96 protein-coding genes and 1 pseudogene (1 of these 97 running past the window's edge) are annotated in these 115343 nt (G+C 72.1%); 45 read left to right on the plus strand and 52 right to left on the minus strand.

Features of this window, described 5'->3' with window-relative positions:
• Nucleotides 1-127: 127 nt before the first annotated feature.
• Nucleotides 128-1135 carry an FAD-dependent oxidoreductase gene (locus tag ACGFIO_RS27295; RefSeq protein ID WP_392829845.1) on the minus strand — a complete coding sequence of 336 codons (1008 nt, stop codon included), beginning with the start codon at nt 1133-1135 and terminating at the stop codon, nt 128-130.
• A gap of 100 nt (nt 1136-1235) precedes the next feature.
• Between ACGFIO_RS27295 and ACGFIO_RS27300 the strand changes: the two genes are divergently transcribed.
• The gene (locus tag ACGFIO_RS27300) at nt 1236-2084 is read left to right on the plus strand and encodes a helix-turn-helix transcriptional regulator (protein WP_392829847.1); all 849 of its coding nucleotides are present in this window, start codon (nt 1236-1238) and stop codon (nt 2082-2084) included.
• A gap of 4 nt (nt 2085-2088) precedes the next feature.
• On the opposite strand, the gene ACGFIO_RS27305 is transcribed toward ACGFIO_RS27300, so the two are convergent.
• The gene (locus ACGFIO_RS27305; RefSeq protein WP_392829848.1) at nt 2089-2658 is read right to left on the minus strand and encodes a TetR/AcrR family transcriptional regulator; all 570 of its coding nucleotides are present in this window, start codon (nt 2656-2658) and stop codon (nt 2089-2091) included.
• Nucleotides 2659-2744: 86 nt separating this feature from the next.
• Between ACGFIO_RS27305 and ACGFIO_RS27310 the strand changes: the two genes are divergently transcribed.
• Nucleotides 2745-3488, plus strand: a complete 744-nt coding sequence (locus tag ACGFIO_RS27310) for an SDR family NAD(P)-dependent oxidoreductase (protein WP_392829850.1) — start codon at nt 2745-2747, stop codon at nt 3486-3488.
• Nucleotides 3489-3515: 27 nt separating this feature from the next.
• On the opposite strand, the gene ACGFIO_RS27315 is transcribed toward ACGFIO_RS27310, so the two are convergent.
• Nucleotides 3516-6317 carry a BTAD domain-containing putative transcriptional regulator gene (locus ACGFIO_RS27315; RefSeq protein WP_392829852.1) on the minus strand — a complete coding sequence of 934 codons (2802 nt, stop codon included), beginning with the start codon at nt 6315-6317 and terminating at the stop codon, nt 3516-3518.
• 366 nt (nt 6318-6683) lie between these two features.
• Here ACGFIO_RS27315 and ACGFIO_RS27320 point away from each other — a divergent pair, with 366 nt between their 5' ends.
• From ACGFIO_RS27320 to ACGFIO_RS27335, 4 genes are all read left to right on the plus strand, one after another.
• On the plus strand, nt 6684-7217 hold the full coding sequence (locus ACGFIO_RS27320; RefSeq protein WP_392829853.1) for an FHA domain-containing protein: 534 nt from the start codon (nt 6684-6686) through the stop codon (nt 7215-7217).
• Between the two features lie 167 nt (nt 7218-7384).
• Entirely contained in the window at nt 7385-8191 is an 807-nt protein-coding gene (locus ACGFIO_RS27325) for a hypothetical protein (RefSeq protein WP_392829855.1), read from the plus strand.
• A 7-nt stretch (nt 8192-8198) separates the two neighbouring features.
• A complete protein-coding gene (locus tag ACGFIO_RS27330; protein ID WP_392829856.1) occupies nt 8199-9203 on the plus strand; it encodes a hypothetical protein in 1005 nt (334 codons plus the stop codon).
• Nucleotides 9200-11869: a CHAT domain-containing protein gene (locus ACGFIO_RS27335; RefSeq protein WP_392829858.1), complete on the plus strand. Its 2670-nt coding sequence runs from the start codon at nt 9200-9202 to the stop codon at nt 11867-11869. Before ACGFIO_RS27330 ends, ACGFIO_RS27335 begins: the two co-directional genes overlap by 4 nt.
• Before the next feature lie 158 nt (nt 11870-12027).
• On the opposite strand, the gene ACGFIO_RS27340 is transcribed toward ACGFIO_RS27335, so the two are convergent.
• Genes ACGFIO_RS27340 through ACGFIO_RS27350 form a run of 3 tightly spaced genes read right to left on the minus strand, consistent with a single transcriptional unit; the run spans nt 12028 to nt 18628 of the window.
• Nucleotides 12028-15492: a CHAT domain-containing protein gene (locus ACGFIO_RS27340; protein WP_392829860.1), complete on the minus strand. Its 3465-nt coding sequence runs from the start codon at nt 15490-15492 to the stop codon at nt 12028-12030.
• Entirely contained in the window at nt 15489-17378 is a 1890-nt protein-coding gene (locus tag ACGFIO_RS27345) for a caspase domain-containing protein (RefSeq protein WP_392829862.1), read from the minus strand. The genes ACGFIO_RS27340 and ACGFIO_RS27345 overlap by 4 nt, the downstream gene beginning before the upstream one ends.
• Nucleotides 17375-18628 carry a hypothetical protein gene (locus ACGFIO_RS27350; RefSeq protein ID WP_392829864.1) on the minus strand — a complete coding sequence of 418 codons (1254 nt, stop codon included), beginning with the start codon at nt 18626-18628 and terminating at the stop codon, nt 17375-17377. The genes ACGFIO_RS27345 and ACGFIO_RS27350 overlap by 4 nt, the downstream gene beginning before the upstream one ends.
• Before the next feature lie 403 nt (nt 18629-19031).
• On the opposite strand from ACGFIO_RS27350, the gene ACGFIO_RS27355 reads away from it, so the two are divergent.
• The 9 genes from ACGFIO_RS27355 (at nt 19032) to ACGFIO_RS27395 (ending at nt 27136) form a co-directional block, all read left to right on the plus strand.
• Nucleotides 19032-19433 (plus strand): hypothetical protein, encoded by a 402-nt coding sequence (locus ACGFIO_RS27355; protein ID WP_392829865.1) that lies wholly within the window; start codon nt 19032-19034, stop codon nt 19431-19433.
• Nucleotides 19433-21208, plus strand: coding sequence for a hypothetical protein (locus tag ACGFIO_RS27360; protein WP_392829867.1), 1776 nt, complete (start codon nt 19433-19435; stop codon nt 21206-21208). Before ACGFIO_RS27355 ends, ACGFIO_RS27360 begins: the two co-directional genes overlap by 1 nt.
• Nucleotides 21205-21426, plus strand: a complete 222-nt coding sequence (locus ACGFIO_RS27365) for a hypothetical protein (RefSeq protein ID WP_392829868.1) — start codon at nt 21205-21207, stop codon at nt 21424-21426. Before ACGFIO_RS27360 ends, ACGFIO_RS27365 begins: the two co-directional genes overlap by 4 nt.
• Nucleotides 21423-21974, plus strand: a complete 552-nt coding sequence (locus ACGFIO_RS27370; protein ID WP_392829870.1) for a hypothetical protein — start codon at nt 21423-21425, stop codon at nt 21972-21974. The genes ACGFIO_RS27365 and ACGFIO_RS27370 overlap by 4 nt, the downstream gene beginning before the upstream one ends.
• Nucleotides 21975-21988: 14 nt before the next feature.
• The gene (locus ACGFIO_RS27375) at nt 21989-23554 is read left to right on the plus strand and encodes an ATP-binding protein (protein ID WP_392829872.1); all 1566 of its coding nucleotides are present in this window, start codon (nt 21989-21991) and stop codon (nt 23552-23554) included.
• 3 nt (nt 23555-23557) lie between these two features.
• Nucleotides 23558-24415 (plus strand): hypothetical protein, encoded by an 858-nt coding sequence (locus ACGFIO_RS27380; RefSeq protein ID WP_392829874.1) that lies wholly within the window; start codon nt 23558-23560, stop codon nt 24413-24415.
• On the plus strand, nt 24412-25173 hold the full coding sequence (locus ACGFIO_RS27385; RefSeq protein ID WP_392829876.1) for a hypothetical protein: 762 nt from the start codon (nt 24412-24414) through the stop codon (nt 25171-25173). The genes ACGFIO_RS27380 and ACGFIO_RS27385 overlap by 4 nt, the downstream gene beginning before the upstream one ends.
• 33 nt (nt 25174-25206) lie before the next feature.
• Nucleotides 25207-25893, plus strand: coding sequence for a hypothetical protein (locus tag ACGFIO_RS27390; protein WP_392829877.1), 687 nt, complete (start codon nt 25207-25209; stop codon nt 25891-25893).
• A 121-nt stretch (nt 25894-26014) separates the two neighbouring features.
• Entirely contained in the window at nt 26015-27136 is a 1122-nt protein-coding gene (locus tag ACGFIO_RS27395) for a LuxR C-terminal-related transcriptional regulator (RefSeq protein WP_392829879.1), read from the plus strand.
• On the opposite strand, the gene ACGFIO_RS27400 is transcribed toward ACGFIO_RS27395, so the two are convergent.
• The 5 genes from ACGFIO_RS27400 to ACGFIO_RS27420 are packed head-to-tail and all read right to left on the minus strand — an operon-like array spanning nt 27109 to nt 31588.
• On the minus strand, nt 27109-28197 hold the full coding sequence (locus tag ACGFIO_RS27400; RefSeq protein WP_392829881.1) for an FAD-dependent monooxygenase: 1089 nt from the start codon (nt 28195-28197) through the stop codon (nt 27109-27111). The genes ACGFIO_RS27395 and ACGFIO_RS27400 overlap by 28 nt on opposite strands.
• An 11-nt stretch (nt 28198-28208) precedes the next feature.
• Nucleotides 28209-29507: an AMP-binding protein gene (locus ACGFIO_RS27405; protein WP_392829882.1), complete on the minus strand. Its 1299-nt coding sequence runs from the start codon at nt 29505-29507 to the stop codon at nt 28209-28211.
• Complete coding sequence (locus tag ACGFIO_RS27410; protein WP_392829884.1) at nt 29497-30618, minus strand: 3-dehydroquinate synthase II family protein; 1122 nt, start codon at nt 30616-30618, stop codon at nt 29497-29499. The genes ACGFIO_RS27405 and ACGFIO_RS27410 overlap by 11 nt, the downstream gene beginning before the upstream one ends.
• Complete coding sequence (locus ACGFIO_RS27415) at nt 30615-31406, minus strand: 2-amino-3,7-dideoxy-D-threo-hept-6-ulosonate synthase (protein ID WP_392829885.1); 792 nt, start codon at nt 31404-31406, stop codon at nt 30615-30617. Before ACGFIO_RS27415 ends, ACGFIO_RS27410 begins: the two co-directional genes overlap by 4 nt.
• On the minus strand, nt 31406-31588 hold the full coding sequence (locus tag ACGFIO_RS27420; RefSeq protein WP_392829887.1) for a hypothetical protein: 183 nt from the start codon (nt 31586-31588) through the stop codon (nt 31406-31408). The genes ACGFIO_RS27415 and ACGFIO_RS27420 overlap by 1 nt, the downstream gene beginning before the upstream one ends.
• Before the next feature lie 222 nt (nt 31589-31810).
• Here ACGFIO_RS27420 and ACGFIO_RS27425 point away from each other — a divergent pair, with 222 nt between their 5' ends.
• The 3 genes from ACGFIO_RS27425 (at nt 31811) to ACGFIO_RS27435 (ending at nt 36933) form a co-directional block, all read left to right on the plus strand.
• On the plus strand, nt 31811-34681 hold the full coding sequence (locus ACGFIO_RS27425; RefSeq protein WP_392829889.1) for an AAA family ATPase: 2871 nt from the start codon (nt 31811-31813) through the stop codon (nt 34679-34681).
• Between the two features lie 44 nt (nt 34682-34725).
• Complete coding sequence (locus ACGFIO_RS27430) at nt 34726-36285, plus strand: FAD-dependent monooxygenase (protein WP_392829890.1); 1560 nt, start codon at nt 34726-34728, stop codon at nt 36283-36285.
• Nucleotides 36286-36351: 66 nt separating this feature from the next.
• Nucleotides 36352-36933 carry a hypothetical protein gene (locus ACGFIO_RS27435; protein ID WP_392829892.1) on the plus strand — a complete coding sequence of 194 codons (582 nt, stop codon included), beginning with the start codon at nt 36352-36354 and terminating at the stop codon, nt 36931-36933.
• A gap of 1 nt (nt 36934) precedes the next feature.
• Here the strand turns inward: ACGFIO_RS27435 and ACGFIO_RS27440 are convergent, their stop codons facing one another.
• From ACGFIO_RS27440 to ACGFIO_RS27490, 11 genes are all read right to left on the minus strand, one after another.
• On the minus strand, nt 36935-38680 hold the full coding sequence (locus tag ACGFIO_RS27440; RefSeq protein ID WP_392829893.1) for a hypothetical protein: 1746 nt from the start codon (nt 38678-38680) through the stop codon (nt 36935-36937).
• Nucleotides 38677-39774 carry an ATP-binding protein gene (locus tag ACGFIO_RS27445; protein ID WP_392829895.1) on the minus strand — a complete coding sequence of 366 codons (1098 nt, stop codon included), beginning with the start codon at nt 39772-39774 and terminating at the stop codon, nt 38677-38679. The genes ACGFIO_RS27440 and ACGFIO_RS27445 overlap by 4 nt, the downstream gene beginning before the upstream one ends.
• Nucleotides 39771-40715, minus strand: coding sequence for a hypothetical protein (locus tag ACGFIO_RS27450; protein ID WP_392829897.1), 945 nt, complete (start codon nt 40713-40715; stop codon nt 39771-39773). The genes ACGFIO_RS27445 and ACGFIO_RS27450 overlap by 4 nt, the downstream gene beginning before the upstream one ends.
• The gene (locus tag ACGFIO_RS27455; RefSeq protein ID WP_392829899.1) at nt 40712-42904 is read right to left on the minus strand and encodes a hypothetical protein; all 2193 of its coding nucleotides are present in this window, start codon (nt 42902-42904) and stop codon (nt 40712-40714) included. Before ACGFIO_RS27455 ends, ACGFIO_RS27450 begins: the two co-directional genes overlap by 4 nt.
• A 1-nt stretch (nt 42905) precedes the next feature.
• A complete protein-coding gene (locus tag ACGFIO_RS27460; protein ID WP_392829901.1) occupies nt 42906-46058 on the minus strand; it encodes a tubulin-like doman-containing protein in 3153 nt (1050 codons plus the stop codon).
• Nucleotides 46059-46081: 23 nt separating this feature from the next.
• Nucleotides 46082-48499 carry a vWA domain-containing protein gene (locus tag ACGFIO_RS27465; RefSeq protein ID WP_392829903.1) on the minus strand — a complete coding sequence of 806 codons (2418 nt, stop codon included), beginning with the start codon at nt 48497-48499 and terminating at the stop codon, nt 46082-46084.
• A 171-nt stretch (nt 48500-48670) separates the two neighbouring features.
• Nucleotides 48671-49180 carry a hypothetical protein gene (locus ACGFIO_RS27470; RefSeq protein WP_392829905.1) on the minus strand — a complete coding sequence of 170 codons (510 nt, stop codon included), beginning with the start codon at nt 49178-49180 and terminating at the stop codon, nt 48671-48673.
• Nucleotides 49177-50097: a hypothetical protein gene (locus tag ACGFIO_RS27475; RefSeq protein WP_392829907.1), complete on the minus strand. Its 921-nt coding sequence runs from the start codon at nt 50095-50097 to the stop codon at nt 49177-49179. The genes ACGFIO_RS27470 and ACGFIO_RS27475 overlap by 4 nt, the downstream gene beginning before the upstream one ends.
• A gap of 2 nt (nt 50098-50099) precedes the next feature.
• Nucleotides 50100-52238, minus strand: a complete 2139-nt coding sequence (locus ACGFIO_RS27480) for a hypothetical protein (RefSeq protein WP_392829909.1) — start codon at nt 52236-52238, stop codon at nt 50100-50102.
• Nucleotides 52231-52905, minus strand: coding sequence for a hypothetical protein (locus tag ACGFIO_RS27485; RefSeq protein ID WP_392829911.1), 675 nt, complete (start codon nt 52903-52905; stop codon nt 52231-52233). The genes ACGFIO_RS27480 and ACGFIO_RS27485 overlap by 8 nt, the downstream gene beginning before the upstream one ends.
• A gap of 205 nt (nt 52906-53110) precedes the next feature.
• A complete protein-coding gene (locus ACGFIO_RS27490; protein WP_392829913.1) occupies nt 53111-53632 on the minus strand; it encodes a Pycsar system effector family protein in 522 nt (173 codons plus the stop codon).
• Nucleotides 53633-53749: 117 nt separating this feature from the next.
• On the opposite strand from ACGFIO_RS27490, the gene ACGFIO_RS27495 reads away from it, so the two are divergent.
• Together ACGFIO_RS27495 and ACGFIO_RS27500 are read left to right on the plus strand one after the other, a co-directional pair.
• Complete coding sequence (locus tag ACGFIO_RS27495) at nt 53750-54454, plus strand: Crp/Fnr family transcriptional regulator (protein WP_392829915.1); 705 nt, start codon at nt 53750-53752, stop codon at nt 54452-54454.
• A 257-nt stretch (nt 54455-54711) separates the two neighbouring features.
• On the plus strand, nt 54712-56064 hold the full coding sequence (locus ACGFIO_RS27500; RefSeq protein ID WP_392829917.1) for a TolB family protein: 1353 nt from the start codon (nt 54712-54714) through the stop codon (nt 56062-56064).
• Nucleotides 56065-56254: 190 nt separating this feature from the next.
• On the opposite strand, the gene ACGFIO_RS27505 is transcribed toward ACGFIO_RS27500, so the two are convergent.
• The 4 genes from ACGFIO_RS27505 to ACGFIO_RS27520 are packed head-to-tail and all read right to left on the minus strand — an operon-like array spanning nt 56255 to nt 58877.
• Entirely contained in the window at nt 56255-56413 is a 159-nt protein-coding gene (locus ACGFIO_RS27505; RefSeq protein WP_392829919.1) for a hypothetical protein, read from the minus strand.
• Between the two features lie 15 nt (nt 56414-56428).
• A complete protein-coding gene (locus tag ACGFIO_RS27510; protein ID WP_392829920.1) occupies nt 56429-57025 on the minus strand; it encodes a malonic semialdehyde reductase in 597 nt (198 codons plus the stop codon).
• Complete coding sequence (locus ACGFIO_RS27515) at nt 57022-58017, minus strand: alpha/beta fold hydrolase (protein ID WP_392829921.1); 996 nt, start codon at nt 58015-58017, stop codon at nt 57022-57024. The genes ACGFIO_RS27510 and ACGFIO_RS27515 overlap by 4 nt, the downstream gene beginning before the upstream one ends.
• Nucleotides 58014-58877, minus strand: a complete 864-nt coding sequence (locus ACGFIO_RS27520) for an SDR family NAD(P)-dependent oxidoreductase (protein WP_392829923.1) — start codon at nt 58875-58877, stop codon at nt 58014-58016. The genes ACGFIO_RS27515 and ACGFIO_RS27520 overlap by 4 nt, the downstream gene beginning before the upstream one ends.
• 143 nt (nt 58878-59020) lie before the next feature.
• Here ACGFIO_RS27520 and ACGFIO_RS27525 point away from each other — a divergent pair, with 143 nt between their 5' ends.
• Nucleotides 59021-59881, plus strand: coding sequence for a helix-turn-helix transcriptional regulator (locus tag ACGFIO_RS27525; protein ID WP_392829925.1), 861 nt, complete (start codon nt 59021-59023; stop codon nt 59879-59881).
• A gap of 8 nt (nt 59882-59889) precedes the next feature.
• Here ACGFIO_RS27525 and ACGFIO_RS27530 read toward each other — a convergent pair whose 3' ends face one another.
• A complete protein-coding gene (locus ACGFIO_RS27530) occupies nt 59890-61119 on the minus strand; it encodes a cytochrome P450 (RefSeq protein ID WP_392829927.1) in 1230 nt (409 codons plus the stop codon).
• Between the two features lie 101 nt (nt 61120-61220).
• Between ACGFIO_RS27530 and ACGFIO_RS27535 the strand changes: the two genes are divergently transcribed.
• Nucleotides 61221-61901 carry a helix-turn-helix domain-containing protein gene (locus ACGFIO_RS27535; RefSeq protein WP_392829929.1) on the plus strand — a complete coding sequence of 227 codons (681 nt, stop codon included), beginning with the start codon at nt 61221-61223 and terminating at the stop codon, nt 61899-61901.
• A 73-nt stretch (nt 61902-61974) separates the two neighbouring features.
• Nucleotides 61975-63021, plus strand: coding sequence for an XdhC family protein (locus ACGFIO_RS27540; RefSeq protein WP_392829930.1), 1047 nt, complete (start codon nt 61975-61977; stop codon nt 63019-63021).
• Between the two features lie 144 nt (nt 63022-63165).
• Here ACGFIO_RS27540 and ACGFIO_RS27545 read toward each other — a convergent pair whose 3' ends face one another.
• Nucleotides 63166-63978, minus strand: coding sequence for an ergot alkaloid biosynthesis protein (locus tag ACGFIO_RS27545; protein WP_392829932.1), 813 nt, complete (start codon nt 63976-63978; stop codon nt 63166-63168).
• Nucleotides 63975-64376 carry a nuclear transport factor 2 family protein gene (locus ACGFIO_RS27550; protein WP_392829934.1) on the minus strand — a complete coding sequence of 134 codons (402 nt, stop codon included), beginning with the start codon at nt 64374-64376 and terminating at the stop codon, nt 63975-63977. The genes ACGFIO_RS27545 and ACGFIO_RS27550 overlap by 4 nt, the downstream gene beginning before the upstream one ends.
• Nucleotides 64377-64457: 81 nt before the next feature.
• On the opposite strand from ACGFIO_RS27550, the gene ACGFIO_RS27555 reads away from it, so the two are divergent.
• Nucleotides 64458-65003, plus strand: a complete 546-nt coding sequence (locus tag ACGFIO_RS27555) for a TetR/AcrR family transcriptional regulator (RefSeq protein WP_392829936.1) — start codon at nt 64458-64460, stop codon at nt 65001-65003.
• 72 nt (nt 65004-65075) lie between these two features.
• Here ACGFIO_RS27555 and ACGFIO_RS27560 read toward each other — a convergent pair whose 3' ends face one another.
• From ACGFIO_RS27560 to ACGFIO_RS27570, 3 genes are all read right to left on the minus strand, one after another.
• Complete coding sequence (locus ACGFIO_RS27560) at nt 65076-65771, minus strand: TMEM175 family protein (protein ID WP_392829938.1); 696 nt, start codon at nt 65769-65771, stop codon at nt 65076-65078.
• Between the two features lie 34 nt (nt 65772-65805).
• Nucleotides 65806-66801, minus strand: a complete 996-nt coding sequence (locus ACGFIO_RS27565) for an NAD-dependent epimerase/dehydratase family protein (RefSeq protein WP_392829939.1) — start codon at nt 66799-66801, stop codon at nt 65806-65808.
• Between the two features lie 92 nt (nt 66802-66893).
• Nucleotides 66894-67769, minus strand: a complete 876-nt coding sequence (locus tag ACGFIO_RS27570) for a helix-turn-helix transcriptional regulator (RefSeq protein WP_392829943.1) — start codon at nt 67767-67769, stop codon at nt 66894-66896.
• Between the two features lie 248 nt (nt 67770-68017).
• Here ACGFIO_RS27570 and ACGFIO_RS27575 point away from each other — a divergent pair, with 248 nt between their 5' ends.
• From ACGFIO_RS27575 to ACGFIO_RS27600, 6 genes are all read left to right on the plus strand, one after another.
• Nucleotides 68018-68710, plus strand: coding sequence for a type 1 glutamine amidotransferase domain-containing protein (locus tag ACGFIO_RS27575; protein WP_392829945.1), 693 nt, complete (start codon nt 68018-68020; stop codon nt 68708-68710).
• Nucleotides 68711-68761: 51 nt separating this feature from the next.
• Nucleotides 68762-70258, plus strand: coding sequence for an NAD-dependent succinate-semialdehyde dehydrogenase (locus ACGFIO_RS27580; RefSeq protein WP_392829947.1), 1497 nt, complete (start codon nt 68762-68764; stop codon nt 70256-70258).
• Nucleotides 70255-71790: a lyase family protein gene (locus tag ACGFIO_RS27585; RefSeq protein WP_392829948.1), complete on the plus strand. Its 1536-nt coding sequence runs from the start codon at nt 70255-70257 to the stop codon at nt 71788-71790. Before ACGFIO_RS27580 ends, ACGFIO_RS27585 begins: the two co-directional genes overlap by 4 nt.
• Before the next feature lie 9 nt (nt 71791-71799).
• Nucleotides 71800-72990, plus strand: coding sequence for a sensor histidine kinase (locus ACGFIO_RS27590; RefSeq protein ID WP_392829950.1), 1191 nt, complete (start codon nt 71800-71802; stop codon nt 72988-72990).
• Nucleotides 72987-73673 carry a response regulator gene (locus ACGFIO_RS27595; RefSeq protein ID WP_392829951.1) on the plus strand — a complete coding sequence of 229 codons (687 nt, stop codon included), beginning with the start codon at nt 72987-72989 and terminating at the stop codon, nt 73671-73673. The genes ACGFIO_RS27590 and ACGFIO_RS27595 overlap by 4 nt, the downstream gene beginning before the upstream one ends.
• 141 nt (nt 73674-73814) lie before the next feature.
• Nucleotides 73815-76166 carry a serine hydrolase domain-containing protein gene (locus ACGFIO_RS27600; RefSeq protein ID WP_392829952.1) on the plus strand — a complete coding sequence of 784 codons (2352 nt, stop codon included), beginning with the start codon at nt 73815-73817 and terminating at the stop codon, nt 76164-76166.
• 27 nt (nt 76167-76193) lie between these two features.
• Here ACGFIO_RS27600 and ACGFIO_RS27605 read toward each other — a convergent pair.
• Both ACGFIO_RS27605 and ACGFIO_RS27610 read right to left on the minus strand, forming a co-directional pair.
• Nucleotides 76194-76310: pseudogene (locus tag ACGFIO_RS27605) on the minus strand (methyl-accepting chemotaxis protein); the annotation flags it as partial.
• A gap of 71 nt (nt 76311-76381) precedes the next feature.
• Nucleotides 76382-79618, minus strand: a complete 3237-nt coding sequence (locus ACGFIO_RS27610) for a S8 family serine peptidase (RefSeq protein ID WP_392829953.1) — start codon at nt 79616-79618, stop codon at nt 76382-76384.
• Nucleotides 79619-80088: 470 nt separating this feature from the next.
• Here ACGFIO_RS27610 and ACGFIO_RS27615 point away from each other — a divergent pair, with 470 nt between their 5' ends.
• The 6 genes from ACGFIO_RS27615 to ACGFIO_RS27640 are packed head-to-tail and all read left to right on the plus strand — an operon-like array spanning nt 80089 to nt 87406.
• Complete coding sequence (locus ACGFIO_RS27615; RefSeq protein ID WP_392829954.1) at nt 80089-80529, plus strand: hypothetical protein; 441 nt, start codon at nt 80089-80091, stop codon at nt 80527-80529.
• Nucleotides 80526-81983, plus strand: coding sequence for an SUMF1/EgtB/PvdO family nonheme iron enzyme (locus tag ACGFIO_RS27620; RefSeq protein ID WP_392829955.1), 1458 nt, complete (start codon nt 80526-80528; stop codon nt 81981-81983). The genes ACGFIO_RS27615 and ACGFIO_RS27620 overlap by 4 nt, the downstream gene beginning before the upstream one ends.
• Nucleotides 81976-84522, plus strand: a complete 2547-nt coding sequence (locus ACGFIO_RS27625) for a hypothetical protein (protein WP_392829957.1) — start codon at nt 81976-81978, stop codon at nt 84520-84522. The genes ACGFIO_RS27620 and ACGFIO_RS27625 overlap by 8 nt, the downstream gene beginning before the upstream one ends.
• Nucleotides 84522-85883 carry a hypothetical protein gene (locus ACGFIO_RS27630; RefSeq protein WP_392829958.1) on the plus strand — a complete coding sequence of 454 codons (1362 nt, stop codon included), beginning with the start codon at nt 84522-84524 and terminating at the stop codon, nt 85881-85883. The genes ACGFIO_RS27625 and ACGFIO_RS27630 overlap by 1 nt, the downstream gene beginning before the upstream one ends.
• A 21-nt stretch (nt 85884-85904) precedes the next feature.
• Entirely contained in the window at nt 85905-86663 is a 759-nt protein-coding gene (locus tag ACGFIO_RS27635; protein ID WP_392829960.1) for a Bax inhibitor-1/YccA family protein, read from the plus strand.
• A 41-nt stretch (nt 86664-86704) separates the two neighbouring features.
• The gene (locus ACGFIO_RS27640) at nt 86705-87406 is read left to right on the plus strand and encodes a TetR/AcrR family transcriptional regulator (protein WP_392829961.1); all 702 of its coding nucleotides are present in this window, start codon (nt 86705-86707) and stop codon (nt 87404-87406) included.
• A 4-nt stretch (nt 87407-87410) separates the two neighbouring features.
• Here ACGFIO_RS27640 and ACGFIO_RS27645 read toward each other — a convergent pair whose 3' ends face one another.
• The 4 genes from ACGFIO_RS27645 to ACGFIO_RS27660 form a co-directional block, all read right to left on the minus strand.
• Nucleotides 87411-88715, minus strand: coding sequence for an STM4012 family radical SAM protein (locus ACGFIO_RS27645; protein ID WP_392829962.1), 1305 nt, complete (start codon nt 88713-88715; stop codon nt 87411-87413).
• The gene (locus tag ACGFIO_RS27650) at nt 88712-89797 is read right to left on the minus strand and encodes an STM4014 family protein (RefSeq protein ID WP_392829964.1); all 1086 of its coding nucleotides are present in this window, start codon (nt 89795-89797) and stop codon (nt 88712-88714) included. The genes ACGFIO_RS27645 and ACGFIO_RS27650 overlap by 4 nt, the downstream gene beginning before the upstream one ends.
• Nucleotides 89794-90750 carry an STM4015 family protein gene (locus ACGFIO_RS27655; RefSeq protein WP_392829965.1) on the minus strand — a complete coding sequence of 319 codons (957 nt, stop codon included), beginning with the start codon at nt 90748-90750 and terminating at the stop codon, nt 89794-89796. The genes ACGFIO_RS27650 and ACGFIO_RS27655 overlap by 4 nt, the downstream gene beginning before the upstream one ends.
• Nucleotides 90751-90945: 195 nt before the next feature.
• Complete coding sequence (locus ACGFIO_RS27660) at nt 90946-91989, minus strand: medium chain dehydrogenase/reductase family protein (protein WP_392829967.1); 1044 nt, start codon at nt 91987-91989, stop codon at nt 90946-90948.
• Nucleotides 91990-92097: 108 nt separating this feature from the next.
• On the opposite strand from ACGFIO_RS27660, the gene ACGFIO_RS27665 reads away from it, so the two are divergent.
• From ACGFIO_RS27665 to ACGFIO_RS27680, 4 genes are all read left to right on the plus strand, one after another.
• Entirely contained in the window at nt 92098-92829 is a 732-nt protein-coding gene (locus ACGFIO_RS27665) for a TetR/AcrR family transcriptional regulator (protein WP_392829968.1), read from the plus strand.
• A 137-nt stretch (nt 92830-92966) separates the two neighbouring features.
• Nucleotides 92967-94385: an amidohydrolase family protein gene (locus ACGFIO_RS27670; protein ID WP_392829969.1), complete on the plus strand. Its 1419-nt coding sequence runs from the start codon at nt 92967-92969 to the stop codon at nt 94383-94385.
• 106 nt (nt 94386-94491) lie between these two features.
• Nucleotides 94492-95619: a DMT family transporter gene (locus tag ACGFIO_RS27675; protein ID WP_392829971.1), complete on the plus strand. Its 1128-nt coding sequence runs from the start codon at nt 94492-94494 to the stop codon at nt 95617-95619.
• Between the two features lie 110 nt (nt 95620-95729).
• A complete protein-coding gene (locus tag ACGFIO_RS27680; RefSeq protein WP_392829972.1) occupies nt 95730-97031 on the plus strand; it encodes a serine hydrolase domain-containing protein in 1302 nt (433 codons plus the stop codon).
• Nucleotides 97032-97127: 96 nt separating this feature from the next.
• Here ACGFIO_RS27680 and ACGFIO_RS27685 read toward each other — a convergent pair whose 3' ends face one another.
• The 4 genes from ACGFIO_RS27685 to ACGFIO_RS27700 form a co-directional block, all read right to left on the minus strand.
• The gene (locus ACGFIO_RS27685) at nt 97128-98303 is read right to left on the minus strand and encodes an acyl-CoA dehydrogenase family protein (protein ID WP_392829973.1); all 1176 of its coding nucleotides are present in this window, start codon (nt 98301-98303) and stop codon (nt 97128-97130) included.
• A 147-nt stretch (nt 98304-98450) separates the two neighbouring features.
• Nucleotides 98451-99758 carry a dihydrolipoamide acetyltransferase family protein gene (locus ACGFIO_RS27690; RefSeq protein ID WP_392829975.1) on the minus strand — a complete coding sequence of 436 codons (1308 nt, stop codon included), beginning with the start codon at nt 99756-99758 and terminating at the stop codon, nt 98451-98453.
• A 25-nt stretch (nt 99759-99783) separates the two neighbouring features.
• Nucleotides 99784-100755 (minus strand): alpha-ketoacid dehydrogenase subunit beta, encoded by a 972-nt coding sequence (locus ACGFIO_RS27695; RefSeq protein ID WP_392829976.1) that lies wholly within the window; start codon nt 100753-100755, stop codon nt 99784-99786.
• A complete protein-coding gene (locus ACGFIO_RS27700; protein WP_392829977.1) occupies nt 100752-101870 on the minus strand; it encodes a thiamine pyrophosphate-dependent enzyme in 1119 nt (372 codons plus the stop codon). Before ACGFIO_RS27700 ends, ACGFIO_RS27695 begins: the two co-directional genes overlap by 4 nt.
• Nucleotides 101871-102012: 142 nt before the next feature.
• On the opposite strand from ACGFIO_RS27700, the gene ACGFIO_RS27705 reads away from it, so the two are divergent.
• A complete protein-coding gene (locus ACGFIO_RS27705; RefSeq protein WP_392829979.1) occupies nt 102013-102453 on the plus strand; it encodes an Lrp/AsnC family transcriptional regulator in 441 nt (146 codons plus the stop codon).
• Here ACGFIO_RS27705 and ACGFIO_RS27710 read toward each other — a convergent pair.
• On the minus strand, nt 102413-103174 hold the full coding sequence (locus tag ACGFIO_RS27710; protein WP_392829981.1) for a GNAT family N-acetyltransferase: 762 nt from the start codon (nt 103172-103174) through the stop codon (nt 102413-102415). The genes ACGFIO_RS27705 and ACGFIO_RS27710 overlap by 41 nt on opposite strands.
• A gap of 281 nt (nt 103175-103455) precedes the next feature.
• Between ACGFIO_RS27710 and ACGFIO_RS27715 the strand changes: the two genes are divergently transcribed.
• Nucleotides 103456-103938, plus strand: coding sequence for a nuclear transport factor 2 family protein (locus tag ACGFIO_RS27715; protein WP_392829983.1), 483 nt, complete (start codon nt 103456-103458; stop codon nt 103936-103938).
• A gap of 32 nt (nt 103939-103970) precedes the next feature.
• On the plus strand, nt 103971-104516 hold the full coding sequence (locus ACGFIO_RS27720) for a TetR/AcrR family transcriptional regulator (protein WP_392829984.1): 546 nt from the start codon (nt 103971-103973) through the stop codon (nt 104514-104516).
• 33 nt (nt 104517-104549) lie between these two features.
• On the opposite strand, the gene ACGFIO_RS27725 is transcribed toward ACGFIO_RS27720, so the two are convergent.
• From ACGFIO_RS27725 to ACGFIO_RS27765, 9 genes are all read right to left on the minus strand, one after another.
• A complete protein-coding gene (locus tag ACGFIO_RS27725) occupies nt 104550-105209 on the minus strand; it encodes a response regulator (protein ID WP_392829985.1) in 660 nt (219 codons plus the stop codon).
• A complete protein-coding gene (locus ACGFIO_RS27730) occupies nt 105206-106483 on the minus strand; it encodes a sensor histidine kinase (RefSeq protein WP_392829986.1) in 1278 nt (425 codons plus the stop codon). The genes ACGFIO_RS27725 and ACGFIO_RS27730 overlap by 4 nt, the downstream gene beginning before the upstream one ends.
• Complete coding sequence (locus ACGFIO_RS27735) at nt 106480-107073, minus strand: hypothetical protein (protein WP_392829987.1); 594 nt, start codon at nt 107071-107073, stop codon at nt 106480-106482. Before ACGFIO_RS27735 ends, ACGFIO_RS27730 begins: the two co-directional genes overlap by 4 nt.
• Before the next feature lie 121 nt (nt 107074-107194).
• Nucleotides 107195-108709 carry a M1 family metallopeptidase gene (locus ACGFIO_RS27740; protein ID WP_392829989.1) on the minus strand — a complete coding sequence of 505 codons (1515 nt, stop codon included), beginning with the start codon at nt 108707-108709 and terminating at the stop codon, nt 107195-107197.
• Nucleotides 108710-108880: 171 nt separating this feature from the next.
• Nucleotides 108881-110353 (minus strand): alpha/beta hydrolase, encoded by a 1473-nt coding sequence (locus tag ACGFIO_RS27745; protein ID WP_392829991.1) that lies wholly within the window; start codon nt 110351-110353, stop codon nt 108881-108883.
• Nucleotides 110354-110436: 83 nt separating this feature from the next.
• Nucleotides 110437-111660 carry an ABC transporter permease gene (locus ACGFIO_RS27750; protein ID WP_392829992.1) on the minus strand — a complete coding sequence of 408 codons (1224 nt, stop codon included), beginning with the start codon at nt 111658-111660 and terminating at the stop codon, nt 110437-110439.
• The gene (locus ACGFIO_RS27755; RefSeq protein WP_392829994.1) at nt 111657-112358 is read right to left on the minus strand and encodes an ABC transporter ATP-binding protein; all 702 of its coding nucleotides are present in this window, start codon (nt 112356-112358) and stop codon (nt 111657-111659) included. The genes ACGFIO_RS27750 and ACGFIO_RS27755 overlap by 4 nt, the downstream gene beginning before the upstream one ends.
• On the minus strand, nt 112355-113425 hold the full coding sequence (locus ACGFIO_RS27760) for a peptidoglycan-binding protein (RefSeq protein WP_392829995.1): 1071 nt from the start codon (nt 113423-113425) through the stop codon (nt 112355-112357). The genes ACGFIO_RS27755 and ACGFIO_RS27760 overlap by 4 nt, the downstream gene beginning before the upstream one ends.
• Nucleotides 113426-113480: 55 nt before the next feature.
• On the minus strand, nt 113481-113936 hold the full coding sequence (locus ACGFIO_RS27765) for a hypothetical protein (protein WP_392829997.1): 456 nt from the start codon (nt 113934-113936) through the stop codon (nt 113481-113483).
• Nucleotides 113937-114170: 234 nt separating this feature from the next.
• Between ACGFIO_RS27765 and ACGFIO_RS27770 the strand changes: the two genes are divergently transcribed.
• Both ACGFIO_RS27770 and ACGFIO_RS27775 read left to right on the plus strand, forming a co-directional pair.
• The gene (locus tag ACGFIO_RS27770; RefSeq protein ID WP_392829999.1) at nt 114171-114839 is read left to right on the plus strand and encodes a response regulator transcription factor; all 669 of its coding nucleotides are present in this window, start codon (nt 114171-114173) and stop codon (nt 114837-114839) included.
• Nucleotides 114833-115343: the 5' portion of a sensor histidine kinase gene (locus ACGFIO_RS27775; RefSeq protein ID WP_392830000.1), read on the plus strand. The gene runs 671 nt beyond the window's last position; only the first 511 of its 1182 coding nucleotides appear in the window; it begins with the start codon at nt 114833-114835; its stop codon lies off the right edge, out of view. The genes ACGFIO_RS27770 and ACGFIO_RS27775 overlap by 7 nt, the downstream gene beginning before the upstream one ends.

The following is a 115343-nucleotide window of genomic DNA, read 5'->3' on the forward strand; positions in this document are numbered from 1 at the left end:
GGGGGGGGGGCGCCGGCCCGCGCCGGGGGGGGGGCCCCCCGGCGGGGGGGGGCGCCCCCCCCCCCCCCCCCGCGGGGGGGGGGGGGGGGGGGGGGCCCCCCCCACGGCGGGACAGTTCGGCGCCCGGTCAGGCCCCGAGCAGCAGGCGGTATTCGGCCAGCCGGTAATCGGCCCGGATCTCGGCGGTCGGACCGGGGCCGAGCACACCGGTGCCCGGGATGTAGCTCACCCCGGCGTGCGGGCCGAGGGTCAGGACTATCGCGTCCGGGGCCGCGGTGTAGGTCTTGAGCCCGCCGTCGCCGTCGATGAGAGACCGGATGTTGGCCGCCACGATGTCGGCGTGCAGGCCGGCGATCCGGGCCGTCTTCATCTCGGGCACCGCGGTGACGTCGCCCACGGCGAAGACGGTGGGTACGCCCGGCAGCCGCAGCTCCGGCGTGACAGTGAGACGACCGCCGGCATCGCGGGCCCCGGCCAGCGCCGGATCCAGGTAACCGGTGTCCGGCGGCGTACCGAAGGAGTCGAACGTGAAGTCGTGCGGGCCGGCCTGGTCGGCGGTGATCCCCAGCCGCAGCTCGACGCCGAGCGCGCTCAGCTGGTCGGTGAGCTCGCGGCGGAACTCGTCCGGGAACCCGGGCATCAGGACCGGCGACCGGCCGGCCACTGTCACGCGCTTCTCCGGCCAGGCCGACTTGATCTCGCCGGCCAGATCGAGCCCGATCGGGCCCGCGCCGACCAGCAGGATGCTGCCGGCGGCGAGCAGGCTGCGCCGGGTGGCGGCGAACCAGTCCGGGTCGGCCGGGCCGGGCTTGCCCGGGAACGGGTACACGGCGCCGGTCGCCAGCACCACGAAGTCAGCCGGCAGCACCGCGCCGCCGGCCAGTTCGACGCGGTCCGCGCTCACCCGCACCGCCCAGTCGTGGTGCACCCGCCCTCGGTTCAGCAGCCCGTCGTACGGGATGAAGAGCCGCTCGGGCCACTCCGGATCGACCATCGCCCGCAGCGCCGCCACGTTGTGCACGAACGTCTCCCGCGGCTCCACCAGCACCACGTCGGCCACGTCGTCGAGCGTCTTGGCCACGGCGACACCGCCGTAGCCGCCGCCGACCACCACTACCTTCTTCGCATCGGTCATGCCATGACCCTGGTTCCCGGCGCCGGGAACAGGGAGACCGCGGTCAGGCTGGTAGCAGCAGGGACACGATCCGGCCCGGCCGCCTTGTTACGCTCGATCGGTGACCGCCACCAACGAGCTGGGGCTCTTCCTGCGGGTACGCCGTGAGTCGATCAGCCCGGCCGAGGTGGGCCTGCCCGCCGGCTCCCGGCGTCGCACGCCCGGCCTGCGCCGTTCCGAGGTCGCCACGCTGGCCGGTGTCAGCGTTGAGTACGTGACCCGGCTCGAACAGGGCCGCGACCGGCATCCGTCCCCGCCCGTGCTCGACTCCCTGGCCGAGGTGCTGCGGCTGTCACCGGCCGAGCGGGTGCGCCTGCACCGGCTGGCCAACGCGGCCGACCCGAGCTTCAGCTGCCGGGGCGAGGCGGGGCCCTCGCGGCTGGTCCGGCCGGGCGTGCGCGCCCTGCTCGACCGGCTCGAGCCGACGTCCGCGATGCTCGTCAACCACGTCGGCGAGACCCTGGCCTGGACGTCCGGCTGGGAGCGGCTGGCCGGCCCGATCGGCCTGCTCGACGGTGATCCGCCGAGCCTGGTCCGGTACGTGTTCACCGACCCGCGCGCCCGCACCGCGCTGCCGGACTGGAACCGGGTGGCCGACGAGCAGGTGGCGTCGCTCAAGCTGGGACCGCTGCAGGCCGACGCGGCCGTGGCGGCGCTGGCCGCCGAGCTGGCGGCCACGGCGGGCGAGGCGTTCACCCGCCGGGTCCGCGAGGTGCCGGGCTTTCCCACCCCGACGGGTACGCTGCGCCTCGTCCACCCCGCGCTCGGCGAGCTGCGACTCACGTTCGAGACCCTGGACCTCTCCGCCGACGACGCCCAGCGCCTGATCGTTCACCTGCCCGCCGACGCGGCCACGACCGCCGCGCTGGAAGGACCACGGGTGCCCGCCCTCCGTCTGGTCGCCGGCTGACCGATCAGTCCGAGACCAGACGCGACAGGGTCCCGCTGACGAAGTCGCGGCACGTTTCGGCGCTCGGTGTGGCGCCGTCGAAGACCATTCGGCTCATCGTCCAGGCGAAGGCGACCCGCAGGGCCTCGTAGACGAGGGCTTCGTCGAGGTGTTCGCCCCGGGCCAGTGCGTACCGCGTCAGTGCGGTCGCGTTCTCGCGGCAGGACGCCTCGAACAGGCGGCGCATCTGTTCGCGCAGGGCGGCGTCCTGCCGGGCGGCGTCCAGCAGCCCGATCAACGCGGGTCCACTGCGGCCGGTCAATGTGTCGGCCATCGAGGTCAGGCAGGCCCGCAGGTCGCCCTCGACGCTGCCGGTGTTCTTGGCCTCGGCCGGCGCGCAGTCGGCCGCCCGCTGGAGCACGGCGGCGACCAGCTCGGCCTTGCCGCCCGGCCACCGGCGGTAGAGCGTCGTCTTGGACGCCTGCGCGCGGTTGACCACCGCGTCGGTCGTCAGCCGGTCGTAGCCGACCTCGGAGAGCAGCTCGGCCACCGCGTCCAGAATCGCATCGGCTCTGGCCTCGCCACGCGTTCCCATAGGTGTACAGTACCGTATCGTCATGTGTACGGGTTCGTACACATCTTCCCGCACATCGCATTTTCTACTGACCCGAGGGGATCGACGTGACCGATCTGACTGGAAAGACCGCCCTGGTGACCGGGGCCACGGCGGGCATCGGCCGGGCGGTCGCGGCCCGGCTGGCCGAGAGCGGCGCCGACGTCGTGGTGCACGGCCGGAACGCCGATCGCGGGGCCGAACTGGTGTCCGCGATCGCCGGGAAAGGAGGCCGGGCCCGGTTCGTCGCCGCCGACCTGTCCTCGGTCGAGGACGTCGAACGGCTCGCCGCCGAAGCCGGGCCCGTGGACATCCTGGTGAACAACGCGGGCGTGTACGAGATCATGCCGACCCCGGTCACGAGCCCGGCCATCGTCGACCGGCACCTGGCCGTCAACATCCGGGCGCCGTTCCAGTTGGTCGCGACGCTGGCCCCGGGCATGGCCGAGCGAGGCGACGGCGCGATCATCAACATCTGCTCGACCGTGGCCCACATGGTCGCGCCGGTCGGTGCCGTCTACGGCGGGACCAAGGCGGCGCTGGAAACGCTGACCCGCTACTGGGCCACCGAGTTCGGCGGCTCCGGCGTCCGGGTCAACGGGGTCGCACCGGGCGTGACCCGCACCCCCGGCATGGAACAGACGCTGGGCGGCCCGGTCGACGTCATGAACCGGCTGACCGCCCGCGGCCGGGTCGGCGACCCGGAGGAGATCGCCGACGTCGTCCTGTTCCTGGTCGGCGACCACAGCAGCTACGTCAACGGGACAGTGATCAGCGTGCACGGCGGCGAGAGCAGCCCGCTGGCGGCCTGAGCAACCGCGCGAGGCCGACCGGGCCGGCTACTCGAACGAATGCGGTCCGTGGTCGGCGCCGACCCGGTCGTCGAGACGGCGCAACGACTCCCGGACCCCGGAAACGCTCGGGTGCTCGAGGGCCGTGAGCAGTTGCTCGGCCTCCGTCCAGGCGACACGCGCCGCGGCGGGCTGGCCGGCCGCGCGGTGCGTGTCACCCAGATGTACGAGCAGTTCGGCGACGAAGTAGTCGTGCTGCAGGGTGCGGGCCAGCGTGATGCCGTGCTGGTAGCAGTCGACGGCCTCGGCGTGGTGACCGAGGTGGTGGTGGGCGAAGCCCAGACTGTCCCAGGTGCTGGTCGCGCCGTGCAGGTCGCCGTCCGCCTCGAACAGCTCCAGCGCCCGCCGGCAGTGGGACAGCGTCTGCTCGTACTCGCCGAGCATCGCGTGGTACCACCCGATCGCGTTCAGCGCCTCGGCCTGGCCGGGCCGGTCGTCGGTGCCGGCGAAGAGCGCCAGAGCCTGCTTGGCGTGCCCGAGGGCGGGCGCGGGCTGCTTGCGCTGACCCCACATGTACGCCAGGTGGTGCTGCGTACGGGCCTGACCGATGCGGTCGCCCATCGTCGTGAACAGCTCCAGCGCGCGCCGCAGATTGTCGTTCGCCTCGTCCCACCGGCCGAGCTTGATGTCGGCCTGGGACAGGTTTCGGTGGGCGTAGGCGCGCGCCGGCAGTTCGCCCAGGCGGCCGGCGCACTCGATCGCCGTCTGCCAGGCCTCGAGCTGATCGTGCAGATGACCCTTCCGGGAGGAATAGGTGTCCAGCGACCAGGCGAGCTGCCAGGCCAGCCGGTCGAACCCGGTCGCGGCGGCCTGCCTCAGCGCGGCCGCCAGGACGGCATGGTGCCCTCCGAACCAGGCCATCGCGGCGTTGAGGTCCGCCGGCTGCCCCGGACGCGCGCCCTCGGCCGCCTCGCCGAGGGGCAGCAGAATGGGTTCCCGGGCGGGATTGAGCAGGCGATCGGCCGCGTACGCGGTGTGCAGACAGTGATCGAGCAGGCGGACGGTGGCCGCCCGGCGGTCGTCGTCGGCGTCGTCGGCGCGGGCGAGTTCGGCCGCGTACTCGCGCAGCAGGTCATGCTGGCTGTAGCGGCCGGGTGCGTACTCGGTGACCAGGCTGGCCCGGGTCAGCTCGCGCAGCGGTGCGCGAAGGTCCCGCTCGGACCGCCCGGCCAGGCCGGTCAGCGCCGGGACGTCGATGTCGGGGCCGACGGCCAGGCCGAACAGCCGGAACAGCTGGGCCGCGGGCTCGCTCAGGGCGGCGTACGACCACGACAGCACCGCCCGGACGTCACCGGCCGGGTCGCCCACCTCCAACGCGGTCAGCCGGTCACCGGCCTCGCCGAGCTCGGCGGCCAGCGCGCTCAGCGGAAAGTCCGTCTGCCTGGTCCGGGCCACGGCGATGCTCAACGCCAGCGGCAGCCGGGCGCAGGCGGTGATGACCTGGTCGAGGGCGTCGCGCTGGGCCACCACCCCCGGCCCGAGCCGGTTGGTCAGCAGTTCCTCGGCCTCCACCCGGGACAGCAGACCCAGCGGTACGTGGGACGCGCCGTCGGCCAGCAGACCGGTGAGATGGGCGCGGCTGGTCACCACGACCACAACCGTGGCGGTGCCCGGCAGCAGCGGCCGGACCTGCTCGACGTCGCGGGCGTTGTCCAGCACCATGAGCAGCCGCCGGCCGGCCACCACACTGCGGTAGAGGCCCGCCTGCGCGTCGAGCGTGGCCGGCACCCGCTCGGGCGCGACGCCGAGCGCGTCGAGCAGCCCGCGCAGCGCCTCCTGCGGGGAGACGACCTGGCCGGTGGGGTCGAAGCCGCGCAGGTTCACGTAGATCTGACCGTCCGGGAACCGGGACCGCACCGCATGCGACCAGTGCACGGCCAGGGCGGTCTTGCCGACCCCGGGCGTGCCCGACACCACCGCGACGGCCATCGCCGTCTCCGCGAGCAGATTGTCCAACGTATGCAGGGCCAGGTTGCGGCCGGCGAAACCGGGAACATCGGCCGGCAGCTGGGCCGGCACGACGGCCGACGGCACCTCGGCGCCGTCCGGTGGTGCCACCGGTTCCCCGCGCAGCATGGCCTGGTGCAGCTCCCGCAGCGTGGCGCTGGGGTCGGCGCCCAGCTCGTCGGCCAGCCGGCGGCGGAACTCGGCGTAGTAGGCGAGCGCGTCGGCCGGCCGGTCGGCGGCGGCGTACGCCCGGATCACCACATCGGCCAGCGGCTCGGTCAGCGGGTGATCGACCGCGAGCTCGGTCAGCGGTCCGAGCACCGCGAGCGGGCGGCCGGCGCGCAACTCGGCCCGTCCCCACGCCACCGTGGCGGCGAGATACCGCTCCCCGTACGCGTCCCGGGTGCGCTCCACCCACCGCCCGGTCAGCCCGTCCAGCGGCTCCCCGCGCCACCAGCCACGGGCCGTACGCAGCAACTCCAGCGCGGTGACGGGGTCGGCGTCCCGGGCCCGCCGGACGTGGTCGGCGAACCGGTGGGCGTCGACCCGCTCGGGCGCGATGTCGAGAACGTACCCGCTGGAGCGGCGCAGCAGGCGAACCGGCGGCGCGCCGGCGGCGGAGGCCAGCACCCGCCGCAGGTGAGTGATGTGCACCTGCAACACCCGGGTGGCCGTCGGCGGCGGGTCGTCCCACACCCTCGTGATCAGCGTCTCGATGGCGACCGGCCGCCCCGCGTCGACCGCCAGCGCCGCCAGCGTGTGCCGTCGCTGCGGTGGACCCAGCTCGACCGACCGGCCGTCCGCCCAGATCTCCACCGGACCCAGCAGGCGGACCTCCACCACAGCCTCTCCCCCGTCCTCGACCGACCCGATGCCGCCGCTCTCCGGCCGGTCACACCCCCGCCGGCCTGGGCGACAACATTTCGTTAACCGTACGGGACCACACTGAGTGCCACGATCATCGAGCCGGGCCACCGGAACCCGATGCCCGGGGACGTGAACGGACCGGACCATGTAATACGGGGGTGGCCCGGTCCTGTTCACGGCCACCGGGGTGAATCTGTACGTCCGGCCGAGTCCCCGGCCGCCCGGGGGCACGTACAGTTCTGACTCTCCATTATCGCCTCGGTCGCGCCATTCCGCGGTTCCGGCGAATTTCGCGGAATGGCCCGGCGCCTTCCGAACTCCCATTGGCCGCCGAGGAGAAAAATGACAGCCCGCACGTGTGTCGAGTGTGGTCTGCGGGCCGATCGGGACGAGCCGGCCTGCCGGATCTGCGGCGGCCTGGTGCCGGTCTCACCCAAGTGGAGCGGGACCGGCGGCGAGACCGTGGCGTTGCCGTCCGGCGGGTCGATGCCGGCGCCCACAGCCAAGCCCGGCGCTACCGTCGGTGACCGGCTTCGGGTGACCTTCCACCCGGGCGCGCACGTGGTCGAGGTCGGCCGGGGCGACCGGGTCGCGCTGGGGCGGGGGGCCGGAATCTCGCCGTACGCCGAGTATCTGGGCCGCTTCGAGGACGTTTCGCGACGGCACGTCACCCTGCGGGTGGACGCCGCCGGGCGCGCTTTCGTCCGCGACGAGTACTCCACCAACGGTACCGTCCGTGGTGGATCGCGGCTGGCGCCGGGCACCGAGGAGCGGCTCCGCGACGGCGACCGGATCGTGCTCGGCGGGACCCTGTGGGGTGCGGTCGAGTTGCTGGCGGACGAGCCGACGAGCGCCGCCGAACGGCCGGCGCGCTGACCCGGAATACCTCGGCCGATCGGTCGGTGTTCATGTCCGCCGGACCACCGAAGTCCCCCGATTCACATATTTTGATGAGATCGATGATGCTCTAGCCTGACATGGTGTCGGCAAGGTTTGCGGGTCCCGCGTCGTCCTGATCTTTCTGCTGATTCCCGAGGTGATCCTTGACGTTCGTTCTTCACGAGCTGCGCGACACCGTGGCCGTGCGATGGCGTCGCGAGCTGGCCGGTCCGGAACCGTCGGTCCGCAAGCACTGGAACACGAAGGTCAGCTATTACCGCGCCGTCGACACGCTGATCGCCGAGCCCGGTTCCCGCGGTCTCTCCTGGGTGGACATCGTCTCCGCGGTACGCCCGCACGGCTCCCGGACGACGTTCTTCGGCGTCGCCGGGCCGCATGCGAAACGGCCGCTGATCCGGGCCTACCGGTCCGCCCCGGAAGGACCCGTCCGGGCGATCGCCCGCCTCCTCGACCGGGCCACCGTGCCCGAGATGCTGATCGACGAGACGAAGGTGTGGAGCTACTGGCCGCACCGGGTCGGCTGGATGCACGAGCTCTTCCGCGCGGCCGAGGTGCCGCGCCCGGCGGTCGCGGAGTGCCTGATCCGAGTCCTGCTCGATTGGGCCGTCCGGGAGGAAGCGCTCGCGTCGGCCCTCGATCACGCCCCGCCCGCCTGCGCGGTCGAGGACCTGCTGGTGATCCGGGAGCAGCGGATGACCACGGCCGAGGCCGAGCGGATGCTGCGGGAGGCGATCCGGCTGCGGCTGACCGGCGGCTGCAGCACGGACGGCGTCGTCCACCTGATCTGCCGCGAGATCCGGCCGGCGTCGGCCCCGGCGACCGGCAACCGCCGGCTGGCCCAGGCCATCGACCAGCTCACCCGCAACTCCCGGGCACCCTACGAGCAGCGCCGGCAGGCGGTCGAGATGATGCGCGACGCCATCCGGGTGCTCGAGTCGGCGCCGGAGTGAACGCTCGATGCGGCCGGAGGACGATCAGGAGCGCGGGGTCGCGGCCCGGCTCAGCGCCCGCCTGCAGACGCTGATCGGCGCCGGCCGTGACGTGTCCGACTTCGAGGTCCTCGCCGCCGACACCACCCGGCTGCTCGGGCCGGCCCACGAGGTGACGCTGGGCGTCGAGTACGCGCTGGAGTCACGGCGCGACGCCGGGCGTACCCCGGCCGAGTCCCTGCCGGTCTGGTCCGAGCTGCTGGGCCGGGCCACGGCGTCGTTGCCGCCGTCGGACGCGGCAGCGGTCGCCATCCGCTCGCGCCACCGGCATCAGCTGCGCGGCCGCGGGCGCCCGGGTGACCTCGACACGCTGGTCGAGCTGTGCCGGCGCGAGATCGAGCGGACCGGCGCCGGCCCGGGTGACCGGCGGCTGGGTGACGCACGGGCCGACCTGGCCTGGGTGCTGCGCGACCGAGCCTGGTTCGCCGCGTTCCAGCCGGCGCGGCCGCGGCCCGCCCCACGCGACGACCTCGCGGAGGCGCTCGATCTGATCGGCGACGAGGTGCGCCGGCGCAGCGGCGGGGCGGCACCGGACCGGCCGTCGGCCGACGTGGCCCGCCGGATCCAGGCCGAGGTTCTGCTGGCGGCCGGCCGGGACGACCCCGGCGCGGCGGCGCGGGCCCTGGAACTCGCCGAGGAGCTGGCCAAGCTCGAGGACACCGACGACGACCACCGGCGCCCGGCGACCGGCTTCGACCAGCTGCCGCGGGCGCGGGTGCTGCTGGCCGAGGGCCTGCTGCTGACCGGGCAGACCGACCAGGCCACCCGGGTGGCCCGGCTGGCGTACGCGCTGCACGGCACCCCGCCGGTGTTCGACCCGGCCCGGCCTCTGCTGGTGCTGGCCCGCACGGCCGACCGGCCGCAGGCCGTGGCCACCGCCCAGACCGCGCTGGCCCAGCGCCGATCGACGTTCCCGCCGGACAGCCACTTCGTCGCCGAGGCCCACCGGCTCGTCCAGGAACTGGCCTCGTGACCCCGATCGGCGACCCGCTGGCCCTGCTCCCCGGCCTGGCCGGAATGCCCACCGGGGAACTCGACGCGCTGATCGTCGCGCTGGCCGAGCCCGAGCTGCGGCCCACGCCGGCGCATGACCTCGCGCGCGCCCACGCTCTCGGCGCCCGCTTCGACCGCGACCAGGACCCGGCCATCCTGGCCACGGCGGTGCGGGTCTATCAGTCGTGCCCCTATCGCGGCCGGGCCCGGGGCCTGGTCGGGCGCGGGCTGGCCCTACGGCGGCTCCACGCCGGGCTGCGCGGTCAGCCGGTCGACCTGGCCGAGGTGCGGGCGATGGTCGACGACGCCGGTGACGATCCGGTCATGCCCGGGTCGGCGGCCCTGCTGCGGACCATGGCCGACGTTCTCGCGGCATACGCGGACGACCCGGCGTACGACCGTACCGAAGCCTTGCGGCGTCTCGACGACCTGGCCGGCGCCATCCCGCCCGAAAGTCCCACCGCCTGGCTGGTCCGGGTCATGCGCACCGCGCTGGCGGTCAAACGCGCCGGCGTGATCGGCAGTTACGGCGACGCCACCGCCGCCGCCGGGCAGGCGCGTGACCTGCTGTCCCGCGACGATCTAACCCCCACCGACCGGGCGATGACCGAGGCCATGCTGGCCGGCGCGGTGGGCCTGGGCGCGGCCCAGCGCGGTGAGATGGACGGCTTTCCGGCCACGGTCGAGGCGATGAGCGCGATCGTCGGCAAGCTGCCCGCGGGCTACCCGGCCGGCCCCGCGCTACGCCAGACATTGTCCGAACTGGACGGTAGCGTCCGGCCCGAGGACGCCGATGGTCCCGGGCCGGCCCCGGCCGAACGCGCCTGGCGGCTCCTGGTGGCCGCGACCCATCGGGCCCGCTCGGCCATGGACCGGCAGGACCCGGCCGGGGTCGTCGGCGCGATCGAGCTGCTGCGCCGGGCCGATCGGATCGCACCCGGGGGCTACCAGCACCGGCCGTTGATCCTGACCCAGCTCGGCCAGCTGCTCACCGTCCACTACCAGCTCGGCGGCGGCCGGCCGGTGCTGGGCGAGGCGATCCGGCGCCTGAGCACGGCCCGCGAGGAGATGGGTCACCCGGGGCATCCGGTCTGGACGTTCTGCGCCATGGTGCTCGGGCTGGCGTACCGGCTGGACGGCCGGCCCGCCCGGAGCCGGACGACCGGACTGCAGGCGTTGCGCGGCCATGCGTGGTCGGTGCTGCTGCAGGCGGGTACGGCGGACGCGGTGGCCGCCGCCCGGCACGCCGCCGACGACGCCCGGCAGGTGGCCCGCTGGTGCCTGGCCGACGGCGAGCCGGCGACGGCGGCCCTCGCGCTCGACGCCGGGCGCTGCCTGATGCTCTACGCGGCCACGGTCGAGATGGACGTGCCGGCGCGGCTGGCCGGGCTGGGCCGCGAGGACCTGCTGGCCCGCTGGCGCGGCGATGCCACCGACCCCGACCTGCGGGCCGAGGTGCTCACCGTGCTCACCGGCGCGACGCCGTCCGACGCGGCGGTGCCCGAGACGCTGGATCCGCCGGACGTCGCCGAGATCGGCTCGGCGCTGAGCGCGTCACGCGCGGACGTCCTGGTCTATCTGATTCCCCCGGACGATCCGGGTACGGGCGGCGCCCTTCTGGTCCCGTCATCGCAGCTGCACGCGGTCCGGCCGGCCTTCCTCCCGCTGCCCCGGCTGACCGCCGGTGGCCGGGTCGCGGCCCATGTCGACGCCCTCGGCCTCCGGGACGCCGGTGCGGCCGACGCCGATACGGCCGGCGGGGACTGGCGGGCCGGCCTCGACCGGCTGTGCGACTGGGCCTGGCCGGCGGTGATCGGCCCGCTGCTGGACACGCTGGACCGGTGGCCGATCGGCCGGGCGCCCCGCATGGTGCTGGTGCCGCTGGGTGATCTGGCCGCCGTGCCGTGGCATGCGGCCCGCGACCGGGACGGCACCCGGGCGGTCGAGGTCGCCACCTTCTCGTACGCCGGCTCGGCCCGCCTGCTGTGCCAGAACGCCGGCCGTCCGCCGGTCGCCGCGGAGGCGCCGGCCCTGATCGTCGCCGACCCGGACGGGGACCTGCCCGACGCGCGAGCCGAGGCCGGCGCGATCAGGGCCGCGTTCCTTCCCTCGGCCACGCTGCTCGAGGGCGGCGAAGCGACCTCCGGCGCCGTCCGGGGCTGGCTCGCCGCCGGTGGTGGTGCCGTGCTGCACCTGGCCTGCCACGGCACGGTGCGCGCGGGCGTGGACGGCTCGTTCCTGAGCCTGGGCGGCGGACGGCTCACCGCCCACGACATCCTCCGCGGCCGCCGGACGACCGAGATCGGCCTGGTGGCGCTGGCCGCCTGCACCACCGGCGTGCCCAGCGGCGCGTACGACGAGGCCTTCAGCCTGACCACCGCCTTCCTCGTGGCCGGGACCCGCAGCGTGTTCGGCTCGTTGTGGGCGGTGCCCAGCGACTCCACCTCACTGCTGATGTTCATGGCCCATCACTACCTGTGGGCCGAGGGCAAGCGCCCGGTGGACGCCCTCAACCACGCCCAGCGCTGGATGCTGAACCCGGACCGGAAGGTGCCGCCGACGATGCCCGTGCCGCTGCGCGCCCTGCTGACCGGCCCGATCGACGACGTCACGGCGTGGGCCGGCCTGACCCATCAGGGCTGTTAGGTCGCGTCTCGTGGATCAGTCGAGTGCGAGGCGCGGTTCAGAGTGTGGCGCGTCGCCCGCGGCGCGCCCTCATCCTGGTTTCGGATGTGGGTGTGTCGTGGGCGCTGTCAGGTGCGCTCTGGGCACGCCGTAGCCCCGGCTGATCCACGAGACGCGACCTACCGACCGTGATGAGTGAAGGCGGCCCAAGCGATCGGGTCGGCCATGTGCGGGCCGGAACAGCTGCGGGCCAGTTCCGGCGGCATGCCGGAGGGCGGCTTGCGGTGCGGGTCGAGCATCCACAGCTGGGCCTGGTGCAGGGCCTCGGCCGGGGTGCAGCCGCCCGTGTTGAGGTGGTGGTGCACGAGGAACATCAGCACCGAGGTCTGCTCGTCCGGCACCGCCCACAGCGAGCCGAACCCGGTGCGGGCGCCGGCGGCCAGGAAGGCGGTGGTCAGGCTGAAGGCCTCGTCGTGGTCGGCGCCCGGCCGCCCCGTCGTGCAGGCGGCCAGGTAGACCTGCTCGATCCGCAGGTCGGCCGTGCGTGAGGCGTCCAGCAGCCGCCGCGCGGTGAGCTCGCCCCCGGCCAGCCGCAGGGCCGCGTCGGCCGGATGCGCCGGATCGGCCCGGCCGTGGCAGGCCAGATGCAGCAGCGACGGGCCGGGGGCGGCGGCGGTGATCCAGTCCAGGACCCGCCGCGGTGTGCCCAGTTCGCCGCCCGCGCCGAGGAAGGTCGCCCGGGGATAGAAGGCCTCGCCCACCGCCTTGGCCTCCAGCCCGGCGGACGGCAGATCACCGGTGGGGTCGCCGACGATCAAGACCGATTTCACGGTACGCGCGGCCGCCCGCGCGCTCTCGGCGAAGGCGCGACCGGAGACCGCGTACGAGAAGATCGCCTCCTGGACGGCGTAGTGCCGCTGGTCGCCGTCGGCCCGGAAGGCCGCGTGCCACGGCACCGGTGACAGCGCGCCCATCGGCACCAGGACCAGGCGCAGCGGGCCGTCCGCGCGGGTGATGCCGGCCCGGTGCAGCAGCGGCTCCATCGCGGCCGACCAGGCCCACCGGCAGAGATCGTCCAGAGTGGACGCGACCGGGTCGTCCACGCCGTCGACCGGTCCGGCGTCGCGGGCGCCGCGCACCTGGAAGGCCGGCCCGGCATCCCCGGCGCCCACCCTGGAGGCCGGCTCGGCGGCCCGGGCGCCGCGCACCTGGAAGGCCGACCCGGCATCCCCGGCACCCGCCCTGGAGGCCGGCTCGGCGGCCCGGGCGCCGCGCACCTGGAAGGCCGGCCCGGCGTCCCTGGCGCCCACCCTGGAGGCCGGCTCGGCGGCACGGGCGCCGCGCACCCGGGCCGTGTGCCCGGCCAGGGCGGACCCGGGACCGGCGAACAGCCCGGGCAGGACCAGCATCGTCGTCTCGCCGGTGGCGGGCACGATCACCGCCGCGCCGGGGCTCTCCTCGCCCGACGGCACGAGGTAGACCAGCGCGTCGGCGTCGACGGCGGCCAGCCCGGCGCGTAGCTCCGCCGGGGAGACCGGCTCCGGCGCGCTCAGGTCGAGCACGCTCAGCACCCGGGCCCGCAGGTCGTCCGGCACCCGGAACCAGGGACCGTCCGGCTCGGCGCCCGAGGTGAGGTGGGCCGTCTCGCTGACCGGATCGCCGGTGAGCCGGTCGCGCCCCTGTCCGGCCGAGGCGAGCCACTCGGCGGCCAGGTCGGGGTGGCCGGCCTCGGTCAGCCGGTCGGCGACGGTCCGGGAGACGGTCGCCGCGTGCAGCACCGTGCCCCGGCCGGCGTCCAGGGCGGCGACGAGGTCGTCGACGGCGCCGTCGGACTGGCACCAGCCGGCCACCCGGCGGGCCACGGCCGTGACGTCGGAGGCCACCACCACCGCGTCGTCGGTGCCGGCCTGGAGCATCACCTGCCAGGCGAAGCCGCGGAGGCCGGCCAGGCCCCACCGGCGGGCGTCGGCCCGGTCGCCGCCGGTCACGTGCCGCAGTGCCTCGGCCCGGGCCAGGGCGAACGACGTCCACCGGGGATGGTGCGGGCCGCCGGTCAGGTCGAGTCCGTCGGCGGTCCAGTCCAGCACTCGGCGCGCCGCGTCCTGGTCGCCCGGCTCGTCGCGCAGCACCGCGGTCCCGATCGTGCCGCCGAGCCCGAGCGCCATCAGCCGCAGGACGTGGCCGGGTGGGTACACCGCCAGCAGCATGTCGACACGATCGGCACACTCGCGCAGGGTGGCCACGTCGTGTCGGCAGATGGCCGCGAGCGTGGGACCCAGCAGCGCGCGGAGCGCATGGTCGGCCGCGGTCACGTCGCCGGGCGGCACCGGTGTGTGGTCGACCGGCCGGTAGCGTCCGTCGATGCCGGTGAACATCGACTCGATCATGGCCAGGAACGCGACGTAGGACTGCCGGGCCAGGAACGACGGCGGATTCCCGCGGATCTCGGCCAGCAGCGCGGCCAGGTCGTCGCGGACGGCCGGATCGCCCTGCTGAGCGCGGTCGGCGAGGTCGAAGGTCCGGCCGAGCCGGTGTACCTCGGGGTCGGCCGAGGCGCTGAGCCGGTCGATGGCCTCGCGCAGCAGCCGCCGGTCGCCACGCCGGATCGCCTGCGTGGCCATGAACAGTGTCGCCATGTTCCGCAGGTCGGACTGCTCCCCGGGGTCGGCCGCATCGTCGCGCAGCGGCTCGAGCAGCAGGTCGATGCCTTCCTCGGGCAGGTGGACGCCGGACCGGGCCTGGTCGACGAACCGGCCCAGCGACTCGAAGACGGCCAGCGCACGGCTCCACTCCGGCGGCGGATCCGGCAGGGTCCGGCCGAAGGCGGCCAGTTCGCGGATCCATCCGGTGTCGACCACGTCGAGGTGGAACGGCCACGCCGCGATGGCCGAGACCATCATGGCGGCGGCCAGGCGTATCCGATCCTCGTGGTCGCCCGCGCCGCCCGACCACGCCGCCCGGGCCTCGTCCATCTGCCGCAGCAGGACCGTGGACGAGGGCGGCACGTGGACCGGGTCGTCCGCCGACTCCGCCTCGACCAGTTGCCGGGTCAGGTCGAGGCGTTCGATGTGGGCGAGGACCAGCCACTCCGGCGGCAGCGTAGGTTCGAGGCCGCGGTCCAGGTCGCGGACAGCGTGCGCCAGATCGGACGGGTCGCCGTCCAGCTGCCAGCGCAACCGGTAGGCCAGCCCGAGCGGCCAGCACACCGGCTCACCACCGGCAACGGCCTGCTCGAGCATGGCTATCGACGCGCTGACGTCGGCCCGGTCGCCGGCGGCCTCACCCCGCTCCCCCAGCAACTGGCCGCACTCGGCGAACCCGGCGGGATGAGGGACCTCGGCCAGCACCCGCCGCCAGCAGTCGATCGCCCGGTCCCGGTCGGCCGGGTCGTCCCGGTCGGCCCAGCGGTACTGGTAGGCGTTGGCCAGCGTGAACCGCACCGGCATGTCGTCGTCGTGGCCGCTCAGTCGCTCGCCGAGCTCGATCGCGAGATCCAGATCGCCCGGAGCGTCGTCCTCCACGGCTCGTTCCAGGTGCGCCTCGGCCAGCATGGCGCAGGTCTCGTGGTGATCCGTCGAACCCGGCGCAAGCTGGTGCAACCGTACGGTCAGCTGATCGATCTCGGCGTCCAGCTCGGCGCTCATATCGGCACCTCGGTCACCACGCTCAGCACGGCGGTGGCCCAGTCGTAGGGGTCGTCCGGGCCGGCGCCGGCGTCCCTGGTCATCGCCACCGGGCCGGGCACACCGCGACTACCCGCACCGTCCAGCGCGTCCTGCTCGAAGGGCCGCCCGCTGAACTCCTCCTCGGCGACGATCAGCTTGAGCCGGTCCTGGGTCGAGGCGCCGGGCCCGGGCGCCTGCCCGGCCGGCAGGCTGAACTGGACCGGGCGGCCGGCGAGCGCGGCGCCGCGCCGGTGGGCGCCGAGGAACGCGCCGGGGAACAGGGTGGCGTGGATCCGGTAGCGCCCGGTCAGGTTGAGCAGGACACAGTAGAGCGGCCGGGCGGTGGTGTTGTGCAGCCGGACGAACACGGTCGGCGGCACCAGGACGCCCCGCTCGACGCGGTAGCGGAGCCGGTACACCCCGTCGGCCCCGGCGCGCAGGGCCGGACGGTCCTCGGGCGCGCCGCGGTCGCCGGGCTGGGCGGCGACCAGCTCGACGCGTACGCTCCCGGCGATCGCCGACGCGGGGTTGGTCAGCGCCTCGACGTGGCGCCAGCGGGCGATCCGCTCGCCGACGCGGATCGTGCGCCGGGCCAGGCGTACCGAATCGTCGTCGGCGATGTCGGGCGCGAGCGCCGACCGGTCCGAGCCGAGCACGCGCATCAGCCCCGGGCCGGGTGCCACCACCCGCAGGTCGGGAACCACCCGCTCGTCCGGGCCGGTGCGGCGCAGCCAGGGCGAACCGGCCGCCGCCCGGCCCAGCTGCTCGGCGGCCTCGCCCCTGACCTCGACCGCCAGCGCCTGGGCGGGCCGGGGCAGCCGGGTGAAGACGACCTGGAACTGACGGCCGGGGTCGGGCGTCCAGCCGTCCGGTTCCACGACCGACCGATCGACCAGCACCGACACCACCCGGGCGGCCCGCACCGGGCCGTCCCCGGCGACCGCGACGCGGGCCGGGCCGGCCGTCTCCGGCGGGACACCGTGGCAGCTGCCGGCGTCGATCTCCCAGCGCCGCTCGACGCTGCGCATGGTGATGCCGGACGCCGGAGCACGCAGCCGCCCACCCAGGAACGGCTGGTCGGCCGGTTCGTCGCCGGCCAGCTGCGGCACCTGGAAGCGCACCCGGTTCTCGACCGAGCACCGGGCCGCGGCCAGCAACTCGCGGTAGGTCGCGCCGGGGCCGAGCTGGTTGAGGGCGTCCAGCAGGGCCCAGCTGAACAGCCCGCGGGCCTCTCCCCCGTTCACCGGCAGCTCGTTGGCGGGCTGGTCGGAGCGGCACGCGGTGAGCGCGACGAGCCGGCCGCGGTCGGGCAGCGCCGACCAGCCGGCCCTCAGCTCGGGGATCAGCCGGTCGGCCGCGAGCACCCGGGCGGCGGGAGCGACGCGCCGGACCCGGGCGGCCGGCTCCGGCACGGCCCGGACCACTCCGGCCGCGTGGCAGTTGTCCAGCACGGCGGCGACGTGGGCCCCGGCCGACGCCACCCGGTCGAGCAGGACCGACAGCTCCTTGTCGTACAGGTCGGGGACCTCGCCCTCCCGGGAGTCGGCGCAGACCAGGGTCTGCAGCCGGCCGTCCGGTTCGAGATGCCAGACCTCGGGGGGCGCCGCGGCGACCGAGCCGTGCCCCGAGAACCACAGCAGCGCGCTGTCACCGGCCCCGGCCCGGCCCAGGTGGCCGCGGATGCCGTCGATCACGGCGTCCCTGGTCGCCTGCCGGTCGTGCAGCTCCACCGCCCGCAGGTGGTCCCGGTCGACGCGGGACCGCAGGTAGGCCCGGGCGGCCCGGACGTCGTTCACGCAGCCGCTGAGCGGAGGCACGGCCCGATAGTCGTCGATGCCGATCAGCAGCGCGTAGACGGTGCTCACGGGGCGGCCGGGCAGTAGATCCAGGCCTGTTCGAGAAAGCCCTTGTCCGGGAGGTCGACGGTGACCGGGCGGAACGCGTCCGGCGGCGGATGGTCGCCGGTCGCGAGCACGTCGGCGTACAGCACGTCGGGCACGCCGAGCACGTAGTCGGCCCCCGGGTGCTCGGTCAGCGCCGCCCGCAGCGGCGTCGCGTCGAGGAGGCGGTGCGCCGCGATCGCCGCGCGGCCCACCCACCCGTTGTCACCCTGCTTGACCAGGCCGCGGTGCAGGGCGACGCGCAGCCGCATCCGGTCGTCGGCCACCGCCGCGTTGCGGGCGGCGAGCGCACCGGCCAGCCCCCGGATCAGCCGCGGGATCGCCTCGCCCTCGTCCAGGCCGACGGGCAGGACGGTGAACTGCCCGTCGCCCTGGGGCTGCGGATCGACGTCCGCGGGCCCGATGCCGGCCGCCGACCGGCCGGCGGCGAGGACGCGGACCAGGTCGCGCTGGATCCGTTCGGCGGCGGTCGGTCCCCGCCGGCTGTACGCCACCACGTCGGCGGCCATGCACAATCGCACCGCCGCCGCCCGCCCGGAAGTGGCACCGGGGATCCGCAGCCGGACCGGCGTCCGGTCGGCGGCGCCGGCCCGCCGCCGGAACAGCCCGGCCAGATCCACCTCGACCCCCAGCGTTCCGCTCACCTCGGTGACCCCGGCCGGCACCTCGAGCACGGCGTGCGTCGCGTACGTACACGGCAGCGCCGCCGCCGTCCGGGGCACCGCGTAGTGCCAGCCGAACCGGGCGCTGTGCACACCGACGGTCCGAGCGGCCGGGCGATCGGCTCGCAGGCCCAGCCGAACCGCCAGGCCCGGGCGGGCGGCCTCGGTCACCCGGACGCCCATCGGGGTCACCGCCCCGTCCGGCACCAGGCCGAACTGGTCGCCACCGGAGTGCACCGCGACCGCCGTGACGCCGGAGCCGGTGAGGTCGGCCGAGAACCGGACCGTCGCGTGGTGGTAGCCGTGCGGCGGCTCGTCCAGGTCGAACGCGAACAGCGCGCCGACGTACCGGTGGCCGGTCGCGGCGGCCCGGCTCCGCAACGGCCGGCCGAGGTCGTCGGCCGGCAGCGGGTAGAGCAGCGGGCGCCCGTGGCGCAGACCGAGCCGCAGGCCCCCGTCACCACGGACGTCCGGTGCGGTCAGGGTGACCGCGGCGAGCACCTCATCGGCCGATAATGGCGTTTCCGCATCTGTTTCAATGCCGGATCTCATGTCATTCCTCGCCCTCGCCGCCCGTTCGCCCCGCAGCATCTTCACATGCGGAAGCGAGGACGACAAGAAACCGATCTTGACGGCATGATCAATTGATTCCGTGAATTTCCGCGCTTCCGCGGAATGGCCGATCCGGGCGGAACGATGACCTGTTTGTCCTGGTGGAAAGCGGACGTTCGGAACGGACGGCACGTTCGGCCAGTGCCGCCGGGCTGAATGGGTGACGCACGTCGTTGACCGCATTCCACCGAGTTGACAAAGGTACGGAAACGAACTCCGACGTGGCTCGCGCAGCAATTCTGCTGTTAATGTCGGCCGCACCTGATCGACGTGACGGGGAGTTGAATTGGAATTCGCGCGACGACGGCGCACAGAGGCGCGCCTCGATCCACGGCCGGCTTCCGTGGATCAGCACCGGCACGGGAACCGGCCGGACCAGCGGCAACGCCGCAAGCCCCGGCACGCCGGCATCTTCGAGGCCGTCCATCGCCTCGACGCCGGCCTCGACGAGGCGGCCCGGGCCAACCTCGTGGGGTGGATCCGGGCCGAGTACCAGAGCGAGTTCGGCGACGTACCCCTGGGCATGTTCGCGCTCTGCCACCTCGGCCCGCCGTACGTCGACCACCGGCTCGATCTGTGGCGCTCGATCGTCGAGCACTACGCCCCGGCCGACCCGGTCCCCGACCCGTTCGCCGGCGCCCGCATGCTCGTCCGCTCCGGCGCGTACGAGTTCGTCGAGGTCTACGCGAGCGGCGAGCTCCGGCCGATCCTGCCCGACGGCACCGCCGTGGAAGGGGCTCACTGATGGGCGACACCGATCACGTCCTCCGCGGCCAGGTCGAGCGGGTGGAGAACCTGGCCCTGCGGATCGACCAGAACGTGGGCCAGGTCGAGATGCGGGTCGCCAACGTCGGCCGGCGCACCGACGAGGCCGTCGACCGGCTGCAGCGACTGGAGCAGACGCTGCTGGCGTACATGCTGGAGTCGCAGCGCACCGCGAACGTCCAGCTGGCACAGACCCGGGTCGGCATCACCGAGGCGCGGCTGGCCAACGAGTTCGGCCACTACAAGGTCGTACGGCGGGTCGCCCGCGGCATGCTCGAGGGCTTCGACCTCGGCCTGGTCTCCGACGACGTCATGCGCGAGGCCGGCGAGCAGCTGGTGATGGAGACGCCGGGGTACTGGCTGGCGCCGATGCTGGTCGGCCTGCGCGCCTGGCTGTGGGACGACCCGGACCGGTGCCGGGCCGCCATGGAGGAGGCGTTCCGGCGCTCACCGGCCAAGACCTCGCTCTTCATGGCGCTGACCCTGCGGCGGCAGGGCCGCGGCGAGGGCTCGGTGCGCTGGCTCCGGCACTATCTGGCCGCCCTCGATCCGAGCAGCCTCGGTCGCGAGTTCGCGGTCGTTCTGGAAAGCGTGTCGCACGGCGCGTTCGGGCCGTCCGGTGTCGCGCTGGTGCAGGAACGGCTCGACGTCTGGCGCGCTCAGCTGTTGCAGGACGAGTCGCGGCAGGTGGCCCAGGTGGCGCGCTGGCGGGCCGAGCTCGAACGCTACCTGGCGCCGTCCTCGGCCGAGCGCTACCCCCGGCTGGTGGCCGTGTCGCCGCAGTGGCCGCAGATGGACGAGGCCCTGCGGCGGGCGGGCGCGCACGAGGCGCTGATCCGCCGCTACGCCGCGCTCGGCGCGGCCGGGCTGACCTCGCCCGAAGCCCTCGAGGACCAGGTCGACGACATCCTGGACCGCCTGGTCACCGGCTATGACGAGGAGGAACTGCCGCTGCGCCGGGAGCACGCCCAGCACGAGGCCGTCATCCGTAACGGCGGAGACCTGGCCGCGGCGCAACGGGACCTGGACACCGACCTGCTGGCCCTGGACCGCACCCTGGACTACCTGACCATCCAGACCGAGTCGGCGCTGGCCCCGGAGAAGCTGGGCGTCTCGGACGCGACCCAGCGGATGGCGGTCTCGTCCTGCCACGAGTGGTTCTCCCAGGCCCACCAGCAATACAGCCTGGAGTACCGGCAGGGCCTGCCGGCCAATGTGGACGCGGTGTTCGAGGGCTCGCACAACGCCGCCGGCACGGTGTTCCAACTGCCCCGCTGGGTCGGCTCGTTCACGCAGCCGGTCGAGGCGCTGGAACGCTCGCTGGCGACGCACTGGGACCAGGCCGCGCGTCCGTTCATCGACGGGCTCGCGTACCGCTGGGGAACCAACCTGATCGCCCCGATCGCCGTCACCCTCACGCTGATCCTCTGCACCGCGGCCACGCGACAACCGGTCGGCATCCTGATCGCGTTGCTGGTCGGCGGCGGCTGGGGGCTCTTCCTGTGGAGCCGGGCCCAGTCCGCGGCGAGCCGGCAGGCCGAGGTCCGGCAACTGCTCGACCGGGCCAAGCAGGACTCGCTGCAGCAACTGCGCGCGGCCGGAGCCGAGGTCGTCGACTGGACGACCGACTTCCAGCGCGCGGACGGCCGCGCCGCCGACGTACGGACGATGATCGCCGACCTCGCCACGGCCGGCGGCCCGGCCACACCGTACGAGCGCCGCGTCGCCGGCGCCGCGGAGAGGAGCCTGACATGACCGAGCCCGCCGCCATCCCGGCCCCGCGCGTCCCCGACGACAGGGCGGCGACCCCGCTGTTCGCACCGGCCGTCCCGGAGGAGAGCGTCCCGTGGGCGCAGCAGCGCCAGGGCCACGAGCCGGTCACCGGGCGCAGCCGGCGTCGTCTGCACGACCTGCCCGGCTGGGATCCGGAGCCGCCCGGCGAGATCCACGTCCGCCGCCGATCGGAACCGTGACCATGTGGATCAGGGAGGGCACGTACCACGCCTGGGCCACGTTCCTGCGGAAGTGGAGCGAGGGCGCGGCCGGCGATCCGGCGGGGCTGCCGGCGCTGTCCCCGGCCGATCTCGCCGGTGACACCTGGGCCCGGTTGACCAATCACCTCACCGAGGCGCTGAGCCAACGGCTCACCACGTGGTCCGGCACGCTCGCGCGGGAGCTGGTGGCGGCGCCCGACGAGTTCGCCGCCGCCCGGGCGCTCAACCACGCGCGGTGGGGTCTGCCGCCGATCCGCGCGCTCGCCTCGGCCCCGGGTCTGCCGCCCGAGGTCCGCACCCGGCTACTCGACCTGGTCGACGCGCAGATCCGCTCGGTCCAGGAGCAGATCGACCAGCAGGTACGCCAGCAGCGCGGGCCCGGCGTACCGGCCTCGGTCGTCGAGGCCCGGCTCCGCACCGTACGCGACAACCCCCTGACCGCCGTCCTCGGCGACGCGCACCCGACGGGCGGCGGCTGGTCCGCCGGGCCGGCGACGTCGCCGCGGCGCCGGGTGTTCCCCGCCTGATCCCGGGAGCCGACATGTCCAACTACGCCGAGTCCGCCAAGGACCTCGACAGTTACATCTCCGCGCGGGTGCCGATCATCGGCGTACGCAGCATCGAGCAGACCCGGGCGCTGCGCCTGGTCAAGGAGATGGCCGCCACCCCCCGCCGGGCCAGCCTGCCGTTCTGGGTCTACACCCGGGCCACCGGCCTGCGGGACCTGCGCACCAACGCTCCGGCCCAGGACGACCGATCGCTGACCGGGGCGATGGACTTCGCGGCGCAGCAGTTCACCGGCCGGGCCCAGGCCACCGTGGTCTTCGTCGACCCCGAGGACCTCAGCGACGACAACACGGCCAGCCGCCACGTCGCCGAGCTGGCCCGGCTGGCCGACGACAACTCGGGCAGCATCATCGTGATCACCGACTCCCCGCTGTGGAGCGGGCTGGAACGGCTCGGCATGAGCGTCCAGCTCGACCTGCCCGACTCCGGGGAGATGTACGAGGTGATCGTCGACTTCCTGCGCGACCACCACAACGTCGTCCCGATCGCCTGGACCGAGCAGGACGCGCGCCGGGCGGCCGAGTTCCTGGTCGGTGTGCCCGAGGGCACCGCCATCAACGTGATGGCCACCCTGGTCGCGAAGGGCTCGGTCGAGACCGGTGACGTCGAGCGCCTGGCCGAGTTCAAGGACAAGCACTTCGGGGCGCTGGCCGGTCTCGAGCGGGTGAAGCTCAAGCCGTCCGACAGCCAGGTCGGCGGGCTCTCCAGCCTGCGCGACTGGCTCGGCCGTAAGCGCCGCATCATGGCGTCCGACCTGCGCGGCACCGAGTTGCGGCCGCCTCGCGGCGTGCTGCTGGTCGGCGTGCCAGGGTGCGGGAAGTCGCTGTCGGCCAAGGCGATCTCGGCCGAGTGGCGCCTGCCGCTCTACCGCCTCGACCTCGGCGCGATCCTCGGCCAGTACGTGGGTCAGTCCGAGGGCCGGCTCCGCGAGGCGCTCGACACGGCCGACCGGGCGGCGCCCTGCGTCCTCTGGATCGACGAGATCGAGAAGGGACTGGCTGGGCAGAACGACAGCACCGGGGTCAGCCGGCGGCTGGTCGGGCAGTTCCTGTTCTGGCTGCAGGAGTCTCGTCATCGGGTGTTCGTGGTCGCCACCAGCAACGACGTCCGGTCGCTGCCGCCCGAGCTGCTCCGCAAGGGCCGCTTCGACGAGCTGTTCTTCGTCGATCTGCCCGACCCGGCCGACCGCCACGAGATCATCGAGATGTACCACCGGCGCTACCTGCGGCACGAGCCGGCCCCGGAGCTGGTGGACAAGCTGATCGGGCTGTCCGAGGGTTTCGCCGGGTCGGACATCGAGTCGGCGCTGCACGAGGTCGGCGAGCACCTGTTCCTCAACGGCCCGGACAGCCTGCGGCCCGAGCTGGTGATCGACACGTTCACCAACACGTTCCCGCTGAGCCGCACCAACCCGGAGCAGATCGAGGAGATCCGGGCCTGGGGCCGGGACCGGGCCGTCCCGGCCGGCAAGGCGCCGGCCTCGGCCGACTCGGGCCCGGGGTCGCCGCGCAGCCGCCGCGTCGTCGTCTACGGGGACTGACCGATGAGCGACCCGCAGCCGGGCGGCCTCTGGAACCCGTCCGCGTTCTTGACCGGCAACCAGCAACCGGCCCCCTCGACGCCGCCGTCCGACCCACCGCCGCCCGATCCCCAGCCCACCTACGATCCGGCGCCGCCGCCCGATCCGGCTTCCCCCTCGTACCCGCCGCCACCGCCGCTCTACTACCCCGCGCCCTCGGCCGAGACCCCGGTTCCACCGGTCGCGCCGCCACCGGGCCGGCACCGGCGCATCGGCCGCCCGCCGCTGGTGGCCGCCGTGGTGGTCGTGACCGGGCTGATCGTCGCCGGGCTGGTGTTCGCCCTCGGCGACGGCGACCACCCGCAGGCCGAGGCCGGGTCGGCCGGTGACGCACCGATCACCTACCAGCCCGAACCGGCGACGACCCCGCCACCGGTGCCCGATCCGCCGGTGGAGCAGACGACCGATCCGGCGGCCCAGGCTGTGGCCGAGCTCGAACGGATGAACGCCGAGGACCTGCCTTCGGTCGAGTTCGACGGTCAGTACGCCGCCCAGCTCGCCTCGAAGTACCCGGGCATCGAGGACCCGCTGCAGACGACGGAGAGCGGCTCACACACCTTCGAGGCCGCCGACATCCTCGACGAACATCTCCGGCTACGCCGTACCCACGGCTCCGACGACCATCCGGTGATCCTGCTCAAGAGCACCGACTACGGGAAGCGTCAGCGGGTCGGTACGCACTTCCTCTGGGTCACGTTCGCGGTCGGCGACTTCCCGGACCGGCGGTCGGTGGCCGACTGGTGTGCCGGCCAGTTCACCAGCCTCGGCCGCGACGAGCTGGCCAACCAGTGTGCCGTACGCACGCTGCGGCCCACGTCGTGACCGGCGACGTGCCGCCCTGGGCCCGACCGCGCGAGAGCCCCGCGGAACCGGTCGTGATCCGCCGGGTCCGGCCGGAGAAGCGGACCGAGGAAGATGTCGTCCGGGGCCCCGCCGCCGGGCCGCCGCCGGGCCGGAGACCCCCGGTGGCGACGCCGCCCGAGCCCGGAGCGGAGCCCGGGGACGTGCGCCGCGACCCGTACGTCGGCCTGATCACCAGCCCGGTGACGGTCACCCCGGCGAGCGGCGGCGACCGCACCTCGCCGGGCGTCGTCGCGGTGGCCATGAGCGCGGTCATCGCCCTGTTCGCGGTGGCGGCCACCGCGCTGGCCGGCCGGGCCGGCGCCGTCGTGCTCGGTCTCGGTGCCGGCGCGCCGATCCTCTGTGTCGCCACGGTCGCGGTCGCCCGGCGGCTGGCGGCCCGGGGTGGGTTGACGTCGGAGTGCCGGTTCACCGTGCGATCGGAGGCCGGCCGCTCGGACACCTACGTGCTGCGCGGCGCCGCCCGTACCGCCCTGCTGCGGACCGGCGACCTCGTGCGGATCCGGCCCGGCCGGCCCGGTCTGGCCTGGTTGGTCGAGGTGCCGGACCGTCGGGTCGAGGTGCTGGCCCGGAGGGTCGAGGTGCTGGCCGGCCCGGACGGCCCGGTCGTCCGCCGGTTCACCGCCCGGTCGGCGGCTACGGCCGGTCAGTGGCTCGGCCTCGTCCTGTCGGCGGCCCTGCTCGTTCTCACCCTCTCCATCCTGATCGGCGCCTTCTGACGCCGGCCGGATCGATCGCGAAAGGCGCGGCACGTGCGAAAGTTCCTGCTCTGGTCGGCCACCATGTGCGTCGGCGGGGCCACGCTGATGGCGGCGATGGCGATGTCCACGGGCGACTCCGGCGCCTTCCTCGCCGGGGTCCTGGTCTGGCTGGTCGCGCTGGGCATCGGCCTGGTGCTGAGCGCGCCCGCGTTCCTCGACCCGCCGGACAGCCCCGGCGGCCTGTGGTCGTTCCGGGTCCCGGTCGCGGTGTGGCTCTTCCTGATGCTGGTCAAGCTGACCTCGTGGATCGGCTTCTACATCCTGCTCGGCGCCTGGTCGCTGATCTTCCGGATCCGCAACCAGCACGGCGCCGCCCGGCCCACCTTCGCCGGCCCGCCGCCGGCACCGGCTCACCCGCCGGCCCAAGCGGCGCACTCACCGGCCTATCCGGCGCACCCCTCCGCCTATCCGGCTCAGCCCTCGGCCGATCCGGCGCGGTCGCCGGGCTATCCGATTCAGCCGTCGGGGTATCCGGCGCGGTCGCCGGGCCATCCGATTCAGCCGTCGGGGTATCCGGCGTATGCGGGGCCGAGTCCGGCCCGTGCCGGGGGCCCGGTCCTGCCGCAGGCGTCGTGGCAGAACGACCCGACCGGCCGCTACCAGCGCCGGTGGTGGGACGGCCACCGCTGGACCGACCGGGTCACGACCGGCGGTTACCAGGCCGTCGACCCGCTCTGAGGCGGGCCGGCACCGGCCGGTGTTGGATGGCCGACCCGGCGATTCGGCCAATGCCCTACTTGTAGCCGGTTCGGGCCGGCGGCAGACCCCACCATCGGGTCCTCAGACCTTGGAGGAACCGATGAAGCATCTGCCCCCGTTGGTCGGCCGGGATCGTGAGCTGCGGCAATTCGTCACTCTGGCCGGTCGGGCCCGGCCCGGCCGACCAGTCCTGCTCGTCGTCGACGGGCCGCCGGAGGCCGGCCGGGACCGGTTGCTGGCCGAGATGGCCGCGGCCGGGCTACGGCTCGGCGCCTCGGTGGTGACCGGCCGCGGATGTGTCGTCGTCACCGACCGGCCGGTGGAACAGCCCGGCCTGGCCGAGCCCGACCGGCTCGCGGCGGCGGCCGGGCTGCTGGTGGTGACGACCGGGGCGCCGGTGTTCGATCGGATCACCGCCGACGTGCACCGGATCCGGCTCGGGCCGCTGCCGCCGGGCGACGTCCGGCGGCTGGTCGCCGGCCTGGCCGGGGCGAGGCCGGGCGACCGCCTGCTCGACCTGGTCCGGGTGGCGGCGGGGCGGCCGGGCGCGATCGTGCGCCTGCTCGACGAGCTCCGGGCCGAGGGCCTGCTCCTGGTCAGCGGCGGGATCGCCGGAACCGTCGCGGTCCGGCTGCCCGATGCCACCCGGCGGCGGCTGGCCGACCGGTTCGCGGCACTGTCCCCCTCGGCCCGCCACGTGGTGCAGGCGGCGACCACGCTGCCGTCGCCGATCCCACCGGACCGGCTCAGCGGGCTGGTCGGCCGGGACCTGATCGCGCTGGTGCCCGACCTCGAGGAGATCCTCGACGCCGGCATCTTCGTCAGCTCCGGTGCCTCCCTGTCGTTCAGCCACGATCTGGTCCGCCCGATCGTCGAGGAGTCGATGCCCCGGGCGGTGGTCGCCGCCCTCCGCGACGCCGGCCGGCCGAAACCGGGCGCCCGCCGCCACCGGCGGACCACGGCCGCGGTGGACGAGCGGCACCGCCCGGCCACGGACGGCTGGAGCCTGCTGTCCGACCGCGAGCTCGAGATCTCCGAGCTGGTCGGGCAGGCGCTGACCAACCGGCAGATCGCCAACCGCCTGGGCCGCTCACCGCACACCGTCAACTACCACCTGCGCCAGATCTTCCGGAAGCTCGGGCTGGCGTCGCGGGTCGAGCTGGCGTCACGACTGCGGAGCCGGCCCGAGAGCGGTCAGCAGGACACGGCGACGGCACGATGACGGTAGAGCCAGTCGAGGGCCGCCGGCGGAGTCCGGGCGATCGCCCGGTCCCGCCGCCGCTGCTCGGCGCCGTCCGGGAGGTGATGTCCGGCCAGGCCGGCCCGGGACGCCTCGACGACCCGGGTGACGCGCTCACGGCGTACCCGGTCGAAGGTGGTGAAGGGGTCGGCGTGACCGGCGCAACCGGCCAGCGTCACCGCGTCCTCGATCGCCTGGGCCGCGCCCTGCGCGGCGAAGGGCAGCATCGCGTGCGCGGCGTCGCCGATGAGCACGACCCGCCCGCGGTGCCAGCGGCCGCCGCCCGTGCCCTCGACCAGCTCACGGCGGTCGAACCGGGCGGCCGCGTCGATCAGCCCGCGCACCGCCGGATGCCAGCCGGTGAGACCCGCCGGCCGGCCGTCGGCGGGTTCGGCCGGCGCCGGGGCCACGACCACCAGGTTGACGGAACGGCCACCGTCGATCGGGTACGCGACGCAGTGCCGGGCCGGCCCCAGCCAGACCACGACCCGGTCGGTGACGACGAACGGCCGGGCCACGGCGGCCGGCAGCACCGCGCGGAAGGCGACCCAGCCGCTGGGCTCCGGCCGGTCCGGCGTCACCGCGGCGCGGACCACCGAACGCAGGCCGTCCGCGCCGACCACGGCGTCGGCCCGGATGGTGCTGCCGTCGGCGAAGGTCAGCACCCCGTCCGCGCCGGCCGCGGTACACCTCCGGCCGGACCGCACGACGCCCGGCCCGGTCGCGTCGTGCAGGGCCCGGATCAGCGAGCCGCGCCGCACCGTCAGGTAGGGCGCGCCGTAGCCGCCCAGGTCGGTGCGGCCGATCACCGTGTCGTCACGCCAGCGGCGCAGCTCCCGGCCGACCGGCCGCACCGCGTCCGGCAGGACCACGCCCAGATCGTGCAGCACGGCTGTCGCGTTCGGGGACAGCTGGAGGCCGGCGCCGTCGCCGGGCCGGCGCTGGTGCCGCTCGTACACGGCGCATTCGATGTTCCGGCGGGCCAGAGCGATGGCGGTGACGAGACCACCGACGCCCGCGCCGACTATCGCGACCTTCCGCACGGCCGATCCCTTCAGTAGTAGCGGAGTGCCCGGTCCCAGTCCTCGCCCGCGGCGAAGAGGCCACGCGGCTTCATCACCTCGGGCCCGGCCGTCAGCACCCGGGCCGGTACCAGGGCGCCGGGCGGCATCGCCTCGACCCGTACGTCGATGTCGAAGGCGCCGCCGACGGCCGCGGTGAGCTCCTTGACCGCGGCGGCACCGTGCTCCGGGGCGACCTCGATCTGCACGTCCAGCCCGGATCCCTGCTCGCGGGCCCGCCAGAACAGCACGCCGTACTCCGGTGGAAGCCGGAACACCACGTCCTCCAGCCCGACCGTGGTCAGGCCGCCCGGGCCGGCGAACCGGCCCAGCACCCGGACGACCGGCAGCCGCCAACCGCACGGGCAGTCCCGCCAGGTGACCTCGACCCGGTCGCCGATGTGATAGCGCAGCAGCGGCATCGCCTCCCGGAACAGCGGTGTCACCACCAGTTCGCCGGTGCCCTCGGTGCTGATCCGGCCGGTCGCCGGGTCGTACACCTCGAAGATCGCGCGGTCGGCCCACAGGTGCAGGTGGCCGTGCGGGCAGGCGCCGGCCAGCCCACCGGTCTCGCTCGCGCCGTACTCCTCGACCACCGGGGCGCCCCAGAGCCGGGCGATCCGGTCGCGGCGGGCCGGGCTCAGCGGTTCGCCGGAGACGAGCAGCGCGCGCAGGGCCGGGAAGTCGCGCTCGGGGCGCAGACCGGCGTGTCCGGCCGCGGCCGCCCAGAGCAGCGTGTCGGTCGGGAGCGACCAGGTCAGCGTCACGTCCAGGTCGTGGATCAGACGGACCACTTTCGCGTACGGGGTGGCCAGCGACCGGTTGTCGGCCGGCACCACCGTCGCGCCCCGGGCCAGGGCGGCCTGGTGTGCGACGTGACCGGTGAGCATCAGGGCGTACGGGGTACGGACCAGGAAGGTGTCCGCCGGCCGGATGTCCACCCGGGTCCGGGCGTACCGGTCGATCAGCTCGGCCCAGTCCCCGGCGGTGTAGTAGGACGACGTCGGCGTCCCGGTGCTGCCGCTGGACTCGTGGTAGGTGGCCAGCCGGGACCGGTCCACCGCGAGCATCCCGAACGGGTACGCGTCGCGCAGGTCGTCCTTGCCGGTGAGCGGATATCGGGCCAGCTCGGCCCGGTCGGCCGGCACACCGTCACGGCGCCGCCGATAGAACGGCGAGCGGCCGGCCGCCGCCAGCGCGGCCGGCAGCAGCGCGTCCTGCCGGGCGATCAGCCCGGCGAAGCTGTCCCACTCCCCGATCCGGCGGGTGGCCGGCGGCGCGTCAGAGCTCATGGCAGAGCTCGTCGATCGGGTAGCCGACGTGGCGTTCCCGGCCCGGCAGGTAGCCGAGGATCTCGTCGCCCGGCCCGAGTTCGGTCGAGTTGAGCACCACCCCGCCCGGCCCGAGCACCCGGACGTGCCAGTCGTCCTGCACGATCAGGTTGAGGCGCTCGCCGCCGGGCGCGACCGCGTCGATCGCGAGCAGCGGCCGCGTCTCGATCTTGACCCGGCCGACCGTCACCGGCCGGGTCCGCCCGTCCGCGCGGACCGCCAGCACTGTCGCGCCGGCCCGCAGCTCGCACAGGTACCGGGTGCGCTCGTGGTCGGCCATCGTGTAGGACATGACGGCTCCGGCGTTGACCCGGAACGGCCGCATCGGCATGTACGGCAGGGGGTGCGTCTCGCTGACGCAGAGCACCAGCCCCCGGGACCGCGATCCGACCAGGATCCCCTCGTCCGGGTTCAGGTACGAGCAGGTGTCCACACAGGCCCGTTCGCCCGCGCCGACGTGTCGCACCTCGGTGACGGTCAGCGTGACCAGGTTCAGGTCGGGCGACTGGGTCCGGACCACCTCGGTGAGCTTGGTGGCGTCGCCGGGGCCGCCGGGTCGCAGCATGACACCGTCCGGCCCGCGCTCCAGCACGGTCAGGTGCACGGCCGCCTCGTCGATCGAGCCGACCTCGGTGATGATCCGGCCGTCCGCGCCGTCGGCCGCCGCCAGCACGATCTCCAGGGGTATGTGCGTGGGGTCGTGAAACTTGAGCACGGTGAGCTCGTCGCGACGGACCCGCTCGCACGCCCGCCGCAGGCTCTCCGCGTCGACCACGTCCACCCGGCTGCCGAACCGGACACCGGGGCGGGCGGCGGCGAGCCGGGCCGGGTCACCGTGCCGTTCCGGGTCGACCAGCACCAGGTCGGCCTGGCCCACCTCGGCCGGCAGGTCGGCCGAGGTCACGGCCAGGACCCGGGACACGGTCGGGGGCAGCCCGGCCAGATCGGCCGGATCGTCGGCGACGATCGCGTCGAACCGGAGGTGCACGGCCTCCTCGGCCGCCTCCCGCCGCCACGCGCCGGCCTCACGCAGGTCCAGCCAGCACTGGCGGCCTGACGTCCCGGCGCTCATCGGACGGCCACCGGGGCGCGGTCGTGCACGATCGTGGCCAGCCGGCGGACCATGGCCGCCGGGTCGGCGGCGGTGAACACCGCGCGTCCGACCGCGACCCCGGCCGCACCGGCCCGCATCGCCGCCGCCATCCGGCCCAGGACCGCGTCCGGATCGGGCCGCGGCACCCCGCCGGCCGCCAGCACCGGCACGCCGGCCTGGGCCAGGATCCGTGCGGTGGCCTCCTCGTCGTCCGGCAGCGCGGTCTTGACCAGGTCGGCGCCCAGCTCCGCGGCGACCTGGACGGCGTGCGCGACCAGGGCCGGCGCCCGGCCGTCGCGGACGGCCGGGCCGCGCACGTACATCATCGCCAGCAGCGGCACCGACCAGCGGTCGCAGGCCTCGGCCACGCCGGCCAGGTGGGCGATCTGCGCCGCCTCGGTCAGCGAGGCGGCGTTCACCTGCAGGCTGACGCCGTGGGCGCCGAGCCGCAGCGCCTCCTCGACGGTGGCCACCGGGAACTTGGCGTCCGGGTCGGCCGCCATCGTGGTGCTCGCGTTGAGCTGCACGATCAGCCCGAGCTCACGGAACCGGCCGGGGCGGATCCGCCGGGCCGCGCCCTTGTGCACCACGACGGAGTCGGCACCGTGCTCGGCCAGCCGTTCCACCAGCGAGTCGAGATCGCCGCCGATGCCCAGCGGGCCGGTGGTCACGGCGTGGTCGAGCGGCACCAGGAGCAGGCCCGAGCCGCCGCGCCGGGCCAGACCGCTCAGCCGTAGCCGCCGCCCGAACGATTCGTTTCCGTACATCACAACACCTCATTTCTCAAGTCGTATTGCACAGTTGCCGGGCCGACGTTATCGGCGTCGACTCCGGGTGCTCCACTGCTTGAATGAGCAGCGGTCGTGACAATTTCGATAAAGCCCAGGTCAACGCCGATCCATCGGGCCGGCGGCCAATTGCGCTGCTCGAACGAGTAGTTGCGCGTCATCGCCCGGACGGATGACTATTCGTTGTCCCGCAAGGGCTCCGGCCGACCCGAACGCACTGCGTACCCTCGGGCGGCCCGTTGGACAATCCGCGCTCGGTGCGCCGACTTACGTTCTGTGATAGACATGGATTCGGCTTGATATCGCGCCGCCACGGGGGATCCGGCGACAACCGACGACGAGCAGAATCGGTAAATGGAGATCACCTCGGGAAATGCACGGTCATGAGCTGGCGTCTGTACGGCCGTGAGCCGGAGATCGCGATGCTGACCCGGATCCTGGACGACACCGCGGCCGGCGCCGGCGGCCGGCACGTGCTGACCGGCCCGGCCGGCATCGGCAAGTCGCGGCTCCTGCACCACGCCATCGATCTCGCCACCGAGCGCGGCATCACGGTCGCCGCCCGGGAGGCGTTCACTTATGACCGCGCGGTGCCGCTGATCACCCTGGCCGGCGCCCTGCGCGACAGCGCGCCACCGGCCACCGAGTTCGCCTGGCTGGCCCAGCTCGCGCCGCACGAGAAGCCGCCGCCGGCACCGTTCCCGCCCGGCGAGCGGCAGCGGACCGACCCGGCGCCGGTCGACCCGCTCGGCACCCTGCACCGGCTGCGGGAGTCGCTGGAGCGGGCCGCCTCCGACCGCCCCCTGCTGATCGTCATCGACGACGCACAGTGGATCGACGAGCTCAGCGCGCTCGCCATCCGGGAACTGCTGCCGGCGCTCGCCTCCACCCCGGTGCGCTGGCTCTTCGGCTATCGCCCGGCCGGCGCCGAGGACGACCGGGACACCGCCGGGCGGCAGCTGATGCGCTGGCTGCAGCGCAACGACACCGCGCCGATCCGCCTCGAACCGCTCCGCGAGGAGGCCATCGCCCGGCTCAGCGCGGACGTGGTCGGCGCCGCCGTGGACAACACCGTTGTCGCGCTCGCGGTCTCCTGCCTCGGCAACCCGCTGCGGACCGAGCAACTACTCAAGGCCCTGACCACGACCGGGCAGCTGGTCGTGGCCGGCGGTCACGGCTCGGTGGTCGGCGACGACCTGCCGTCCAGCTTCGTCGAGTCGGTCCGCGAGGTCCTCGGCTCGGTGTCCGAGCCGGCCCAGTGGGTGCTGCGCACGGCGTCGGTGTTCGGCCGGCCGTTCGGCTTCGACGAGCTGTCCCGGCTCTCCGGCAAACCGGCCGCCGAGCTCTATCCGCTGATCGGCGAGGCGATGGCCGAGTTCCTGGTCGAGGACACCCTGGGCGGTCTCGTCTTCGCGCACGACCTGGTCCGGCAGGCGGTGTACAGCACGCTGCACCGGCCGGTCCGCGAACAACTGCACCGCGAGGTCGCGGTGATCACCTCGGACACCGGCCGGCCCGCCCTCGAGGTGGCCGAACACCAGCTCGAGAGCGGCCGGGCGGGCGCGTCGGACACGGTCCGGATGGTCCGCTCGATGGCGCGCGAGATGGCCCGGGCCGCACCCGGCGCCGCCGCCGACGTCATGCTGCGGGCACTGGACCTGGTGCCCAAGGACGACCCCGAACGGCCCCCGCTGATCGCCGACACCGTCGGCCTGCTGGCGTCGGCGGCCCGCCTGACCGAGGCCCGGGAACTGGGCACCGAGGCGCTCGCGGCCGGGCTCAGCCCCGAGGCCGAGGCGACGTTGCTGGTCGGCCTGGCCGAGGCGTGCAAGCACGGCGGGCTGAACCGGATGTCGGTCTCGTACGCCGACGACGCCCTGCGGCACGACGGCCTCTCCCCCGGCGTCCAGGCCCGGCTGCACGCCGTCCGCGCCCACGCCCTGTGCTATCTCGGCGACCTGGCCGGCGCCGACGACTCCGGCGCCCGCTCGGACGCCCTGGGCCGCAGCAGCGGCGAGTACGGCGCCGCGGTGTTCGGCCGGTCCGGACGCAGCCTGGTCGCGTTCGCCGAGGGCCGGCTGGCCGACTCGCTGGCCCACGCCCGCGCGGCCACCGACCTGGCCGACGAGCGCGGCGGCGAGGCGGTGCACCGGCACCCGCGGATCTGGCTGAGCGCCGCGCTGATCGCCCTCGACCGCTTCGACGAGGCCGAACAGGTGATCCGGGCCGGGCGGCGGGAGTCCGACCGCTCCGGCTCGGCCTGGGCCGACCCGCTCTGGCATCACTTCCAGACCGCCCTGCTGCACGCCCGGGGCCGGCTCGAGGAGGCGATGGCCGAGGCCGAGTCCGGTCTGGCCGTGGCCGAGCAGCACGACGCCAACGCGTTGGCCATGCCGCTGCTGGGCATGTCGCTGCGGCTGGCCGTGCTGCGCGGTGACCTGGACGCCGCCGGTGGTTATCTCGATCGGGTCCGCCGGCTGGCCGCCGACGGGGTGACAGCGGTGCCCGAGGACGTGCTGTGGGCCGAGGCCGTCCTGCTCGACGCGACCGACGGCCGAGCGGCGGCGTACGCCCTGCTCCGTGACTTCTACGCGTTGCTGCCGGCGCGTCCGTCGCTGCTCGCCTCCGACCCGGCCGCGGCGGCCGAACTGGTCCGTATCGCCGCCGGCCGGGGCGACCGCGGCACGGCGGCCCGGGTCGTCCGGGTCGCCGGCGACCTCGCCGCGCGGAACCCCGGCTCGCACGCGGCTGCCGGGGCCGCGGCCCACGCATCCGGCCTGCTCGACGGCGACCTCGACGCGTTGCGCCGGGCGGCCGACGAGTTCCGGCGGGCCGGCCGTCCGCTGGCCCGGGCGGCCGCGCTCGAGGACGCGGCGGTGCTGGGCCGGGCCACGGCGAACGACCGGCTCGACCGGGAGGTCCGTTCCTGGGGCCAGGAGGCGTTGTCCATTGTGGTCGAGCTCGGGGCCGAGCAGCCCCGGCGGCGGCTCGAAGAGATGCTCGCGGCCTGGGGCACCCCCGCGCCGGAGCCGGTCCCCGCCCCCACGCCGTGCCTTCCGGCGCTCTCGCCGGCCGAGCGCCGGGTCGCCCGCGAGGTCGGCGCCGGCCGGACCAACATCGAGGTGGCCGAGCGGCTGATCATCTCCAAGCACACTGTGGACGCCCATCTGCGAAACATCTTCGCCAAGCTCGGGATCCGGCGCCGCGCCGAGCTGGCCGCGATCGTCGCCCGCGAGTGCCCGCCAACCACGTGAACACGTGATGTACGGGCGACTCTCCGGCGGACGAACATGGCAGGGTGCCCACCGCATCCCGTCTCACGTCCCGTACCCCGGTGCTTCTCGCCGGGGCCGGCGTCTCCGGTTCGCTGACGGCTCTGGAGCTCGCCCGGCATGGCGTACCGAGCATGGTGGTGGAGCGTTCCGGCGGCCCGGGCCGGTTCCCCGACCTGCTGCTGCTCAGCGGGCGCAGCATGGAGCTGCTGCGGCGGCTCGGCCTGAACGCGGAACTGCGCGCGGCCGGGACCGACCCGGCCCGCCCGGTCGACATCGTCTGGAGCACCGGGCTCGACCGGCCGCCGATCGTGGCCTGGCGGATGCCACCGGTCGCCGAGCTGTGGGCGGCCGCCGGCACCGGCGACGGCACCACCTCGATCGAGCCGTACCTGGTCATCTCCGGCCCGGAGCTGAGCGCCCGATTACGCCGGGCCGTGCTCGACCACCCGCTGATCGACCTGCGTACCCGCTGGACCCTCACCGACCTGCGCGTCGAGACCGACACCGTGTTGGCCACCGTGATCGCCGCCGAGTCGGGCGCCCGGCAGATCGTCGAGGCGGCCTACCTGGCCGGCTGCGACGGCGCCGACAGCACCGTCCGGCGGTGCGCGGGCCTCGCCCTCGATCCGGTCGGCCCGGCCTACCCGCACCTGAGCGTCTACTTCCGTAACGCGTCACTGGCCGGCCGGTGGGAGCGGCCCGCCGCCGTGATCACCGGCGACCTGACCGTGGTCGCGGGGTACGACGGTGACCTGTGCGTGGCGCACCTGCCGCTGACGGCCGGCGCGCAGGCCGTGCTCGGTGATCCGGCCGGCCTGCTGGCCCGGCGGCTGAGCCCGGCCGGGGAACCGTCCGAGGTCGTGGCCGTGGTCGAGCGGGGCGGCGAGCCGGCGGTCGCCCGCTCGTACCGCCGGGGCCGGGTCTTCCTGGCCGGATCGGCCGCGCACCAGGCGGTACTGCCCGGCGACGACGTCGACTCCTGTGTCGGCGACGCGATCGACCTGGGCTGGCGGTTGGCCGGCGCGGTGCGGGGCTGGGCCGGCGAGGCGGTGCTGGCGGAATACGCGGTCGAGCGCCGCGGGCACGCGCTGCGCGAGCGGGAACAGGCCGGCCGGGCGCGGCGTACGCGGGTCGAGCTGCTGAGCCTGGCCGCGTCCGAGCCCGACCCGGAGGAACTGGCCGAGGCGGTACGAGCGTGGGCGCCACGACTGGACCTGAACCGCACCGGGCCCGCGGATCAGGCCGGCCGGCCCGGATTCCGCCCGCCGGCGTTCCGGCTGCCCGGCGGCGAGGAGCTCTTCGACCGGCTGGGACCGCAGTTCACCCTGGTCGACAGCACGTCCGACCAGCGCGGCTGGCCCCTGGTGACGGCCGCCCGGGAACGCCGGCTCCCGGTCCGTCACCTGCCGGTGGCCGGTGTGCCGACGCCACCGGCCTGGTCCGGCCGGCTCGTGCTGATCCAGCCCGGCCAGCGGGTGGCCTGGTGCGGCGACGACCTGCCGGCCGACTGTGACGACGTGCTCGACCTCGTCACCGGCACCCGGTCCCGTCCGTTGGAGACCCAGGTGTACGAGAACACGTGATGTGCCCGGCCGGTGCCGGCGGGCACGCTCGACGTCTCCCATCGATCTGGATTGGACAGAGGGACGATGTCAACGACGATCAACGCGGATCTCGGATGTGCCACGATCGCCGCCTGGTACACGCGGCTCGCCGAGAACCCCAGCCCGCGCAATACGCACTGGCAGACCAAGGTCATCTACTACCGGGCCGTGGCCGAGCTGCTCGACGCCACCCCCGGCTCGCCGTTGTCCTGGCGGGCGATCGTCGACGCGGCCCGCCCGCGGGGCAGCCGGAGCACGTTCTACGAGGTGGCGGGGCAGCGCGCCCGGCACGGCATGGTCAGCGCGCTGATCGACGAGGGGACGCTGCGCTCGTACGAGATCGCGTTGCGCTACCGCCGGCCGGATCCGATCGAGCAGCTCATCGACGAGACCAAGGTGTGGTCGTTCTGGCCCGACCGGCAGGGGTACGCCGAGCGTCCGACCGAGGCGCGGCTGGTCGGCGCCCTGGCCGGTTGGGCCGGCACGCACCCGCGGCTGGCGGCCGCGAACGCGTACCGGCCGCCCGCGTGCGCCGTCGAGGACCTGACCCTGCTGAACCGGGGGCGGCTGGCCGCGACCCGGGCCGAGAGCATCCTCACCGAGCTGCTGCGGGGCGCGGCGCGCTGAGTCACCACACGCGGTGCTGCTCACCCCACTGCGGCGTGGGTGTCTGCGCGTCCGGTGTCTTGAGCACGTCCTCGGCCACCTTCCGATCGATCGCGTAGGCCACCAGCTCGGCGTTCGGCTGCGGCGGCAGGTCACCACGGCTCGGGCAGAACCACAGGTCGCCGGCCCCGCCGACGCAGGGTCCCAGTGGCCGCATCCGGGCGTCCGGGCCGGGCCGGAACGCGACCACGGTGACCCGCTCCGGATCCACCCCGGGAATAGTGGTGAAACCGCCCGCGGTCCCGCCCCCGGGCACCGCGGCCGTCCGCCCGACCGGAGGCGGCGGGAGCGGCGGTCGGGCCGTCGCGTCGTCGCCCCGGCCCAGCGCCAGACCGCCGAGGAAGGCCGCGCCGAGCAGGCCCGCCAAAGCGGCCGCCAGCACCAGGGGCAGGTAGCGGCCGCGTCCGTCGGCCCGCGGCCGGCGCCACAGCCCGGTGCCGGGCTCACCCGGCCGGCCGGTCCAGCGTTTGACCGCCGCCGCCGGGATCGGGGTTCGCGCGGCCGCCACCGAGCCGCCGATGATGACGGCGAGCTCGTCCGAGGCGCCGGTCCGCACCACCTCCAGGGCGTGTCGTTGCGCCTGCTGGTCGTCGAGGTCCTGCAGGTCGCGCCCGTACGCGGCCTCGGCCAGCCGCAGCAGCGCCTGCCGGAACGTCGTCTCGATCCGCAGCGCCGCGGCTTCCAGGGTCCCCGGGTCGAGCGCCGCCCGCACCAGGTGCCGCCGCCCGGACGGGAGCCGTTCCAGGTCGGCCAGCGCCCGATCGACGTCGGCCGGCGTCCGGGCCGCGCACAGGCCGGCCGCCAGCCGCTGCTCCGCCGTCGGGGAGGCCGCCGGTGGGGGGTCGCGCCGCGCTGCCACCGGCGAGGTGATCGGCGGTGGTGACGGCGGTGACGCCTGCGGCGGCCGGCCCAAGGTGCGGCCGGCGAGCTGCTGGGCCAGTCGCTGGGCGCTCTCCAGGTACGGTCCCGCGGGCGCCGGTTCCTCCACGTCGACGACGGTCCGGCTGACCTCGGCCCGCTCGTACGGCCGCGCCGGCAGGAACAGCAGGTGCGGCGCGAGCTCGACCCCGTCGTCGTGCCGGTCCTCGTAGGTGGAGAAGGTCGGCTCCGGCGGTCCCAGGCCGGTCCGCGCCGCGATCTCGGTCAGCGCCCAGATCATCGCCTTCTTCTGGTCCTCGGGACAGCCGACGACGCTGATCGGCCGGGCCGGGTCGGCCAGCCGGGCGGCCAGGATTCGCACCAGCGTCGCCGTGGCACCCGCCGCTTTCGGGTAGAGGATCCGGTCGGCCTCCGCGGCCGGTTCGGTGATCCGCCCCTCGCCGACCAGCAGCGGCTCCAGCGGCCCGGTGCCGGCCAGGTCGTCGCGCCACCCCTTCCAGAACGACAGCCCGAGCGCGGTCCGGGCGGTGAGCAGCTCGGCCGGCCCGATCAGCGCGTGCGAGTTGTTGCGGCCGGAGGTGACCCCGGTGTTGACCCGGCGCAGCAGCACGGCGTTCCCGTCCGGGAACCGGAAGTAGGAGACCGCGGCGTCCGGGACGGCGGCGCCCGCGACCCGCTGCAGCCGGATGCGCGACTGGAGGCGGTGCAGCCAGCGGCGGTGCTCGTCCGGCCGGCCGAAGGTCTCGGCCAGCACGGTGAGCCGGCCGTCGCGCGGGGACCAGCCGAAGAACACCTGGTCGAGTCGTCGCTGATCGATCTGGCCGGTCATGGCCGACCCACCTTTCCGGCCTCCGGGCCCGCGATCACGCCGGCCATCGCGAGGATCGCGATCAGCGGCGCCAGGACATGGGCGGGCCGGACGCCGCGCGGGAACCGGAAGTCGCCGGTCCGGCCCGTGGGCTCGGCGGGGCTGGCCTCGCCGCCGCTCGCCGAGACGAAATGCAGGGTGCAACGCCGGAACGCGTCGAACGGCCGCAGGGAGCTCGCGGCGCCGGCCCGCTGCAGATACGCGTACGCGTCCCGGCTCTCGGCCCGGATCAGGTCCGCGTCCAGGGCGGGTTCCGGGCCCCGCCGCAGCCACCTGTCGACCGGCGGCGTGTAACGCATCCGGTCCGACTTGGTCACGGCGATGGCGACCGGGATCCGCTCGGCGTTCCCGGCCACACCGAGGAGCCGTTCGACGGCGAGCTCGAACGACCACGCCGGATTGACCGCGCCGTTGGTGCCGTCCTCGGCCGGGTCCTCCATGGCGTGCACGAAGATGACCGCGTTGGCACTGAGCAGGAACCGGGTGGACCGGTTGAGGGCCTCGGTGCTCTCCAGGTCCTCGCCGGCCACGTCGAAGAACAGCACCGGGCGCTCACCGGCCGGCCCGCGGACGAGCAGGATGTCAGCGGCCTCGATCCGGCCGTTCGCCGTGCCGCCGAGCGCGGTGCCCTGCTCGAACGGCGTGACGAAGTCGGCCAGGAAGCTGTTGTGGGCGCGGAAGTCCAGGGCCGACGTACGGATGCCGTACTGGTCCAGCCCGCCCCGGTACGCCTCCCGGATCATCGCCGTGAGCAGGTGGGTCTTCCCGGCCATGGGCGCGCCGACCAGCCCCACGACCAGCGGGTCCCGGTAGTCGGCGTAGGTGGCCGGCAGGTAGTGCGCCGCCATGTCACCGGCCGGGTGCGGGCACTGGATGTAGCCGCCGCGCAGCGCGCCCGCCCGCCGGGCCGGGCCGAGCCGGTTCGGGTCGAGCGGCCGGTACTTGGCCGCGTCCTGGTCGAACACGAGCACCGGGCCCGCCTCCGGCCAGTAGAAGTCGTCCGCGCAGATCGGGCAGCGCACGATCCGGGCACCGTTCGGGACACCGTTGATCATCGTGCGTCCACCCGTCCGGTCAGTAGTTGCCGCCAGCCGCGCCGCCGGGCCGGCGCTCCCTCCGGAGGATGGCCGGGTGGTACGCCACCCTTGCGCCGGCACGCCTCCTCGAACATCCGGTACCCGTCGGCCAGGCCGGCCCCGGGATCGGCCCGGGTCAGCGACGGGACCGTCGCACGCATCCGGGTCAGCAGGTCCGCGGCCGTCGGCCGGCGGTCGACGGGCTGGAAGACGTCGCCCAGCCGCTGGCGCAGCCGTTCCGGGTCACCGCTGAGGTCGGCCGGCGCCGCGACCGCCTGCGGTCCCAGGACCAGCTCCCGGATCAGCACCGCGGCCGACCAGACGTCGTCCCGCGGGTCGGCCGGGCCGGTGCCCCGCACGCGTTCCGGCGACTGCCGCGGACCGATCCCCGACCGCCGCGGCTCACCGGCCGGCTGGGCCGACTCGAAATCGGTCAGCTGCACGACCGAGCCGTTCCACCGCATCGCCTCCAGGCTCAGCGCCCCGTGCACCACGCCGGCCTCGGCGATCGCGTGCAGCGCCCGCAGCATGCCGATCTGGAACAGCCGCTTACGCTCCTGGTCCAGGACCCTCATCGCCTCGGTGGCCGGCTGCCCGGCGTACGGGCGCAGCAGCACGAACGGCTCCTCGACGTCCACGTTGTACCCGGTCAGGACGGGCAGCTCACCGACCCGGCCGCCGTACACCCGGGTCAGGTGGGCCAGCACCCGGATCTCGTTGTCGAGCATGTCGTACAGCCGGTGGTCGCGGCGCCCGGCCTCGATCGGGACCGACTTGCACAGCAGGGGAACGTCACCGGCCGTGGTGACGAGCCGCTGGCGCAGCACCGATCCGGGCGACGCGAACCCGGCGGTGCCGGTCAGGCGCACCCGGCGGCGGCCGCCGTCGAGGTTCCGGCAGATCACCTCGTCCGTGGTCACGGCGTACCACCGTCCCAGCCGTGCCGGATCGACTCCGGCCGCAGCGGCAGCAGCCGCAGCACACCGACCAGTTCGCTGCTGCGGGTCCAGACGACCCCGGGGTCGTCGGCGATCCGCTGGTCGGTGGCGTCGCGCCGGAGCACTTCGAGTAACCCGTGCGGCGCGAACCGGATCATCCGGGGTTCCGCCGCCCGGCTGAGATAGGCCAGCTGACCGTCGTGGCAGAGCTGGGTCAGCTCGTCGCCGGGCTGGCCGGCCAGGGCGGCCCGCCACGCCGGTGAGCGGTTCCAGATCCGGGCCATCAGCTTCTGCCGCAGTCCCGGGTCGGCGTCCGGGCTGAACGGGCTGAGCACGCCGTGCCGGTCGACGTGCTCCCGGTAGTGCTTGAGCAGCCGGCCGAACTCGCGGCGGACGTCGGCGTCGGCGGACCTGTACGGCGCGCCGGCGGCCGACCAGACCGGGCCCAGCGCGGTCCGGCCCAGGTCGACCAGGTCACCCCGGACCACCTGGAACAACTCCGGCAGGGCGACCACCGGCAGCGCGTCGGTGTCCTCGGCCGGACGGGGCCGGGGCGGCGGGAACAGGTCGGCGGCCTGTGCGTCGAGGACCTCCCCGATCGCCTGTACGCCGTCCGCGGCCGCCTCGGCCACACCGGCGATCGCGCGGCGGCGGCGCATCGGCTGCCACTCGGTCACGCACGCCTCCGCCGCGGCGTCGTCCATGGTGGTCACCGCGGCCCGCAGCCGGGCGAGCGGCAGCCGGGTGCTCCAGTCGCGGACGGCGGCACGCCAGGCGCGTACCGCCACGACGACCGCGGTCAGCATGAGGAGGCCGAGCAGGGCCATCGGGTAGGGCGGGCGCGGCGGATCCAGGTTCTGGCGCAGCGCGTATCCGGCCGCGACCCCGAGCAGGCCGCTCAGCCCGTACGTCAGGAAGGCCCCGCGCGCCGAACGGCCGAAACCCTGCTCCCCGGCCGCGAGCGGGCGGCGGGCCAGCAGCACCCACCCGGCGACGGTCCAGACCAGCGTCAGCAGCAGCCCCATCGGCAGCCAGTCGGTGCCCGGCCCGCTGAGCAGCACCACCGCCAGACACGTGAGGGCGATCAGCGGCAGCGTCCACAGGCTCAGCGGCCGGCGCGGGAACTTCGGCAGCGCGCCCGGCGACGCCGGCAGTGCGCGGACCCGCTCCTGCACGGCGCTGACCCCCTGCGGCGCGCTGTGCGCCGCGGCCGCCCGCAACTCGGCCGCCAGCTCCGGAAACGTCACGTCCTGACCCAGCCGCCGGTCGACCAGCTCGTGCAGGCCGGTCAGGATCTCCGGCTCGCGGGCGGGCTGCGGCTCGGCCACCCCGTGCGCGCGGACCTCGGTCAGCGGCGGCCGGCCCTCCTCGATGTGCCCGTCCATGTCGCCGAGCAACTGGTCGAGCCCGGCCTGGTACGCACCGGTGGCCCGGGCCGACTCGCGCATCGAGGCGCCGACGACGGCGGTCGGCCGGTTCGGGCCGACCAGCGCCCAGCCGGTGCCCAGCTTGCGGACCACCTCGATCAGGTCGTCGACCCGCCGCCGGGCGTCCCGGGCGTGGCCGGCGATCGGCCGGGCCAGCAACGGCCCGGCCGGGTCGTGCTCGGCGTCGACCCGGCGGGCGGCCGCCGGCAGCGCCGGTGAGCCGCCCTCGCCGGGCTCGCACAGCGACCGGGCGGCGGCCGCCGCGACCTCGCCGGCCGCCGTGCCGCCGGCCGCGCCGTGAGCCAGGCGGACCGCCGGGCCGACGACCGAGCCCGGCATCTCGGCCGCGGCGGCCAGCACCGCGTCGAACACCTCGGTCACCCGCAGGGCGGCGATCAGGCCGTCGAGCGCCGGTCGCCGCGACTCCGGTACGTGCGGCGCGGCGTGCGGCGCCCAGTCCAGGCCGTGCGGGTCGCCGGCCCACACGACGGCGCCGCGGGCCTCTCCGTCCGGGCGCAGCGCGGCCGGCACGGCCAGGGCCACCCCGTCGACCAGCGTCTCCGGTCCGGCGTCGCCGACAGCCACGCAGATCAGCCCGGACACCGTCGGGCGGCCGATCAGGTCGCGGTAGACGTCGGCGTGCTTGAGGAGCGTCTCGGCCTCGTCGAGGACGAGCATCCGGCCGTCCGGCCGGTCCGGCGGCGAGGTGTCCCGGCGCCGCAGGTCGATCAGCGTCACGCTCATGTCACTGCCCCAGGCCGTACGCGGCGTCGACCTGCTCGCGCAGTTCGAGCAGGCTCCGGTCGGACGTGCCCACCGGCAGCGAGAGCGCGGCCGGCATGCTCTCCAGCCAGAACTCACGGATCACGGCGAGGTGCGGATCACGGCTGAGCACCCGGTGCTCCTCGGCCTCCTTGAGCTTCTTGGCCTCCAGCTCGATCAGGTCGACGAGGGCGAGGAACTCCGGTTCCGGGCGGCGGGGCGTGCGGTCGGCGTCGTCGGGGCTGTGCGACATCAGCTTGGCGGCCAGGTCGCGGCGGCCGCGGTCGTCGTCGTTGAGGATCCACTGCTCGTACGCCTGCAGCACGCTCGACCAGGACGAGAGGGTGCCGAGCGCGGACAGCTTGAGCGTCATCGTCGACGCCTCCTCGGCCCCGAGCCGGATCTCGATGCGGTGCGGGCTGCTCAGGTCGCCGTGCGCCTCGATCCGGCCGTCCCACGCGGCGCAGAGCAGGTGGTGCAGCACGAAACGGCGGTCCTCCCGGCTCATCAGCCGATAGCCGGCGTCGGGCTTGAGCCGGCGCCGCCAGGTCAGGTAGTCGTTCGGCCGGGGGCTGCGCTGGGCGTCCACCCACAGCTTGACCACCCGGCGTACCTCCGGCACCTCGGTGACGCCCATCGCGCTGCGCAGGAGCACGACCACCATCGACTCGCCCGGCACGGCCCGGAACTCGGGCTCGCCCTGCATGTCGATCGGCAGCGCGACCTCCCGGCGCAGGAACCGCTCGATGTCCCGGTTCTCCTGCGCCGCCGGATAGGTGAACAGCGTCTTGAACGGCGCCCGGCCGTCCGGCGCGAATCCGCCCGGCACCAGCTCGGCCAGCTTCTGCCGGAACCGGTTGAGGTCGTCGTCGGTGATCGACCGGCTGCGCCCGACCGCGGCGCTCGACAGCAGGTCCTCCATTCGCGGGATCAGCGCCGGGCGATCGCCGGTCGGTGGGCGCAGCTGCTCGGTCACCGCCTGCTTGATGCGCTGGCGGACGTAGCCGACCGCCTCCAGCGGGTCGTGCCGGCCGGCCTGGTACGCGGCCAGCCAGCCGTCCGCGCCGAGCAGCGCGTTCAGCACGTGACCCTCGTGCGGGTTGGCCGGCAGCTGCTGGGAGTACTGCTGCTTCATCCGGTCGAGCACGGTGCGGTAGAAGCCGCCGAGCCCGTTGTCCTCGGCCGGCAGCAGGTAGGCGACCCCGACGCGGGCCTTGTAGAGATCCTTGCAGCGGGCGTCGAACTGCTGCCGGTCGTCCCGGGCGTGCTGCTGGAACTGCTCGTGCACGGCGACCATCTCGTCCACGTACCCCTGCCAGGGGCGTTCCCAGAGGCGGCGGCTGTCGTTCCAGGCGGCGTTGTAGAGGCGCCGGGTCTGCCACGCGTACCAGTTGTCCTGCTTGCGGACCACCTGCTGAACCTCCGGGTCGGTCATCCGCATCCGGTGGGTGATCCGGCGGCGCAGGTTCCCGGCCTGCGGCGGCGAGGCGGCGTTGAGCCCGGGCGGCGCCGGCGGGGGCTTGAGCCAGTTCTCCAGCAGCGACCGGAAGCCGCCGCGGTCCACGGCGTCCGGCAGCTCGGGGTGGCCGAAGACGACCCGGCGGACCCGGAACAGGTCGATGTCGCGCAGCAACACCTTGGTCGCCGCGGCCGGCTGGATCTTCTGAGCCATCTCGGCGATCGGCATGGCCAGGCTGTCCTGCCCGCGCTCGATGTTGGCCGCCATCGCGTTGGCCCGTTCGGTCAGCGTGTTCAGGACCGCCGGCAACCCGGCCGGGTTCTGGTACGGCGGGATCCGCGACGGCTTGGCCTCGAGCAGGGTGTCCAGCCCGGCGGCGGCGATGAAGTTGCGGATGTGCGTCTTGTTGCTCTCAGCCGCGCCCGGCGGCTTGGTCAGCTCCTCGACCGCGTTGGCCAGCAGGTGCCCGGAGACGATGTCGGTGATCTCGGCCAGTGGCGTGGTCAGCGCCGCGACCGCGCTGGTGGTGACGCCCCGCCGGCCGACACCGGTGTCGGACATCGGGTTGCGTTCGACCGCCTTGTTGATGAAGTCGTCGGCGAAGGTCATGTAGCTCGCGTTCAGGCCGGACGACTGCGCGTCCGGTGGTTCGGCGCTGAGCAGCGAGTCCATCAGGGACACCATCGACCGGTGCAGGTCGTCGCGGCGTACGCCACCGACCGGCCGGCCGAACAGGAACGCGGTCTGGATCATGCTCGGCGGCAGCTGCACCACCTCGGCCGCGGGGTAGTGCACGGACACCGTACGGTGCGTGCTCTCCGCCCCGATGGTCTCGATGCCGCCGCGCGCGTTCTGGTCGTCGATCAGCCGGAACAGTTCGATCAGGGACGAGCCGGCGTTCAGGTCGGCGGGCCGGCCACCGCCCTGGATCTCGTCGAAGGCCGACGGCATCAGCACCAGCGGATAGATCTCGGCATGCTTGCCGCCCCGCTCCATCATGTCGCCGATCAGGTGCAGGTAGTCGTAGAAGATGCCGCTGCCGGTGCCGCCGGCGACCGAGAAGACGACGAAGACCAGGACGGTGTCCAGCCGCTGGGGCTGGCCGCTGATCGCCATCAGGTCACCGGCGGACTTGTTGATGTCGCTGAGCGCCTCGCGCAGCCCGGCCAGCGCGGTGTCGCGGTTGCGGCGCAGCGTCTCGAACAGCACCGCCCGGCCGACCGTCGGCAGCTGGCCCGCGCCGCGCAGCAGCGGACCGACCCGCGGATCGCTGTCCCGGGGCGGCAGCCATCCGATCGTCTCCTCGTCCAGGTTGATCCGCAGGCTCTGCGCCACCTCGGCCGAGTTGCCCAGCCCGGCCGGGACCAGGTCGGTGATCAGCCGCATGGTCTTCTGCGCCGCGTGCTCGTGCTCGCGGCCGGGCACCACCTCACGGCGGACCCGCTGCAGTTCGGCGGCGCTCAGATCGGCGTAGACGAACTGGGTGCAGGCCGGCAGCTGGTACGGCAGCAGCCCGCGGTCGGGCATCCGGGCCTGTAACGCGGTCCCGTCCGGCCCGCACAGACCCTCGCGCAGCCGCTTCTCGAGCTCGGCGCCCACCTTGCAGCCGGTCCCGCCGAGGCCGACGAACATCATCGGTTGGTGGATCTTCTTCATCGGGAGCTGAACGTTGTTCATCAGTACGGTCCTCAGGTCGACGGTCAGCGGAACGGGTTGTTGAGGTCGTCGTCGAACGTGCCTCCGCCGGCCGGCGAGGCCGTGGGCGGTGCGTGGCCGTTCCGGGATTCCCTGGCCGGACCGGCGTCCTGGGCGAACGGGTCGAAGGGATCGCCGGCCGCGAACGGGTCCTGTGGCGCGGTGCTGGTGGGGGCCTCGGCCCGTTGCTCCGGAATCCCACCGGCCGTCGTCGGCGCGGCGCCCGGGAACGGGTTGAAGTCGGGCATCGTGTCCGGGCCGGTCTCGCCGTCGTCGCCGCCGTCCATGACCACGATGGACAGGTCCGGCTCGGACAACTGCCTGCGCGTCCCGGCCGCCAGGGGTGTGCTCTGCTTGTCCGGGCCGATGTAGACGAGGCCGGTGCCGGAGCGCCGGATCGTGTACGCCCCCGGCTCGCGGGCGCCGGCCGGCTGCAGGTGCGGACCGCTGAAGTCGCGGACGACGGTGAACCGCAGCACCTTGCTGTTCGGATCGCCCGGCAGCTCGTCGCTGCGCGCGCCCGAGACAAAGAGCTGCACCGTGATCCCGCGCAGCTTCTTCTCGTCGTCGCGTGCCCGCCAGCGGAGGAACAGCAGCCCCGCGACCACGGCGATCAGCACGGCCAGACCGAGCAGCAGCCAGCGATACCGTTCCCAGACCGTCGGCTTGTGCGTGAACTGGGTCGCGAACAGCCGTTCGGACACCACGACCGACGGGTCGGCGTCGTCGACCAGCCGCAGCGTCGCCGAGCCCGGGCCCTCGGTCGTGGCCTCACCGATCCGCAGCGTGTACGGCACGGTGCTCGCCCCCGGCGCCACGTCGATCACCGGCGGGTCGGCCGCGAGGTCGGTGCCGGCGGACGGGTCGGCCACGACGATCCGCAGCCGGGCCGCCCGGCCGGAGTCGTTCCGCGCGGTGATCCGGCCGGAGATCTCCGAACCCGGGTACGCCTCGGCCCGGTTGACGTCGAACAGGATCGAGGCCGTGAGGTCCAGTCCATCCGGCTGGATCCGGGTGTTCAGCACCCGGGTGTCGCCGCCGATGCCGAGGCCGGTGACCTGTCCGGTGAAGGTGAGATTCCCGGTCGCCGCGTCGGGCAGCCGCACCTTGCCGGCGAAGGTGCCGTCCCGGTCGGCGTCGGACAGCGGGATCTTCTCGGCGGCGGCCAGGCCGGCGCCGTTCATCGTGGCCGTGAAGTTGAGGCCGCTGAGGGCGGCGGCGTCGGTGATGGCCCGGTTGCGGGCCCAGACCTGCATCTCGATGTCGACGCTCTGCCCGGGCGCGGGCTGCGGTGGGTTCACCGTCAGGTACGTACGCACGGCCGCCTGGTAGACGACGGTGGCCGAGACGTCCTCGGCCGCCACGTCGGCCGAGGACAGCCGGATGGTCCAGCGGCCCGGCTTCGGATCCGAGATCTTGATCGTCTCGAGTTCGGTCGACTGGCCGGCGAACTCGAAGTGGGACCCGCCGGCATCGGGCGCCGGTTTGCTCTCACCGGGGGCGAGGTACTCGACCTGGACCCGTTTGTCGCGCTTGTAGACCAGGATCGACGCCTCGCTGGCGATCGCCGGGATGTCACCGTGCAGCTTGGTGTCGCCGCCGCGGGGCACCGCGCCGACGTCCGGCGTCTGGTACTTCACGCAGCTGGCCGAGCTGAACGCCTCGGCCACGGCCGCGGTGAGCTTGGACGAGTCGGAGACGATCCGTTCCCGCGGGTCGCCGGCCGCCGGCGTGCAGCTCTGGCCCCGGGCGAAACCGCTCAGGGCGTCGGGGTCGACCGCGCCGAACCCGAGCGGCCAGACCTGGGCCTTGGCCGCGGCGAGGTCGTCCAGGGTCCGGTTCGCGTCGGCCTGGGCCGCGCCGTTGCGCCGCGCGCCGGTGTCGCCCCAGGCCGGGCTGTTGGCGACGTCGAGTTTGCCGTCGGTGAGCAGGAAGACCACCTTGTGTTCGGACTTGCCGGCCCGGACGTACGACAGCGCCTGCTGCAGCGCCGAGGCGTGGTCGGTGTCGGCGCCCTCACCCGGCGCCCGGCGCTTGAGGCCGGAGATGCAGTTGGCCAGCGCGTCCCGGTCCTGCTCGGCGGTGAGCACGGTCGGCTTGCAGACCACGTCCACAGCGGTCTGGCCGGGTCCGTTGGAGCTGCCGAAACCGACCACGGAGAGTTCCGAGTCGGGTGCCAGCACACTGAAGGCGATGGTGCGGGCGGCCTCGCGTTCCCGGGCGACGTCGGCGTCGCTGAGGCTGCCGGACTCGTCGACCAGCACGACGACCTGCATGGACGGCAGGACCGGATCGTCTTCGCGGGCCCGGGCGGGCTCCGGGCCGGCAAGGCCCAGCGGTCCGCTCAACGCGACCAGGACCAGGAACGCCGGCAGCAGACTCCGCCGGCGGCGGGCCGTGGTGGGCATCGGGGTCACATCCATTCGATAAGGCAAAGAAATGATCGAACACGCAGTTTCACTGAATGCAATTCTGATGGAGTCCGAGCACAGACCCAATCACCCGAAGAAGCCCCGGCATTCACCGTCCGACTATTTCCACATGCAATTCAGAAGCACCGTTCGGACATCAGAAAAAGCCGAACGGACGGCCCCTCAAGGTTTATCCGAGGTACCGATCTGATGAACCCACGCCGACACCGGCCGGGCGCAACCGGCCGCGCCCTCCGGGCAGTGCTGGTAGTTCCAGTACCAGATCAGGCCGAGGCTGATCAGGATCAGCAGCCAGCCGTTGGCCCGGCCCAGCGCCCCGCCCACGGTGGCGGCGGTGTTCCGCACGGCGGTGGTCAGCCCGGCCGCCCAGGACGCGACCATGTCACCGAGGTTGTAGACGACGGCCGGCGCTCGGGCGCCACGCCGCCGGTACCCGTCGGCGACCACCAGCTCGGCCAGCAACAGCACCGCCCCGGCCCCGGCGACGGCCCAGGTCACCACGGTCGCGACAGTCCGGGACAGGAAGCCGCCGAGCTTCTGGACGACGAGCACGAAGCCGATCACCACGGTCAGGATGAACACCGGCAGGAACAGGAAGGAGGCCGCGCCGGCGCCGAAGACGCCGAGGATCCGGGCGACGAACGCGGCGACCAGATCCAACACCTGCGTCATGACGATTCCGATCCGGCCTCGCCGTCGTCGCCCGCGGTCAGCTCGGCCGGCTGACCGGCGGCGTCGGGCGCACCCGCGTACTGGCCGAGAATGTTCTTGAAGCCGTCGACCGCGGCCGCCACCGCGCCGTCGAGCTCCCCGACACGGATCTCCTCCCCGTCGATCAACACCTTGATCGCCTCGATGGCCCGCTGCTTCTCCCGGTCGGCCATCGCCTGCATCTGCGAGACGACCTCCATACCCTTGGCCGGATCCTCCTGCAGGATGAACGCGTACAGCCGCTCCGGACCACCACTGACGATCTCGTTCATCCGCTGCCGCTTCAACGCCTGGATCTCCAGCGCGTGCTCGGTCCGCAGCCGCTCCAGCTCCGAGGTCTCGGCCAGGGCCCCGATGTCGGCGATCACACCGACCCGTTCCTCGGCGATCCGCAGCTGCACATGCACCGCGTCGATCTGGATCCCCCGGTTCGGCAACCGCAACGCCCGCCCACCCACCGTGTTCACCACGTCGGCCTCGGCGTCGGCCGGCTTGTTGTACTGATGCCGCCGGGTGATCGTCGGCAGATGCTGGGTCAGGTACGCCTCGCAGTCACCGTCCGGATCACCGACCTGCTGCCGCACCACCGCCACGGCGTCGCACACCCGCCAGCTGAACCGCACCGTCGCGTCGAAGAACAACGCGTCCCCCGCCGCCGGTAACCGGCACCCGAACGACCCGCCGTGCGGACGGTTGTCCACCACGTACGCCAGCTTCGGGCCCTTCCACCAGGTCTCCCCGGTCGTGTACGGCGGTTCCGGCGCGACCAGCTGGTTGTCCGGCATCTGGAAGACCAGGACCGTGCCCGGCTGCGCGATCGGACGGCGCGCGAACGGCAGCCGCTTGAGCTCCATCGTGTTGAGGATCGGTCCGGACATGGCTATCGCCCCTTCAGGAGTGCGTCCAACAGTCGTCGCGCCGTGTCCGGGGAAGCGGGTTTGCCGGTACGGAGCTTCTCGGCGTGCATGCGCAGCAGGTCGGCCTGCCGCTGGGTCTCGGGCACGGCGCTGAACAGCCGCACGAAGGCACCGCGCAGGCCGGGTTCCCGCTCGGCCGCCAGCGCCCACGACCGCAGCACGATCCGGACGCCGTCGTCGGCGCCGCGCGCGATCAGCGCCGTTCGCCACAGCTTGGCGATCGTCGCGGACATCGCCGGGTCCTGATCGGACAGCCAGAGCAGCAGCGGCCAGGAGACGCCGTCGTCGAAGCGGATCCAGCGGGTCCAGGCCGCCTGTAGGAAGCCGAGGACGCCGGCCGACTGCCGGCCCCGCCGGGTCTCCTCCGACCACCCCGCCAGCAGCTCCAACAGGTCACGCCGCCGGTCCGGTCCGGCCGCCGACAGCAGCTCGCCGACGCTGTCCCCGATCGCGATGGCCAGCCTGCCCTCAGCGCCGGCGGCCAGCTTGGCCAGCAGCTTGTCCGGTCCACCGGCGAGCACCGCGCCGACACTGCCGCCGAGGGCGCGCACGGCCGCGGTGCGCTGGGCCTCGGCGTCGCGGGAAGCCCAGTCGGCGACCAGGCGCATCGTCCGGCCGGCGGTGCCCGGCGTCCGGGCCGGCATGGCCAGCGCGGCCACGGCCAGCTCCCGTTCGTCGCCCCGGCCACTGCCGATCCAAGGCACGATCACGTCCCGGCGGACGGTGTCGAACGCGATGGTGGCCAGGAAGCCGACCGCGCCGGCGGCACGGATGCCGACCGCGACCTCGACGTCGCCAGCGACCTCACGCAGCCAGTCCAGCAGCAGGTCACGGTCGAAGTCGTGCTCCTGCCAGTAGTGCCGGAGCAGCCGCTCGGGATAGCCCGGATCCCAGAACGAGGCGATCTCCAGGGTGGCCGCGCCGTACCGGGTCGACCGGACCTCCTCGGTCAGCGCCGCGCGGGCCTGTTTGAGCCGCTCACGCCGGGGCAGCGGCCGGCGGCGGGGTGCTGGTACGGCGTTCGGCTCCTCGGCCTGCCAGCGCCGCACGAGCAGGGTCGCGGCCCGGGACACCGCGTCGTACGACAGCCCGTTCAGCACCGCCAGCGCGAGGACCAGCGCCCTCATGTCCGGCTCGGCCAGCGTCTCGCTGTCGAACCAGTGCTCGACGGCCTGGTCGGCGCGGACCTCGAAGCGCTCGAGCGCGTCCGCCACCGTGCCCCTCCCCCGGGCGGCCTCGGCCAGGTCGGCGGCCAGCTCGACCAGCCGGTGGACGTCGAAGCGGCCGGCCGTCAGGTCCTTGAGCCGGGCCGCCAGCTCCGTACGCTCGAGCAGCTCGGCGCCCTCCTCGCGCGAGCCCAGCCGGTCCTCGAGGTGGCCGAGCACGACGTCGTAGGCGTCCGGCGGCGCGGCCAGAGCCCGCCAGACCGGCCGGCCGCCGTGCTCCGCCGCCCGTTCCGCGTCGGTGATCACCACCAGCCGCGACCCGGCCGTCCGGAGCCGGTCCTCCAGATCGGCCAGGCTTTGCGGGCGCAGTTCGACCAGCATCCGCGCGTCGGTCGCCTCCAGCACGAAGCCGGCGCCCCCGGGCAGCGCCGCGACCGGCAGATCGGTCAGGGAACCGGCGAAACGCAGCTGGTAGATCGCCTGTCCGGTGCCGAGCAGCCGGACCGCGGTGGCCGTGTTGCCCCACCGCGGCCGGGTCCCCAGCAGCACCAGGCCGCTGCGCCGGACCGGGTCGGCCAGCGCGGCGAACCCGGTGGGCTCGACGTAGACCCGGCCCAGCTCGGTGACCATGCGGTCGCTGAGCTGGTTGAGGATCGGGCGGTCGTGGTCGTCGCCGGAGTTCAGGTAGTGGTCGCCGCCGGCCACGCTGTTGATCTGGATGCCGTCGCCGACGATCATCACGCCGGAGGTGCGGGTGCCGAACTGCGACAGCGCCTCGTCCAGGGCGGTGCTGCGCTCACGGGCGGCGTTGTCGCCACGCTTCTCGCCCTCGGCCTGTTCCCCGAAGGCCGACCGGGTGCTCTTGCCGGCCGTGGCCGCGTCGTCGGTCTTCTCCCCGTCGACCGGCTTGGCCTTGTCCTCGGTCTGGTCAGCCATGGTTGTCCCGGCCCGCGATCCGGTCGATCCGCACCGATCCCGAATTGCCGGGCACGTTGACCACCGACATCGACGGGCGCGGCGGCGGCTCGGTCGCGCGGGGCGCGGGGGCCGGGTCCGGAAACGGCGGCGGCGGTACGCCCGGCACATACGCCCAGCCGTACCCCGTGCTCTCCTTGACGTTGATCGGAATCCGCCGGAACCATCCCGGATCCAGCGACAACCCACCCGCGATGACGTTCTGGTAGAAGGCGTCGGTCAGCAGCACCACCAGGTCCGCCTGCTCGTTCTCGGTCAGCAGGTCACGGCCCGCCTGCGCGTCCAGCAGCCGGGCGCAGTCCTTCAGGGGAATGCCGGCGTACGACCCCTCCTCCTCGCGGACCACGAGCCCGCAGTGCAGCGCCACCCGCAGCCGCAGCCGGCTGTCGGCGTTGGCCCCCTCGCGCTCCTGCCGCAGCTTGATGCCGAGCCGGCTGAGGAAGGGATCGATCAGCCGGTGCGACGCGATGTCGGCCGGCAGCACGAACCGGAAGCCGTCGCCGTCGTCCAGCGGTGTCAGCTTCGCGGTGTCGATGCCCTGGTCGGAAAGCGACTCGGTGAGCATCCGGCGCAGGGCGGCGCGCATTCGGATGAGCAGGTTGTCATTACGCCTGCTCGATTTCTCCACGTCGGTGGCGAGGATGGTATGGAATAGCGGATCTTGCGGCACGCTGGGCTCCCGTTCTGGCGGACGATTTCTCGTCCGATCCGGAGCCCATTCTCAGATCAGGGGGTACGCGGAAAGAATCGTGCGCCGGTGCACAAACGATCACGATGATCGGTTCGCCCGACCGCCTTTCGAACTACCCGTTCCGGGGTCACCCGATCGGGTCTCAGGCGGCGGTCAAGGCGATGATCGCGGCCGCGGCGACCAGGCCCAGAGCGGCCAGCAGGGCGGCCACCGCGACACTGATCGCGCGGTACTTCTGGGTGGCCACGTTGGCGTTGCTGAGGATCTGCCCGGCCAGCGCGGCCAGCAGGGCCGGCCGGTCGGCGTACAGCTCGGTGAGGTCTTTCCCGAAGGCGGCCGCGTCGTGGCCGTACCGGCGGGCGATCGTGCGGTAGAACAGCAGGTTGTTGCTGCCGTGACGATGGTAGAGCCGGGGCCGCAACGCTATGCCGGCCGCCACCGCGGCGGTGACCACGGCGATCGCGGCGGCCGAGGCGACGGTCACGAACAATGCCCCGCCGGAGCGGTTCTGCGAGACCAGGGTAAAGAGCAGGCCACCGAGGACACCGCTCGAGGCGAGCGTCGCCGCCGCCTTCGTCTCGGCGTGTTTGACCAGGTCGATCTGCAGAACCAGGGTGCGCCAGGCGTCGTCGGTGCCGGGTGTCTGCTTCTTCCGGAACGCCATCGGCCTCCTCAGCCCGGGTCGGACCAGCTTCGCAGCTGACCGGCACGCGGGGAAATCGCCGGTTCGGTTGATGCCGGAAAACGTGCATGATGGACGACGGTGGCCGTTGGGGGTGTCATGGCGGAAGGTATCCTGCGGCGGGTCTCCGGCTGGGCCCCCGGGACGTTCCTGGGCGGGCTCGCGCCGGCCGTCGCCGACGAGTTGCTCGGGCTGTGCGCGCGGCGGCGCTACGACCCCGGCCGCGTCCTGCTGCGCGAGGGCGTGACGGGGTCGCACATCGTGGTGCTGGAGAGCGGCTTCGTCAAGGTCACCACCGCGGTCGAGGGTTTCGAGACGCTGCTCGGCATCCGGGTGCCCGGCGAGTTGCTCGGCGAGATCGGCAGCCTGACCGGCAGCCCCCGCAACGCGACGGTGACCACCTGCGGCACCGTACTCGCCGCCGTCGTCACCAAGGCGTCCTTCGAGGAGTTCCTGCGCCGCCACCCCGAAGCGTCCAACCTGGTCATGGCCATGATCGCGCGCCAACTGATGTGGGCCAACCGCCGCCGCAGCGACTTCGCGGCGTTCCCCGCACGGACCCGGCTGGCCCGGCTGCTGACCGAGATCGCCGAGGTCTGCGGCCGCCCCCGCCAGGACGGCACCATCGAGATCGCCGTGCCGCTGAGCCAGCCCGAACTGGCCGCGATGATCGCGATCGCCCGGGCCACGGTGCAGAAGGCGGTGCAGGAGTTGCGTTCGCACAAGCTCATCGGCACCGCGTACCGTCGCATCGTGATCCTCGACCCGGTCGGCCTCACCCGCGTCGCGGAGGGCCGCGCCTGAGCCGGCGCGCGCCTTCAGGGACCGACGCCGCCGTCACTGTTGACAATGGCGTATCGACTCAGGAGGGTGGGTCCTTGCCGCACCGGTGCGGCATGGACATGTTCGTCGAAGGCGACCCCGAGGCCCGCATCTGTGCCGGCCGCCCCTGCCGGGAGGGCGAGTTGCCCGGGCGACTCGGTCCCTTCGGCCCTGCGCTGGTCATCTCCACGGGACTGCACTGAAGACATCCACTTCGGTTCGCTACCGGCAGGAGAACGATGATGTCTGACGACCTGCTCATTCCGAGACGCAAACGGGGCGCGCACGCACTTCGCGCCGGCGCCGTCGTCGTGGCGGCGCTGGCGTTCGTGACGCCCGCCGTCATCGCCGACCCCGTCGCGGCCGCCGGCGCGCGGACCGTCCGGGTCAGCGTCACCAGCTCGCAGCGCCAGGCGCGCGGGATCAGCCTGAACCCGCGGATCAGCGCGAACGGCCGCTACGTCGCCTTCGTCTCCAACGCGCCGAACCTGGCCCCCGGCGGGGCGAAGGACGCGTTCAACGCGTTCGTGCGCGACCGGCAGGCCGGCACGACCAGGCAGGTCAACCTCTCCGGCTCCGGCGCACCGGGCGACGACGGCATCACCGGCGACATCCGGATCAGCGCCGACGGCCGGTACGTCGCGTTCTCCTCGTCGGCCGGGAATCTGGTCCACGGTGACACCAACGGCACCTCCGACGTGTTCGTCCGCGACCTGCAGAGGCAACGCACCACGCGGGTCAGCCTGTCCGGCACCGGCGCGCAGGGCAACGACTTCAGCAGCGGCAGCCTCGGGCTCAGCGCCGACGGCCGGTACGTCGCCTTCGAGTCGTACGCCACCAACCTGGTTCCCGGCGACACCAACGGCTTCGCCGACCTATTCCTGCACGACCGCCGCACCGGCCGGACCAGCCGGGTGAACCTTGGCGACGACGGCAGCCAGGCCAATCACGTGAGCGGGTCGCCGTCCGTCAGCGCCGACGGACGGTACGTCGCCTTCACGTCGTACGCGGGCAACCTGGTGGCCGGCGACACCAACAACCAGTTCGACGTGTTCGTGCGCGACCGCCGCACCGGCCGGACGACGCTGATCAGCCGCACCCCGGCGGGCCGGCCGGGCCAGTTCAACAGCTACGCCTCGTCGATCAGCGCCGACGGCCGGTACGTGGCGTTCACGTCCGACAGCCTCGACCTGGTCGGCGGCGACCTCAACGAGTACAACCACGTGTTCGTCCGGGACCTGCGCATCGGCCGGACCACGCTGGTCAGCGTGTCCAGCTCCGGTCGGCAGGCGAACGACTTCTGCAACCGCGTGACGATGAGCGCCGACGGGCGGTACGTGCTGTTCAGCTCGCGGGCGAACACGCTGGTCCCCGGGGACACCAACGCCGTGGAGGACGTCTTCCTGCGGGACCGGTGGCGCCGCACCACCACGCGGATCAGCCTGACCGACTCGGGCGGCCAGTCCAACGGCTACAGCAGCGGCCCCTCGATCGGCGCCGGCGGGCACATCGTCACCTTCGAGTCCAACGCCGGCAACCTTGTGCCCGGCGACACCAACGCCGAGCCGGACGTCTTCGTCCGCGTCCGGTAGCACGGCCGGTCGCACGCTCCACATCGGAAGGGGACATCTGCTCCCCACTCCGCCCGCTCAGCGCCGCGTCCGCCGGACGCAACCGATCCGCCACCCTCAGCAACCTCGCCCCCGCGACAGTCCCGCCGGGACCCCCTTTGCTCTGAGCACAAATACGCATCGCAGCTCAGCGGCTCGGCCGTCCCGCGGGTCAGGACCGGCCGGTGATGAAGACGTGGTCGGGTAGGTCGGCGCGGTCGAGGTCGGTGTCGCCGGCGATAGACTCTGGATCCCGACCGTGCGGCTGGGCCGCCGGGGTGGTGAACAGCATGGCGATGACGAGTGGGGCGCCGAGCAGGTGTGTCCGCACCGTGTTGCCCCTTTCTCAGGCCCAGCGCAGCACGTGCTCGCCGGGCAGCCGGGTCTGCCGCTCGCGCCAGGCGTCGGCGCCGCCGGGGTGCCCGATGTTCACCAGCAGCAGCGACGTCAGGCGACCGCCGGGGAAGAACTCGCGGTCGACGCCGTCGTGGTCGACGCCGCTCATCGGGCCGGCGTGCAGGCCGGCCGCGCGGACGGCGAGGATGAAGTAGCCGATCTGCAGGCCGGCGCTGAACCGGCCCAGTTGGTCGCGTTGGCCGTCGTCGGCGGCGAGGTGCTCGGCGAGCTGCGGCAGGTGCGGCGCCACCCGGCCGGCGAACTCGTGGTAGGCGCGGTCCAGGGCCAGCACGGCGGTCACCGGCGCGCTGCGTGACTGCACCTGGTTGCGGTCGTTGAGGTGCGGCAGGAGCCGGTCGAAACCTTGGGGGGTACGCACGAAGAGCACGCGAAGAGGCTGGATGTTGAACATCGTCGGTGGCCATTTCGCGAGGTCCCAGATCCGGGTCAGCTGATCGTCGTCGACGCCGGTCGCGGCGAACCGTTTGACGGTGTGCGCCTCGGTGAACATCAGACGCCGGCCGGTGCTGTCGAGCCGCACGGTCACCAGGCGCTCCTGAGGGTCGTGGCCGGGCGGGGCAGGCCGGCGATCCAGTCGGTGACGGTGGCGGCGTAGGTGGCGGGGTCGTGGCCGTGCATCGAGTGCGGCATCTCCGGGAAGGTGTGCAGGGTGAAGGGGTTGCCGGTGGCTTCGACCAGCTGCCGGACCCGGGCGACCTGCTGATCGGTGACCGCGCCGAGGACGTTGCCGGTGTCCGGGTCCACGTGATGGAAGTGGTGGGTGAACAGCACCGGCACCTTGACCTGGCGCAGCATGGCGTCGTGGTCGCAGTTGACGGTGGCCCGGCCGGAGACGAACGCGTCGCCCCATTCGGGGTCGTACTCCCGCAGATCCTGCGGCGGGTCGACCGGCGGCCCGCCGGTGCCGGCCGGTGCCATCCGGTCCAGCGCCGCGAGCATCCAGCCGGGCACCTCACGGCTCATCGCCGTCTTCATGCCGGCGAAGTCGCCGATGCTCCATTGCGGACCGAGCCACTTGTGCCACAGCTGAAACATCGGGGCGACGCCCTGCCGGATGGAGTGCCCGACGGCGGGGTCGGTCTGCGAGGCGAACAACGGCGCGTCCTCGTACACGGCGGCGCGGATCTGACCGAAGGCCGCGTACGCGGACAGCCACGCGGCGATGACGCCACCGGAGGACAACCCGCTGACCACCACCGGCCGTCCGATCACCCGGTCGATGAACCGGACCAGGTCCCCACCGAAGATGTCCACGCTGTACCGGCCGGGCGTCCAAGTCGACCGGCCCTGACCGCGCAGGTCCACCGCGTACACCTGGAATCGGTCTTGCAGTAGCCGCATCGCCGGCTCGTAGCCCCACCACGACTCGGTCTGCGCCGGGATCAGCAGCAACGCGGGCCGGCTCGGGTCACCGGCCACGGCGTAGTTCATCCGAATCTCGCCGAGGTCCACCGTCTGCTCCGGGAACCCGTGCGGAACGAAGATGTCGGCGTGGTCGGCGGCTTCCAGGTAGTTCATCGGACCGGCACCGTTCCGGCCAGCTCAGCGGTCGCGTCCCACACCCGCCGGGCCAGGCCCGGATCGAGACCGGCCCTGCTCTGCTTGCGCAGCTCCGGCCAGCCGCGCAGACCGCCGAGCCCGTCCGGCCCGACGTACGCGTTGCCGGGCACGTCCTGGGTGGCGGCGTAGAGCACGGACAGGGCGCCGCGCTCGGGGTCGTTGGTCAGGAACGTGAGCCGGTTGATCACGTTGGACCGGGAGTGCGCGGCGAGCGAGGTCCGGGCGATGCCGGGGCTGGCCAGCACCGAACGCACCCGCCGGCCGGACGCGTCGAGGCGCCGCTGCAACTCCAGCGAGAACAGCACCACCGCCAGTTTCGAGGCCTGGTAGGCGCCCATCGGGTTGTAGTCGCGGGTACGCCAGTCGAGGTCGGCGACGTCGATCCGGCCCTGCCGGTGCAGCTCGCTGGTCACGTGCACGACCCGGTCGGTGATGTGGTCGAGCAGCAGGGTGGTCAGCAGGAAGGGGCCGGTGTGGTTGGTAGCGGTCTGCAGGTCCAGACCGTCGGGGGTACGCGCGGCCGGGATGTCCATCACCCCGGCGTTGTTGATCAGGACGTCGATGTCGCCGTGCCACCCGGCGGCGAACGCGCGCACCGAGCTCAGATCGGCCACATCGAGCCGCCGGACGTCGAAGTCACCGAACATCCCGGCCACGGCTTGGCGGCCCCGGCCGATGTCCCGTACGCCCAGCACCACCCGGGCGCCGGCCCGGGCGAGCTCACGCGCCGTGATCAGGCCGAGTCCGCGCCCGGCGCCGGTGACAAGCACCGTACGACCGGTCAGATCGGGCAGGTCACGCGCTGTCCATCTGGTCATGACAACTCCTGGTTCTCGAATTTCTCGGCGACCGTCGATCGCCCCATCAGTCCACCGGCGCCCCGGCCGGGCGGGAAGGACTCGTACAACCACTGAATGGCAGGTCATGGTTCAGCGGCGGCGCAGGGCCGAGGATGGCAACCATGGACCGGACATTCGACCGCACGTCCCTGGGCGCCTTCCTGCACACCCGGCGTACAGCGCTGCAACCCGAGGACGTCGGGCTCGTCCGCGGGGAACGCCGCCGCGCCGCCGGCCTGCGCCGGGAGGAGGTGGCCGACCTGTGCACCATGTCGGCCGACTACTTCGCCCGGCTGGAGCGCGGCGACGGCCCGCAGCCCTCGGAACAGATGGTCGCCGCGATCGCCCGCGGCCTGCGGCTCACCCCCGACGAACGCGACCACCTGTTCCTGCTCGCGGGCTACCGGGGCGCCCGCCGGGACCTGCGCTCACGCCACGTCAGCCCCGGCCTGATGCGGGTCATGGACGGCCTGGCCGGCAGCACCGCGCAGATCATGGGACCGCTGGGCGAGACCCTGTTGCAGACGCCGTCGGCCGTGGCGCTGCTGGGCGACCAGACCCGGCACACCGGCGACGCCCGCAGCGCGACCTATCGCTGGTTCACCGATCCGGCCGCCCGGGTTCGCTACGTCGCCGACGACCACCCGCTGCACAGCCGCACCAACGTCGCGCTGCTGCGGGCGGCCGTCACCCGCGACGGGCCGGACTCCGAGGCCGCGGATCTGGCCGAGACCCTGGCCCGGACCAGCGCCGAGTTCGCCGAGCTGTGGGAACGCCACGAGGTGGGCCTGCGCTGGAGCGACACCAAGCGGATGGTGCACCCTCAGGTCGGCCGGCTGGACGTCTACTGCCAGCTCCTCAACGAACCCGACCAGGGCCAGTCGCTGCTCATCTTCACCGCCACCCCCGGCACCGAGAGCCACGAGAAGCTCGCCCTCCTCACCGTGCTCGGCACCGATCAGTTCGCCGCCGGCGTCGAATGAGCCGGCCGTCAGCGGGTGATCCGCAGACTCGAGAAGCCCCTGATGAAGTAGTGCGGCTGCAACTCGGGCGGCCCGGCCACCCGCGCGTCCGGCCACCTGGTCACCAGCGTCCGCAACACCACCTGGGCCTCCGCCCGGCCCAGGGCGGCACCGACACACGCGTGGATCCCACGCCCGAAGGCCAGGTGGGCGGTGGGAACCTTCCGGTCGAGCGCGAAGTCCTCCGGGTCCCGGACCGCGCCGGGATCCCGGTTCGCCGACCCGAAGTGCAGGAACACCCGGTCGCCGGGCCCGAGGTCGACGCCGCCCAGCCGGGCCGGCCGGGTCACCGTACGGGCCATCCCGCCGACCGGGGAATCGAGCCGGGCGGTCTCCTCGACGAACCGGGCCAGCGTGTCGTCATCGGCGAGAAGTTCGCGTCGTTCCGGCGTACCCAGCAATCGGGCCAGCGCCCGGACGATCAGCTGGGCCGTCGTCTCGTGGCCGGCGAAGATGAGACCCGGGAACAACGACAGCAACTCCTGGGCCGGCAACGGGACGGTCTCCGCCGCTTCGGCGGCCAGCACCGCGCTGATCAGGTCGTCGGCCGGATCGGTACGCCGGGCCTCGATCAGATCGGCCATCGCGGTGTGCAGCAGCAGCGCCGAGTTCGCGAGCCGGAGCTGATGGTCCAGGTCCAGGCCCTCCAGCTCCGCGCCGTGCAGCCGTCCCCAGTCCTGCGACCAGCCGAAGAACTCGTCCCGCGACGCCGCCGGCACGCCGATCACGTCGAAGATGACGTCGAGGCTGAGCGGAAGGGCGATGTCGGTCAGGGCGTCGACCGGCGTCCCGGCCGGGAGTCCGTCGAGCAGGGCGGCGGTCCGGCGTTCCATTCCCGGCATCATCGCGCGGACCTGCCGGCGGCTGAACGCCGAGACCAGCACCGACTTCATCCGCCGGTGCTGCGGCTCGTCCCAGCCGATCAGCGTCGCCCCCTCGGGCACCCGGCCGGCCAGAACCTCCGCGATCTCCTTCCGGGGCGGATTGCCGAGTACGCCGACCGAGCTGAACGTGGCCGGGTCCTCGAGCGCCCGGGTCACGTCGTCGGCGCGGGTCACCACCCAGGCCTGCAGGAGGCTGCTGAAGAAGACCGGCCGATGCTCGCGGGCGGCGGCCAGAACCTCGTCCATCACCTCCTGACCGGAGGTGGTGAACGGATTGAAGAGCGGGTCCAGGTCGGACTCTGTCGGTGCGGTCATGCGCCCAGCGTGGCCGGGCGGCGTGCGCCGACGGGCAATTCCGTCCGCTGGATGGACAGTGGGGGTGGATCGGCACCGGAGGCGACCGATAGGAAGGTGACATGACGGCTGAGCGGGATCCCGGCGCCGACCGCCCGGAACCGGGCCGCGGCGTCATCGACGGCGCGTTCCGGCTGCTCCGGCTGCTTCCCGAGGTGACCGGCGAGCATCAGCTCAACCAGCTGGCGGAGCTGTCCGGAATTCCCCGCCCGTCGGTCTACCGGCTGATGGCCCAGCTGCACCGGGTGGGCGCCGTCGACCTCGTCGGCCGGCGCTACGTCGTCGGGCCGTCGATCACCGAGCTCGGCCGCCGGGCGGAACCGGCCAAGGGGCTGCGCCGCCGTGCTCTGCCGTACATGTCCGCGCTGCGGCAGCGGACCGGTGCCTGCGTGTCCCTGGTCGGCCCGAGCAGCCAGGGCGCGGTCGTCCTCGAGGTGCTGCCCGGCCGGGAGCAGCTGCCCGTGAACATCCACGCCGGGCGGGTACTGCCCGACCTGGCCGCGGCCGCCCTCATCCTCAGCTCGGCCGACCTCCCCGGCCGCGTCGACCCCATCCGCCGGACCGCGGTCGACCACCAGCACATCGTCCCCGGCCTGCACTGTTTCGCCACCGCCATCACGCTTCCGGACGGCGGTCAGGCCGCCCTGCAGATCGCCACCAGCGTGCCGATCATCGGCGTGGACGAGCTGCGCCTGACCCAGGAGGCGAGTCATCGGATCGGGGCGGCCCTCCGGCCGCGGTGAGCCCGGCGCGGCCAGGTTTCGGCGCGCGGCGCCCGGCGTTGACACATCCGGCCCCACCTCGGATGCTCCGGACATGCGCGAGATCGCCTCCGGGCTGGCGGCCTGGCGTGCCGCCGGGGTCCGCTTCGCCCTCGCCACGGTGGTGCGCACCTTCAACTCGGCGCCCCGCGGACCGGGCGCCGCGATGGCCGTGGCCGAGACCGGCGAGGTGCTCGGCAGCGTGTCCGGCGGCTGCGTCGAGGGCGCGGTGTACGAGTTGGCCCAGGCCGCCCTGACGTCCGGCGAGAGCACCCTGCGGCAGTACGGGGTCAGCGCCGACGAGGCCTTCGAGGTCGGCCTGACCTGCGGCGGCACCATCGACATCCTGATCCAGCCGGCCGGCGATCCGGCGTTCGGCGAGGTCCTCGACGCGATCCGGGCCGGCCGGCCGGTCGCGCTGGTCACGGCCCACGGCCACCACCTGGTGGTACGCCCCGGCGGCTGGACCGGCGACCTCGGCGACCCCGAGCTGACCCGGGCGGCCGGCTGGACCGCGACCGGAATGCTGGCCCAGGGCCGGACCGCGATGATCGAGGTCTGCGGCGACGCCGAGGTTTTCGTCCAGTCGTACGCCCCGCCGCCGCGGATGCTGATCTTCGGCGCCAACGATTTCGCCGCGGCGGTCGCCCGCATCGGCGAGTTCCTCGGCTACCACGTCGTGGTCTGCGACGCCCGCCCGGTCTTCGCCACCGGCGAGCGCTTCCCGGCCGCCGACGAGGTCGTGGTCCAGTGGCCGCACAGGTATCTGGAGACGGCCGAGGTGGACGAGCGCACCGTGATCTGCGTACTCACCCACGACCCGAAGTTCGACGTGCCGCTGCTGGAGGCGGCGCTGCGCACCCCGGCCCGGTACATCGGCGTGATGGGCAGCCGCCGCACCCACGCCTACCGCCGCCAGCGCCTGCTCGATCTCGGCGTCCCGCATGCCTCGCTGGACCGGCTGGCCGCTCCGATCGGCCTCGACCTGGGCGCGCGTACCCCCGAGGAGACGGCCGTGGCCATCGCGGCCGAGATCATCGCCCTGACCGGCAACGGCACCGGCCGCCGCCTCACCGAGCTGCACGCCCCCATTCACCGCTGAGAAGCGTCGTCGACCACGACACTCGTTCTTGCGCTGGCGTCGCCGCAGTCGACCGCGCCGGTCGCCGGGTCGGCCGGGCGACGCACCTCTCTCAGGCAGTCGTCGCCACGGCCGCGTCCGATCTGCTCGCCGATCCCTCCGAACCTAATACGGTTCGGCGTGCAGGACCTGGTGCAGGGTGCGCGGTGGCACGCCTGTGAGGTCCCGCACGGTCGTGGTGGTGCGGTTCTCGGCGCCGTCGGCGATCGCGGTGTCGAGGGCGGCCAGCAGCTCGGCGAAGGCCGAGGGTGTGCCGTGCCGGCGGAGATGGCCGGCGAGCTCGGTCTCACTGACCCGACGGTGGCGGACACCGCGGCCGGTGACGGTGGTGAGCGCCGCGGCGACCTCGTCGAAGGAGAGCGGTTCGGGGCCGGTCAGCACGAGGTCGTGGGGTGGCGCCTCCGGGGTGGTGAGGACGTGGCCGGCGACCGCGGCGATATCGCCGGGATCGATGAACGGGACCCGGCCGTCGCCGGTGGCGCTGATCAGCTCGCCGTTCCGGCGGGCGGTCTCGGCGTGCAGGTGGCCACCGGTGAAGTTGGTGGCGAACCAGGAGGGGCGCAGCACTGTCCACTCCGGAAGGTGCGCGCCGGCGAGCGGGCCGAGCCCGCCGACGCCGGGCGAGCCGACCGGGATGGCGGACGAGCCGAGCAGCACGATCCGGGTGACGCCCGCGTCCCGGGCCGCCTCCAGGAACGGGGTGACGATCGGGGCCGGGTCCACAACTCCCAGCGGGGCGATCAGATAGATGGACCGGACGTCGCGCACCGCCGCGGAGAACGTGCCCGGGTCGGCCCAGTCGAAACGCACATCGGCGCCGGTACGGCCGGCGCGCCGGATCGGCACTCCGGACGCCTCGAGGCGGCGGGCGAGACGGCTGCCCGTGGTGCCGCTCGCGCCGGTGATCAGGATGGTCACGCGGCACTCAGCTCGGCCATCGCGAGCGGGTTCCAGTAGTCGCGGTAATGCCGGATGCGGCCGCCGGCGATGGTGAGGACCGCGATATACCGCGCGGTGTAGGGCTTCCCGGTGGCGACGACGAGGCCCGAGGCGGCCATCTCGGCCACGATGACCTGCGGGTCCGTGGTCTCGTGGACTGTCACGTCGTGGATGCGCCGGATGTCGAGCCAGTCGGTGTAGCCCGCGAGGTAGGCCTCGACGGCGGCCCGGCCGTCCAGGCGCTGCGGCCGGTCGGACGGCGCGAACGGGAATTCCATCACGGCATCGTCGGCGTACAGCGCGGTGAACGCGGCCATGTCGTGAGCCAGCAGTGCCTCGGTGGCGCGTTGGAACACGGCTACCGGGTTTTCGGGCATGATGCCTCCCCATAGAATGCGGACCAGCGGTCCGCATTAACCTTAGCGGACCGCCGGTCCGTTTTGAACAGGGGTGGAGCCGTGCGCGCTGACAAAGCACGTAACCAGGAGGCGGTGCTGGCGGCCGCCGGCCGGCTCTTCGACGCGGCGGCCGAGCCGGACGAGGTGTCGATGGACGCGGTCGCGGCCGAGGCGGGCGTCGGCAAGGGCACGATCTTCCGCGGCTTCGGTGACCGGCGCGCGCTGATCACGGCGCTCTACCACCAGCGCATCACGGCCGAGTTCGCCGGCGGTCCGCCGTCACCGTCCGGGACGGCGGCCACGGGCGCGGCGGACGCCCTGGAGCTGCTGCTGCGCACCTGGCGGTTCAAGCAGCGCAACCGGGTGCTGGCCCTCGCCCTGGAACGCGAAGGCTTCGGCAGCCCGTACCAGAACGAGGGCTACGAGTGGCTGCACACCCAGCTCACCACATTGATCTCAGGCGTCCGCGGCGCCGCGAGCGCGGACTTCCTGGCGCACGCGCTGCTGGCCGCCGTCCGCAGCGACCTGGTAGAGCATGTGCGCGGTCAGCGGGGCATGGATCCGGAGGCGGGACTCCGCGCTCTGGTCAACGCGATCTTCGCGTGATCGCACCGCCCGCTCGCCGCGGTGCCGGCCGAAGGGTTCATCGCCGAAGCCACCGCGCCCAGCGGGGTGCCCTCAAGCTCGACGCCAGCGGGTCTTGACCACAGCCTGGAGCGGTCCGGCCAGGAACAGGAGCAGGAACGCCCAGTAGCTGACCGTATCGGCGAAGATGCAGCCGATCAGCGTCGCCACCAGCATCGACACGAACACCGAGACGTTGCCCAGCACATGCTCACGCGTGGCCGGCGTCTCCGGGTTGTTCAGTTCCTGGTGGCGATACACGTAAATGGCCAGCATCATCATCGACCCGCTGGTCAGCAGCAGGGTGCCGCCGTACAGGCCCACGGTGGCGGGCGAGCTGTCGAGCGCGGTCGTGATCGCGGTCGTGATCGGCATGAACACGATCGCGAACATCCACAGCTGGCTCCACCGCACGATCGGGAGGGTGAGCGCGGCGATGTGCCGGAACATCTTGTGATGGCCCCACCAGAACTGCGAGATCACGGCGAAACTCAGGACGAACGCGCCGAACTGGGCGAGGTGGTCGTGCACGAGCGCACCGAACGACTCGCCCTCTTCCACATCCGAGATCGTCTCCAGGAGCGGGAGGATCAACAACGTCAGCGCGATCGCCGCGACCGCATCGAGGAACGTCACGAAACGCTCCGGGCTGCCGACTGTCTTGTCTTTGATCGTTTCAGTCACGGGCGACAGTATGCCAACGGCCGGGCCCACGCGTTCCGCAGGACCTCGGCCGCCGCCGCTGTCCACGATCCGGGCCTTGGCGCCGCCGCGCCGACCGTGATCACGCAACCGACGACTCCATCTCTCGCAAGCCGGTCGAGAAGCCGATCTGCGGCTGATAACCGAGAACGGTCCGGGCAGCACTGATGTCGTAGCTGCGATCGCGGCCCAGCACCGCGACCAGCCACCTGGTCAACGGGGGCGGCGACGTTCGGCGAAACAGGCGGGCGCCGCCCTCCATGATGGCCGCCATCGACTCGGCCAGCGCCAGCGGGACACTGCGGGTGCCGGAGACGTCGACACCCTGAGTTGCCAGAAGGCCGGTGAGGAAGTCGCGGACCGGCATCGGAGTGCCGTCGGTGACGTAGTACGAATCGCCGTGCCGGCCTCGGGTGAGCGCCAGTTGGACCGCGTGCGCGAGGTTACCGGCATGGATGAAATCGATGGTGTGCCGGCCGTTGTCGATCCAGCGGAAGCTTCCTTTGGCGACCGCGTCGGCCGTTTCCCTGATGTTCATCCCGGAACCCCAGATGAAGGGCGGCCGCAGGATGACCAACGTCGTTCGCGCCGGCGGCTCGTCGCGCATCGCGTTCTCGGTGGCCAGCTTGACGCGGCTGTACGCGACGTTCGGCGTACCGTTGTCGGTCTGCTCGTCGACCACGGCCGCGCGTTGGGTGCCGGTGGACACGCTCGCGGCGCTGATGACGACAAAACGCGGAACCTTCGCCTCGACCGCGGCGCGATACAGCGCGACAGCCGGGACGAGGTTGTCGGCCCGAAAGGCCGCCTCCGCACCCCAGAACTCCATCCGCGCCGCGGCATGCACGACGGCGTCGGCGCTGCGAAGGTGCTCGAGCCAGACCGGCGGAGCAGCCGACGTACGCCGCTCGGCCAGCTCGTTCAAGTCGCCCGGCACCGGCTCGGCTCCGGCCTCGATGACCTTCTTCTCGCCGGCGGCGGATCGGGCCAGGGCGTGGACGGTGTGGCCCTCCGAGCACAGCCGGCGAATCAGGTGCCGGCCGACGAAGCCACTTCCACCGGTCAGGAAGACACGCATGAGCAGTCCCCTCGTTCCAAGGTGCGGTTGTGCGGTAAGACGAGCGCACCTCGGCCGGCGTTCAGCGCTCCTTCGCGCTGATCAACAACGACTCAGTGGATCGCGTCAGGAGCCCTCAGGGACCAGCTCGCCAGCAGATTCAGGGCGCGCTGGGAGGATGAGTTGGGTTCGGTGCTGTAGAGGAACACGGTCGTTTCCTTGTCGCCGGGCGGGGTGAGTGTTTCGTAGTCGATCGAGAGTTCGCCGACGACCGGGTGGTGCAAACGTTTGGTGCCGTAGGTGCGTTGGTAGACGCGGTGCTCGTTCCACCATTGGTCGAATTCGGGACTCTGGGCGCGTAGTTCATCGATGAGCTCGGTGGTCGCTCGGTCGTTGGGATCGGCGCCGTATTCCAGCCGCAGGCTTTCGACGGCGGTTCTTGCCTGCTGGTCCCAGTCGACGAACAGGTTCCGGGCATCCGGGTCGAGCAGGATCCAGCGGGCGTAGTTTCGCTCGCGAGCAGGCATGCGCTCGAAGTCGGCGAACAGTGCTCGGGCGAGCCGGTTCGCCGCCAGCACGTTGCCACGGCGGCCGAGGACGAGGACCGGCACGGTGTCGAGGCTGTCGACGAGTCGCTGTACGCCGGGCCGGATTCGTTGCACGGTCGGCGTTGTCGTCGTCTGGCGACCGCGTGGCGATCCGGCCGTGCCGTTGCCGATGAGGTCCTCGAGATGGTTACGGCCGGCCTGGTCCAGGTTGAGTGCGCGGGCGAGCGCGTCGATCACCGCCGGCGACGGCACGATGCGGCGGCCCTGCTCGAGCCGGGCGTAGTAGTCGGTCGAGACACCGGCGAGCAGTGCCACCTCTTCACGGCGCAGCCCCGGCACCCGGCGGACGCGGGCGTCCGCGGGCAGCCCGGTCCGCTGCGGGTCTTGTTGGCTCCGCGCCCGCCGCAGGAAGTCGGCGAGCTCGCGATTGGTGGCGGCCATCGTGTCATTGTGCATCCCCCGGTCGGCCGGCCGGGTGGACCTGTCAGTCCTAGGCGGCCCATTCCCCGGTCTTCAAGGGCTTGAGATGAGCGCCCACGAGCGCCGTGGAACGGCCACAGTTGAGCAGCACACCGATCGCGCCGGGCGAATCACACGCGAGCCAACCTCGAAGCCGCCCGCGAGACCCCATCCACCACTGACCACCTGACCCTGTCCCGAGCGGCGACGCCGACCAGAGAGAAGTGTCCATGAAGCGAGTCTTGATCGTCATGTCCGCCGCCGACACCTGGCACCGCACGGACGGTACCGACTACCCGACCGGGTATTGGGCGGAAGAGCTGGCGGCGCCCTATGAACAGTTTTCGAAAGCCGGCTGGACGGTGGACTTCGCCTCTCCCGGCGGCGTGCTGCAGCCACTCGATCAGCACAGCGCCGACCCGGACATCGCGGGTCCCGACTGTGCTCACTGGGTGGCGGTGGCCGAGGCGGCGTTGCGCCGGCACGGGCCGCTGCTCGTTCTCGGTGAGCTTCCGCCCGGCACGTACGACGTGGTGGTGCTGCCGGGCGGGCACGGCCCGGTCGTGGACCTTTTCCAGGACCGTGACCTCGGTGAGCTGCTGGTCGACGCCGACAACCGCGGTGCGGTGATCGGCGCGGTCTGTCACGGACCGGCCGGTCTGCTCAGCGCGGTCGAGCCCGATGGCCGGTGGCGCTTCGCCGGGCGCCGCATGGCCGCCTTCACCAACGAGGAGGAGCACATGTTCGGCACCGCCGAGGCGGCGCCGTGGCTCCTCGCGAACCGCCTGCGCGAGGGTGGCGCGACGGTCACCGAGGGCGCCGCGTATCAAGCGCACATCGAGCGGGACGGCAACCTGTTCACCGGCCAGAATCCCGCGTCGAGCGGGCCGATGGCCGAGGCGATCATCGACGCCTCGAGCTGAGTCCGCGTACCGCCCTCCGTGCGGCGCATCCGGGATGGGAAAGGAATGGACATGGAACACGTTCACCCGGCTATCGCCGTCACCCTCGTCGAGACGGGGTTGTTCATCGGCGGTCGCCGGCGCCCGGCCGCCCACGACCGAACCCTGATCGTCGAGGATCCCGCGACCGGTTCGCCGTTGGCCGAGGTCGCCGACGCGAGCCCGGCCGACGGCGTCCAAGCCCTCGACGCGGCGGACGCCGCCCAACCGGCCTGGGCGGCGGTTCCACCGCGCGAGCGCGGGGAGATCCTGCGACGCGCTCACGACCTGCTCATCGAACGCACCGAGCACTTCGCGACGCTGATCAGCCTCGAAATGGGCAAGTCGCTCGTCGAGTCGCGGGCGGAGGTTGTATACGCGGCGAACTACTTGAGGTGGTTCGGCGAGGAGGCCGTGCGTATCGACGGCAGCTGGAAAGTCAGTGAGGACGGCACGGCCAGGGTCCTGGTCATGCGTCAGCCGGTCGGTCCTTGTCTGTTCATCACACCGTGGAACGCGCCGCTGTCGATGCCCGCCCGCAAAATTGGCCCCGCCGTCGCGGCCGGTTGCACGATGGTGCTCAAGCCGGCAGCGCAGACGCCGCTGACGGCGAACGCCCTGGCCGCGGTGCTGACTGAGGCCGGGCTGCCCGACGGCGTGCTCAACGTGGTGGTCACCAGCGACGCACCGGCCCTGACGGGACCTTTGCTGCGGGACCGGCGCCTGCGCAAACTCTCGTTCACCGGGTCCACCACGGTCGGCCGGGTGCTGTTGGCTCACGCCGCCGCGAACGTCTTGCGCACCTCGATGGAGCTGGGCGGCAACGCTCCATTCATCGTGTGTCAGGACGCCGACATCGACCGGGCCGTAGACGGCGCGCTCACCGCGAAGCTACGTAACATCGGCGAGGCCTGCGTCGCAGCCAACCGGCTCCTCGTCCACGACAGTGTGGCCGGAGAGTTCACCGGAAAGCTGGTCGCGCGAATGGCTGGTCTCCGTTTGGGAGCCGGGTGCGACCCCGGCACCGACCTCGGCCCGCTCATCGACGCCCGCCAGCGCGCCCGGGTGGCCGCGCTCGTCGATGACAGCGTGGCCGGCGGCGCCACGCTGCATACGGGCGGCGCACTGCCCGACGGCCCCGGATACTTCTATCCCCCGACCGTGCTGTCGGACGTGCCCGCCGGCTCCCGCATCGCCCGGGAGGAGATCTTCGGACCCGTGGCGGCGATCCAGACGTTCGCTTCCGACGACGAAGCGCTCACCGTTGCCAACGACACCGAATTCGGGCTCGTCGGCTACCTCTTCACCCAGGACCTCAACCGCGCCTTGTGGATGAGCGAGCGCTTGGAGACCGGCATGGTCGGACTGAACCGTGGCTACATTTCCGATGCCAGTGCCCCGTTCGGTGGGGTCAAGCAATCCGGCGTCGGCCGCGAAGGCGGACGTAGCGGCATCAACGAGTATCTGGAGGAGCGCTACGTCGCCATCCAGGCGACCCGCCCGGACCCGATGCCGCGGAGTGGAAAATGACCCGCGGCCACACCAACACGGCCCCATTGTCCCTGCTGCTCGAACTGGCCGGCGACGAAGACCAGCTCGCCGTCTTCTCTGCCGCTCAGGTCGTCGAAAGCTGGCTGGCGGCCGAACGCGCCCTCGCGCTGGCCCAGGCGGAACAGGGCATCCTGACCCGCGGTGACGCCGAAGCCATCGTCGGCGCAGCTCGCGCCGAGAGCATCGACACCGCGAGCTTGTGGCAGACCGCGCGTGTGGTCGGCTACCCCGTGCTGGGCCTCGTACGCCAGGTAGCGGCCGCACTCCCGGCCGGTCCGGAGGGGCGGATACATTACGGCGCTACCACCCAGGACATCATGGACACCGGCCTGGCGCTGCAACTCAACCGTTCGCTGGCCGGTTTGGACCGGCTGCTCGGCGCGGTTGGCGATACACTGGCTGACCGGGTCACCGAATACGCCGACGCCATCATGGCGGCGCGAACACACGCCCAGCAGGCGGTACCCACGACATTCGGAGCCACCCTCGGCACGTTGCTCGCTCAGTTCGCCCGCCACCGGCAACGGCTGGCCGAGGCCCTGCCGCGCGTCGCCCGGGTCTCGCTGTTCGGTGCCGGAGGGACCTCGGCGGCCCTCGGGCCGAAGGCGGGCGCGATCCGGGCCGGCATGGCCCGGATACTCGAACTGCACGACTCACCAGTTCCCTGGCACGTCGACCGCGACACCATCGCCGAGTACGGATGGTGGTGCGCCACCGTCACCGGCGCCTGCGCGAAGTTCGCCCGCAACATCATTGATCTGTCGCGCACCGAGATCGCCGAGGCGTTCGAGCCCTTCGAAAGTCATCGCGGCGCGTCATCGACCATGCCACAGAAGGTCAATCCCATCTCCTCCGAGATCATCGTCGGCGCCGCGGCCACCACCAGCGCGCTGACCTCCGCACTGCTGCGGATGCAAGAGGCGGGCCACGAGCGCGCCGCGGGCGAGTGGCAACTGGAGTGGCAAATCGTTCCCCAGCTCGGCGTCCTGGCCGGCACCGCGCTCCGCGCCACGCTGACCGTGCTGACCGGTCTGCGCGTCGACCGGGACCGGATGCGCGCCAACCTGGCTCAGGACTCCGGGCTCGTGATGGCCGAAGCCCACATGATCGCCCTGGCGTCGTCCCTGGGCCGGGAACGCGCCCACGATCTCGTCTACGAAGCGGCCGCGAAAGCCCGGACCAGCGGACGCACACTGGCCGAGACGCTGCCCGAGATCGGCGCGGCGCAGTCGCTCGACCCCGCCCTGTCCGGCGCGGTCGCCCGCACGCCGCAAAACTATCTCGGTCGCGCCCGGGCAATCGCCGAAGCGTCGGTGCGACTCTGGCATGACACACCGGCCGCCACCGCCGATCCGAAGCCGCTGCATGAACTGGCCGTCCGAGGGATGTCCGGCCGGCGAGTGAAGGGGCATACGGATTTCCGGACCGTTCTTCGTAGAATTCTCCATCGCGCGCGCGAGCCGGCCGAAGAGAGGATCGTCCGGTGGCTCAGCTGTCGTGTCCGAAGATGACGGTGAGCGTTGACCAGGTGGCATGACGCCAAGCAGCGGGTCCGCGCGCTCCCTCCCGGGCAGCGAGACCTCCTGCTCACCGCCACGTTCCTGGCGCTGTCGTTCACGCCCGGAGTCGCTGACAAGGGCACTTACCTGGGCTGGGACGAGCCTCGGCGGGCCTTCGGCACGGTGGCGGCGCTCCTGGTACTCGGGCAGTGTCTTCCCCTGCTGGTACGCAGCCGAGCGCCCGGGCCGTGCCTGCTTCTCGTCTCGGCGTTCTTCCTCGCCTATCAGACTATGGAGTTCCGGCCGTCGATCGCGACGCTCACGCTGTTCGTCGCGCTCTACAACGCCGGGCTGCGGCAGGTCAGGCTCCGCCGGACCACGGTGCTGGCGCTGGCCGCCGGATACTCCGCCCTCGCCGCTCATCTCATCGCCGCGGGCACGACCCCCTTCGGGCCGGCCGTCTACCTCAACTTCTTTCCCCTGCCCGCGGTCAGCTGGCTCCTGGGCGCGTGGGCCCGCACCCGGTTGTCCGATCAGCTCCGGGAGCAGCGGCACCACGCCGAGTCGGCCATGCGCGAGGAACGCGAACGGATCGCCCGTGAGCTGCATGACGTCGTGACCCATCACGTGACCGCGATGGTCATGCAGGCCGACGCGTTGAACTACGTCGCGTTCTCGGACCGGGCCAAGGTCGAGGCCGGGCTCTCGGCGATCGACAGCACCGGACGCCGGGCTCTGGCCGACCTGCGGCGGCTGCTGGGGGTGCTCAGCCCCGACCACGACGCCGACGCCGCCCCACGGGCGCCCGCGGCGGGGCAGTTCGCCGATCTGGTGCGGCACACGCGGCTGGCCGGGCAACCCGTGGAGTTCACCGACGACGGTGTGCCGCTCGTCCTCGACAGCGTCGCCGAACTGGCGGCCATCCGGGTGGTGCAGGAAGCACTGACCAACGCGCTGAAACACGCTCCAGGCAGGAGAACCATGGTGAGACTGTCGTCCGTCGCGACGGACCGGGTCGCCGTCGACGTGACAACGGAGGGCACCGGGGAGGCACCGGCACAGCACGGGCCCCGGCCCGAGGCGTCCGGTCGAGGTCTGGCGGGGCTGCACCGCAGGGTCTTCCTGGCCGGCGGCGAGCTGACCACGCAGCGTACGCCCGATGGTGGTTTCGTCGTTCGCGCGGTTCTGCCGATCAAGCCGGACGCCCGATGAACTCACGGCGCACCCGGATCCTGGTGTGTGACGACCAGTCCCTCATGCGGGCCGGCTACGTCACCATCCTCTCGGCCCAGGACGACTTCGACGTCGTCGGTGAAGCGGTCGACGGGTTCGAGGCCATCCACAAGACACAGCAACTGCGCCCCGACGTGGTCATCATGGACGTCCGGATGCCCCGGCTCGACGGCATCGAGGCCACCCGGCAGATCGCCGGCCCTCGGTCCGCCGGCCAGGTCCGGGTGCTCGTGGTGACGACATTCAACCTCGACGCGTACGTGTTCGAAGCCTTACGCGCGGGCGCCAGCGGCTTTCTGCTCAAGGACACCCCGTCGAAGGAGATGATCGCCGGGGTCCGCACGATCGCGGCGGGCAACGCCCTGCTGGCCCCCGAGGTCACTCGCGCCCTGATCGGCCGGTACGGCGAACGCATCCGCGACGATGCCGCCGCCGCCCGGCGAGCCGGCGAGGCCCTGGCCGGCCTGACCGCCCGCGAGGTCGAGGTTCTGCGGCTGATCGCCGCGGGACTGTCCAACGCCGAGATCGCCGACACGCTCGTCCTGGCCAAGGAGACGGTCAAGACCTACGTGTCGCGCATCCTGACCAAGCTCGACCTGCGTGATCGCGTCCAGGCCGTCGTCTTCGCCCACCGCATCGGGCTCGTCACCCCGAACGCATGAACCCTGAGACATGACACCGGTCCATCCCTCTGTGGAGCTACGCGCTGCTTTCCCCAGCGCGATGTGTACGCCCGTGCCGCGCTCGTAGCTTGGTCTCGTCGCCGGGGCTTCCGCCGCCGGCACCGCGAGAGAGGGACGACAATGACTGGCAAAGCCACAGGACTGACCCGGCGCCGGCGCGCGCTGGGGGTGACGGCCCTGGGACTGGTGGGCGTGACCGCCGCGGCCGTGGTCGGTGGGCCGGCATCCTTCGGCGGTTCGGCCGCCGCCGCGCAGGCGTCCACTCTGGAGACCGTTCAGGCCCTCGCCGACGACGCGGTGTCCGCCGGCGTCCCCGGTGTCATCGTCCGGGTGAACGACGGGCGCGGTCCGGCGGTGAGCATCGCCCGGCAGGGGTCCTGGACGGTCGCCGATCACCGGCTCGCCGCGAGCGACCAGTTCAGGATGGGGTCGAACACCAAGACCCTCACCGCGACGCTGGTGCTGCAACTCGTCGCGCAGCATCGGGTACGGCTCGACGACAGCATCGAGAAGTGGCTGCCGGGGGCCGTTCCGAACGGCCGGAACATCACGATCCGGATGCTGCTCAACCACACCAGCGGACTCGCCGATTACGCGTACGAACGGGAATCGATCGACCTGATGACCGGTAGGCAGCAGCAGAAGCCGACCGCTAAGCAGATGCTCGCCCTCGGCACGCGGCTGCCTCCGGTCGCCGCGCCCGGCGTGCAGTGGCACTACAGCAACACCGGCTACGTCGCGCTCGGCCTGATGCTGGAGAAGGCGACCGGTCTCGGCCTGGCCGAGCAGATCGACCGGCGCATCGTCCAGCCGCTCCGGCTCCAGCACACCTACCTGGCCACCGGCCCCACCCCGCCGTCGCACGCCGACCGGCTGGCCGCCGGCTACGAACCCGGTGCGGCTCAACTCGCTCCGCTGCTGCCACCGGGCCTGCCGGCCGGGTACGGCTTCGTCGGGCCGGAACACGACGGCATGGTCGATGTCGCCGCGATCGACCAGTCGTTCGACGGTGCGGCCGGGGCCGTCGTGTCCACGGCGGAGGATTGGGCGCGGTTCGACGCCGCCCTGATGTCCGGCCGGCTGTTCCCCTCGTCGCTGCTGAGCGAGATGCGCACCGACCGCCCCGACGAGGCGAGCGGGCCCGGACACTTCTACGGGCTGGGCCTCGAGCGGTACGAGTCGCCCTGCGGCACGGTCTGGGGTCACGAGGGCGCCCTTCCCGGGTACCGCAGCGACAACTACACCGACGAGTCGGGGCGGCGTACCGTCTCCGTCCTGAGCACGACCCGCTTCGGCCTGATGGCGAATCCAGCCGCCGGCACCGCCTTCACCGGTCTCCTGGACGGGGCCATCTGCGCGATGTTCGGCAAGGCGATCCCCTCGAACCCCACCGGCAGCGCCCAGGCCGCCCCGCCGCCGAAGAGCGACCTGGCCGCCGCGGTCGGCGACGTGCACGACCTCGGAGTCACCGGGGTGCAGGGCATCACCCGGATCGGCGGGCGTACGACCACCGAGCGCTCGGGCGTCGCCAACACCGACACCTCAGCGCCGGTCCCGGACAACGGCTACTTCCGGATGGGCAGCAATACCAAGACGTTCGTGGCGGTGGTGCTGCTGCAGCTGGTCGGCGAGGGAAAGCTCTCGCTCGACGACCGCGTTCAGCGCTGGCTGCCCGGTGTGGTGACCGGCAACGGCAACGACGGCAGCCGGATCACCGTCCGGCAACTCCTGCAGCACACCAGCGGTGTCCCCGAATACCTCGACGACCTTCCGGTCGTCGCCTCCCCCGAAGGCTACCGGGCCCATCGCCTCGATCGTCACGACCCGCGGCAGTTGGTGGCGGTGGCGATGAAGCACCCGCCGCTCTTCGCGCCCGGCACGTCCTGGAGCTACTCCAACACCAACTACATCCTGGCCGGCATGATCATCAAGAAGGTCACCGGGCGTTCCTGGGACAAGGAGGTCCGCTCCCGGATCCTGGAACCTCTGCACCTCAACCAGACGTACGCGCCGGGCGGCGACCCGACGCTCCGGGAACCGCACGCCGAGGCATATCACCAGTTCGAGCCGGGTGGCCCGCTGGTGGACACGACCATCACGAACCCGACCGCCGCGGACGCGGCCGGCGCCCTGGTGACCACCCCGGCCGATCTGGCCCGGTTCTGGCAGGCTCTGCAGTCCGGCCGCCTCCTGACACCGGCCGAGATGGCGCAGATGCACCAGACGGTTCCCGCACCGGGCCTCGCGGCCGTGTTCCCGGGCGCGCGCTACGGCCTGGGGATCATCTGGAGTGAGGACGGCTGTGGCGGCCACTGGTCGCACGGCGGTGACGTCCCCGGTACGAAGACGATGAACGCGGTCAGCCCCGACGGGAAGAAGGTGGTCGTGCTGTCCGAGACCACCGAACTCGCGGACCCGCGACCGGTGTACGAACGCGTCAACCGGCTCAACGACAAGGTCCTCTGCTCCTGAAGGCGCGTGTTTCCGCACCTCGATCGAAGCGTTGAGCGCCAGCAGGTTCGTCTGTGCGGCGATCTCGGTGATCGCGGTGATCACGCTGCCGATCTCGGAGGACGACGTATCCAGCCGGCCGATGGTGCGATTGGCTCGGCGGATTCAAAGGCGGCCCGGGTGGCGGGAGCCGGTGCGGGCAAGGCCCTGGCTGGGCTTCGCCCGCACCGGCGGCATCAACCGATCACGTAGGCCCGTATGACAGTGATCGTCGCGGTGTTGCCCGCGCTGTCGATGGTGTGCACGCGCAGCGAGACGGCGCTTGGTGTAGCCGGGTTGGCGACCTTGATGACGTGTTCGTCACCATTGCCGGTGACCCGGGCCGGCTGCCAGCTGCGCCCGTCGTCGGTGGAGAACTCGGCCGTGAGCTGACGGTTCCGCTTGGCCGCCGAGCCCTTCGACCGCTGCACTGTCACGGGCACGGTGAACGCGCCGGCCGGCGCCCGGTTGAGCTTGTCCAGCTTCGGGTGCAGGCGGACCGTGGAAAGCGGCAGCCGGTAGTCGCCGTGGCCCGAGGTGAACGTCCACGTACCGCTGACCGAGGTGGACAGCCGATGCGGAGCGCCGCGGGAAGCGGACATCTCCAGCCGGTACGGCCTCGCGCCGGGTGGCACCGCGAATTGACCGGATTCCGTGCTGGTCTGCCCGATCAGTTCGTTGCCGGAGTACAGGGCGGTCCGCGCCTGGTCCGGCACCGACCAGCCGAGCTTTCCGCCCGCCTCCGAGAACAGCGGCACCTGCGCGGTGATCGTGTCGTCGGTCCGGTTGGCGACGTCGATGTCACCGGCGACCGACGGCGCGAATGGTGCGCGGTTCCAGTCCTGCTTGTACACCTGACCGGCCTCGAGCTTGGTGGGCAGCATCTCCGACTCGCTGAGAAACTCCGAAGGGGTCGCGGAGTCGGGCACGGAGAACTGCTCGAACGAGGCGGCCCAGGCCGTGGGGCCGTCGGTGTTCAGCCACTCGGTGCGCTGGAACGGCAGGCGGAACGGCAGGCCGGCCGACCAGGCGCCGATACCGCCCATCTCCGGCGCGTTGGTCTTGTAGCCGATCACGGCGTCACCGCCCGCTTCCTGGTTGTACGACGACTTCACCTGGGCCAGCGTGGCCGGGTCGATCGCCTTGACGAATCCGCTGTAGAACGATCCCTTGCGCAGGTAGGAAGCCTCGTAGGTGTAGGGGCTGTCGCTGAATCCGCCGTCGGCGTCGGGCTTGGCGAACGCTGAGTTGATCGAACTGGTGAAGGAACCGGACCGCTCGCCCACCGGTGCGATGAACATGTCACCCGGCGTGAGGGACAGGGCCGACGCCTGCGATCCGGGCCAGTTGGCGTTGACGACAACCATTGCCTGGCCGGCCTCCCTGCTTGGCGGCGTTATCGCGACCGGTTGGCCGCGGCGGGCGTCCAGCGTGATCGTCTCCGGACCGTCGATCACCAGCTTCGGCGCCGCCAGCATCGTGATATCGCTGTTGTCATCGGCGATGATCCAGCTGTAGAGGCCGTACTCCCCCTTGGGCAGCCGCGCCTGGGCGGGCGGGTCGCCGAAGAGCCCGCGCCCCTCGCCGCCGGCCTTCAGCCGGCCATTGCTCAGCGGGAACAACGCCGTTTGATACTTACTGCTTGGCTGCCCGTCCCGGCCGATGTGCTGGATGGCGACGTCGTAGCTCTCGACTTCCCGGTTCACCGCGACCGGCGTTTCCACCCGCACGTCGCCGCCGGTGGCGACCACACGTCCGGTTAGGTAGCCGTCGGGGCCGTCACCGCGGGTGTCCGCGGTGACTTCGACCTGGGCGGTGCCGCCGGCCGGAACGATGACGCCGGTGGCGCTGAGCGTGAACTTGTCCGAGTCGGACCGCAGGGCCAGGCTCAGCGTGATGTCCGCCGGGCCTCCGTTGCGGTAGGTGATGCTCTTGGTCATCGGGGTGTCGTCGTCGTGCGGCCACCGCTGGATGCCGAAGCTGACGCTGCCCTCGTCCACCGAGACCGCCTGGTGCACGGACCGGGCCACGTCGACCCGGCCGGCGCCCTGCTCGAAGACGCTCGCGCCCTCGGTCGGCTTGGCCGCGCCCATCAGCAGCGTCTTGCGCTGCCGGGCCGACCAGCCGGGGTGCTGCTGGGTGACGATGGCGGCCGCACCGGCCACGTGCGGGGTGGCCATCGAGGTGCCGGACAGGCTGACGTAGCCGTCGGTGGCCGGGGTGCCGATCACGCCGTTGGCGGCGCCGGCCGCGACGATGTCCACGCCGGGGGCGGTGATGTCCGGCTTGATGGCGTCGTCGCCGCTCCGCGGGCCACGGCTGGAGAATTCGGCGATCTGATCCTCGCCGTCGACCGCTCCCACGGTCAGCGCCGCCTCCGCGCTGCCCGGTGATTCGACCGTGTGGTGGCCCGAGCCGGAGTTGCCGGCCGCGATCACGAACAGCGAACCGTGAGCCGCGGTCAGGTCGTTGACCGCCTGCTCGAGCGGATCGATGCTGGGGGCGTCCCCGCCGCCGAGGCTCATGTTGACCACCGGTGCGGTCCGCGCGGCCCACTGCATGCCGGCCAGGATCGCCGACTCCTCGCAGCCATCGGCCACACATACCTTGCCGATGGCCAGCTTGGCGCCGGGTGCCACCCCCTTGTACTTGCCGCCCGCCCCGGCGCCGCTGCCGGCGATGATCGAGGCGACGTGGGTGCCGTGCCCGACGACGTCGTCGGTCGACGGCTCGGTGGTGAAGTTCTCCCGCGCCACGATCTTCCCGGCGAAGTCCGGGTGGGTGGCGTCGATCCCGGTGTCCAGGACCGCGACAGTCACCCCGGTGCCGTCCAGGCCCTCGGCCCATGCGGTCGGCGCGCCGATCTGCGGCACGCTCACGTCCAGGTTGACCTTGCGCTTGCCGTCCAGGTAGACCCGCTCGACGCCCGAGTCCTTCGCCATCGACGCCCACAGCCCGGCCCGTCCCCGCTGCGGCACGGCCACGGCCAGCACCCTCACGCCGGTCAGATCACGGGTCACACGCCCCGTCACCAACGCCGGTCGTCGCTTGCTGTTCTTCGGGTACGAGACCAGCAACGGAAGTGCGGCGTCCCCGGTGTAGCCGAAGTCCTGGAGCGCGGTCAGGTCGAAGAGCCGCTGGTCGACCTTCCCGGTTTTCAGCAGGTTCAACGCATCGACGGGAATCACATACCGGTGCCCACCCGTGGTGCGGCTCAGGAAACGAACCTTCTCGCGGCCCGGAGCCCGCTGCACGCTGACGGTCCGGCCGGTGAAGGTCACACGGTCGCCAGTGATCAGCGTGACGCTGGTCGCCACCCCCGCGCCGGGCTTCCGGGGTGCGGGCGCAGCCTCGGCCGCGAACGGAACGACCGCGCTCAACGCGGCGGCCGTCCCGACGCCGACCAAGACGGCGCACAGTCTTCTCAGTCGCATACAGAGCCTCTCCATCAGCCGGCCCCTTCGCCGGAGACATTGATGGCGGCAACTCTCGCACGGAGCACAACCCTCGCCGGACGCTCCTCTCGAGCGCGTCAGCACAGGTCAGCGCGGCAATTGACGGCGGTCACCCCGCCCGTAGGCCGGAAAAATTGTGCACGTCGCAGAAACATCCGGGGCTCCCTGTAACGAAGTGCGGTGGGGAGGGTCGAAGGAAGCGGGTGCCGGGGCTGAGGCTCGGAATACCGATCTCGGTGCGTCCCCAGAGTGGCCAGCGCCCGGTCGGGCGGTCGAATGTGTCGCGCGCCGCGGACCACCCAGAACAACCCGCCACAGCGCCGTGTGGCGCTGAAGGCGAGGGACCGCCGACGGACTCGTCGTGCGACTCCCGCCGAGCACGCGAAACCTTTGGCCGCCGATCTCCGTTGGCATCATGAGCCGTCAATGTTCGGCCACGAGGGGGATCAGTGACTGATGTGGATGCCGTTGTCCTGCGGGTGTCCAGCCGTAGGTACGCCTCCGATCACCCGGGCTGGTGCCGGCAGGTGCGCCTCCTCGAGGAGGGTCTGCGAGGTCTGCGCTCGAGTTCCGGCGAACCGGCCGGGAGTGGTGTGCCGTTGCGGGTGGTGAACGGGGACCAGACCGAGGCCGCAGGCCCGACCAAAGGCGCCGTCGAGATCGGGGCCGTGGCCCTCGCTTCCGCGGAAGTCCTACGGGCGGTGGCGATGATCATCCGGGAGTGGGCCAAGGCCGATGCGTCCCGGAAGGTGGAGATCACCGAAGGACGCGTCACGGGCCGGGGTTCCGCCGGTATCGATGCCGCCCTGCGAGCGCACCTGGCCGGTCTGGACACCGGCGGCCCGGGCGCTCCCGCCCTCGAACCAGGACCGGCAGACGACAGCCGATGAGGTCGGCTCCAGCCGCGTTCAAGGCGCTCGTGATCGGCAACGGCGTCTTCCCCGAGGATCCGTACCGGCTGAACGCCCTGAACGGTCCCCGGAACGATGTGGAGGCCGTTCGCTCCGCCCTGTCGGACGCCGACCACGGAATGTTCGAATGTCTCCCGCCGCTGAAGGACGCGAATGCGCGGGAGATCCTGACCGCGGCGGAGGACTTCTTCGGCCAGGCCGCCCCGGATGACTGCCTGCTCTACTACTACAGCGGCCACGGTCAGCTGGATCTCGCCGGGGACTTCTATTTCTGCGCCAACGATACCGACAGCGGATCTCTGACCTCGCCGAGAGTCACCGGCGACGATCTGCGGAAGCTTGTCGAGATGTCGCCTGCGGCACTGAAGATCATCATCATGGACTGCTGTTACGCCACGCGGTTCAAGGCTGGTCTGCAGCCGCCGGGGTTCATCCGTGGTCAGGGGCGTTTCGTGCTGGCCGCCACCCGAGGATCCGGTGTCCCGCTGGTGCCCGACGCCGCGACGCCCGCGGACCTCAGCCCGTTCACGGCGATGCTGGTCGAGGCCTTGCAACGTGACGACCTGGACGCTGACCAGGACGGCTTCATCACGGCCGCGGACGTCTCGGCGTTCATCTCCCGGACCGCCCGGAGCGCCCCGTCCGCACCGTTCGCCCTGGACCGCTGGGACGGCACCGGGATGGTGCCGATCGCCCGATCCCGGTACTCGGCCCCGCCACGGCCGGCGCCTCCGGCCGTGGTCGCCGCGCGTCCGTCGGCCGCTCCCCCCGGCGACACACCGGCCGGCCCGGCGCCGAGCGGCGAGCGGCCACAGCTCATGCCGATCCCGCCGCAGGGGCCGCCACGGTTCTTCCTGAGCCGCGATCTGGTGACCCACGGACAGTTCCACGCGTTCCTGTCGGACCCGGCGAACGCCGGCTGGCGGCCGGACCACGCGCGGTCGAGCGTCGGCGCGGTCGATGAGAACTACCTGCGCCACTGGGACGGACTGACATTTCCCGCGGAGTGGAGGAACCGGCCGGTAGTGGCCGTCAGCGCGGCGGCCGCGAACGCGTACGCGCTCTGGGCGGGCCGGCGGACCGGGCTCGCTCTGCGTCTGCCGGACGCCGTCGAGTGGGAGGAAGCCGCCACGGCGGGCAGATCGGGGGACTGGGTGAACGAGGACATTCTCGCGGGCCGGGTCAACTGCCGGCCCACACTGGGCCGACCGTCCGCGATCGGCGACGTCGCGCCCGGCCCGAACGGGCTCCGCGACCTGCTGGGGAACGCGTGGGAGATCTGTGTCGACGCGGCCGGTCTGCCGGTCCTTCGCGGCGGGGCGTACCACACCCCGCACAGCGAACTGCTCGAGCACTGGGCTCTGGCCTCGGCGGCCGAGTGCCGTCCCGACACCGGGTTCCGGCTCGCCTGTGACAGGAGTCAGGATGATTGAAGCGTTCTTCGACGGGCCCTTCCTCAGGGCGCCGACCGAGTGGGGACCGGGTGACGTCGAACGCGCCCGGCAGGAGTTCAGAGACAGACGTCCGGCCGTGCCACGGTATGTGGTCGAGGCGCTGTGGCGGTTCTGGCGGCTCCGCCAGCCTGATCGAGCACTGTTCGACGATCCGGAGCAGGATCTTGCTCTGGTGCTACACGCGCAGGCGTACGGCCTCGAACTCGGGCTGCCTGATCCCGCCGATCCGCTGGCCGCGCTGCTGAGCCGGATCGACGGCGCCGCCGAGTGCTCGTCCCTCACTCCGGCCGTCCTGACGTGGGGGCCGCAGGCCGCGCTGGCCACGGAGGTCCGGGCGGCGCTGGGCAGCACGCTGGTCCGGGCGTGGATCGTGCTCGACCGGCAGGGACCGATCGAGGCCCTGGTGGTGGGGGCGGGGCTGCCCGAGATCCGGCAGCAGATCGTGCAGTTCGCGCTGATGACCTCGCTGCGCATCAACGGGCTGGCCGACGTCGGCAACGGTGCGGTGGTCGGAGACCTGGTCAACGTCGGACTCATCCGCATCAGTGCCGGGCTGCCCGGCCAGGCCGCGGCGGTCGAACTCCCGCCGGTCTTCAACGCACAGCATGTGACCGTCGCGGAGAGCTCCGCGGTGACCGCCAGAGGCGCGCTACGCGACTTCGTCAACGGGTTGCGATCACTGGAACGCGAGACGAACCTGGTCGAGATCGCCGAGATCACCAGCGAGCAGGCGGCCGGCCTGGCCGACACCATCCGGGACATGGCCGAGCAGGTCGTGCACCGGCCCGGCCGCGTGCTGCTGCGGCCCGCCGTTGATGACCGGGACGCTGCGGGGGACGGTGACGAGGGAGTCGTCGGTCTGCTGCCTCTGCTGTCGCTGGCCGATTCACCGCAGGCGTCCGCCGGCACCGGAATCGCCCTTCACCTTCATGCGGACCTGCTCGCCACGGTGGCGTACACCCGGCTGGAGGAGGCACACCAGCGGGTCCTCACCACCCGGCTGACCCTGGACGCTCAGCTACGCCGGGATCAGATCAAGGCCGACCTCACCTGGATGACCACCGAACACGACGAATACCTGCTCGCGTCGCCGGAGGAACGAGCGGCCAACTGGGACCCGGTCGTACTGCTGGTCGAGAAGTTCGACGACCGGACCGGCACGACGATCACCTTGGCCGAGCCCGAGGAGATGAGCCGGGATCAGTACGAACTCGTACAGGTGCCGAATCTGATCAAGTTGCGCGAGGCCTGGTTGCGACGGCTCGACGACCTGGTGGACAACCTGCGGGCCGCCGCGGGGCAACCGCACTCCCCCGCCCGGCAGCTCGCGGCCGGCCGGTTCTTCGACGCTGTGCTGCGCGACGAGACACCGGACGAAAGCCCGGCGACCGCCTCCGCCTTCGAGCAGTGGGCCGCCCAGCTCGCACCGATGCTGCGTTTCGAATGGCGCCACGAGCTCAACCGCAGGCGGATCGATCCACGGGACGTCTTCACCCGGCACACCACGTTCGTGACCCGGTACCTCCCGGCGATCGGCCCCGACGACGCGGTGCTGGTGATGCTGCCGCACTCCTTGGTCGACGATCGGTTGTCGGCAGTGCTGGCCGACGCTGACCGCCGGGTGATGGTCGTGCGCGATGGCACCGACCACGGCACGTCCGAGATCGCGGGCGCGAACGACAACCTCGACGGGCCCGCGGCGGAACAGGAGTGGAATTCACTCGCGCGACTCGCGGACGATCCCGAGACCGGCGAAGACGTCTTCGCCGGGGCGTTCATCTCCCTGCTCCGTAAGCATCCGCGGCATACGGCGCGCCGTATGGTCGAGACCTTGCAACCGCCGGCGCCGGATCCGGCCGAGCCGAGGATGATGGAGGACGAGCTTCGCCGTGCGGCGCAAGCGATGTCACTGAGCGAAGGCATGAGCCGTGCCCGCACGGCGATGCGCATGTCGGCGTTCCTGACCGCCCGCCAGATTCTCGACCATGTGCGGGCCGCGCCACGCGGGGAGGCCCAGGCCTGGCTGCTCCGCTCGGTCGTCGAATGTGTCGCCACGGATCTGCCGCAGCGCGACATCCCCGGCCTGCTGGGCAGCCGCACGCTGGGCACGCTGCCGCACGCGGCGCTCCGCGCCGTCGACGAGGCGGCCCATCTCGACGCCGACTACACGGCACGCTGGCTCGCGGATCTGCCGGAGATCACTGTGCATCGCGCCGTACAGAGGCTGTTCCACGGAGTTCCGCACAGCCGGTCGGAGGTGTCGGGACGCGAACGAGCAGTCTGGCTGTTCCGGAGCTCGTTGCAGTCGGCCCGGCTGGCCGGGGAGCTGGAGGAGGCAGTCGAGGAACTGCCCGAGGATCGGATGCCGATCGACGCGGCGCTGGTCGCCCTCGGGCGGGTACTGGAGGACGTTCTCGTCGGGCAATACACCAACGGCGCGCGCGGTGAGGCCGAGCGGCTGCTCGAGGTGCTGACCGGCGAGGAACGTCCTCGCTACGGCGACGTGACGGGAGCCTGATGGACAACGAACTGTATATCGTCGCCCTGATCAAATCCTCGGACCGGGCACGCACCGCGATCGGCGAGGTGCTCGGCGATTTCTCCCTCACCGACCTGCTTCGGCGGGTCGGCCGGCCGGGCCAGTCCGCCGGCGAACTGGCCGAACTGGCCCTGCGGGTACGAGCCGAGTTCGCACCGGCCCAGCTGCCGGCCCACTTCGGCGAACATCATCTGCGCCTGCTGGTGGTGCCGTCCAGCCTCCCTGTCCTGGCCGACACGTTGCGCTGCTCCGTCGCCGACGTACACGCCAATTTGCTCGATCCCCACCAGCTCGGCCGGGCCCTGCGCGACGCCGGCCACGTCGACGGGGGGATCGCCGACGCCGAGCTCATGTTGCTGAACCTGATGCCCCGGCTGGCCCGGCTGGCCGCCGCCCACGCCCTGGAGCCGGGCAATTGGGGTTCCTACCTGGAACGTCGGGGCTGGATCACGCCCTCCGCGATCCGGAAACTGGCCGCCGAGGCCGAACGCCGATCCTGGCCGAGTTCGTGCCGGCCGACTCAGATCCTGGCCGCGATCCTGGAACAGAGTACGGCCAAGGGGCCGGTCACGGAGCGGAGGCAGTTCGACGCGCTGGCCCTGATCGAGGTCCGCCGGCGGGTCGGTCTGCTGGCCGAGAAACTCCGCGAGGACGCCTCGGCCCATGCTGAGGAGGCCGCCCTGCTGGCCCCCGAACTCAGCAGCGTCGCCCGGCTGCCCGCATGGCTCCAGCTGTACGAGCGTGACGCGGTGGCGATCGGACTGCATCGGCTGTTCACCGGCTCGACCTCACTGGCCGAGTTGTTACAGGGCACCTATGCCGAGCCGCCGACGGTGACCGGGGATCCCCGGCCGGACGTGGGCTTCCAGATCATCAATGATCTGACCTTCGGCACCGTCAGGAAACGAATCGCCTTCGACGTCACCTGCGTGCTGGAAGGCGAGACCGAACAGCAGGTGGTCCTGCGCTGCCGCGGCCTGCCCCGCAAGGAATTCGAGCCGATCCGTGACAAGATCGTCGCCCTGCGCACCACCGACGTGTCCGCGGTCGGCGCCTCGGTCGGGACGCGCCTGCTCAACACCCAGATGGCCGAGCGGCACGGGTTACGCGGCCGGCTGCGTCACGTGCTGCGTAAACACGGTGCGCAAACCATCCAGTGCATCCTGCTGGCCGGGATCAGGACGCCCGTCGCCGTCCCGCCGCCCTGGCACGACTACCTGCGCACCAGCCTGCCGTACGCCGAGCCTCCATCTCACGACGCTCGCTTCGCCGGACCTGACCAGATCAATCACAACCTGCGGGCCGAGCTGGGCGACCGGCCGGTCGAGGTGGTTCGCTGACGTCCTTCCTGGAGTTCGCCTGTGCGTACAACGACCAATCCCGCGATCCGCAGCCTGCTGACCTCGACCGAGACGGTCCGCAGCAGACCCGGGAAACCCGTCCGGCGGCATCCCGCCTATCGGGACCTGGGCACCGGCCGCCCGCTGACGATCGACGACGTGGTGACCAGAACCGTGGCCACGCTGACGGTCGCCGTGGCGAGCGCGGTCATCGCAGCCTGCCTCGACCTTCAGTACCTCCTGCTGCCGGCGGCGCTGGCGACCCTCGGCCTGGGGCTGTTCCACACCGTGCGCCCGCGCCCGAGTGCTCCCCTCGCGATCACCTACGCCCTGCTCCAGGGCTTGGTGATCGGCTCGGCGACCAGCTTCGTCGAGGGACTGTTCCCGGGGACCGCCGCGCAGGCGGTCACCGGAACGTTCGCGGTCTTCGTCGCGATGCTGGTGGTCTACCGGGTACGAGGACTGCGGCTCTCGAGTACGAAGAGGAAGTTCCTGTTCGCGGTGGGCACCGGCCTGCTGGCCCTGCTGATCTCGAACATCGTCGCCGCCGTGCTCGGTTTCGATGCCGGCCTGGGCCGCACCGGGGTCGGGTCCGCGATTCTGAGCCTCGTCTGCATCTGCATGGCCGCGTACAGCCTCCTGCTCAGTTTCGACGCCGCCGACCGGATGATCCGGCACGGCGTCTCCGCCGACTGGTCCTGGTACCTGGCATTCGGTCTGGTAATGGCGTTGCTGTGGCTCTACCTGGAGATTGTCTGGCTGCTCACGGCCTTGCGGTGAACGGCGCAATACGTTTCCGGGTGGAGTATTAGGATGCCGTCGTGACCAGTGAACCGCGGACGATGAGCAGACGCGACCGGCTGCGGGTGCAAACCTTCCAGGAAATCGAGGATGCGGCTTTCGCCATCATCGACGAGGACGGCGTCCACGCGTTGTCCATCGCCGCCCTCGCGCGCAGCATGGCGATGTCCGCGCCCGCGCTGTACCGCTATTTCGCCTCGCGGGACGCCCTGGTGGCGCATCTGATCACCCGTGCGTACGGGCAGCTCGTGGCCGCGATGGCCGCGGGCATGGAGGGCCGGCGGCGGACTCCGCAGGCCCGCGTACGCCTGCTGGTCGTCACCTACCGCGAGTGGGCCCTGCAATACCGGCGTCGTTACGCCATGCTGTTCGGCGAGTCGCCCGGCGACATCCCCGAGGAGGTCGGCGCCGAGAGCCCGCTCAACCTGGCCATGACGCAGCTCGTCGACCTGCTGGTCGCCGAGGCGGCCGAGGCGCCGGCGGTCGCGACCACCGGCGACCGCACCCTCGACGGGCAGCTGCGCGAGTGGGCCCGCGCGATGCAGCGGCCGGGCACCGCACCCCGGATCTCCCGCGCCGCCATCATCATCTGGACGCGGGTGCACGGGATCGTCAGCCTCGAACTCAACGGCATGGTCGACAACCGCTCGATCGATGTCCAGCGGCTGATCAACCTCGAGGTCGACAACGCCGTCCAGCTGCTGACCCGCACCGGCAGCTGAACGCTCATCGCGGGATATACCCCTCCATCGCCTCGCGGACGCGCCCGGACACCAGCCATGAGCCGATGCTGTCGGATCGGGCCAGCCCGTCGGCGGTGAGCACCCGGCGACCGGGGTCCAGCCAGCCCCGCGCCACCAGTTCCCCCAGTTGCGGAAAGTCGGCGTCGTGGGTGGTGCCGAACCGGTGCTGATAGGCGCCGGCATCGACGCCGTCGGCGCGGAGCAGCGACTTGAGCAGCCAGCGGCGCCTCTGCTCGAGTCCGTCGAGGTGGAAGCCGATCTCGGCGTACCGGAAGTCGTCGGGGAGCCGGGCCAGGTAGTCGGTGATCACCGCGCGGACCTCGGTGACGCTGACGGCGTAGTCGAAGGAATAGTGCAGGGTCGTGGCGTACGAGCGGGAGCCGCAGCCGAGGCCGACCATGCCGTCGTCCTGGCAGCAGTAGTCGGGGCCGTCGACGGCCGGCGCGTCCCGGCGCCGGAACTGACGCATCGAGTGCTGGTCGTAGCCCGCGCCGGTGAGTACGTCGACCGCCTGCCGATAGAGTGCCTGGCGTTGCCGGTCCCAGTCGGCGCGTCCGTGTTCACGACCAGCCAGTCCGGTGAGCGGGCGTACGTACAGCGGATACAGGTACAGCTCCTCGGGGCGCCAGCGCAGGGCCTGGTCGAGCGAGTGCTGCCAGGTCCGCGCGGTCTGCCCGGCGATGCCGTAGATGAGATCGATGTTGAGCACCGGGACGCGTGCCGCACGGATCGCCTCCAGGGCCGCGAGCACCTCGCCGAGCCGCTGCGGGCGGCCCGCGGCCCGCGCCTCGGCGTCCAGGAAACTCTGTACTCCGATGCTGACCCGGGTCGTGCCGCGGTCGGCCAGCACGGCCAGCCGGTCGGGGGTCGCGGTGGCCGGGGACGTCTCGACCGACATCGGCCCGGGGGCCTCGCCGAAGGTCGCCGCCATGATGTCGAACAGGCTCTCCAACTCGGCGGCGTCGAGGTAGGTGGGGGTGCCGCCGCCGACCGCGACCCGGGAGAATGCCGCTCCCGGTGACAGGCTGTCGCGGACGGCGGCGGCCTGTGACCGCAGCTGAGCCAGGTAGGCCGTGACCTGGTCGGCGTGCGGGTTGGCCCGGGTGAACAGGTTGCAGAAGCCGCACCGCATCTCGCAAAAAGGAATGTGCACGTAGCCGAACAGAGCGTCCTGCCGTTCGGCGGCCCACACCTCTTCGAGGCGGAGTCTCGGCTGCAACCGGCGATAGGCACTCTTGTGCGGGTACGCGTAGAGATACCCCTGGTAGGGCGAGTCGTCGAGGCTCACGGTGCATCCGTCCAGTGCCGGAAGCGGCCGTCGGTCAGGGCCGCCAGCTGAGCATCGTAGGTGTCCCGCCCGCCCGCGAGCAGGCCCGGCAACAGGTCGCCGAAGGCGTTCACCTCCGCCACCGCGTGATCGTTCCAGTCCGCCCGGAACATCAGGTCGACGGCGACGTGCAAGGTGCGCGGGAAGCATCGGGCGACCCGTACGCAGGTCCGCATCGCCGCCGCCCAGGCCCGCTCCCCGGCCGCGGCCCGGACTCGGGCCAGATCGCCGCGGGCGTTGCCCAGATGCAGATTCGTCATCGGGGACCGGCTGGTACGCACCACCACATGCCCCGGGTCGCCGGCCGTGACCACCACCCGCAGGTCGAGAACCCGGTTGTCGAAGCCGGCCTTCGGGTACCACCGCTCGACGTGCAGTCCGTCCGGTGCGAGCCGATCGACGATCGCCGCGACCCGCTCCGGGTCGTCGTAACAGCGCACCCGCCGGTTGTTGAAGAGCCGGCCGTCGGCGGCCAGCTCGGTCGACGTCGTCGCCCTGACCTGCCGGCCCGAGACAGCGAGCGCCAGCACTCCCGACGCCGAGGAACCGTGCGCGGGCTTCACGAACGCCCGGCCCCAGCCGGCGGCACTCATCGCCGCGCGCAACGCCTCGTAACTGTTCACCGGGGCCAACGCGGCCGGCACGGGGACGCCGGCCGCGGCCAGCACGGCGTGACACCGCGGTTTGTCGCTCATGGTCAGGATGTCGGCGATCTGGTTGAGGAGCTCGCCACCGCCGGCGGCGACCCGGTCGAGGGCCCGGCCCAGCCCGGCGTGGGCGGCGGCCGTGCCGAGGATCTCCCCGTGTTCGGCCCGCACCGCCGGATCGCCGCCGCCGAGGACGCGCAGCAGCTGATCCACGTCGGCGTCCTCGCCCGGCGAGTCGATCCGGACGACGGTGCCCGGCCCGGGGACACGACCGGACGTCAGAACGTCGCGCCACGGGTAGACCGGCACCGCCGGCCGTCCGGCTCGGGCGGCGGCCGCCTGGAACAGGGTGACTCGGCGATTGGCGGGATTGCCGACGACGGCGAGGTGCGTCATTCGCCGACCGCGACGTACCGCCAGTCCTCCTCCTCGTCGTCCTCGTCCCGGTCGACCCGGTCCGAGACGTCGACTGCGACCCCCGGCAGCTCGTCGACCAGGCGCCGGGCCACGTCCGGGGACAGGAAATGGTGGCTCAGGTTGAGCGTCTCGAGATGGGTGAGGGCCTGACCGGCGAGCAACGTCTGTGCGCCCTCGTCGCCGAGCGTGCCCAGCGAGAGATCCAGTTCGGTGAGGCGGGCGAGTACCGGGGCGGTGGCCATCGATTTGACGAACCAGTCGGTGTCCTCGATGTTGCGCAGGCCGAGCCGGGTCAGCGCGGGCAGCGCAACGCCCCGCAGGATCGGCGCGAGGTCTTCGGCCCGGGCGCCGCCACCGCGTTCGGAGGTGCCGAGCCACAGCTCGAGACGTGTCACGTGGGGCAGGTCGCTCGCGGCGACCGCACGAACCACCGGTGCGGGCAGCCCGGCCGACTGCAGGACCAGCTCGCGCAGCCCGGCGTGCCGGACCGGGGAGAGCAGCAGGCCTTTAGAACCGCGGATCCAGAGGCGTTCGAGATCCGGGAAGGCCGTCAGTACGGGCGTGATGTCGCCGAGGGTGATCCAGGAGGTCTCGCAGTTCGCGGAGGTCATCTCTCCGATGAACAAGGCGCGCAGCTGGGCGAGCCGAGCGGCGTTGCGAGTCAGCACCTCCATCGGAAAGGCTCGTTCGAAGGCTCCGCCCCAGTTCCCGATGACCAACGCGCCGGGGCCGCCCGGGCCGCACCGGGCCAGCAACGCCTCGAAGGCGGCCACGAACTCCTCGTCGGCGACCGCATTAGCCTCGTAGTGGTCCACCTCCAGACGCCAGGCCACCGACGCCGGGTCCGGCGGTGCCCCGCCGTCCCGGAGTACTCGGCTGAATTCGAGGACGGGCAGACCCGCGAACGTTTCCATCCGGTCGTCGATGGTCATCGAACTCCCTTCGCCGATCGCTCTCGCCGGCTGCGACACCGAGCGGAACGCCACGGCCGTGGTGCGAACTCCCGTTGCTCAGTAAACGGCCGTAACTATGGACCGATCGATCATGGCGCGTCAACTGTGGCGCCCGGCCGTCGCCCGATCGGCCCCTCGACGTTGGTACGTCCGTGATGGAGGGCCGATCGCGGCTCACGGGACCAGGATGATTTTCCCGAGCGCGGTCCGGCCGGAGGACTCGGACAGGTCCATGGCCGCGGCCACCTCGGTCAGCGGGAACCGCGCCGCGATCTTCGCGGTCAGCACACCGTCACGGAGCAGACCGAAGATATGCGTGAGATCGGTACGCAGTCGAGCACGGAACGCCTCGCGCCGGGCCGATCCGGGCTTGCCGGAGCCGGCCCAGACGTCGTAGAAGCTCGCGTGCCGGCCGGTGGGCAGGTAGTTCCAGTACGCGAGCTTCGCGAGCAGCGGCAGGAACTCCAGGATCACCGGCTTCCGGTCGTCGAGCTTGCTGGCGATGCTGTAGGAGACGAGAGTTCCGGTGCGGTTGAGCAGCCGATAGGAACGGTTGACGCTCGCGCCCCCGAGATGGTCGAAGACAGCGTCGACCCCGTCCGGAGCGAGTTCCCGGACCCGGCGGTCCAGGTCGGGGTCGTGGTAGTCGATCGGTTCCGCCCCCAGCGCCCGCAGCGCGTCGTGGTGACGCGGACTGGCCGTACCGATCACGCGGGCGCCCGCCCGGCGGGCCAGCTGCACCAGGATGGTGCCCACGCCGCCGCTCGCCCCGAGCACCAGCACGGTCTGTCCGGCTTTCACCTGGGCGCTCCCGTGCAGCATCTGGTAGGCGGTCAGCCCGTTGACGACGAGCGTTTCGGCCTCGTCGGCGTCGACACCGTCCGGCACCGGCACCAGGTCGGCCGCGTCCAGCAGGACCGCCGTGGCCCAGCCGCCGGTCTTGGTCAGTGCGGCCACCCGCCGGCCCTCCAGCGCGTGGTCGACACCCGGTCCGACCAGCTCGACCACGCCGACCAGGTCGTAGCCCGGCACGAACGGGAAGGCGGGCTGACCGAAGTACCGGCCGCGACGCATCGCGCTCTCGGCGAACGAGACAGCGGTCGACTCGACCCGCACCAGGGCCTGACCGGCGCCGGGGGCGGGCAGCTTCCGATCGACCACGCGCAGGCCGGACGACTCGACCTTGCCCGGAAGAACCACCTCGGTGGTGCTGTACATGACGCGCTCCTCAACCCTGACGCGAGTGGCTTTCACTCTGCGAATGATCGTAACTATGTTATAGGTCGTAGTACGGTGTCAACCCACAGCGATCAGAGGGGTGGAACGATGCACGAGCCGAGACTGACCCGGCAGCAGCAGTACCGGCGCGACACGATGGCGCAGATCAAGGCCTCGGCGATGGCCCAGATGCACAAGGGTGGCCCGGCGGCCGTTTCGCTCAGCGCCATCGCCCGGAGCATGGCCATGTCGGCTCCGGCCCTGTACCGCTACGTCGACAGCCGCGACGAACTGCTCGCCGAACTGGCCGTCGACGTACACCTCGCACTCGCCGGCACCCTGCGAGCCGCCGCGACGCGCGGATCCTCACCGGCCGCACACGTCGAGGCGGTCGCCACCGCCTACCGCGACTGGGCGCTCGCGCAGCCCAACGCCTACCGCCTGGCGCACGGCTCGATTCACGGATCCGGCGTCCGGCACGCCGGTGATCGCATCGCGGCGGCGGCCCAGCAGTCGATGGACGTCCTGCTCGAGGTCGTGGCCGAGGCCGGCCTGGCAGCACCCGCGCCAGTCATCCCCGCGCTCGACGACCAGCTCCGGCAGTGGAACCGGCGCGGCGGTCAGCGCCTCCTGTCCGTCGCCGTGCTGCAGTTCGGGCTGATCTGGTGGTCCCGGCTCCACGGCCTGGTCAGCCTCGAGCTGAGCCGGCACGTGGCGGCCACCGGCATCGACCCCGAGCTGCTGTACCGGACCGAGATCCAGGCGATGCTCGGCGGGCTGCACCCCGACGCCGCGATTCCCGGCCGGGCGGATCGCGTGGGGTCACCGCACCCTCGGTGACGACGCGGGTGCGCCGCCGAGGGCAGACCGGCGGCACTCCCGGGCACAGAACGCGGACCGATGCCCCGCCCGCGCACCGCCGATTGCGAACATCGAACGCCGATGGCCTTCCGGCCGGCGCCCCGAGGAGGAAACGCATGGTCCAGCACCGCACCCTGCTCAAGGGCGGGCACGTACTCACCATGGACCCACGGCTGGGCGAGCTGGCCGGCGGCGACGTTCTCATCGAGGACGGCCTGATCACGGCGGTCGGCGCGGCCCTCGACGTCACCGACGCCGAGATCGTCGACGTCACCGGCCACGTCGTGCTGCCCGGCCTGATCGACACACATCGACACACGTGGCAGACGCAGGCCCGGGCCATCTGCGCCGACTGGACGCTGACCGACTACTTCTTCGGCCTCCGGCTGGCCATCTCCCCGGCTTACACCCCCGCCGACGTCCATCTCGGCAACCAGCTCGGCGCCCTCGAGGCGCTGGACGCCGGCGTCACCACCATCCTGGACTTCTCGCACTGCAACAACAGCCCCGACCACTCCGACGCCGCGGTTCGAGGGTTGCTCGACGCGGGCATCCGGGCCACGTTCGGCTACGGATTCTTCGACAGCAGTCCCACCGCCCCGTCCCACTTTCCGGACCACGCGTCGCGAATCGCCGACTTCGAACGGATCGCCGGCAACCACTTCGGCTCGGGCGGGCTGCTGCGCCCGGGTGTGGCGCTGACCGAACTCGGAATGGTGCCCTTCTCCCGTACCCGCGCCGAGATCGAAGCCGCGCGCCGCCACGACGCGTTGATCGCGACGCACATGGCCTGCGTGTGGTCGATGCCTTCGGGGTTCGACGAGCTGGAGTCGGCCGGGCTGCTCGGACCCGACCTCGTACACATCCACTGCAACGCCCTGACCGACGGGCAGTGGGCCGCCGTGGCCCGCTCCGGCGGCAAGGTGTCGATCTCGGTGGAGACCGAACTGAACATGGGCATGGGCCGGCCGGTGTTCGCCCAGTGCGAGCGGTACGGCATCAAGCCGACCCTGTCCTGCGACGTCGTCTCCCTCAACTCAGGAGACCTGATCACCCAGGCCCGGATCGGACTGGGCTTCAAGCGCTGGGCCGACACCGAGGCGGTCAACCGGGCCGGACAGGATCCTCGAACCGTCTCCACGACCTCGCTGCAGGCGCTCGAGTGGCTGACGGTGAACGGTGCGGACGCCCTCGGTCTCGCTGACCAGGTCGGCTCGCTCACGCCCGGCCGACAGGCTGACGTGATAGTCGTCGGCGGTGACGGCGTCGCCCAGCACCCGCGGCCGGACCCGGCCGGCACCCTGCTGTTCCAGACCCGGCCCACCGATGTGAGGCATGTCCTGGTCCAGGGTCGTTTCGTGAAGCGCGACGGCGCCCTGATCGGCCACGACATGGCTCGCCTCCAGGCGGATGCGGAGGAGTCGTCCGCGCGGGTGCTCCGGCGCGTACGCGACCTCGGCATCACCCTGCCGGGGACACCGGCCGGCGCGGTCGGTGGCATCGCCGCCGCGGCCGTAGCCAACCTCCAGATCTGACACACGGGCCGCGTTTCTCGTCGATCTCGACGTGCTTTCGGATGAAAGATGGTAGATGTCTACTATGAAGTGACAAGTCCATATTTCCCTCCTATTCTTCGGCCTCGTGCTCACCACGTCTCGCTGGCGGGGCGCCGGTCTCGTACTGGCCGCCATGATGCTGTCCGGCACCGTCGGCCCCGCACAGGTGCTGATCGCCGACTCCGTCACGCCCACCGCGATCGCCGGCTGGCGTCATCTCATCAGCGGCCTGGTCATGTGCCTGCTCGCCGTCACGCGCAACCGGCACGCGTACCGGTTCGTACGCGGACGCCGCAACTGGAGCCTGCTGGTCGCGGGCGGTCTCCTCAGCGCCGGCCACCAGGTGAGCTTCCTGAAGGCGGTGTCGCTGACCGGCGCAGCCCTCGGCACCGTCGTCGCCGTGGCGACGGTGCCGCTGTTCACCGGAATCGCGGCCCGCCGGCTCGACCGCGAGAAGCTCGGCCGCAGCTGGCTGGCCGGGTCCGTCATCGCCACCGCCGGCTGCGCGGCGCTGCTGCTGCCCGGGGCCGGCCCGCGGGTCGACGTCGCGGGAATCGGCTTCGGGGTCCTCGCCGGACTGATCTTCGCGGCGTACACCGTGGTATCCAAACGGCTCGCCACCGCCGTACCGGACGTCACCGTGTCCACCGGCGTGACCATGCTGATCGGCGCGACCGCGCTGATCCCCGCGATCCTGACCGACACCGCGAACCTGGGCGACGCGCGTACCGTGACGGTCCTCGCCTGGCTGGGTGTCCTCGCGACCGCGACGTACAGCCTCTACTTCGCCGGCCTCAAACACATCACCGCCAACCTCGCCGGCACACTCAACCTCGCCGAACCGCTCGCCGCCGTCCTGATCAGCACCGCCGTCCTCGGCGAACGGCTGTCCGGCACCGACTGGCTCGCCGGCGCGACAGTCCTGTCCGGCGTACTCATCGCCACCATCACCTTCACAGCCCGCTCCCCCGCCATCTCCACCTCGGGCCTCGCGGCGATGGGAATCGTCGCAATGCCCATCGGGGTCCCCGTGCGGCCCGAGCTGATTGGGGTACGCCCCAGGGCCATCGGCCGCGCACGACCACCGGGTCTCCACTCGGACGAGACGCGAGCCCTGCCGACGCAGCCCCGGCGGACCCTCGACCACGACCGCCATCCGGCCGCCGGCCCGGGCGTACACGTCGATGCCGCCGCCGTCCCCCTTGAGGCGTAGCCGCCGTGTCCTACTCGATGCGGATGTGCGAGGACCGACCACTTTATACGTTTATCGAGCCGCCGACGCAGATCGCGACGACGCGGAAAACTGGTACGAAAGGACGTCCCATGCTGGGAAAGAAGAGCCTCGGCGCACTGTCGCGTCGCCGGATGGTGGTCGCCACGGCGCTGGTGGCAACGGCCACGATCGGCGCCACGGTGGCGATGACCGTGGCGGCGAAGACGGGAACGGCGGGGACGACGCAGCCGGATGCCCGCGCACAACAGGTGCAGCAACTGACCGCGCTGGCCGACAAGGCCATTGCCGCCGGCGTACCGGGAATCATCGTGCGGGTCGACGACGGGACCGGCCGCCAGGTCGAGATCGCCCGGCAGGCCGGCTGGACCGTCGGCGACCACCGGCTCAAGGTCAGTGACCAGTTGCAGACCGGGTCCACCACCAAGACCATCACCGGCATCCTCATCCTGCAGCAGGTGGCCGAGCACCGGCTGTCGCTGGACGACCCGATCGAGCGGTGGCTGCCCGGCGCGATCCCCGAGGGGCGCAACATCACCATCCGGATGCTGCTGCAGCACAACAGCGGCCTCGAGGACTTCACCTTCGACAAGACAACCCTCGATCTGCTCACCGGCCACGGCGACAACTACCCGACCCCGGCGCAGCTGCTGGACCGCGCCGCGAAACTTCCCCTGAAGTTCGCGCCCGGCAAGGGCTGGGCCTACAGCAACCCCGCCTACATCGCGCTCGGCATGGTGCTGGAAAAGGTCACCAAGCGGCCCTACTCGGAACTGGTACAGCAGCGCATCGTGCGCCCCCTGCACCTGCGCGACACCTACATGCCCAACCGGACCGACCCCCGGCCGATCCGGCCGCGGATGGCCCACGGCTACGAGCCCGACGCCGCGCACCTGAAGCCGCTGCTGCCGGAGGACATCCCGGCCGGCTACGGATTCGAGGGACCCGTCCGCGGCGACTGGGTCGACATCACCGGGGTCAACCCGAACTGGTACTTCTCCGCCGGCGGTCTCGTCTCCACCTCCAGCGACTGGGGACGGATCCACCGCGCTCTGATGACCGGCCGGCTCGTGCCCGCGGCGCAGCTCAAAGAGATGATGAACGTCGTTCAGGAAGACCTCAACGACCCCGCGTACGGGCCGAACCGCCGCTACGGCCTGGGCCTGGAGCAGGTCCGCACGCCCTGCGGCATGGTCTGGGGCCACGATGGCGCGGTCGGTGGCTACAACAGCGACATCTACGTCGACCGGGCCGGCCGGCGCACCTACTCGGTGCACACCACCACCCTGTTCAGCCTCAAGCTCGACGAGGCCAAGGCCAAGGCGGCCGAGGCAGTGGTGGACGCCGCGGCCTGCGTCATGCTGGGCAAGCCGATCCCCGCTCCCGCCAAGTGACGACCGGCTACGGCCGGCCGCAGTGAACGACGCGACTACACCGCTCGAGGCCGCCGGGACGACCCGGCGGCCTCGGCCGTTCACCACGAAGGCGCGTCAGAGGATGGTGATCGAGCCGCTGACGTCCTGGTCGAGGTGCCGGGCGATGACCATGCGCTGGATCTGGTTGGTGCCCTCGAAGATCTGCATCACCTTGGCCTCACGCATGTAGCGCTCGGCCGGGAAGTCCCGGGAATAGCCGGCGCCACCGAGCACCTGAACGGCGTCGGTGGTCACCCGCATGGCGTTGTCGGTGGCCACGAGCTTGGCGATCGACGCTTCCCGGCGGTACGGAAGACCGGCGTCCTTGAGCCGCGCGGCGTGCAGCATCGTCGAGCGGGCGGCGACCACCGCGGCCTCCATGTCGGCCAGCAGAAAGCCGAGACCCTGATGATCGATGATCCGGCGACCGAACGTGTGCCGCTGCTGGGCGTACCCGACCGCGACATCGAGCGCGCTCTGGGCCAGGCCGGTTGCCACGGCGGCCACCCCCAGTCGTCCGGCGTCGAGACCGGCCAACGCGATCTTGAGCCCGTCGCCCTCGGCGCCCAGCCGCCGCTCCACCGGCACCCGCACGTCGTCGAGCCGCAGACCGGCGGTGGTGGAACCGGTGAGACCCATCTTCGACTCGGGCGGGTCGGCCACGAGGCCGGGTGCGTCGGCGGGTACGAGGAAACACGATATCCCCTCGCGGTCGCCCGGCTTTCCGGCCGTACGCGCCATGATCTTGTAGTAATCAGCCCTCCCGCCGTGCGTGACCCACGCCTTGGCGCCGTTCAGCACATAGTCGTCACCGCCGCGACGGGCCATAGTGGTCATCGCGGCCGGATCCGAGCCCGCGTGCGCCTCGGACAGGCTGTAGGCGCCGAGCAGCTCACCGCCCAGCATCCGCGGCAGCCAGCGTCGCCGCTGATCCGCCGTGCCGTGCGTCGCGAGCCCGTAACAGGACAGCGCGTGCACCGACACACCGATCCCCACCGAGGCCCACACCGCGCCGAGTTCCTCCAGCACCTGCAGGTAGATCTCGTAGGGCAGGCCGGCGCCGCCGAACTCCTCGGGATAGGGCAGGCCGAGAATCCCGACCTCGCCGAGCAGGCGGAAGACGTCGCGGGGAAAGTCTCCCTCGGCCTCGGCCCGGTTCACCCGCGGCGCGAGCTCCTGGGCCGCTATCGAACGGACCACCTCGATCAGGTCGGCGTGCTCCGCCGAGTGGAAGGTACGACGGGCCGGCATGATGGCGCCTCCTCGGGATGGGGGTCGGGTGTCACCGGCCGAAAACCGTATGGCGGGCGGGTGTCACCGGCCGGAAACCGTTATGGGGGGCGGGTGTCACCGGGCCGGAAACCGTTATGGGGGGCTGGTGTCACCGGCCGGAAGCCGTCACAGCACCGCGAGTCCGGGCTCGGTGAGCCGGGCGGCCGTGCCGGCGAGCAACTCCGACCCCTCGTGGCCGTCGATGACGCGGTGGTCGAAGGACAGGGCGAGCCGGAGAATCGATCTCGGCTCGATCCGCTCGCCCGCGGCGTCGTCGACGACCCACGCCTCGCGACGGATCGCGCCGACGGCCAGGATCGCGGTCTCACCCGGGTTCAGGATCGGGGTGCCGCTGTCGACGCCGTAGACGCCCACGTTCGTGATCGTCGTCGTACCGCCGATCATCGCCTCCGGCGCGGTCTTACCCGCCCGCGCGGTGACGGCCAGCTCGTGGATGGCGACGGCGAGGTCGCGAAGGCCGAGGGTGTGGGCGTTCCTGATGTTCGGCACGATCAGGCCGCGTGGGGTGGCCGCGGCGATCCCCAGGTTCACCCCGGGCGGCACCACGATCTCCTGCGCGGGCTCGTCCCAGCGGGCGTTGGCCATCGGCGTGCGGGCGAGCACCGATAGGTACGCCCGGGCCACGAAGGCCAGCGGTGTGAGCTTGACGTCGCGGAACTCCGGGCGCCGGCGCACCACCTCGACCAGTTCGAGGGTCTTGGTGACGTCGACAGTCACGAACTCCGTCACGTGCGGCGCGGTGAAGGCCGAGGCGACCATCGCCGCCGCGGTGTGTTTCCGGACGCCCCGAATCGGGATCCGGGTCGGCGCCTCGGTCCCGGACAGCTGGGCCGCGTGGCGGTTCTCGGCGGCCCGGATCACGTCAGCGCGGGCCACCGTCCCACCCGGTCCGGTCGGCTCGACGGTGGCGAGGTCGACGCCCAGGTCGCTGGCGAGCTTGCGGACCGGAGGCTTCGCCCGCCGCCGTTCCCTCTCCGGGGCGGCCGTGTTTCCGGCGCGCCGGCGGCGGACGGGGCCCGATTCGATCACCCCGTAGCCCACCAGGAGCTTCGGTTGCTCCTCGACGGCCCGGTCGGGCTCGACGGGCGGGCCGAGCTCGGCGGATGGGCCCGGCTGGGCGGGCCGGTCGGGCCGGTCGGGCTCGGCGGATGCGGCTGGCTCGGCGGATGCGGCCGCGGTCCGGATGGCGATGATCGGCGATCCGACGGCCACGGTCCGGCCGGCCGGGACCAACAACTCCGCGACCACACCGGCGTACGGCGACGGCAGCTCGACGACCGACTTCGCCGTCTCGATGTCGACGATGGCCTGGTTCACGGCGACGGTGTCCCCCGCGGCCACCCGCCAGGTGACGATCTCGGCCTCGGTCAGACCCTCACCGACGTCGGGCAGCAGAAAGGTCTGCAAGGTCAACGGGTACTCCTTCCCGGAACCGGGATCAGTGGGCGAAGCTCTGGTCGCAGGCGTCGAGGATGCGGTCGACGTTCGGAAGCCAGTCCCCTTCGAGCCGGCTCGGCGGGTACGGCGTGTCGTAGCCCGTCACCCGCAGGACCGGCGCCTCCAGCTCGTAGAACGCCTGCGCCTGGACCCGGGCCGCGAGCTCTCCGCCGAGACCGCCGGTCTGGGCCGCCTCGTGGACGACGACCAGGCGCCCCGTCCGGCGCACCGAGGCGACGACCGTCGCGTCGTCGACGGGCGACAGCGAACAGAGGTCGATGACCTCGGCCTGCCGGCCCCCCTCGGCCAGGATTCCGGCCGCTTTCAGGGCGACGGGCACCAGCGCGCCGTAGGTCACCAGCGTCAGGTCGGTGCCCGGACGGACCACCCGCGCCCGTTCCATGTCCACCGGTGTGGCGCCGGGATCGACCTCGCCCTTGGCCCAGTAGGACCGCTTGGGTTCCAGGAACACGACTGGGTCGTCGCACCGGATCGCCTGGCCGACCAGGTCGTAGGCGTCCTGCGGGGTGGACGGGCAGAGCACCCGCAGGCCGGGCGTGTGCACGAAATAGGCCTCGGGCGACTCGCTGTGGTGCTCGATCGCACCGATCCCGCCGCCCACCGGGATGCGGATGACGACCGGCAGCGACACCTGACCCGCCGAACGGTGCCGGTACTTCGCGAGCTGGGTGACGATCTGGTTCATCGCGGGAAACACGAAGCCGTCGAACTGGATCTCACACACCGGCCGATATCCGGCGAGCGCGAGACCGATGGCACTACCGACGATGCCGGCCTCGCCGAGCGGGGAGGTGACGACTCGATCCTCGCCGAAGTCCTTCTGCAGTCCGTCGGTGACCCGGAAGACACCACCGAGCCGGCCGATGTCCTCACCGATGAGCAGAACCTTGTCATCGGCCTTCATCGCGTCGCGGAGGCCGGCGTTGAGCGCGTGGGCCATCGCGAGGGTCATCGGGGATCCTCCTCGGCCGCGGCGACGAAAGCCAGGTGTTCGTCCCGCTGCCGGGCCAGGTCCCGGGGCACCCGCGCCAGGGTGTGCCGGAACGGATCACCCGGATCGGGCACCGGCAGACTGCGGCAGCCGGCCCGCAACCGTTCGGCGAGCGCCTCCTCCTCGCGGGCCAGGCCCGCCCGGAACGCCTCGTCGACCGGATCCGGGCTGTCCGGCCCGGTGAGCAGCTTCCACAGCCGATCGATCGGATCCCGCCGCGCCCACTCGTCGTTCTCCGGCCCGGCCCGGTAGCGCAGGTCGTCGTCCGACGTGGTGTGCGGGTTGCGACGATAGGTGACCGCCTCGATCAGCGTGGGACCGCCGCCGGCTCGCGCGGTGTCCAGCGCTTCCCGGGTGGCGGCGTGGCAGGCGATGACGTCGTTGCCGTCGACCCGGATCCCCGGGAACCCGTATCCCCGGGCCCGGTCCGCGGCCGGCACCCGGCTCTGCACGGAGAACGGCGCGGAGATCGCCCACTGGTTGTTCTGGCAGAAGAACACGACCGGCAGGTCCTGCGCGGCCGCCCACACGAAGGCTTCGTTGGTCTCGCCCTCGCTGAGCGCCCCGTCGCCCAGGAAGACCAGGACGGCGCGATCCCGTCCGGCGTCGCCGGTACCGACGTCGCCGTCCCGTACCAGGCCCATCGCGTAACCGACGCCGTGCAGGGTCTGCGCACCGATCACCAGGGTGTAGAGGTTGAAATGGCGTTCACGCGGGTCCCAGCCGCCCATCGTGGTTCCGCGGAACAGGCCGAGCAGCTGAACCGGGTCGACCCCACGGCACCATGCGACGGCGTGCTCGCGATAGGTCGGGAAGACCACGTCCTGCGGTCGCAGAGCGGAGCCCGAGCCGACCTGCGCGCCTTCCTGGCCCAGCATCGACGGCCAGAGCCCGAGCTCGCCCTGACGTTGCAACGCGATCGCCTCGGTGTCGATCCGCCGGGCCAGCACCATGTCCCGGTAGGCCGCGCGAAGGTCGAGTGCTCCGGCGTCGCCGGGCCACCCGTGGCCGGCCCTGAGCGTCCCGTGCTCGTCGAGCACCTGCCACGGTTCGGTCGTGATGCCCTTCGTCTCCACGCCGAGCACCATCTCAACCGCCTGGGGCGTCGCGCCATAATCACGCGCGATCTACGTACTACTCGCACAATAACTGCTGCTGGGATCGCTATCCTGGCTTGATCTATTCGTTCGCTGATCGATTTCATCTCATGGAGGCAGGATGGACGCCATCGACCGGGAGATCATCGATCTGCTGCGGACGAACGCACGGATGCCGATCAGCGAGATCGCGCGCCGCGTCGGCCTCTCGGACGCGCCGGTCGCCCGCCGCATCGGTCGCCTCGAGACCGACGGCGTCATCCAGGGCTACGTGGCGATCGTCAACGAGGCCGCGGCCGGCGATCTCGACGCGTTCACCGAGATCCGGCTCACCGGCGGAACCGACACCCGGGAGATCGAGGAGATCGCCCGCCAGGTGCCCGAGGTGCAGCAGTACTACACGATCGCCGGCGACCCCGACGCCCTCGTCCGGTTCCGGGTCCGCAACGTCGACCACCTCCAGCAGGTGGTGAACGCGATCCGTGGCACCGGGATCGTGGCCGGCACCAAGACCCTGATCGTCATGGCGGCGTGGGACCGGGCCCGCCTGCCGGTCGACTGAGCCGGGCCGGACGGCCCGCGGGCGTTTCCGGTGACGTACGGGAGACGAAAACGAATTCTCGGCCCACCGCCTCGAACCCGGCCCGTTCATAGAGGGCCGGGGCGGCGCTGTCGCCACTCGAATCCACGATCAGCCAGGCCACCGTGAAGCCGGACGCACGTGCCGAGCTGGACGCACATCGGATCAGATGCGTGGCGAGCCCACGCCCGCGCACCTCTTCCAGCGTTCCGATCAGGTCGAATTCGACGCCGTCGGCATGGTCCGAGCGTGACGCCAGGAGAAACGCATCGACAACACCGGCGTCAACATGCAGGAAGGAGTGTTCGGGCAGGAATTCTTCGTTGCCGGTGACGCTGTCTCGCCAGTCTTCGGCCGACCACGGGCGCGTTCCCCAATGCTCCGTGAAGGCCTCGTTGCACGTCTGCCGGACGCGCTGATCGTATTCGGCTGCGAACCCGACCGTTCCGGTAACACGGCCCGGATCGGCCCGCTCATCCAGGTCGGTGAGGTTCTTCTTCATGGTGACGAACACCCGGGCACGCTGAAACCCGGAACTCTCGAGCAACGCCTGGACAGCAACCTGCCGCTCGTCCACATAGGCATACACGGACGAGTTCCGGGTGAACTCACCGATCGCGCCGGTCAGGCCCGGCGCCAGTTGACGCCGATCGATCGTGGGCTCGACGACCAGTTCCAGGGCGAGGTCCTTGTCGTTGCGCATGTCGATCCGGCCATAGGCGGCGACCCCGTGTTGCCACGTAGCCACGGCCTCCCAGAGCGGAGGGCCGTCCGGCGGCCCGTCCCTCTTGTCACTCGCGCTGCCGATCAGACGGGCTATCGCGTCCCGATCCTCCGCCCGAACAGCTCTCCACCGCGTCTCGCATGGGTTGGTCACCCCCATAGAGCGGATCAACACCGCCCGAACGCCAAATTTCCGGCCATAAGTGGCCGAGCTCACTCCGCCGCCCTCATCTAGGTCGAGCTTGACTGACACCGTAGTAAGTGGTTGATTGCTCACATCTCCATACCGCTGGAAGGGAATCGACCATCAACGAGACTGCGATCGCGGCCGACAGTGTCCGGGTCACCGCGCAGAAGACGTTCAGCAGCCACATGGACCACCTCGCCGCCGGCCGGGGCAGGGAGTGGGTGGACCTGTTCACCGAGGACGCGGTGCTGGAGTTCCCGTACGCGCCCGAGGGCTATCCCGCTCGGATCACCGGCCGGAAAGAGCTGCTGAAACACATGGAGGGCTTCACCAGCACCTTCCGCGTCGAGTTCACCCAGCTGCACTTCTACGAGACGGTCGACCCCTCGATGGTGATCGCGCGGCTCGACTGTGTCGGCGTCGCCCGGGACACCGGCCGGCCCTACAACCAGAGCTACCTCTCCGTGGTCGAGACCAGTGATGGCAAGATCAGCCGGTACGTCGACTACTGGAATCCGCTGGTGGTCCTCGATGCTGTCAGCGGCACGCACAACTGAGGCGGCACACTTGAAATTGGTTGATTACTAACATGGGCGGCACGGGCTCTCAGCGCTCCACCGCCGACGAACGCCGGCTGACGGTCATGCGTACCGCGATCAAGGTTTTCGCCCCGCGTGGCTACTACGGCACCTCGACGATGGAGGTGGCCACGGCGGCCGGCATCTCGCAGGGCTATCTCTACCGGTTGTTCAAGGACAAGCAGGCCTTGTTCGCGGCCCTGGTGGACCACTGCTCCGAACGCCTGCGGGAGTCGGTCGCCACCGCTGCGGCATCGGTCCGCGGCACCGATCCGGAAACGATTCTGCGGGCCCTGACCGCCTCGTACGAGGAACTGATCGCCGACCGCGATGTGCTGATGATCCTGATGCACGCCCAGGGCAGCGCGACCGAGCCGCTGATCGGTGAGGCGCTCCGCCGCTGTTACGCGCGTCAGGTCGAGTACGTCAGGTCGGTCTCCGGCGCCGGCGACGGGCAGATCCGCCGCTACTTCGCCGATGCGCTGCTCAGCAACGTCGTGGTGGCCATCGACGCGGCGGCCGTGGATGCTCCGTGGGCACGCACGCTGCGGGCGTAGCCCGCAGAGCCGTGGAACGGCGGCGTCTTCCCGTCAGGGCGCGTTGTGCCCGGGCGCGACGATGCCCGTCTCGTACGCGTAGACGACGGCCTGCACCCGGTCGCGTAGCCCGAGCTTGTTGAGCACCCGCGACACGTGGGTCTTGACGGTCGCCTCGCCGACGAACAACTTGCCGGCGATCTCGGCGTTGCTGTCCCCGGCGACCACCAGCCGCAGGATCTGCTCCTCCCGTTCGGTGAGCAGATCGAGCAGGTCCGGCCGTTGCGACGTGGCCGGGCGGGCCACGAACTGGTCGACCAGCCGCCGGGTCAGCTCGGGGGCCAGCAACGCGTCACCCCGGGCGACCACCCGGACCGCACCGATCAGTTCCTCGGGCGCGGCGTTCTTCAGCAGGAAACCGGAGGCGCCGGCCTGGAGGGCCCGGAACAGGTAGTCCTCCCGGTTGAAGGTGGTCAGGATGAGCACGACGCAGTCGCGTTCGGCCACGATCTGCCGGGTCGCTTCGAGGCCGTCGAGACCGGGCATCTGGACGTCCATGAGCACGACGTCGGGTTGCAGAGTAAGCACCATCTCGACCGCCTGCGCGCCGTTCTCGGCCTCGCCGACGACCTCGAAGTCGTCCTGGCTCTGCAGCATCATCCGGATGCCGCCGCGGATGAGCTTCTGGTCGTCGGCCAGCAAAATTTTGATCATGGCAGTCCAAAGGTAGCCCGTACGCGGTAACCGCTGTCACTCCAGCCCAGGTGCAACGTGCCGTCGTGCAGGGCCACCCGCTCGCGCATGCCGACCTGTCCGAGCCCACCGCGACGCCGCGGGGTTCCGGCCGGTTGCGCTGCCGCCGCGGGATCCACGGCCGGACGGCCGTTGTCGGCGACCAGGAGCTCGACCGACGTCGCGGTGAACGACAGCATGACGTCGGCCGTCGACGCGTTCCCGTGCCGCACCGTGTTGGTCAGGGCTTCCTGGGTGATCCGGTACAGCGAGATGGACAGCGATTGGGGCAGCTCGCGCGGCTCGCCCAGCACCGTGTAGGTGGTGCGGAGGGTTCCGCGCGGTTTCGCCACCAGCGTGGCCAGGTCTTCCACGCCCGCGGCCGGTGACGTCCGCGCCGACTGCTCACCGTCGCGGAGCACCCCGAGGAGGCGGTGCATGTCGTCGACCGCTTCCCGGCCGGCCGACTCGATCGACATCAGCGCGTCGGCCGCGGCCACGGTGTCGCGGGTGAGCATCATCCGGGCGGCGCCCGCCTGTACGCCCATCACACTCACGTGGTGGGCGACGACGTCGTGCAGTTCCCGGGCGATGCGGAGCCGCTCGGCGATGACCGCGTTGCGGGCGTTCTCGTCACGTTCGATCTTGAGTTCGCGGTTGCGTTCGGCCAGCTCGGCCCGCTGGCGCATCTGCACCCAGGCGGCGTTGCCGGTGACCCACGCCCCCACGGCGAAGAGGACGTTCGTCCCGATCGCGAACAGGCCGAACGCCGTCGGGACCGGGAGCGGGCCGGTGTCGTGTTCGGCCGACAGCCCGTTCAGCGCGAGCCAGGTGTCCGACTGCAAGGCGTACCCGAGGCAGGCGAACAACGTCACGACGACCACGGTTCGTACGACGTCGGCGCGCCGGCGGTCACGGCTCCAGGCGCCGGCGGTGTAGACGGCGACGCACAGGCAGATGGAGCTCGCCGCGAAGTCCCCGACGTAGCGCAGCTGCAGGCCGACGAACGCCGCGGCGCAGATCGTGAGCGCGGCCAACGGGAACCGGCGGCGTACGCAGAGCGGCAAGCTCACGGCCAGCGCCCAGGCCAGTTCCTCGATCTGGCCTGGGCGAAGCGAGCCCGGATCGACGCCGGCGCTGCGCGAGAGCAGGGTGCTCACGGCCACCGCCACCGCCAGCAGTGCGCCGGTCGCGAGATCCCAGTGCCGCTGCCGGTCGGTCGGCGACGGCCTCGCCCAGGTCGATCGAGTGGTCATGACCGGGAACGGTAGGCCAGGGTCGCCCACAAGGCGACGTAACCGACGGAGCAGCCGATGAGGACGGCGAGGTAGGCCGCTTGCGACCACCCCAGCAGGGTGGCCAGCGCGGTGAAATCGACCTTGGTCAAGTCGTACTCCGGGAGTGGGGTGAAGATGGCCTGGCCGAACTGAGCCAGCAGGTCGGCGGCGAAAACGACGATGAGCGGGGTGAGCACCGGGCGCCACCGCCGCCCGGCCCGGCGACGCACCAGCACCAGCGACCAGGCGATGATCTGCGTGACCAGCACCCCGCCGAGGGTGACCGCGGCCTTCGCGGCCAGAGTCATGCCGATCGGGTCGAAGTGGTTGCAGCCGAACCCGGCGGGCTCGCAGCGCAGTTCGTACGAGGCGTTGTGGTCACCCGCGAGCAGGGCGAACGCGGTGTGGCCCAACTCGTGAAGGTTGAGCGCGACGAACGCCCCGAGCACCGCGGTGAACACGATCGTGGCGGTCCTCCGCAGGCTCGGGCGCCGGCCGTGCTGAGCCCTGGTGGCCCGCCCCGGCGCGGGAGCGAGACGGCCGTTCGGAAAGGCGATGCTGCTGGTCATTTGTTGTCTCCCGTTGCGAGTAGGACTTGCAGGTAGAACGCTATTCGCAGCCGGGTGCGAAGTCGTCCACCGCTGTGCGGAACTCGCGTGTACTCCTCTCGGGGGACATGACCGGAATTCGCTATCGCACCAGGGACCGCTTGGGGGTGGAAGGCGTACCCGGCGTCACGGTCCAGTCGGGGTGACCCGGCATCGGCGGGGTCTTCTCGCCGTACAGCCACGAGGTCAGGAAGCCGGTCAGATCCCGCTTGGATTCCTTCGACGCCACAGCGATGAAGTCGTCGGTGGTCACGGACTCACCTTCGTGGCCGCGGACCCAGGCGCGCTCGATGCGCCGGAAGGCGGCCGTACCGACCTCCTGCTCCAGGGCGTAGAGCACCACCGCCCCACCGTCGTAGACGTTCGGGTTGAGGACGTCGCGGAAGTTGTCGGCCTTCGACGGCCGGGCGACCGGTCCCCACGTGGAGCGGAACTGGTCGCCCTGCTCGTACACCGACTTCAGGTAGGCCTGCCTGGTCTCGAAGCCGGTGTACTCCTTGACGGTTCCGGCCTTCTCCGCGTACAGCAGCTCGTACCAGGTCGCGTGGCCCTCGTTGAGCCAGACATCGCTCCAGGTGTACGGCGAGACGCTGTCACCGAACCATTGGTGGGCGAGCTCGTGCGCGAGGATCGGGTCGCGCTTGGCCGCCGGAAGACCGAAGATCCTGGTGTCGTAGGCCGACAGGGTCTGCGTCTCGAGCGCGCCGGCCACGCCGAGGTCCATCACCAGCGAGCCGTAGTTCTCGAACGGGTACGGGCCGACCAGGCTCTCCATCCACGCCAGCTGCTCGCGCTCCACCTCGGTCTTGGGCAGCAGCTCGTCCGCGAGCCGCCGGGGCACGACGTCCCGGATCGGAACACCGTTGACCGCCGGCCGGCCGTGCACGACGAAGTCGCCGACGGCCACCTGGAGCAGTTCGGTCGCCATCGGTTCGGATTCCTGATAGGTGAAGACCGTGTGGTCCCCGGCCTCCCGCGTGCCGACCTGGATGCCGTTGGCCACGGCGGTCCAGCCCTTCGGCGCGGACAGGGCGACGGTGTAGCTCGCCTTGTCGCGCGGGTGGTCGTTGCTCGGGAAGAGCCGGTGCGCGGTGTTCGGCTGGCCCAGCAGCACGGTGCCGTCGGTGGTGTGGACGAATCCCGGAAGCGAGGCCGGGTCCAGTGCCGTCGGGGTGGTCGTGAAGCCCTCGACCGTGACACGGAACCGGCTGCCCGCCGTGAGGGGCCGCGCCGGGGTGACGACCAGTTCGTCGCCCGACCGGGAGAAGCCGGCCGGCTTGCCGTCGACCCGGACCGCACCGATCGTGCCGCCCCCGAAGTCGAGGTCGAAGGCCGACAGGTTCTGGGTCGCCACCGCGCTGACGGTCACGTCCCCGGAGATCGTCTGCCGGGGATCCGGCTTGGGATAACGCAACGCGAGATCGTAGCGCTGAACGTCGTAGCCGCCATTGCCCAGCAGCGGGTAAAGGCGGTCGCCGACACCGGCCGCCCCGGGCGAGGCCGAACTTCCGGCGAATGACGAGACGGCGGGCACGAGAGCGGCTGTGACCGCGACGGCGGCAACACTCAGCACGACTTTCGGGCGGGAGATACGCATGAGAGAGACCTGGTCCTTCATCCGTGCATGGTTTCGGGTGGACATCACATCGGGCCCGGCCGCGGCCTGTCACCACAGTGGAGGGACGGCACGGGCGGCGGACAATGCCCGAACGCTATCGATCAACCCCGGCGACATCGTGGTACGAATGTGCGAAGTCGGTCGCCGCGGTTAGTGGCGTTCTACCGGGAAGACCGCCGGGCAATGGGTGCCCTTCTTCGGCATCCGCCCGCTCAGCAGGTAGGTGTCGATCGCCTGCCGGCTGCACGGGTCGAGCACGTAGTCGGCGTGGCCGACACCGTCGTAGGTGAGCAGGGTCGCGTTCGGCAGCTGGGCGGCCACGCTCTGCGCCGACTGGTACGGGGTCGCGACGTCGTACCGGCTGTTGGTCAGCAGGATCGGCGGCAGTTGCTTGGCCGCCTGGAGGCGATGCGGCGGGTTCTGCGCGCCCCGCGGCCAGTTCTGGCAGGAGGCCAGCCAGCTCCACGTGTTCGTGTTTCGTCTGGTGTGCGGGGCCAGCCGGGCCAGGTCCGATTTCATCCGGTCGAACTGGGCGTACCCGTGGGTGTCGAACGAGAAGTCCTGGCACAGCACCGCCAGGTAGCCCATCCGGGTCTGTTCGACGGCGCGGCGGACGGCCGGCTTCGGGCTGCCCGCCGCGCCCTCCGCCCGCAAGGCGTCGGCGAGGTCGAACCAGGCGGCCGGCTCGCGCATGTACAGCATGATCATGCCGATGAGGTAGTCGCCGGTCGTCACCCACTCGTCCGGCGTGCCCGGGTCGTGAACCAGCTCACCGGCCTCGGCCCGGGCGTACAACTTGTCGAAGTAGCTGAGCACGTCCTCGTCGTGCAGTGAACAGTCGGTGGTCCGGGCGCACCATCGGGCGAACCGCGTGAACGATTCCTCGATGGCGACCGCCCCGTCGGCCTGGAGCTGCCAGAGATTCGCGCTGTGGTCCAGGACGGAGTCCAGCACCATGCCGCGGAGCCGGCCCGGGAACAGCTCGGCGTACTCCTGGCCGATCACCGTGCCGTACGAGACTCCGTAGAACGTGACCTGTGCCTCGCCGATGGCGCTGCGGATCGCGTCCATGTCGCGCGCGACGGCGACCGAGTCCACGTGCTCGGCGACCGGACCGGTCCGTTCCCGGCAGTTGTCGCCCAGCGCCCGGTTGGCGTACCGCAGGGCCTGGTATTGCTTCTCGTTCTTGGGGTTCAGGGCCGCGGCCTGGGCCTGCACCTTGTCCACGTCGCAGACGACCGGGTTGCTGGCGGCCTGCCCGCGCGGGTCGAAGCTGACCAGGTCGTAGCGCTCGAGCAGGCCGGCCGACAACGTGGACTCGGCGCGGTACACCATCTCCAGCCCGGACGCGCCCGGGCCGCCCGGGTTGACGAACAGCGCGCCGATCCGGTGGCCCGGGTCGGTGGCCGGCAGCTTGGCCAGCTTCAGGGTGACGGCCGGCCCGGTCGGCTTCGCCCAGTCCGCCGGTACGGAAAGGTCGGCGCACACCACTCGTGGCGGTGCCTCCGGTGGGGCGGCGGCACACTTCGCCCAGGCGGGGCCGGCGTCGGCGGCGCCGGCGATGCCGGTGGCCACCACCCCGGCCCCGCCCACGGTGGCCGTCACCACACCCGCGGTCAGCAACCATCGTGTTGTGCGGCTGAGTCGCCCGCGCCGTTCGGATGTCGTCATACCTGTTGGACGCGGCTCGTACCGGATTGGTTTGATCAGCCGCCGGTGAGCGCCTCCGTCGGTGGGAGCCGGCCGGCCCGCATGGCCGGGTAGAGGCCGGCCACGGCGCCGATGACGACCGACGCTGTGACACCCCCGCCGATCGCCGTCGCCGGCACGACGATCGGCCAGCCCTGGTAGGTGGCGTAGAAGGCGACGACCGCGAGTCCGATCGCGACCCCGGCCAGGCCACCGAGGAGGGAAAGCGCGACCGCCTCGGTGAGGAACTGGAGCAGGATCTGCCGGCGCCGGGCACCGAGGGCGCGGCGTAGCCCGATCTCCTGACGGCGTTCCAGGACCGAGATGATCATCGTGTTGGCGACACCGACACCGCCGACCAGAAGCGACACCGCGCCCAGCCCGATCAGCAGGCTGCCGAAGGTGTTCTTGGCCGCCAGTTGCGCGGTGAGCGCGTCTGACGGCCGGCTCACCTTCACGCCGTCCGGGTCCTGCGGGTTGGCCGTACGCGCGAGGACCTCGCGCACCGCCTCCACCGACTCGTCCACGGCCCGGGTGTAGACCCGGGTCGGATGGCCGTCGAACCCGAGGCGACCGGTGGCGACGTCCCAGCCGACCAGGGCGGCGGTGTTGATCTCGGGCGCCAGTTCGAGCGGTTCCAGGATGCCCACCACCGTGAACCACTGCCCGGAGATGAACACCCGCCGCCCCGGTTCGGTGCCGAGCAACTGGGCGGCCGTCGAACCGAGGACGACCGCCGGATATCGGGCCGTCGCCTGGTTCAGCCAGGTCCCGGCGGCCGGCCGGCCGCCGAGGGTGGCCAGCAGATCCAAGCGTACGGCGTCGACCTGGATGCCCTGGGACTCACGCGGATCGATCTTGTCGGTACGGCGGACGGTCGCGTCCGGCACGGTGCCGGTCGCGGTGGCCGAGAGGACCGGACCTATCCGCTTGACCATCTCGACCGCGCCGTCCGGCAGCGGGGTCTGCTTGCCCAGCAGGTTCTGTCCCGGCTCGACCGTCAGCAGGTTGGTGCCGAGGCTAGCGATCTTGGCCAGGAGCTGGGCCTGGCTCGCGGCGCCGATGCCGAGCACGGCGACCATGGCGGCGACACCGATCGCGATGCCCAGTCCGGACAGCACCGCGCGCAGCGGCCGGCCGCGCAGTCCGAGCAGCCCGACCCCGATGAGGTCGGTCGCGCGCAGCCGAGCCGTGCGGGGCAGCGACGGCAGCGGCTTGGTGGTGGTCGTCGGGCCGCTCATCTCGCACCCATCATCGCGCTGCTGTCGGAGCGGATCTCTCCGTCGAGGATCTCCACCTGACGGTCGAACGCGCGAGCGATGCCGTTGTCGTGAGTGATCACCGTGATCGTGGTGCCTTCGCCGTGCAGCTCATGCAGCAACTCGATGATCGTTTCGCCGGACCGCGAGTCCAGCGCACCGGTGGGTTCGTCGGCGAGCACGATCGCCGGTCGGGCCACCAGCGCTCGGGCGATCGCGACCCGTTGACGTTCACCGCCGGACAGCTCCTGTGGGCGATGGTCCAGCCGGTGGCCGAGGCCGACCCGCTCCAGCGCCGCGGCCGCCCGGCGCAACCGGATCCGGCGGGCGATGCCATGGTAGAAGAGCCCGTTGGCGACGTTCTGCACGGCCGTCAGGTGCGCGGTGAGGTAGAACTGCTGAAAGACGAAACCGATCCAGTTCGCACGTACGGCTGACAGCTGCCCATCGTCGAGATCGGCGACATCGTGGCCGAGGATCCGCACGGTCCCGCCGGTCGGCCGGTCCAACGTGCCCATCAGCTGCAACATCGTGGACTTGCCCGAGCCGGACGGCCCGACGATCGCGGTCAGCTCGTCCGGCCGGATCCGGAGCGAGGCGTCGTGCAGCGCTCGGACGCCGCCGGGGTAGGACTTCGTGACGCGGTCGAGTTCGATGACCGGAGGTGGTGGCTCAGTCATGCCGCCGGCACCGTGACCTTCATGCCCGCCGTCAACCCGCCGCCCTTGACCTCGACCTGGCCGTTGGCGAAGGCGCCGAGCTCGACCGGAACGATCCGCTTCGCGCCGTCGTCGGCGACGCTCTGCACCCCGAAGCCACCCTCGGACAGCGCCAGCAACGCGTTGACCGGCACGGCGAGCACCCCTTTGTGTACGGTGCCCCGGAAGGCGACGGTGACCGGGGCGCCGTCCAGGGCTCCCGTCACCGCCGGGTCGTCCAGCGCGATCGTGACGGGAAGCGTGGGAGTCTTGTTACCTTCGTCCTTGCCCTCAGGCGCCTTGGCCGTCGTACCGACCGTCGTGATCCGGCCGCGTGCCGACTTGCCGTCCGGCAGTCCCACGGTGACCTTGCCGCCCTTGACGGCCAGGGCCGACTTGGTCGCGGGCAGGTTGACGATCACCTGCTTCTTGGTGCCGGTCGCCGTGAGGATCTCACCGTTCGCGTGGGCCCCGGTCTTCGCCTTGACCTCGGCCACGCGGATCGCGCCGGGCAGCACGATCACAGCACCGAGCTCGATCCGGCCGGTTCGCTCGACGCCGAGGGCCTTCTGCCACTTACGGACGGCCGCAGCCGTGGCCGCGGTGAAATCGTCGTCAACGGTCAGTCCCCCGCCGTAGCCGAGCTTCTGCAGGTTCTGTTCGAGGATCCGGACGTCCGGACCGTCGGTCACGCCGTAGTGCAGTTCACGCCAGAACGGAAGCCGCCCGTACAGCAACGGCACCGGCTTGTTGTCGCCGTCGTACAGGTGCTGTCCCCGGGCGATGGTGTCACCCGGTTGCGGCAGCCAGGTCACGATCGAGTTCCGGCTGGTCTCGACCGACACGGTCCCCGCGTAGCCGAGAGTTCCGTCGGTCTGCTGCGTCTCCACCAGGTCGGTCTTGGCCACCGGTGCGGTCGGCTCCGGGCCGGCCGCGACCTGCTCCGTACCAGAGGCCTCGCGGTGCATGATCAACACGAACGTGGCGATCAGTGCGGCCGTGAGCGTCCCGGTGATCACCCCCGCCGAGACCTTCGTTCGCGTCTTCATCCGCTCACCCAGGTGTTCGTCGGCTGCAACCGCGGCCGAAGACGGAAACCGGCCGTCACTTGCCACCACCGACGGGGAACTCTTTCGAACACTTCTCGAACGCGGCCGTGAACGCCGGGTTGTCTGCGTCGGTCATTTCTACCCCCTTGCCCGGAACCGGGTCCGGCATGTCGACACCCTGATCCCGCATACATTTGCGCCACTTGCGCGCGTGTTCCTGCACCTTGGGATCGTTCACGTCGACACCGGTGCGGCCGGACTGGACGGGTTCGAACTGCTTGCACTTGTTCATCGCCGCCGTGAGAGTCGGGCTTTCGGGCGGGAGTCCGACGCCCGTGCCGGGTTCCGGGTCCTTGACGTCGATCCCGTTGTCCCGCAGGCACTTCGTCCAGGCCGTCGCGTCGCTGATCGCCGGCGCACTCGCCGACGGCGCGGCCGCCTTACCGCCACCACTGGCCACCCCGCTCTTCGCTTCGCCGGAACCGCCGCAACCGGCGAGCGCGCAGCTCACGGTCAGTAGTACTCCCAGGCCTACCGCGCGGATCCGGACGCGACGGTCCGATGTGATGATGCGCATGCCCACTCCTCGGGGTCGGTGTGGACCGGCGAATCGCCAGCCCGACCCGAAGTTCTACGGCGCGCGGTGTTTCAGCGGCGTTTCAGCCTCCCGGCCGGCCGCTGTTATGCCGGTGAAACATCGGCCGGGCTACCGTCGGGTCGAAAGGACTCGCAGCGGAGGTGGCCCATGCGCGTACTGGTGGTCGAGGACGAGAAGCTCCTCGCCGGATACATCGCCGAGGGGCTGCGGGATCGCGCGATGTCCGTCGACGTCGCCCACGACGGCGACGTCGCCCTGGACAAGCTGGTCACCGATTGTTACGACGTTGTCGTGCTCGACCGCGACATCCCGGGTACGCACGGCGACGAGGTCTGCCGGCGCATCATGGCCGGCGGCGGACGCGCTCGCGTGCTGATGCTCACCGCCCTGGCCGAGGTCGGCCAGCGGGTCTCCGGCCTGCGGCTCGGCGCCGACGACTACCTCGGCAAACCGTTCGACTTCGACGAGCTCGTCGCTCGCCTGGACGCGCTCGGCCGCCGCTCTCAGCCGGCCCTGCCGCCGGTCCTGCGCCACGAGGACATCTCGCTCGACTCGGCCCAGCGGCGGGTCACCCGTGGCGACCGTGCCGTGCCGCTGTCGAACAAGGAATTCGGGGTGCTGGCCGCGTTGATGGCCGCCAACGGCACGATCCTGAGCGCCGAGGAGCTGCTGCGTACGGTGTGGGACGAGCACGCGGATCCGTTCACCAACGCCGTCCGGGTGACCATGTCCCGGCTGCGGTCGAAACTCGGCGAACCGTCGGTCATCGACACCCTGCCCGGGGTCGGCTACCGGATCGCGGCCGGCGCGTGCTGAGCCGCCTCACGCTGCGATGGCGGCTCACCCTCATGCACACCGGTGTCTTCGTCGCCGTCGGCGCGGTGGTGGTGACCATGGTGTTCATCCAGAACCGCATCGTGATCGCCCGGGTCGGCCGACTCACCGAGGAAGACCTCACCGGCGTCGTCCACGTCGGGAAGACGAATCCCGGCGGCGGCCCACCCATCTCCCTGCTGGATCAGATCTCCCTCCAACGCGATGACGCGATCGGCACCATCCTGGCCCAGTGGATCGCCGCCCTCGCGGTGATGACCGTCATCGTCGGGCTGCTGGCCTGGTCGGTCACCGGACGAGTACTTGGCCGGGTCCACGCGATGACCGCTCAGGCCCGCCACATCTCCGTCGCCAACCTGCACGAACGGATAGCCGTGCACGGGCCGGCCGACGAGATCCGGGAGTTGTCCGACACCTTCAACGACCTGCTGACCCGGATCGACGACGCCTTCAGCGCGCAGGCCCGGTTCATCGCCAACGCCTCCC

Source organism: Actinoplanes sp. NPDC049265 (assembly GCF_043197135.1).
Classification (GTDB): Bacteria; Actinomycetota; Actinomycetes; order Mycobacteriales; family Micromonosporaceae; genus Actinoplanes.

Bases quoted from the DNA above. Each gene is read 5' to 3' on its own strand.
- ACGFIO_RS27295 (WP_392829845.1), bottom strand. From the start codon at position 1,135: ATGACCGATGCGAAGAAGGTAGTGGTGGTCGGCGGCGGCTACGGCGGT.
- ACGFIO_RS27305 (WP_392829848.1), bottom strand. From the start codon at position 2,658: ATGGGAACGCGTGGCGAGGCCAGAGCCGATGCGATTCTGGACGCGGTG.
- ACGFIO_RS27320 (WP_392829853.1), top strand. From the start codon at position 6,684: ATGACAGCCCGCACGTGTGTCGAGTGTGGTCTGCGGGCCGATCGGGAC.
- ACGFIO_RS27330 (WP_392829856.1), top strand. From the start codon at position 8,199: ATGCGGCCGGAGGACGATCAGGAGCGCGGGGTCGCGGCCCGGCTCAGC.
- ACGFIO_RS27340 (WP_392829860.1), bottom strand. From the start codon at position 15,492: ATGAGCGCCGAGCTGGACGCCGAGATCGATCAGCTGACCGTACGGTTG.
- ACGFIO_RS27350 (WP_392829864.1), bottom strand. From the start codon at position 18,628: ATGAGATCCGGCATTGAAACAGATGCGGAAACGCCATTATCGGCCGAT.
- ACGFIO_RS27360 (WP_392829867.1), top strand. From the start codon at position 19,433: ATGGGCGACACCGATCACGTCCTCCGCGGCCAGGTCGAGCGGGTGGAG.
- ACGFIO_RS27365 (WP_392829868.1), top strand. From the start codon at position 21,205: ATGACCGAGCCCGCCGCCATCCCGGCCCCGCGCGTCCCCGACGACAGG.
- ACGFIO_RS27375 (WP_392829872.1), top strand. From the start codon at position 21,989: ATGTCCAACTACGCCGAGTCCGCCAAGGACCTCGACAGTTACATCTCC.
- ACGFIO_RS27380 (WP_392829874.1), top strand. From the start codon at position 23,558: ATGAGCGACCCGCAGCCGGGCGGCCTCTGGAACCCGTCCGCGTTCTTG.
- ACGFIO_RS27395 (WP_392829879.1), top strand. From the start codon at position 26,015: ATGAAGCATCTGCCCCCGTTGGTCGGCCGGGATCGTGAGCTGCGGCAA.
- ACGFIO_RS27405 (WP_392829882.1), bottom strand. From the start codon at position 29,507: ATGAGCTCTGACGCGCCGCCGGCCACCCGCCGGATCGGGGAGTGGGAC.
- ACGFIO_RS27410 (WP_392829884.1), bottom strand. From the start codon at position 30,618: ATGAGCGCCGGGACGTCAGGCCGCCAGTGCTGGCTGGACCTGCGTGAG.
- ACGFIO_RS27415 (WP_392829885.1), bottom strand. From the start codon at position 31,406: ATGTACGGAAACGAATCGTTCGGGCGGCGGCTACGGCTGAGCGGTCTG.
- ACGFIO_RS27420 (WP_392829887.1), bottom strand. From the start codon at position 31,588: ATGACGCGCAACTACTCGTTCGAGCAGCGCAATTGGCCGCCGGCCCGA.
- ACGFIO_RS27425 (WP_392829889.1), top strand. From the start codon at position 31,811: ATGAGCTGGCGTCTGTACGGCCGTGAGCCGGAGATCGCGATGCTGACC.
- ACGFIO_RS27435 (WP_392829892.1), top strand. From the start codon at position 36,352: ATGTCAACGACGATCAACGCGGATCTCGGATGTGCCACGATCGCCGCC.
- ACGFIO_RS27440 (WP_392829893.1), bottom strand. From the start codon at position 38,680: ATGACCGGCCAGATCGATCAGCGACGACTCGACCAGGTGTTCTTCGGC.
- ACGFIO_RS27445 (WP_392829895.1), bottom strand. From the start codon at position 39,774: ATGATCAACGGTGTCCCGAACGGTGCCCGGATCGTGCGCTGCCCGATC.
- ACGFIO_RS27455 (WP_392829899.1), bottom strand. From the start codon at position 42,904: ATGAGCGTGACGCTGATCGACCTGCGGCGCCGGGACACCTCGCCGCCG.
- ACGFIO_RS27460 (WP_392829901.1), bottom strand. From the start codon at position 46,058: ATGAACAACGTTCAGCTCCCGATGAAGAAGATCCACCAACCGATGATG.
- ACGFIO_RS27465 (WP_392829903.1), bottom strand. From the start codon at position 48,499: ATGGATGTGACCCCGATGCCCACCACGGCCCGCCGCCGGCGGAGTCTG.
- ACGFIO_RS27470 (WP_392829905.1), bottom strand. From the start codon at position 49,180: ATGACGCAGGTGTTGGATCTGGTCGCCGCGTTCGTCGCCCGGATCCTC.
- ACGFIO_RS27475 (WP_392829907.1), bottom strand. From the start codon at position 50,097: ATGTCCGGACCGATCCTCAACACGATGGAGCTCAAGCGGCTGCCGTTC.
- ACGFIO_RS27480 (WP_392829909.1), bottom strand. From the start codon at position 52,238: ATGGCTGACCAGACCGAGGACAAGGCCAAGCCGGTCGACGGGGAGAAG.
- ACGFIO_RS27490 (WP_392829913.1), bottom strand. From the start codon at position 53,632: ATGGCGTTCCGGAAGAAGCAGACACCCGGCACCGACGACGCCTGGCGC.
- ACGFIO_RS27495 (WP_392829915.1), top strand. From the start codon at position 53,750: ATGGCGGAAGGTATCCTGCGGCGGGTCTCCGGCTGGGCCCCCGGGACG.
- ACGFIO_RS27500 (WP_392829917.1), top strand. From the start codon at position 54,712: ATGATGTCTGACGACCTGCTCATTCCGAGACGCAAACGGGGCGCGCAC.
- ACGFIO_RS27515 (WP_392829921.1), bottom strand. From the start codon at position 58,017: ATGAACTACCTGGAAGCCGCCGACCACGCCGACATCTTCGTTCCGCAC.
- ACGFIO_RS27520 (WP_392829923.1), bottom strand. From the start codon at position 58,877: ATGACCAGATGGACAGCGCGTGACCTGCCCGATCTGACCGGTCGTACG.
- ACGFIO_RS27525 (WP_392829925.1), top strand. From the start codon at position 59,021: ATGGACCGGACATTCGACCGCACGTCCCTGGGCGCCTTCCTGCACACC.
- ACGFIO_RS27530 (WP_392829927.1), bottom strand. From the start codon at position 61,119: ATGACCGCACCGACAGAGTCCGACCTGGACCCGCTCTTCAATCCGTTC.
- ACGFIO_RS27535 (WP_392829929.1), top strand. From the start codon at position 61,221: ATGACGGCTGAGCGGGATCCCGGCGCCGACCGCCCGGAACCGGGCCGC.
- ACGFIO_RS27540 (WP_392829930.1), top strand. From the start codon at position 61,975: ATGCGCGAGATCGCCTCCGGGCTGGCGGCCTGGCGTGCCGCCGGGGTC.
- ACGFIO_RS27550 (WP_392829934.1), bottom strand. From the start codon at position 64,376: ATGCCCGAAAACCCGGTAGCCGTGTTCCAACGCGCCACCGAGGCACTG.
- ACGFIO_RS27565 (WP_392829939.1), bottom strand. From the start codon at position 66,801: ATGCGTGTCTTCCTGACCGGTGGAAGTGGCTTCGTCGGCCGGCACCTG.
- ACGFIO_RS27570 (WP_392829943.1), bottom strand. From the start codon at position 67,769: ATGGCCGCCACCAATCGCGAGCTCGCCGACTTCCTGCGGCGGGCGCGG.
- ACGFIO_RS27575 (WP_392829945.1), top strand. From the start codon at position 68,018: ATGAAGCGAGTCTTGATCGTCATGTCCGCCGCCGACACCTGGCACCGC.
- ACGFIO_RS27580 (WP_392829947.1), top strand. From the start codon at position 68,762: ATGGAACACGTTCACCCGGCTATCGCCGTCACCCTCGTCGAGACGGGG.
- ACGFIO_RS27585 (WP_392829948.1), top strand. From the start codon at position 70,255: ATGACCCGCGGCCACACCAACACGGCCCCATTGTCCCTGCTGCTCGAA.
- ACGFIO_RS27595 (WP_392829951.1), top strand. From the start codon at position 72,987: ATGAACTCACGGCGCACCCGGATCCTGGTGTGTGACGACCAGTCCCTC.
- ACGFIO_RS27600 (WP_392829952.1), top strand. From the start codon at position 73,815: ATGACTGGCAAAGCCACAGGACTGACCCGGCGCCGGCGCGCGCTGGGG.
- ACGFIO_RS27610 (WP_392829953.1), bottom strand. From the start codon at position 79,618: ATGCGACTGAGAAGACTGTGCGCCGTCTTGGTCGGCGTCGGGACGGCC.
- ACGFIO_RS27620 (WP_392829955.1), top strand. From the start codon at position 80,526: ATGAGGTCGGCTCCAGCCGCGTTCAAGGCGCTCGTGATCGGCAACGGC.
- ACGFIO_RS27625 (WP_392829957.1), top strand. From the start codon at position 81,976: ATGATTGAAGCGTTCTTCGACGGGCCCTTCCTCAGGGCGCCGACCGAG.
- ACGFIO_RS27630 (WP_392829958.1), top strand. From the start codon at position 84,522: ATGGACAACGAACTGTATATCGTCGCCCTGATCAAATCCTCGGACCGG.
- ACGFIO_RS27650 (WP_392829964.1), bottom strand. From the start codon at position 89,797: ATGACGCACCTCGCCGTCGTCGGCAATCCCGCCAATCGCCGAGTCACC.
- ACGFIO_RS27655 (WP_392829965.1), bottom strand. From the start codon at position 90,750: ATGACCATCGACGACCGGATGGAAACGTTCGCGGGTCTGCCCGTCCTC.
- ACGFIO_RS27660 (WP_392829967.1), bottom strand. From the start codon at position 91,989: ATGTACAGCACCACCGAGGTGGTTCTTCCGGGCAAGGTCGAGTCGTCC.
- ACGFIO_RS27665 (WP_392829968.1), top strand. From the start codon at position 92,098: ATGCACGAGCCGAGACTGACCCGGCAGCAGCAGTACCGGCGCGACACG.
- ACGFIO_RS27670 (WP_392829969.1), top strand. From the start codon at position 92,967: ATGGTCCAGCACCGCACCCTGCTCAAGGGCGGGCACGTACTCACCATG.
- ACGFIO_RS27680 (WP_392829972.1), top strand. From the start codon at position 95,730: ATGCTGGGAAAGAAGAGCCTCGGCGCACTGTCGCGTCGCCGGATGGTG.
- ACGFIO_RS27685 (WP_392829973.1), bottom strand. From the start codon at position 98,303: ATGCCGGCCCGTCGTACCTTCCACTCGGCGGAGCACGCCGACCTGATC.
- ACGFIO_RS27695 (WP_392829976.1), bottom strand. From the start codon at position 100,755: ATGACCCTCGCGATGGCCCACGCGCTCAACGCCGGCCTCCGCGACGCG.
- ACGFIO_RS27705 (WP_392829979.1), top strand. From the start codon at position 102,013: ATGGACGCCATCGACCGGGAGATCATCGATCTGCTGCGGACGAACGCA.
- ACGFIO_RS27710 (WP_392829981.1), bottom strand. From the start codon at position 103,174: ATGCGCAACGACAAGGACCTCGCCCTGGAACTGGTCGTCGAGCCCACG.
- ACGFIO_RS27720 (WP_392829984.1), top strand. From the start codon at position 103,971: ATGGGCGGCACGGGCTCTCAGCGCTCCACCGCCGACGAACGCCGGCTG.
- ACGFIO_RS27725 (WP_392829985.1), bottom strand. From the start codon at position 105,209: ATGATCAAAATTTTGCTGGCCGACGACCAGAAGCTCATCCGCGGCGGC.
- ACGFIO_RS27730 (WP_392829986.1), bottom strand. From the start codon at position 106,483: ATGACCACTCGATCGACCTGGGCGAGGCCGTCGCCGACCGACCGGCAG.
- ACGFIO_RS27735 (WP_392829987.1), bottom strand. From the start codon at position 107,073: ATGACCAGCAGCATCGCCTTTCCGAACGGCCGTCTCGCTCCCGCGCCG.
- ACGFIO_RS27740 (WP_392829989.1), bottom strand. From the start codon at position 108,709: ATGCGTATCTCCCGCCCGAAAGTCGTGCTGAGTGTTGCCGCCGTCGCG.
- ACGFIO_RS27750 (WP_392829992.1), bottom strand. From the start codon at position 111,660: ATGAGCGGCCCGACGACCACCACCAAGCCGCTGCCGTCGCTGCCCCGC.
- ACGFIO_RS27755 (WP_392829994.1), bottom strand. From the start codon at position 112,358: ATGACTGAGCCACCACCTCCGGTCATCGAACTCGACCGCGTCACGAAG.
- ACGFIO_RS27760 (WP_392829995.1), bottom strand. From the start codon at position 113,425: ATGAAGACGCGAACGAAGGTCTCGGCGGGGGTGATCACCGGGACGCTC.
- ACGFIO_RS27770 (WP_392829999.1), top strand. From the start codon at position 114,171: ATGCGCGTACTGGTGGTCGAGGACGAGAAGCTCCTCGCCGGATACATC.